General features: G+C 62.3%; 109 protein-coding genes, 1 tRNA gene and 1 pseudogene (1 of these 111 running past the window's edge). 78 read left to right on the forward strand and 33 right to left on the reverse strand.

Features of this window, described 5'->3' with window-relative positions:
- A protein-coding gene (gene dgcA / locus AC0L2C_RS08095) for an N-acetyl-D-Glu racemase DgcA (protein ID WP_473523136.1) crosses the window boundary here: on the reverse strand, positions 1–615 show its 5' portion. 369 nt of this gene lie to the left of the window's left edge; only the first 615 of its 984 coding nucleotides appear in the window; it begins with the start codon at positions 613–615; the stop codon falls past the left edge of the window.
- Positions 616–715: 100 nt separating this feature from the next.
- Here dgcA and AC0L2C_RS08100 point away from each other — a divergent pair, with 100 nt between their 5' ends.
- The 4 genes from AC0L2C_RS08100 (at position 716) to AC0L2C_RS08115 (ending at position 4841) form a co-directional block, all read left to right on the forward strand.
- Positions 716–1903, forward strand: a complete 1188-nt coding sequence (locus AC0L2C_RS08100) for an ABC transporter permease (RefSeq protein WP_023801127.1) — start codon at positions 716–718, stop codon at positions 1901–1903.
- 1 nt (position 1904) lies between these two features.
- A complete protein-coding gene (locus tag AC0L2C_RS08105) occupies positions 1905–2723 on the forward strand; it encodes an ABC transporter ATP-binding protein (RefSeq protein ID WP_473523137.1) in 819 nt (272 codons plus the stop codon).
- Between the two features lie 14 nt (positions 2724–2737).
- Positions 2738–4111, forward strand: coding sequence for an MlaD family protein (locus AC0L2C_RS08110; RefSeq protein ID WP_473523138.1), 1374 nt, complete (start codon positions 2738–2740; stop codon positions 4109–4111).
- 115 nt (positions 4112–4226) lie between these two features.
- A complete protein-coding gene (locus AC0L2C_RS08115; RefSeq protein WP_473523212.1) occupies positions 4227–4841 on the forward strand; it encodes an ABC-type transport auxiliary lipoprotein family protein in 615 nt (204 codons plus the stop codon).
- A 157-nt stretch (positions 4842–4998) separates the two neighbouring features.
- On the opposite strand, the gene AC0L2C_RS08120 is transcribed toward AC0L2C_RS08115, so the two are convergent.
- On the reverse strand, positions 4999–12174 hold the full coding sequence (locus tag AC0L2C_RS08120) for a kinesin (protein WP_473523139.1): 7176 nt from the start codon (positions 12172–12174) through the stop codon (positions 4999–5001).
- 289 nt (positions 12175–12463) lie between these two features.
- On the opposite strand from AC0L2C_RS08120, the gene AC0L2C_RS08125 reads away from it, so the two are divergent.
- The 3 genes from AC0L2C_RS08125 to AC0L2C_RS08135 all read left to right on the forward strand — a co-directional run bounded on the left by AC0L2C_RS08125 (position 12464) and on the right by AC0L2C_RS08135 (position 14489).
- On the forward strand, positions 12464–12832 hold the full coding sequence (locus AC0L2C_RS08125; protein WP_027151987.1) for an Hpt domain-containing protein: 369 nt from the start codon (positions 12464–12466) through the stop codon (positions 12830–12832).
- A gap of 100 nt (positions 12833–12932) precedes the next feature.
- A complete protein-coding gene (locus AC0L2C_RS08130) occupies positions 12933–13253 on the forward strand; it encodes a 2Fe-2S iron-sulfur cluster-binding protein (protein ID WP_006334837.1) in 321 nt (106 codons plus the stop codon).
- Positions 13254–13460: 207 nt separating this feature from the next.
- A complete protein-coding gene (locus AC0L2C_RS08135; RefSeq protein WP_473523140.1) occupies positions 13461–14489 on the forward strand; it encodes an NAD(P)/FAD-dependent oxidoreductase in 1029 nt (342 codons plus the stop codon).
- A gap of 42 nt (positions 14490–14531) precedes the next feature.
- On the opposite strand, the gene AC0L2C_RS08140 is transcribed toward AC0L2C_RS08135, so the two are convergent.
- Positions 14532–15149 carry a DUF922 domain-containing Zn-dependent protease gene (locus AC0L2C_RS08140; protein WP_031255671.1) on the reverse strand — a complete coding sequence of 206 codons (618 nt, stop codon included), beginning with the start codon at positions 15147–15149 and terminating at the stop codon, positions 14532–14534.
- An 84-nt stretch (positions 15150–15233) separates the two neighbouring features.
- Between AC0L2C_RS08140 and folP the strand changes: the two genes are divergently transcribed.
- The 3 genes from folP (at position 15234) to folK (ending at position 17026) form a co-directional block, all read left to right on the forward strand.
- Complete coding sequence (gene folP, locus AC0L2C_RS08145) at positions 15234–16076, forward strand: dihydropteroate synthase (protein WP_473523141.1); 843 nt, start codon at positions 15234–15236, stop codon at positions 16074–16076.
- 94 nt (positions 16077–16170) lie between these two features.
- Positions 16171–16530 carry a dihydroneopterin aldolase gene (gene folB, locus AC0L2C_RS08150; protein ID WP_023801135.1) on the forward strand — a complete coding sequence of 120 codons (360 nt, stop codon included), beginning with the start codon at positions 16171–16173 and terminating at the stop codon, positions 16528–16530.
- Entirely contained in the window at positions 16514–17026 is a 513-nt protein-coding gene (gene folK / locus AC0L2C_RS08155; protein WP_473523142.1) for a 2-amino-4-hydroxy-6-hydroxymethyldihydropteridine diphosphokinase, read from the forward strand. Before folB ends, folK begins: the two co-directional genes overlap by 17 nt.
- 53 nt (positions 17027–17079) lie before the next feature.
- On the opposite strand, the gene AC0L2C_RS08160 is transcribed toward folK, so the two are convergent.
- A complete protein-coding gene (locus AC0L2C_RS08160) occupies positions 17080–17628 on the reverse strand; it encodes a DUF924 family protein (RefSeq protein WP_031255672.1) in 549 nt (182 codons plus the stop codon).
- An 18-nt stretch (positions 17629–17646) separates the two neighbouring features.
- Entirely contained in the window at positions 17647–19482 is a 1836-nt protein-coding gene (locus AC0L2C_RS08165) for a monovalent cation:proton antiporter-2 (CPA2) family protein (RefSeq protein ID WP_091593667.1), read from the reverse strand.
- 334 nt (positions 19483–19816) lie between these two features.
- Here AC0L2C_RS08165 and AC0L2C_RS08170 point away from each other — a divergent pair, with 334 nt between their 5' ends.
- A complete protein-coding gene (locus AC0L2C_RS08170) occupies positions 19817–19999 on the forward strand; it encodes a hypothetical protein (protein ID WP_473523143.1) in 183 nt (60 codons plus the stop codon).
- 249 nt (positions 20000–20248) lie between these two features.
- On the opposite strand, the gene AC0L2C_RS08175 is transcribed toward AC0L2C_RS08170, so the two are convergent.
- The 4 genes from AC0L2C_RS08175 to AC0L2C_RS08190 form a co-directional block, all read right to left on the reverse strand.
- Positions 20249–20803, reverse strand: a complete 555-nt coding sequence (locus tag AC0L2C_RS08175) for a hypothetical protein (protein ID WP_473523144.1) — start codon at positions 20801–20803, stop codon at positions 20249–20251.
- Between the two features lie 190 nt (positions 20804–20993).
- Complete coding sequence (locus AC0L2C_RS08180) at positions 20994–22082, reverse strand: YcjF family protein (protein ID WP_128183096.1); 1089 nt, start codon at positions 22080–22082, stop codon at positions 20994–20996.
- The gene (locus tag AC0L2C_RS08185; RefSeq protein WP_473523145.1) at positions 22079–23575 is read right to left on the reverse strand and encodes a YcjX family GTP-binding protein; all 1497 of its coding nucleotides are present in this window, start codon (positions 23573–23575) and stop codon (positions 22079–22081) included. The genes AC0L2C_RS08180 and AC0L2C_RS08185 overlap by 4 nt, the downstream gene beginning before the upstream one ends.
- 227 nt (positions 23576–23802) lie before the next feature.
- The gene (locus AC0L2C_RS08190) at positions 23803–24306 is read right to left on the reverse strand and encodes a SixA phosphatase family protein (RefSeq protein WP_128172365.1); all 504 of its coding nucleotides are present in this window, start codon (positions 24304–24306) and stop codon (positions 23803–23805) included.
- Positions 24307–24570: 264 nt separating this feature from the next.
- Between AC0L2C_RS08190 and dksA the strand changes: the two genes are divergently transcribed.
- Complete coding sequence (gene dksA / locus AC0L2C_RS08195) at positions 24571–24987, forward strand: RNA polymerase-binding protein DksA (protein ID WP_006202025.1); 417 nt, start codon at positions 24571–24573, stop codon at positions 24985–24987.
- 98 nt (positions 24988–25085) lie between these two features.
- Here the strand turns inward: dksA and AC0L2C_RS08200 are convergent, their stop codons facing one another.
- Positions 25086–25832, reverse strand: a complete 747-nt coding sequence (locus tag AC0L2C_RS08200) for a hypothetical protein (protein WP_473523146.1) — start codon at positions 25830–25832, stop codon at positions 25086–25088.
- Positions 25833–26201: 369 nt separating this feature from the next.
- Between AC0L2C_RS08200 and cckA the strand changes: the two genes are divergently transcribed.
- Positions 26202–28772, forward strand: coding sequence for a cell cycle histidine kinase CckA (gene cckA / locus AC0L2C_RS08205; protein WP_287183352.1), 2571 nt, complete (start codon positions 26202–26204; stop codon positions 28770–28772).
- 85 nt (positions 28773–28857) lie between these two features.
- On the forward strand, positions 28858–29568 hold the full coding sequence (locus AC0L2C_RS08210) for a purine-nucleoside phosphorylase (RefSeq protein WP_473523147.1): 711 nt from the start codon (positions 28858–28860) through the stop codon (positions 29566–29568).
- Here AC0L2C_RS08210 and AC0L2C_RS08215 read toward each other — a convergent pair.
- Positions 29565–29870: a ribbon-helix-helix domain-containing protein gene (locus tag AC0L2C_RS08215; protein ID WP_027151971.1), complete on the reverse strand. Its 306-nt coding sequence runs from the start codon at positions 29868–29870 to the stop codon at positions 29565–29567. The genes AC0L2C_RS08210 and AC0L2C_RS08215 overlap by 4 nt on opposite strands.
- A 256-nt stretch (positions 29871–30126) precedes the next feature.
- Here AC0L2C_RS08215 and AC0L2C_RS08220 point away from each other — a divergent pair, with 256 nt between their 5' ends.
- The 3 genes from AC0L2C_RS08220 to AC0L2C_RS08230 all read left to right on the forward strand — a co-directional run bounded on the left by AC0L2C_RS08220 (position 30127) and on the right by AC0L2C_RS08230 (position 32766).
- Positions 30127–30522 (forward strand): VOC family protein, encoded by a 396-nt coding sequence (locus tag AC0L2C_RS08220; RefSeq protein ID WP_473523148.1) that lies wholly within the window; start codon positions 30127–30129, stop codon positions 30520–30522.
- Between the two features lie 79 nt (positions 30523–30601).
- Positions 30602–31150, forward strand: a complete 549-nt coding sequence (locus AC0L2C_RS08225; RefSeq protein ID WP_128244853.1) for a gluconate 2-dehydrogenase subunit 3 family protein — start codon at positions 30602–30604, stop codon at positions 31148–31150.
- A 44-nt stretch (positions 31151–31194) separates the two neighbouring features.
- Entirely contained in the window at positions 31195–32766 is a 1572-nt protein-coding gene (locus tag AC0L2C_RS08230) for a GMC family oxidoreductase (protein ID WP_236374224.1), read from the forward strand.
- Positions 32767–32832: 66 nt separating this feature from the next.
- Here AC0L2C_RS08230 and AC0L2C_RS08235 read toward each other — a convergent pair whose 3' ends face one another.
- Entirely contained in the window at positions 32833–33228 is a 396-nt protein-coding gene (locus AC0L2C_RS08235; protein WP_287222166.1) for a hypothetical protein, read from the reverse strand.
- Positions 33229–33520: 292 nt separating this feature from the next.
- On the opposite strand from AC0L2C_RS08235, the gene urtA reads away from it, so the two are divergent.
- The 6 genes from urtA (at position 33521) to AC0L2C_RS08265 (ending at position 39942) form a co-directional block, all read left to right on the forward strand.
- Positions 33521–34831, forward strand: a complete 1311-nt coding sequence (gene urtA, locus AC0L2C_RS08240) for an urea ABC transporter substrate-binding protein (protein WP_128183080.1) — start codon at positions 33521–33523, stop codon at positions 34829–34831.
- Between the two features lie 122 nt (positions 34832–34953).
- A complete protein-coding gene (gene urtB / locus AC0L2C_RS08245) occupies positions 34954–36570 on the forward strand; it encodes an urea ABC transporter permease subunit UrtB (protein ID WP_473523213.1) in 1617 nt (538 codons plus the stop codon).
- Positions 36567–37799, forward strand: coding sequence for an urea ABC transporter permease subunit UrtC (gene urtC / locus AC0L2C_RS08250; RefSeq protein WP_473523149.1), 1233 nt, complete (start codon positions 36567–36569; stop codon positions 37797–37799). The genes urtB and urtC overlap by 4 nt, the downstream gene beginning before the upstream one ends.
- 3 nt (positions 37800–37802) lie before the next feature.
- Positions 37803–38549, forward strand: a complete 747-nt coding sequence (urtD, locus tag AC0L2C_RS08255; RefSeq protein ID WP_287174296.1) for an urea ABC transporter ATP-binding protein UrtD — start codon at positions 37803–37805, stop codon at positions 38547–38549.
- A gap of 70 nt (positions 38550–38619) precedes the next feature.
- Positions 38620–39315 (forward strand): urea ABC transporter ATP-binding subunit UrtE, encoded by a 696-nt coding sequence (urtE, locus tag AC0L2C_RS08260; RefSeq protein WP_091593695.1) that lies wholly within the window; start codon positions 38620–38622, stop codon positions 39313–39315.
- 450 nt (positions 39316–39765) lie between these two features.
- Positions 39766–39942 carry a hypothetical protein gene (locus AC0L2C_RS08265; RefSeq protein WP_128183072.1) on the forward strand — a complete coding sequence of 59 codons (177 nt, stop codon included), beginning with the start codon at positions 39766–39768 and terminating at the stop codon, positions 39940–39942.
- 31 nt (positions 39943–39973) lie between these two features.
- On the opposite strand, the gene AC0L2C_RS08270 is transcribed toward AC0L2C_RS08265, so the two are convergent.
- The 6 genes from AC0L2C_RS08270 to AC0L2C_RS08295 form a co-directional block, all read right to left on the reverse strand.
- Positions 39974–40780, reverse strand: coding sequence for a DUF72 domain-containing protein (locus tag AC0L2C_RS08270; RefSeq protein WP_473523150.1), 807 nt, complete (start codon positions 40778–40780; stop codon positions 39974–39976).
- Between the two features lie 188 nt (positions 40781–40968).
- Positions 40969–43890 (reverse strand): excinuclease ABC subunit UvrA, encoded by a 2922-nt coding sequence (gene uvrA / locus AC0L2C_RS08275; RefSeq protein WP_473523151.1) that lies wholly within the window; start codon positions 43888–43890, stop codon positions 40969–40971.
- A 983-nt stretch (positions 43891–44873) separates the two neighbouring features.
- On the reverse strand, positions 44874–45479 hold the full coding sequence (locus tag AC0L2C_RS08280; RefSeq protein WP_027151958.1) for an ATP-dependent Clp protease proteolytic subunit: 606 nt from the start codon (positions 45477–45479) through the stop codon (positions 44874–44876).
- Positions 45480–45501: 22 nt separating this feature from the next.
- Positions 45502–45984 carry an SRPBCC family protein gene (locus AC0L2C_RS08285; RefSeq protein ID WP_287238104.1) on the reverse strand — a complete coding sequence of 161 codons (483 nt, stop codon included), beginning with the start codon at positions 45982–45984 and terminating at the stop codon, positions 45502–45504.
- On the reverse strand, positions 45981–46295 hold the full coding sequence (locus tag AC0L2C_RS08290; RefSeq protein WP_287238105.1) for an ArsR/SmtB family transcription factor: 315 nt from the start codon (positions 46293–46295) through the stop codon (positions 45981–45983). Before AC0L2C_RS08290 ends, AC0L2C_RS08285 begins: the two co-directional genes overlap by 4 nt.
- A gap of 77 nt (positions 46296–46372) precedes the next feature.
- The gene (locus tag AC0L2C_RS08295; protein WP_287238106.1) at positions 46373–46762 is read right to left on the reverse strand and encodes a cupin domain-containing protein; all 390 of its coding nucleotides are present in this window, start codon (positions 46760–46762) and stop codon (positions 46373–46375) included.
- 220 nt (positions 46763–46982) lie between these two features.
- Here AC0L2C_RS08295 and AC0L2C_RS08300 point away from each other — a divergent pair, with 220 nt between their 5' ends.
- Positions 46983–47495 carry a single-stranded DNA-binding protein gene (locus AC0L2C_RS08300; RefSeq protein WP_287238107.1) on the forward strand — a complete coding sequence of 171 codons (513 nt, stop codon included), beginning with the start codon at positions 46983–46985 and terminating at the stop codon, positions 47493–47495.
- Positions 47496–47627: 132 nt separating this feature from the next.
- Positions 47628–48053 (forward strand): OsmC family protein, encoded by a 426-nt coding sequence (locus AC0L2C_RS08305; protein ID WP_023801163.1) that lies wholly within the window; start codon positions 47628–47630, stop codon positions 48051–48053.
- Between the two features lie 87 nt (positions 48054–48140).
- On the opposite strand, the gene AC0L2C_RS08310 is transcribed toward AC0L2C_RS08305, so the two are convergent.
- Both AC0L2C_RS08310 and AC0L2C_RS08315 read right to left on the reverse strand, forming a co-directional pair.
- On the reverse strand, positions 48141–48770 hold the full coding sequence (locus AC0L2C_RS08310; protein ID WP_419693421.1) for a MarC family protein: 630 nt from the start codon (positions 48768–48770) through the stop codon (positions 48141–48143).
- 78 nt (positions 48771–48848) lie between these two features.
- A complete protein-coding gene (locus AC0L2C_RS08315) occupies positions 48849–49385 on the reverse strand; it encodes a hypothetical protein (RefSeq protein WP_473523152.1) in 537 nt (178 codons plus the stop codon).
- Between the two features lie 86 nt (positions 49386–49471).
- Between AC0L2C_RS08315 and AC0L2C_RS08320 the strand changes: the two genes are divergently transcribed.
- On the forward strand, positions 49472–50326 hold the full coding sequence (locus AC0L2C_RS08320) for a helix-turn-helix transcriptional regulator (RefSeq protein ID WP_473496680.1): 855 nt from the start codon (positions 49472–49474) through the stop codon (positions 50324–50326).
- Positions 50327–50518: 192 nt separating this feature from the next.
- A complete protein-coding gene (gene gyrA / locus AC0L2C_RS08325) occupies positions 50519–53329 on the forward strand; it encodes a DNA gyrase subunit A (protein WP_473523153.1) in 2811 nt (936 codons plus the stop codon).
- Between the two features lie 57 nt (positions 53330–53386).
- Here the strand turns inward: gyrA and AC0L2C_RS08330 are convergent, their stop codons facing one another.
- Positions 53387–53539 (reverse strand): hypothetical protein, encoded by a 153-nt coding sequence (locus AC0L2C_RS08330; RefSeq protein ID WP_128168117.1) that lies wholly within the window; start codon positions 53537–53539, stop codon positions 53387–53389.
- A 336-nt stretch (positions 53540–53875) separates the two neighbouring features.
- On the opposite strand from AC0L2C_RS08330, the gene coaD reads away from it, so the two are divergent.
- The 22 genes and pseudogenes from coaD to glpK all read left to right on the forward strand — a co-directional run bounded on the left by coaD (position 53876) and on the right by glpK (position 75289).
- Positions 53876–54376, forward strand: coding sequence for a pantetheine-phosphate adenylyltransferase (gene coaD / locus AC0L2C_RS08335; RefSeq protein WP_023801169.1), 501 nt, complete (start codon positions 53876–53878; stop codon positions 54374–54376).
- 74 nt (positions 54377–54450) lie between these two features.
- Positions 54451–55041 carry a peptidylprolyl isomerase gene (locus tag AC0L2C_RS08340; protein ID WP_473523154.1) on the forward strand — a complete coding sequence of 197 codons (591 nt, stop codon included), beginning with the start codon at positions 54451–54453 and terminating at the stop codon, positions 55039–55041.
- A 28-nt stretch (positions 55042–55069) separates the two neighbouring features.
- Positions 55070–55582, forward strand: coding sequence for a peptidylprolyl isomerase (locus AC0L2C_RS08345; RefSeq protein ID WP_023801171.1), 513 nt, complete (start codon positions 55070–55072; stop codon positions 55580–55582).
- On the forward strand, positions 55579–55977 hold the full coding sequence (locus tag AC0L2C_RS08350) for a hypothetical protein (RefSeq protein WP_287062686.1): 399 nt from the start codon (positions 55579–55581) through the stop codon (positions 55975–55977). The genes AC0L2C_RS08345 and AC0L2C_RS08350 overlap by 4 nt, the downstream gene beginning before the upstream one ends.
- A gap of 12 nt (positions 55978–55989) precedes the next feature.
- Positions 55990–57105, forward strand: coding sequence for a tRNA preQ1(34) S-adenosylmethionine ribosyltransferase-isomerase QueA (queA, locus tag AC0L2C_RS08355; RefSeq protein ID WP_128244870.1), 1116 nt, complete (start codon positions 55990–55992; stop codon positions 57103–57105).
- A complete protein-coding gene (tgt, locus tag AC0L2C_RS08360) occupies positions 57098–58228 on the forward strand; it encodes a tRNA guanosine(34) transglycosylase Tgt (RefSeq protein ID WP_473523214.1) in 1131 nt (376 codons plus the stop codon). Before queA ends, tgt begins: the two co-directional genes overlap by 8 nt.
- A gap of 231 nt (positions 58229–58459) precedes the next feature.
- Positions 58460–58696, forward strand: a complete 237-nt coding sequence (locus AC0L2C_RS08365) for an Lrp/AsnC ligand binding domain-containing protein (protein ID WP_095492825.1) — start codon at positions 58460–58462, stop codon at positions 58694–58696.
- A 416-nt stretch (positions 58697–59112) separates the two neighbouring features.
- Entirely contained in the window at positions 59113–60525 is a 1413-nt protein-coding gene (locus tag AC0L2C_RS08370) for a circularly permuted type 2 ATP-grasp protein (protein WP_287062683.1), read from the forward strand.
- A gap of 95 nt (positions 60526–60620) precedes the next feature.
- Positions 60621–60939, forward strand: a pseudogene (locus tag AC0L2C_RS08375) (four helix bundle protein).
- 63 nt (positions 60940–61002) lie between these two features.
- Complete coding sequence (locus AC0L2C_RS08380) at positions 61003–61944, forward strand: alpha-E domain-containing protein (RefSeq protein WP_128168122.1); 942 nt, start codon at positions 61003–61005, stop codon at positions 61942–61944.
- Positions 61945–62005: 61 nt separating this feature from the next.
- Positions 62006–62800: a transglutaminase family protein gene (locus AC0L2C_RS08385; RefSeq protein WP_287062681.1), complete on the forward strand. Its 795-nt coding sequence runs from the start codon at positions 62006–62008 to the stop codon at positions 62798–62800.
- Positions 62801–62832: 32 nt separating this feature from the next.
- Complete coding sequence (locus AC0L2C_RS08390; protein ID WP_287062680.1) at positions 62833–63564, forward strand: proteasome-type protease; 732 nt, start codon at positions 62833–62835, stop codon at positions 63562–63564.
- Positions 63565–63619: 55 nt separating this feature from the next.
- A complete protein-coding gene (locus tag AC0L2C_RS08395) occupies positions 63620–65029 on the forward strand; it encodes a pyridoxal phosphate-dependent decarboxylase family protein (RefSeq protein WP_473523155.1) in 1410 nt (469 codons plus the stop codon).
- A 126-nt stretch (positions 65030–65155) separates the two neighbouring features.
- Positions 65156–65923: a DeoR/GlpR family DNA-binding transcription regulator gene (locus AC0L2C_RS08400; protein WP_128172387.1), complete on the forward strand. Its 768-nt coding sequence runs from the start codon at positions 65156–65158 to the stop codon at positions 65921–65923.
- Positions 65924–66062: 139 nt separating this feature from the next.
- Positions 66063–67589 (forward strand): glycerol-3-phosphate dehydrogenase, encoded by a 1527-nt coding sequence (glpD, locus tag AC0L2C_RS08405; RefSeq protein ID WP_473523156.1) that lies wholly within the window; start codon positions 66063–66065, stop codon positions 67587–67589.
- Positions 67590–67617: 28 nt separating this feature from the next.
- Positions 67618–68700: an ABC transporter ATP-binding protein gene (locus AC0L2C_RS08410; protein WP_023801183.1), complete on the forward strand. Its 1083-nt coding sequence runs from the start codon at positions 67618–67620 to the stop codon at positions 68698–68700.
- Between the two features lie 12 nt (positions 68701–68712).
- Entirely contained in the window at positions 68713–69783 is a 1071-nt protein-coding gene (locus AC0L2C_RS08415; RefSeq protein ID WP_473523157.1) for an ABC transporter ATP-binding protein, read from the forward strand.
- Positions 69784–69788: 5 nt separating this feature from the next.
- Entirely contained in the window at positions 69789–70655 is an 867-nt protein-coding gene (locus AC0L2C_RS08420) for a carbohydrate ABC transporter permease (RefSeq protein WP_027151935.1), read from the forward strand.
- 112 nt (positions 70656–70767) lie between these two features.
- The gene (locus AC0L2C_RS08425) at positions 70768–71586 is read left to right on the forward strand and encodes a carbohydrate ABC transporter permease (protein ID WP_065007668.1); all 819 of its coding nucleotides are present in this window, start codon (positions 70768–70770) and stop codon (positions 71584–71586) included.
- Between the two features lie 27 nt (positions 71587–71613).
- Positions 71614–71895, forward strand: a complete 282-nt coding sequence (locus AC0L2C_RS08430; protein WP_027151937.1) for a DUF2160 domain-containing protein — start codon at positions 71614–71616, stop codon at positions 71893–71895.
- Positions 71896–71967: 72 nt separating this feature from the next.
- Positions 71968–73710, forward strand: a complete 1743-nt coding sequence (locus tag AC0L2C_RS08435; RefSeq protein ID WP_128244875.1) for an ABC transporter substrate-binding protein — start codon at positions 71968–71970, stop codon at positions 73708–73710.
- 85 nt (positions 73711–73795) lie between these two features.
- The gene (gene glpK, locus AC0L2C_RS08440; RefSeq protein WP_473523158.1) at positions 73796–75289 is read left to right on the forward strand and encodes a glycerol kinase GlpK; all 1494 of its coding nucleotides are present in this window, start codon (positions 73796–73798) and stop codon (positions 75287–75289) included.
- An 82-nt stretch (positions 75290–75371) separates the two neighbouring features.
- Here the strand turns inward: glpK and AC0L2C_RS08445 are convergent, their stop codons facing one another.
- A complete protein-coding gene (locus AC0L2C_RS08445) occupies positions 75372–75857 on the reverse strand; it encodes a BA14K family protein (protein ID WP_473523159.1) in 486 nt (161 codons plus the stop codon).
- 263 nt (positions 75858–76120) lie between these two features.
- Between AC0L2C_RS08445 and AC0L2C_RS08450 the strand changes: the two genes are divergently transcribed.
- Positions 76121–76196: transfer RNA gene (locus AC0L2C_RS08450), tRNA-Lys, on the forward strand.
- A 117-nt stretch (positions 76197–76313) separates the two neighbouring features.
- On the opposite strand, the gene dprA is transcribed toward AC0L2C_RS08450, so the two are convergent.
- The 4 genes from dprA to AC0L2C_RS08470 form a co-directional block, all read right to left on the reverse strand.
- Positions 76314–77438, reverse strand: a complete 1125-nt coding sequence (gene dprA / locus AC0L2C_RS08455) for a DNA-processing protein DprA (protein ID WP_473523160.1) — start codon at positions 77436–77438, stop codon at positions 76314–76316.
- Positions 77435–78022, reverse strand: a complete 588-nt coding sequence (gene plsY, locus AC0L2C_RS08460; protein ID WP_473523161.1) for a glycerol-3-phosphate 1-O-acyltransferase PlsY — start codon at positions 78020–78022, stop codon at positions 77435–77437. The genes dprA and plsY overlap by 4 nt, the downstream gene beginning before the upstream one ends.
- Positions 78023–78168: 146 nt before the next feature.
- Positions 78169–79455, reverse strand: a complete 1287-nt coding sequence (locus AC0L2C_RS08465; protein ID WP_287247758.1) for a dihydroorotase — start codon at positions 79453–79455, stop codon at positions 78169–78171.
- Positions 79452–80432 carry an aspartate carbamoyltransferase catalytic subunit gene (locus tag AC0L2C_RS08470; protein ID WP_473523162.1) on the reverse strand — a complete coding sequence of 327 codons (981 nt, stop codon included), beginning with the start codon at positions 80430–80432 and terminating at the stop codon, positions 79452–79454. The genes AC0L2C_RS08465 and AC0L2C_RS08470 overlap by 4 nt, the downstream gene beginning before the upstream one ends.
- 158 nt (positions 80433–80590) lie before the next feature.
- Between AC0L2C_RS08470 and AC0L2C_RS08475 the strand changes: the two genes are divergently transcribed.
- The 3 genes from AC0L2C_RS08475 to AC0L2C_RS08485 all read left to right on the forward strand — a co-directional run bounded on the left by AC0L2C_RS08475 (position 80591) and on the right by AC0L2C_RS08485 (position 83431).
- Positions 80591–82219 (forward strand): DNA alkylation response protein, encoded by a 1629-nt coding sequence (locus AC0L2C_RS08475; protein WP_128168135.1) that lies wholly within the window; start codon positions 80591–80593, stop codon positions 82217–82219.
- Between the two features lie 153 nt (positions 82220–82372).
- Positions 82373–82792, forward strand: a complete 420-nt coding sequence (locus AC0L2C_RS08480; protein WP_287062572.1) for a UPF0158 family protein — start codon at positions 82373–82375, stop codon at positions 82790–82792.
- A gap of 327 nt (positions 82793–83119) precedes the next feature.
- Positions 83120–83431: a DUF6105 family protein gene (locus AC0L2C_RS08485; RefSeq protein WP_473523163.1), complete on the forward strand. Its 312-nt coding sequence runs from the start codon at positions 83120–83122 to the stop codon at positions 83429–83431.
- Here AC0L2C_RS08485 and ruvX read toward each other — a convergent pair.
- A complete protein-coding gene (gene ruvX, locus AC0L2C_RS08490; RefSeq protein WP_287062569.1) occupies positions 83398–83883 on the reverse strand; it encodes a Holliday junction resolvase RuvX in 486 nt (161 codons plus the stop codon). The genes AC0L2C_RS08485 and ruvX overlap by 34 nt on opposite strands.
- Before the next feature lie 100 nt (positions 83884–83983).
- Between ruvX and AC0L2C_RS08495 the strand changes: the two genes are divergently transcribed.
- The 4 genes from AC0L2C_RS08495 to AC0L2C_RS08510 all read left to right on the forward strand — a co-directional run bounded on the left by AC0L2C_RS08495 (position 83984) and on the right by AC0L2C_RS08510 (position 87173).
- Positions 83984–84691: a metal-dependent hydrolase gene (locus AC0L2C_RS08495; protein ID WP_287062567.1), complete on the forward strand. Its 708-nt coding sequence runs from the start codon at positions 83984–83986 to the stop codon at positions 84689–84691.
- Between the two features lie 163 nt (positions 84692–84854).
- Positions 84855–85142 (forward strand): Asp-tRNA(Asn)/Glu-tRNA(Gln) amidotransferase subunit GatC, encoded by a 288-nt coding sequence (gatC, locus tag AC0L2C_RS08500; RefSeq protein WP_023801200.1) that lies wholly within the window; start codon positions 84855–84857, stop codon positions 85140–85142.
- 7 nt (positions 85143–85149) lie between these two features.
- Positions 85150–85608, forward strand: coding sequence for a GNAT family N-acetyltransferase (locus tag AC0L2C_RS08505; protein ID WP_287062565.1), 459 nt, complete (start codon positions 85150–85152; stop codon positions 85606–85608).
- The gene (locus AC0L2C_RS08510) at positions 85608–87173 is read left to right on the forward strand and encodes an amidase (RefSeq protein ID WP_287359729.1); all 1566 of its coding nucleotides are present in this window, start codon (positions 85608–85610) and stop codon (positions 87171–87173) included. The genes AC0L2C_RS08505 and AC0L2C_RS08510 overlap by 1 nt, the downstream gene beginning before the upstream one ends.
- Before the next feature lie 35 nt (positions 87174–87208).
- Here the strand turns inward: AC0L2C_RS08510 and AC0L2C_RS08515 are convergent, their stop codons facing one another.
- Complete coding sequence (locus AC0L2C_RS08515; RefSeq protein WP_287062562.1) at positions 87209–87964, reverse strand: DUF599 domain-containing protein; 756 nt, start codon at positions 87962–87964, stop codon at positions 87209–87211.
- A gap of 161 nt (positions 87965–88125) precedes the next feature.
- Here AC0L2C_RS08515 and AC0L2C_RS08520 point away from each other — a divergent pair, with 161 nt between their 5' ends.
- From AC0L2C_RS08520 to AC0L2C_RS08535, 4 genes are all read left to right on the forward strand, one after another.
- A complete protein-coding gene (locus AC0L2C_RS08520) occupies positions 88126–89529 on the forward strand; it encodes an L-serine ammonia-lyase (protein ID WP_287062561.1) in 1404 nt (467 codons plus the stop codon).
- A 140-nt stretch (positions 89530–89669) separates the two neighbouring features.
- Positions 89670–90107: a DUF1489 family protein gene (locus AC0L2C_RS08525; protein ID WP_287062559.1), complete on the forward strand. Its 438-nt coding sequence runs from the start codon at positions 89670–89672 to the stop codon at positions 90105–90107.
- Positions 90108–90204: 97 nt separating this feature from the next.
- Positions 90205–90936, forward strand: a complete 732-nt coding sequence (locus AC0L2C_RS08530) for a vWA domain-containing protein (RefSeq protein ID WP_287062556.1) — start codon at positions 90205–90207, stop codon at positions 90934–90936.
- Complete coding sequence (locus tag AC0L2C_RS08535; RefSeq protein WP_287062555.1) at positions 90933–91634, forward strand: DnaJ domain-containing protein; 702 nt, start codon at positions 90933–90935, stop codon at positions 91632–91634. The genes AC0L2C_RS08530 and AC0L2C_RS08535 overlap by 4 nt, the downstream gene beginning before the upstream one ends.
- 44 nt (positions 91635–91678) lie before the next feature.
- Here the strand turns inward: AC0L2C_RS08535 and AC0L2C_RS08540 are convergent, their stop codons facing one another.
- A complete protein-coding gene (locus AC0L2C_RS08540) occupies positions 91679–93109 on the reverse strand; it encodes a D-alanyl-D-alanine carboxypeptidase (RefSeq protein WP_128168144.1) in 1431 nt (476 codons plus the stop codon).
- Between the two features lie 329 nt (positions 93110–93438).
- Between AC0L2C_RS08540 and AC0L2C_RS08545 the strand changes: the two genes are divergently transcribed.
- The 6 genes from AC0L2C_RS08545 (at position 93439) to clpA (ending at position 101101) form a co-directional block, all read left to right on the forward strand.
- Positions 93439–93768, forward strand: coding sequence for a phasin family protein (locus AC0L2C_RS08545; protein ID WP_023801209.1), 330 nt, complete (start codon positions 93439–93441; stop codon positions 93766–93768).
- A 144-nt stretch (positions 93769–93912) separates the two neighbouring features.
- Positions 93913–94980, forward strand: coding sequence for an ABC transporter ATP-binding protein (locus tag AC0L2C_RS08550; RefSeq protein ID WP_287062531.1), 1068 nt, complete (start codon positions 93913–93915; stop codon positions 94978–94980).
- A gap of 115 nt (positions 94981–95095) precedes the next feature.
- A complete protein-coding gene (locus AC0L2C_RS08555) occupies positions 95096–96121 on the forward strand; it encodes a Fe(3+) ABC transporter substrate-binding protein (RefSeq protein WP_287359733.1) in 1026 nt (341 codons plus the stop codon).
- A gap of 43 nt (positions 96122–96164) precedes the next feature.
- Positions 96165–97841, forward strand: coding sequence for an ABC transporter permease (locus AC0L2C_RS08560; RefSeq protein ID WP_287062528.1), 1677 nt, complete (start codon positions 96165–96167; stop codon positions 97839–97841).
- 461 nt (positions 97842–98302) lie between these two features.
- Positions 98303–98629, forward strand: a complete 327-nt coding sequence (gene clpS / locus AC0L2C_RS08565) for an ATP-dependent Clp protease adapter ClpS (protein WP_023801212.1) — start codon at positions 98303–98305, stop codon at positions 98627–98629.
- 6 nt (positions 98630–98635) lie between these two features.
- Positions 98636–101101, forward strand: a complete 2466-nt coding sequence (clpA, locus tag AC0L2C_RS08570; RefSeq protein ID WP_473523164.1) for an ATP-dependent Clp protease ATP-binding subunit ClpA — start codon at positions 98636–98638, stop codon at positions 101099–101101.
- Between the two features lie 83 nt (positions 101102–101184).
- Here the strand turns inward: clpA and AC0L2C_RS08575 are convergent, their stop codons facing one another.
- The 4 genes from AC0L2C_RS08575 to AC0L2C_RS08590 form a co-directional block, all read right to left on the reverse strand.
- Positions 101185–101619, reverse strand: a complete 435-nt coding sequence (locus AC0L2C_RS08575) for an HIT family protein (protein WP_473523165.1) — start codon at positions 101617–101619, stop codon at positions 101185–101187.
- A 118-nt stretch (positions 101620–101737) separates the two neighbouring features.
- The gene (locus AC0L2C_RS08580; RefSeq protein ID WP_473523166.1) at positions 101738–102955 is read right to left on the reverse strand and encodes a GNAT family N-acetyltransferase; all 1218 of its coding nucleotides are present in this window, start codon (positions 102953–102955) and stop codon (positions 101738–101740) included.
- 56 nt (positions 102956–103011) lie between these two features.
- Positions 103012–103740: a glycerophosphodiester phosphodiesterase gene (locus AC0L2C_RS08585; RefSeq protein ID WP_473523167.1), complete on the reverse strand. Its 729-nt coding sequence runs from the start codon at positions 103738–103740 to the stop codon at positions 103012–103014.
- Between the two features lie 7 nt (positions 103741–103747).
- The gene (locus AC0L2C_RS08590) at positions 103748–104212 is read right to left on the reverse strand and encodes a RidA family protein (RefSeq protein WP_287069769.1); all 465 of its coding nucleotides are present in this window, start codon (positions 104210–104212) and stop codon (positions 103748–103750) included.
- Between the two features lie 139 nt (positions 104213–104351).
- Between AC0L2C_RS08590 and AC0L2C_RS08595 the strand changes: the two genes are divergently transcribed.
- The 11 genes from AC0L2C_RS08595 (at position 104352) to rseP (ending at position 114138) form a co-directional block, all read left to right on the forward strand.
- Positions 104352–105179, forward strand: a complete 828-nt coding sequence (locus AC0L2C_RS08595; RefSeq protein WP_023801218.1) for a cell envelope integrity EipB family protein — start codon at positions 104352–104354, stop codon at positions 105177–105179.
- A gap of 99 nt (positions 105180–105278) precedes the next feature.
- Positions 105279–106577 carry a hypothetical protein gene (locus tag AC0L2C_RS08600; protein ID WP_287238153.1) on the forward strand — a complete coding sequence of 433 codons (1299 nt, stop codon included), beginning with the start codon at positions 105279–105281 and terminating at the stop codon, positions 106575–106577.
- An 86-nt stretch (positions 106578–106663) separates the two neighbouring features.
- Positions 106664–106942, forward strand: coding sequence for a DUF4031 domain-containing protein (locus tag AC0L2C_RS08605; RefSeq protein WP_128244892.1), 279 nt, complete (start codon positions 106664–106666; stop codon positions 106940–106942).
- Entirely contained in the window at positions 106939–107550 is a 612-nt protein-coding gene (locus AC0L2C_RS08610; RefSeq protein WP_287174260.1) for a LysE family translocator, read from the forward strand. Before AC0L2C_RS08605 ends, AC0L2C_RS08610 begins: the two co-directional genes overlap by 4 nt.
- A 177-nt stretch (positions 107551–107727) precedes the next feature.
- Entirely contained in the window at positions 107728–108525 is a 798-nt protein-coding gene (gene rpsB, locus AC0L2C_RS08615; RefSeq protein ID WP_027151898.1) for a 30S ribosomal protein S2, read from the forward strand.
- A 117-nt stretch (positions 108526–108642) separates the two neighbouring features.
- The gene (gene tsf, locus AC0L2C_RS08620; RefSeq protein WP_023801220.1) at positions 108643–109566 is read left to right on the forward strand and encodes a translation elongation factor Ts; all 924 of its coding nucleotides are present in this window, start codon (positions 108643–108645) and stop codon (positions 109564–109566) included.
- Positions 109567–109888: 322 nt separating this feature from the next.
- Positions 109889–110611 carry a UMP kinase gene (pyrH, locus tag AC0L2C_RS08625; RefSeq protein WP_023801221.1) on the forward strand — a complete coding sequence of 241 codons (723 nt, stop codon included), beginning with the start codon at positions 109889–109891 and terminating at the stop codon, positions 110609–110611.
- 122 nt (positions 110612–110733) lie between these two features.
- Positions 110734–111288 carry a ribosome recycling factor gene (gene frr, locus AC0L2C_RS08630; RefSeq protein WP_077384157.1) on the forward strand — a complete coding sequence of 185 codons (555 nt, stop codon included), beginning with the start codon at positions 110734–110736 and terminating at the stop codon, positions 111286–111288.
- Positions 111289–111320: 32 nt separating this feature from the next.
- Positions 111321–112052: an isoprenyl transferase gene (locus AC0L2C_RS08635; RefSeq protein WP_287176414.1), complete on the forward strand. Its 732-nt coding sequence runs from the start codon at positions 111321–111323 to the stop codon at positions 112050–112052.
- On the forward strand, positions 112049–112879 hold the full coding sequence (locus AC0L2C_RS08640) for a phosphatidate cytidylyltransferase (RefSeq protein ID WP_128244896.1): 831 nt from the start codon (positions 112049–112051) through the stop codon (positions 112877–112879). Before AC0L2C_RS08635 ends, AC0L2C_RS08640 begins: the two co-directional genes overlap by 4 nt.
- 116 nt (positions 112880–112995) lie before the next feature.
- On the forward strand, positions 112996–114138 hold the full coding sequence (rseP, locus tag AC0L2C_RS08645; RefSeq protein WP_023801225.1) for an RIP metalloprotease RseP: 1143 nt from the start codon (positions 112996–112998) through the stop codon (positions 114136–114138).
- Positions 114139–114310 lie beyond the last annotated feature (172 nt).

Genomic DNA, 114310 nt, shown 5'->3' on the forward strand with positions numbered 1-114310 from the left:
CGGCAGCGGCTGTTCGATCAGCGCGATGCCGTGCTCGGCGGCAAAGGCCAGGTTTGCAACGATGTTGTCGTCGCTCCAGCCCTCATTGGCGTCCAGGATGATGCGACTCGCCGGTGCCGCCTCCCTGACCGCGCGGATGCGGGCCATGTCGTTGTCGCCGCCGATCTTGACCTTGAGAAGCGGGCGCAGGGCATTGGCGCGGGCCTGGGCTGCCATGGCTTCGGGCTCGCCGAGCGACAGCGTGTAAGCCGTTTCGAGCGCCCTCGGCGGCGCCGTGCAGATGCTGGAAGCCACCGGCTTGCCTGCGATCTTCGCCTCCAGGTCCCATAGCGCGCAGTCGACGGCGTTGCGCGCCGCGCCCGCCGGCATGGCGTCGAGCAGCGCGGCCCGGCTGATGCCGTCGTGAACCTGCTCCCGCATCGCCTCGATCGCATCGCGCACAGCCTCGATGGTTTCGCCATAGCGTTTGTAGGGGACGCATTCGCCGCGCCCGCTCTGGCCGTCCTCGCTGATCGTCACTGTGACGACCTCGGCTTCGGTTTTCGAACCGCGCGAGATGGTGAAGGTCCCGGCGATGGCAAAGCGCTCGGACTCGACCGAAATGACACGCGCCATATTTTTCTGCTCCGGCTGTGCGACAACAAGCTTGTCGGCAAATCGACAGGTGGGTTCTGTCAGGTTAAAAAGATCGGCCCGTCAGGCTAAACAGGACGCCATGTTGACGATCCGCAAACGCGACGCAAGCGGCACGACCGCCAAGGAGGCCGACCACCAGCCGCGCGTTGTGGTCGGCGAGGACGGCGGCGTCCTCGGCTGCGCTTTCTCCGGCACCTGGACGACACGCACCGTGGCGCTCGTCGATGCCGAGATGCGCAAGATCGAGCAACGCAGCGGCTTTCAGACGCTGGCGCTCGACCTCTCGCATATCGAGAAAATGGATACCGCCGGGGCGTGGGTGATCGACCGTCTGGTCAGCGCCTTCGAAAAGCAGGGTGTGAAAATCACGATGCAGGGGCAAAGCGAGGTTGCCTCGATCCTGCTCGGCGCCGTCGGTGACGCCGTTCGACGCGAACCTGATTCCGGCACCGTTGGGCCGCCGAACATCGTCATTCGCGCGCTCGAGGCGGTTGGCCGGCGCGTCTATGAGATGCGTGACGATTTCCTGGCCGCGATGAACATACTGGGCGCCACGATACGCGGCGCGCAGATGAAGCTTGGCCGCGGCCATGCGGTCAATCCGGCGGCGATCTTCAACCAGATGGACCGCATGGGCGTCGGCGCCATCCCGGTGGTTGTGCTGATGTCGGCCATCGTCGGGGCGATCGTCGCCCAGCAAGGCGCCTATCAGCTCAGCTATTTCGGCGCCGATATCTTCGTCGTCGACCTTGTCGGCGTGCTGATCCTGCGCGAGCTCGGCGTGCTGATGACTGCGATCATGATCGCCGGCCGTTCGGGCAGCGCCATCACGGCTGAAATCGGCTCGATGAAAATGCGCGAGGAGGTCGACGCGCTGAAGGTCATCGGGCTCAATCCGATCGGCGTTCTGGTGTTTCCGCGGCTGGTCGCGCTGGTGATCGCACTGCCTTGCCTGACGATCATTGCCAATTTCGCCGCACTCGGCGGCGGCATACTGGCGGCATGGCTCTACTCCGACATCGCACCGGCCGCCTTCATCGACCGGCTGCGCGTTGCCATCGATCTCAGCACCATCTTTGCCGGGCTGATCAAGGCGCCGTTCATGGCCATGATCATCGGCACGATCGCCTCGGTCGAAGGCATGAAGGTCGGCGGCAGCGCCGAATCGCTCGGGCAGCACGTGACTGCTTCAGTGGTGAAGTCGATCTTCGTGGTGATCATCCTCGACGGGCTTTTCGCCATGTTCTACGCAGCGATCGAGTTCTGACATGGCGCTGCTTGGCACAAAGCCGACCACGACTACGCAAAGGGCCGACGAGGACGAGATCGTGCTTTCTGCGCACGACGTCACCGTCTCCTTCGGCGACAAGGTCATTCTCGACAAATTGTCGCTCCATATCCGGCGTGGCGAAATTCTCGGCTTCGTCGGCGCCCCCGGCGCCCGCAAGTCGGTTCTGCTGCGCACCATTCTCGGCCTGGTGCACAAGCAGTCGGGAACGATCAAGCTGTTCGGCGTCGATGTCGAAAAGGCGAGCGAGAGGGAGCGCCTTCGCATCGACATGCGCCTTGGCGTCCTCTTTCAGCACGGCGCGCTGTTTTCGGCGCTCACGGTGCTCGAAAACGTGCAGGTGCCGATGCGCGAATATCTCGATCTGCCGAAAAAGCTGATGGACGAGCTGGCGATGCTCAAGGTCGAACTGGTCGGGTTGCCGCCGGATGCGGCGCAGAAATTCCCGTCCGAGCTTTCCGGCGGCATGATCAAGCGTGCGGCGCTGGCGCGCGCGCTGGCGCTCGACCCCGACATCGTGTTCCTGGACGAGCCGACATCCGGCCTCGATCCGATCAGCGCGGCTGAGTTCGACGAACTGGTCGTCAAGCTGCGCGATACCATGGATCTGACCGTATACATGGTCACGCACGATCTCGACACGCTGTTCACCGCTTGTGATCGGGTGGCCGTGCTCGGCAACAAGAAAGTGCTGGTCGAAGGCACGATCGACGACATGCTCAAGAGCGAGGAACCCTGGGTGAAATCCTATTTTCGCGGAAAACGTGCGCGGCAACTTGATCTTGCGGCCCGCGCGTAGCCATAAGTGGATAAATGGAAACCAGAGCCAACTACGTCATTGTCGGCATTTTCACGCTAGCCGCGATCCTGGCGGCATTCGCGTTCGTCTATTGGACGGCCGCGATCGGCGACAGGGGTGAGACGGCGATGCTGCGGGTGCGCATTCCGGGATCGGCTTCCGGCCTCGGCCGCGGCAGTTTCGTGCTGTTCAACGGCGTCAGGGTTGGGGATGTCAGGCGCGTCTATATCGACCCCGCCAATCCGAACGACGCCATAGCCGAAGCCGAAGTGGGCCGCACGACGCCGATCACCAAATCGACGCAGGCCGATATCGGGATCGTCAGCCTCGCCGGCCAAGCGAGTATCGAGCTCAGGGGCGCTGACCCCAAGGAGGTCAACCTTCTCGACCAGGCGGAGCAGGAGGGCCGCGTCGCCGAGATCGTCGCCAACCCGTCGGCGGTCACCAACCTGTTGCAGACGGCGCAGAACATCTTCACCCGCGCCGATACGGTTCTCTCCCAGCTCGAAGGCTTCACCAGCGACGTTCGCGGGCCGCTGACGCAGACCGTCAACAATGTGCAGACCTTCTCCGACGCGCTGGCCAAGAACTCCGACGGCATCGACAAATTCCTCGCCAACGTCAGTTCGCTGTCGGAGGAACTGAGGGGCGTCTCGGGCAAGCTTGACGGCACGCTGAAGGCGGCGGAAGGGCTGCTCAACGCCGTCGACAAGGATCAGATCAAGAGTATTGTCGCCAACGTCGATACGGTGACCGAGAACCTGAAGGAAACCAGCAAGCAGTTCGACACGGTCGTCAGGAATGTCGACACCGCAGTGGGGTCGATCAACGATTTCGCCCAAAGGACGCAAGGCACGCTGGCCAAGGTCGACGGCGTTCTCGACGGCATCGATCCGGCACAGGTCCGCACCGCGCTGGCCAACATCCAGAAGGCCAGCGAAAACGCCAACGAGGCTGCCGCCGACATCGCCAAGGTGACCAACAAATTCGCCAACCGGGCCGACGATATCGACCAGACGATCAAGGACGCGCAGCAGCTCGCGGAGCGCCTCAACGACGCTTCGGTGCGTGTCGACGGCATCCTCGTCAAGGTCGATACATTGCTCGGCTCAGGCCAGGCCGACGGCATGATAGCCGATGCAAGGAATACCCTGAAATCGTTCAAGCAGGTCGCCGACACGCTGAACGCCCGCCTCGGCACCATCACCGACAATCTGGCGCGATTCTCCGGCCAGGGCCTGCAGGACGTCGAAGCGCTGGTCCAAGACAGCCGTCGCTCGATCAACCGCATCGAAGAGGCGGTAACGGATCTCAGCCGCAATCCGCAGCGAATCCTGTCAGGCGGCGAAGGTGAGGTTCGGCAATTCGATGGCAGGGTGCGGCGTTGACTTCGGCTTTCGCCGGCCCCAAGAACGGCAGGCAAGTACGCTGCGGGTGCGATTTGCTCATTCGATTCGGGGACGACGGGGATCGCGTGTGAAGTCGGTCGTGCTTAAATTGGGCGTGCTTAGATTGGGCGGGGTCAAAGCGGGCGGGCCCACTGCGGGTGTGGCATTGCTTGCGCTTTCGCTGGCCGGCTGCGCGTTTTTGCCGGGCGGCGGGCCGGCGCCCCTGGACACATTCGAACTGTCGGCGCCGTCGCTCGATGCGCGCGGCCGCGGCCGCCAACAAATCCTCATCGCCCAGCCTTCCGCGCTCAAGGCGCTGGACAGCCAGAACATCGTCATCAAGCCGTCGGTGCGCTCGATCCAGTACCTCAAGGGAGCGCAATGGGCCGACCGGCTGCCGCTGATCGTGCAGGCGCGGCTGGCCGAGACATTCCAGCGCTCGGGCAGTTTCGCCGGCGTCGGCAAGCCGGGCGAGGGCCTGGCGATCGACTATCAGGTGATCGTCGAGGTCCGTTCCTTCGAAGTCCGCGTCGACGGCGGCCAACACGCCGAGGTCGAGCTGTTCGTGCGGATACTGAACGACCGCAATGGCGAGGTGCGCGCCTCCAAGAGCTTCAACTCGACCGCGCCCGTCTCCGGCAGCGGCAACCAGGCCTATGTCGACGCGCTCGACAGGGCGTTCGGCGATGCCGCCAAGGACATCGTCCGCTGGACCGATTCGGTGATCTGACCACAGCCGGAACGGCCGGGCACTCAATTGTCGCTGCCGGCGCCGGTAACGATGTGAATGTCGCTGCCGGCGCCGGTAACGATGTGAAATTCAAACCCGAAGCGATTGCTCTAAAAGGCGGGAATTTCCCGCCTTTTTCCGTTCGCTTATCGTCTGATCAATGCAGGCGGCCACTGGCGTGGGCTAGCATCGTATAGACCTTGCCGGTGTCCGACGTCAGGTAGGTCTGCGCCATCATGTTGTCGCGGTCGTTGCGCGAGACGTCCTTGAGCAGCTTTTCGAAGTCGTCGCAGTAACGGTCGACGGCGGCGCGGAATTCCGCCTCCATCTGATATTTGCGTCGGATCTCGTCGAACGTCTGCTGTCCCTTCAGCGTGTAGAGACGCCGGGTGAACACGTCACGCTCGCCGCTCCGGTAGCGGTTCCACAGTTCGATCGAGGCGTCGTGATCGATAGCGCGGGCGATGTCGACGGAAAGCGAGTTGAGCGACTCAACGACATGAAGCGGCGAACGCTGGGCAGGGGCTGCCGAGCGTGGCGCTTCCGAAGGTGCTGCTGGCTTGGCGGCCTCTTCGCGCGATGCCCCGCTCAAGAGATCGCGCACCCAGCCGCCCTGCGGCGCGCGGCCATTAGGGTCGCGCTGGCGCGGCGCCGTCTCCGGCGGGCGTTCCAGGTCGCCGCGCAGTGTGGTGTCACCCGACGGCGCCTGCGGGGAAAGGGGTTCCGGGGCCGGAGGGCGGCGCAGCGGCTCAGTGGCGCGCGGGGCAGGCGCCTGCTGTGCCGGGCGCAGGTTGCGCGGCTCCGAGGAGTCGGTGCTGCGGCCAGATTTCGCAACGATATCAGAGAGTTCCTTCAGGGCGCTGATCTGCTCGGAAACGGCACGGCGGATGGCCGTGGTCGATTCCTTTGCCTCTTCCGGCATCTCGATGACACCCTTCTTGAGCTCGGCGCGGGTAAGGTCGAGCTCGCTCTTGATCGAGCTGGCGGTGCGTCGCATCTCCTCGGTCGCGTCGGCAAAGCGCTTGGTTGCCGAATCGACGACGTCGGCAATGGAGGTACGGATCTTGTCCGCCGACTCCAGCGTCTTGCCTTCGGCGTTCTGCAACGTCTGGCCGACCAGATCCTCGAACGAGCGCATGACTTTTTCGAGATCCTCCGACTTCTTGACCAAGCCGACGGCGAGGTCCTCCAGCGACGACTGCCTTTCCAGCGTGTGTTCGAGGTTGCTCTGGGCCGAGCTCAACAGGTCCGAAGCACTCGACAGCAATCGGCTGTGCTCGTCGAACTTGGTGGCGATCGAGGCAACCTCGCGCAAGGTCGAGGACGACAGCTCGGTAAGCCGTGTCGTATTCGAATCGACCAGACGCGCCGAGCTGGCAAAAGTCTGCGCGGCTTTTTCCGTTGTCGCCGCAAAGCTTTGCGTGCTGCCAGTCAGGCGTTCGTCGACCTGGCCGAGATTGGCCGCCGCCTGTTCGATCAGCTGGCCGAGCTGTGCGCTCGAGGTGCTCATGCGGCCGATGAGGTCGGCGACGCTGTCGGCGAGCGTCGAGCGCGCCCCTTCAACGGCCGACAATGTTTCGGCCGTGCGGCTGGCGAGCGCGTCGACCAAAGCGGCGTTTTCGCTGCGCAGCTTTTCGGTGGCGCGTTCGGTCACCTCTTCCATGCTCTTTTGCAGTTCCGAACCGCCCAGGGCGAAGCGCTCGACCAGAGGCCGTGCCGTTTCGTCGAGGATTTTCGAGATCTCGGCCGAACGTGCCGCAAGCATGGTGTTGAGTTCGCGGGTGTTGGTGCCGATGGTCTTGGCGGCGTCGTTGGTGCTCTGGCCGATATGCTGGCCGACCGCCGTGAAGGTTTCGGCGATCGAGTTGGCGCGCGAAATCAGCTGCGCCTCGGCGGTCGAAACCTGCTCGTTGAGCTTCTGGCCTATCGTTTCGGTGGTGTTGACCAGACGGTTTTCGACGCCGGCAACCTGTTCCTCGACGCGAGCCGCCGCGGCCGCCGCGCTGGAGGCCAGGCGCTCGTCGGCGCCGGCGAGCGCCTGCTCGATGTCACGGGCGTGAACGGCCAGGTCCTGCCCGGTCTGCCTTGCACGTTCGGCAACCCGCTGCTCGGTGCTGGCGAAGGCCCCGACGATGTTGTCGGCATGTTCTCCGATCGTCGACGTGCTGTCGGCGATACGCGACACCAGGCGGTGATCCGCCTCATCGAAGATGCGGCCGATCTCGGACGCGCGGGCCGACAGCGCTTCCGAACCTTCGGCGATGCGCGAGATCAGCTGCTGGTCGGCAGCATCGAAAATGCGGCCAAGGTCCGATGCACGCGCTGCGAGCGCTTCGGCCGATTCGCCGATGCGCACGCTGAGCCGTTCGTCGGCACCTTCGAAATTGCGCAGGATGTCGCCGGCGCGTTCCGCCAGCGACTGTGCCGTTTCGACCGCGCGGGCAACCAGCTTCTGGTCCGCCGCATCGAATGTACCGGCGATCTCGCTGGCACGTGCAGCCAGCTGGTCGGCCGTTTCCTGGGCGCGCGCCAGCAACGAGTTCGAGGTGTCGTCGACGCGGGCCATGATTGCGCTCGATGCACCCTCCGCCCGGGCAACGAGCGCGCTCGACGTGTCTTCGGCACGTGCGGCGAGGCGGCGATCCGCTTCCTCGAAGGTGCGTGCGATATCCTCCGCCCTGGCAAGCAGGGCAGCAGAGGTCTGCTCCGCCCGTTCGGCGATCTTGGAATCGGCGTCACTGAAAGCCGCGCCTGCCTGCTCATGCAGTGCGCTGGTGACTTCCATGACCTTTTCGCGCAGCGCTCCGGCAACGAAGACGGCGCTCTTTTCGAGCACGTTGCGGACGTTGTCGACGCCGGTCGACAGCGCGCGCTCCATGGTCCCGGCGCGCTCCTCGATGATGCCGGTCTGGCGGCTGAACGCCTGCTCGATCTTTTCGACGTCGGCGGCAATGGCGTCCGAGATGTCGGTGCTCCTGGCGGCGATCTGGTCGATATGGCCGGACAGGGAACGGTCGACTTCCTTGCGCGTGTCGGCGAGCCTGGAGAGGTCGTCCTCCAGCGCACGGGTCAGCGCGTCGCGGCCTTCGGCCAGCTTGCCGACGTGCCCGGCGATGATGTCGTCTATGTCGCCGCGGCTCGCCGCAATTTTCTGCAGGTCTGCTTCCAGCGCACGTCTGAGGATGTCGCGGCCTTCGGCCAGCTTCTCGACCTGGCCGGAAACCAGCCCGTCGATGCTCGACCGGCTTTCCGCCAGCTTGGCGAGATCGTCTTCGAGCGCCTTGGACAGGATCGAGCGGTCCTGGATGAGCTTCTCGGCGTGGCTGTTCACAAGACCGTTGACGCTGCCGAGGTCGGCCTCCAGCGCCCGCGCAAACTCTGCGCGATTGTCGGTCAGCTGCTGAGACTGGTCGGCGACGACACCCTTGATGGTGTTGAGGTCTGCTTCCAGCGCACGTCTGAGGATGTCCCGGCCTTCGGCCAGCTTCTCGACCTGGCCGGAAACCAGCCCGTCGATGCTCGACCGGCTTTCCGCCAATTTGGCGAGATCGTCTTCGAGCGCCTTGGACAGGATTGAGCGGTCCTGGATGAGCTTCTCGGCGTGGCTGTTTACAAGACCATTGACACCGCCGAGATCGGCCTCCAGCGCCCGCGCGAACTCTGCGCGATTGTCGGTCAGCTGCTGAGACTGATCGGCGACGACACCCTTGATGGTATTGAGGTCTGCTTCCAACGCGCGTCTGAGCAGGTCGCGGCCTTCGGTCAGCTTCTCAACCTGGCCGGCAACCAGCCCGTCGATGCTCGACCGGCTTTCCGCCAGCTTGGCGAGATCGTCTTCGAGCGCCTGGGACAGGGTCGAGCGGTCTGCGGCGAGCCTGTTCATGTGATCGGAGATCAGCCCGTTCACATTCTGCAGGTCGGTCTCCAACGCCTGCGACAGTTGACCACGATCTTCCGCCAGCTTTTCGGACTGGCCTGATATGACCTCCTTGATCGTGTTGAGATCGGATTCGAGCGCTCGCTTGAGGATGTCGCGGCCTTCGGCCAGCTTCTCGACCTGGCCGGCAACCAGCCCGTCGATGCTCGACCGGCTTTCGGCCAGCTTGGCGAGATCGTCTTCGAGCGCCTTCGACAGGATCGAGCGGTCTTCCGCAAGCTTTTCGGACTGGTCCGATATAACGCTTTTGATCGTGTTGAGATCGGACTCGAGCGCGCGCTTGAGAATGTCGCGACCCTCGGCCAGTTTCTCGACCTGCCCGGTAACCAGCCCATCGATGCTCGACCGGCTTTCCGCCAATTTGGCGAGATCCTCTTCGAGCGCCTGGGACAGGGTCGAGCGATCTGCGGCGAGCCTGTTCATGTGATCGGAGATAAGGCCGTTCACGCCCTGCAGGTCGGTTTCCAACGCTCGCGCCAGTTGACCACGATCTTCCGCCAGCTTTTCGGACTGGTCTGATAGAACGCTTTTGATCGTGTTGAGATCGGATTCGAGCGCGCGCTTGAGGATGTCGCGACCTTCGGCCAGTTTCTCGACCTGCCCGGTGACCAGCCCATCGATGCTCGACCGGCTTTCCGCCAGCTTGGCGAGATCGTCTTCGAGCGCCTTCGACAGGATTGAACGGTCCTCGGAGAGCCTGTTCATGTGATCAGAGATAAGGCCATTGACGCTCTGCAGGTCGGTTTCCAACGCCTTCGAGAGCTGACCACGGTCTTCCGCCAGCTTTTCGGACTGGCCTGATATGACCTCCTTGATCGTGTTGAGATCGGATTCGAGCGCGCGCTTGAGGATGTTGCGGCCTTCGGCCAGCTTCTCGACCTGACCGGCGACAAGCCCGTCGATGCTCGACCGGCTTTCCGCCAATTTGGCAAGGTCTGCCTCGAGCGTTTGCGAAAGCAGGCTGCGATCGTCGGCGAGCCTGCCCGAATGGTCCTCGATCAGGCCTCGGATGCCCGACAGGTCGTCTTGGAGCGAACGCGAAAGCTCGCTGCGGTCTTCCGCCAGTTTGGCGGAATGGGTCTCGATGAGACCCTTGATGCCACCAATGTCGGTTTCCAGCGCCTTGGCGAGCAAGGCGCGACCTTCGGCGATCTTCTCGACCTGGCCAGCGACCAGGCCGTCGATGCTGGCGCGACTGTCGGCCAGCTTGCCGAGATCGGCATCGAGAGCGCGTGAAAGAATGCTGCGGCCTTCGGCGAGCTTTCCAACATGGCCGGCAACCATTTCGTCAATGATCGTGCGGGCTTGCACAAGTTTTCCAGAGTCTTCATTCAAGGCCTGCGAAAGCCTGTTGCGGCCCTCTTCGAGCCGTTCGAGATGGCTGCCGAGCGACGCATCGATGGCGGCGCGCGACTCGTTGACCTTGCGCAAATCCTCCTCCAGGGCGCGCGAGATCAGATTGCGGCCTTCGGAAAGCTTTTGCACCTGGTCGGTGACAGCCGCGTCGATGCCGGCGCGGCTTTCGGCGAATTTCTCCAGATCGGCCTGCATGGCCGCCGTCATGTGTTCGCGGCTTTCGGAAAGCTTGCGGCTGTGGTTCTCGACAGCCTCCTCGATGCCGACGCGGGCATCGGCAAGCCGCTGGATGTCGGCGTCGAAGGCGCGCGACACCACATGACGGGCCGCTTCCATGCGGCCGGCGAAATCGCCGGCGCGTGCTTCGAGCATCGACGAGGTCGACGAAACGATGTCGGCCATGTCGGCGCCGATCTGGGTCTTGCCCTGATCGATCATCGCCGAAAGCGTCTCCTTGCTCTCCTGGAAGGTATGGGCGATTTCGCGCGCACGCTCGACCAGGGTCTCGTTGATCTGGCGTGCGCGGGCCTCTAGCGCGGCGTTGAGCTTTTGGGTGCCGGTGTCCAGCGCTTCGGCGCGGGTCTGGAACTCACTGATCAGCACCTGGCCGCGTTCGGCCAGCGTCCGCTCGATGCCGTCAAGGCTGGCTTCAAATTCGGAGTTGAGCGTGCGTGCGGCGCCGCCGAGCAGCGACACCATGCCGGAGGTCCGATCGTCGAGCAGATCGGTCAGCGACCGGGTGAGGCCGTCGGTCGTCTCCGTCAGCTTGGCAATGCGTGTGTCGAGAAGGCTGGCGAAGGCTTCGCCGGAGGTCGACAGCCGGTCAGTGATGGATTCGAGCCGGCCTTCCACCGAATCGAAGATCGACAGCGAGCTTTGGTTGATCCTGTCGATCAGCGTGTCGCCAGAATTGGTGATGGTCATCGACAGGTTGGTCGAGGCGTTGAGGATGCTGTCGCGAATGATGTCGCTGGCAGCCCCGATTTCGTCCTTCAGCGTCTCATGCGCGCCGGTGATCGAGGCGCGCACGCGTTCGGCGTGGGTGACCACCGCTTCGCGCTCGCTGCCCAGCCCGTCGACAAGCGAGCGGATGCGGGATTCATTCTCCGAATAGGAGCGCTCGATCTGGTTGACCTCGCTGTGGACCAGGGTTTCGAGCTCGACGGCACGTGCAAGCGTGCGCTCGATGCCTTCACCCATGGCCGCAACCTCGCGGCGCACGGCTTGCCCGATCATCATGACGCGATCCTGGGCGATTTGCTCCGGCTCGGTCAGGCGGAAAGCCACTTCCGTCATCGACTGAGCGGCGATGCGCATCTCCTGTGCGCGGCGAATCATGGCTGCAAACGCCCAGAACAGGAGGACCGGCAGGATCGCAGCGATTGCCAGGCCAATCAGTTCGGGACGGGCGAAAAACTGGCCGGGCGTGCGGATTTGCCAAATGCCTGGGCCAAACAGCAGGTTTGCCAATGCACCGGCGCCCGCGACCCAGGCGAGCGAAACGAGCGCCACGACCCAGTAGATCGTGTTCGAGGCACGCCGATTGAGGGTGTGCAGCAGCGTCTTGTAATCTTTTTGACGAGGATCGTTGGCCGGAGTGAAGCCGGCCGACTGCGTGCCATTGCGCGTTTCAACAGGGCGCATTTCAACGGGGCGCGTTTCAACAGGGCGCAGCTCAGCAGGGCGCGGTTCAGCCGGCCTGGCGTTTGCCGCCTCTCTCTGGTCCTGGGCTTTCTGGTCCTGATTGGCGGCAAGCTCGGCATTCTGGCTCTGGTTGACGACAGGCTCGGCATTCTGATTCTGGTTGGCGACAGGCTCGGCATCCTGGCTCTGGTTGGCGACAGCCTCGGCATCCTGGTCACGGCCCTCGCGTGCCAACTCGTCGGCGGCCTGCGAGATCTGCGCTTCCAGATCCTCCATCGACGCGGCGATGTCGAGGTCGCCGCCGGCATCGCCGTTCAGATCGATTTCAAGTGCTTTTTCGAGTTCCCTGGCTACGTCGTTGTCGAGCGTTCTTGTCGTCGTTGTTTTCTTCGCCATGCCTTCGCTACCCTGTACAAGCTGCCGCGGGACTTGTTGATTTTGCTTTTCGTGTCCCACGCAAGAGGCTGAAAATGGACCTTTCGTATCGTAATGACACACCGGGGTAAAGAAAACATGCATTCGGTGCGATACGTAAAACTTTAAATATAAGGTTAACAGAACTGTGATTCCGGCGCCGCTATCGCAACATTTTTCCGGGCCAATCGTTAACCCGTCGTCCACAGGATGGGCCTATTTTTTGGCGGCTGCCTATTTTTGACGGCTGGAAGAACGGAGTTGCAGAGTCATGCGTGGCGAAAACGGCATTGCCTTCTCGATGCCCGGCGGCGATGTGTCGGGAACGGCCGGGTCGCGGCCCGTGGACTTGGCGCATCTGGCGCGCCAGACGATGGGCGACCGCAGCCTCGAACAGGAGGTGCTGGCGCTGTTCGTGCAGCAGGCATTGTCGGTTCGCGACAGGATAGTCGACGCCGATGTGAAACAAAGACTGCTCCTGGCGCACGGGCTGAAAGGCTCGGCGCGCGGCGTCGGCGCCTTCGCTGTTGCCGATTGCGCCGGCGCGATCGAACTTCAACCTGAAGATACCAATACCCTCAAGCGGCTTGGCTCCCTGATCGAAGAAGTCCGCGATTTCGTCGCCGCCATCAGCCGTTAAACCCATTTCCGAAAAAAACGGCATGGAGCGCCGCTTTCGCGCCGCAGTTGACTTGTCTGCGGGAGTGATTATCTCGGCTGGGACTCCCTTCAGGTGACAAATGACTAAGCTGACCTTCATCGCCCATGACGGCACACATTTTGACGTGGATGCCGAAAACGGCTCGACCGTCATGGAGAACGCGATCCGCAACGCCGTGCCGGGGATCGAGGCCGAATGCGGCGGCGCTTGCGCCTGCGCGACCTGCCATGTCTATGTCGATGAGGCATGGACGGCGGAGGTCGGCGAGCCGGAAGCGATGGAAGAGGACATGCTGGACTTCGCCTACGACGTCCAGCCGAACTCACGGCTCTCCTGTCAGATCAAGGTGCGCGACGCTCTCGACGGCCTGGTTGTGCGCGTGCCCGCCCGCCAGGGCTGAAGCGTGGAGGCTTAAGCGGGGGATATAGCCGATTTTTCCGGCGCCGGCTTGGCAGCGGGCCAATGGTCATGCAGTGTCGCGCCGTTCTCTACAGCGCCGCACGTTCCCTGGACCACGCAAAGCACGCTGTAGCACGGTGATTTGGCGCAGGATCCCCGGCGAGAATCGATTCCGATTTTCGGGGTCATGCGCATCGAAGGCGCATTCATGACCGATATCATCAGGACGGACGTATTGATTGTCGGGGCGGGGCCCGTCGGCCTGTTCGCCGTGTTCGAGCTCGGCCTCTTCGACATGACATGCCATCTGATCGACATACTCGATCGGCCCGGCGGGCAATGCGCCGAACTCTATCCGGAAAAGCCGATCTACGACATTCCCGGCTGGCCATCGATCTCGGCCCAGGGCCTGGTCGACAGACTGCTTGAGCAGATCGCGCCGTTCAAGCCCGACTTCACCTTCAACCGCATGGTCTCGAGCCTCGAAAAGCTCGAGGACGGCAGCTTTCGCGTCATCACCGACGAGAACGAGGTGTTTGAAGCCAAGATTGTGGTTATCGCCGCCGGCGGCGGCTCTTTCCAGCCGAAGCGGCCGCCAATTCCGGGCATCGAGCTTTATGAGGGCAAGAGCGTCTTCTACTCGGTGCGCCGGATGGAGGAATTCCGCGGCCACGACCTGGTTATCGTCGGCGGCGGCGATTCGGCGCTCGACTGGACGCTGAACCTGCAGCCGGTGGCCAAGAGCGTGACGCTGGTGCACCGGCGGCCGGAGTTCCGCGCGGCGCCAGACAGCGTCAACAAGATGTACGCCATGCAGGAGATGAAGGAACTGAATTTCCATGTCGGGCAGGTGACCGGGTTGACCGGCACGGACGGCCATCTCTCGGCGGCGACCATCAAGGGACCCGACGGTGACACCGAGGTGCCGTGCACTCGGTTGCTGCCGTTCTTCGGCCTGACCATGAAGCTCGGACCGATCGCCGAGTGGGGGCTCAATCTTCATGAGAACCTGATCCCGGTCGACACCGAGAAATTCCAGACGTCGGTACCGGGCATCTTCGCCGTCGGCGACATCAACTGGTATCCCGGCAAGCTGAAGCTGATCCTGTCGGGCTTCCATGAGGTCGCGCTGATGGCGCAGGCGGCCAAGCGCATCGTCAGCCCCGGCGAGCGCATCGTATTCCAGTATACGACGTCATCGACCAGCCTGCAGAAGAAGCTCGGCGTCGCCGGCTGAGTCTCTTACTCGACGAGAATCGCCCTTACCGTCTGGCCGAAGCTAACCCGGCAGCCGGCCGTTTTCGATGCGCTTCATGCGATAGCGCAGCAGCCGCAGGATGCGGCTTTCGAAATTGATGGTTTCGACGCGATCGAACTGCATCTGAGCGCGGTCGTGCTTGGCAAGAATAGCGGCGGAGATCTCCGCTGCCTTGGCCTTGGCCTCCTGGCACGTCTTGCGCGGGTGGGTCGCCTTCAGCGCATCCTCGAGTTCGCCGGCATGGTTCTTGGCGATCTCGACATGGCGGTCCTCATGACGCTTGATGTCGGCCGACAATGTATCCCAAAACAGCCTTACGCCGGCATCAGCCTTGCGCGGGCGGCGCCACTCGGGAAGGATCACCTTGACCTTGACGGTGACATCGGCGTCGGCAATCGCGCAGGAGTTCGATCTTTCCGCATAGCTGACGCGGGTGGTGAACGCCATCTGCGTGGCGCCTGGATGCCGCATCCCGGTGCTTTTCACCCGAGGTCCAAGTTTCGTAAGCTGGGATCCGATATCGTCGAGCGTTCTGCCGCCGATGCTGAAATAGCTATATGTCTTCACCAAATTCGCCGTGCCCGCCGGCAAGGCGGAACAAGCAAGCATCAGGGCGCAAAGCAGGGATCGTTTCATCATGTTGCCTCTTTGCCTACCTTGCGCTACGGCCGTTGCCGACGCAACGGAATTGATCTTTGGTGGATCAAACATGGTTTATCGACAATGACGACAGGGCGATGGCAGCTGGCGCATGGGCGCCATCTCGACCTTGGCGGCAAGGCGGTGATCGTCGGTATACTCAATGTCACGCCGGACAGTTTTTCTGACGGCGGACTGTTCGTCGCGCCCGAACAGGCGATTGCCCAGGCGCGCCGGATGGCGGAAGAGGGGGCCTCCGTCATTGACGTCGGTGGCGAATCGACACGCCCCGGCGCATCTCGGGTAGCCATCGAGGAAGAGCAGGCCCGCGTGCTGCCTGTCATCGAGGCGCTCGCCGGGCTCGGCGAGGCGCTGATTTCGGTCGACACCTATCGCGAGGACACCGCCCGGCTTGCCGTCGCCGCCGGCGCGCATATCCTCAACGACGTCTGGGGTCTGCAACGCGAACCGGGCATCGCGCGGGTCGCGGCCGAAACCGGCGCCGGGCTTGTCATCATGCACACCGGGCGTGACAGGCAAAAATTGCCCGACGTGATCGAGGATCAGTTTTTCTTCCTCGGGAAGTCCCTGGAAATCGCCCGGCGAAGCGGCGTTGCCGACGACCAGATCGTGCTCGATCCGGGCTTTGGCTTCGCCAAGGAAACCGCGGAGGAAAATCTCGACCTGATGGCACGGTTTTCCGAGCTCGATGTCTTGGGCTTTCCACTGATGGCCGGTACATCGCGAAAGCGCTTCATCGGCGCCGTCACCGGCCGCGACGCCTCGGCCAGAGACGCCGGAACAGCGGCGACGAGCGTCATACTGAGGCTCAAGGGCGCGCGGCTTTTTCGCGTCCACGATGTCGCAATCAATGTGGATGCGCTGGCGGTTGCGGATGCTATGCTGGCGCGTGAAACCGCCGAATAGCCCGCAAATCGAAATGCGTAGATCAAAGGCCTTAGAGCGTAGTCTGTGCGCCCAAGCGGACGCGCATCGCTCCAATCGAGCAGGACGCTGAGCGATGTATATCATCCGCATGAAAAATTGCGCCTTCTTCGCTCGGCACGGCGTGCTGGATGAGGAGGAGACGCTCGGCCAGCGTTTCTATGTCGACGCTGCGCTCACCGTCGAACCCGGCCGCGCGCTGGTCGATGATTCCATTGAGGATACCGTCCACTATGGCATTGCCTTCGGGGTGATCGAAAAGATCATCACCGGGGAGAGGCGTTTTCTGATAGAAGCGCTGGCGCTGGAGGTGGCCCGGGCGCTGACAGCCCGCTTTCCCCAGATAAAAAAGGCCGAGATCACTGTGCGCAAGCCGAACGCGCCGGTGCCCGGCGTGCTCGATCATGTCGAGGTGACCGTTGCCTGGCCCCAATAACACGGTCTACCTCAGCCTTGGCGGCAATCTCGGCGACCCGGCAAGGTCGATGGGCGCGGCGCTGCGCATGCTGGACGCCGACGGGAACACGCGCGTCGTTGTCGTCTCCTCGCTTTACCGCACGCCGCCCTGGGGCAAGCTCGACCAGCCGGATTTTCTCAATGCGGCCGCCGAAATTTCGACCGCGCTCGCGCCACATGCATTGCTCGATCTCTGTCTCGACGTCGAGCGCAGGCTGAAGCGGGTGCGCGAGGAGCGCTGGGGTCCACGGCTGATCGACATCGACATTCTGGTGTTCGGCGATCGGATTATCCACGAAACCGGGCTGGAAGTGCCGCATCCGCGCATGCTGGAGCGCGCCTTCGTTCTTGCGCCGCTGGCCGAGATCGCGCCTGACCTCACCGTCGACGGCAGAAGCGTGGCAGAGCGGCTTGCCGCTCTCGACAGCGCCGGCATCGAGCAATTGTCGTCCGGCCGGGATTGGTGGCTGACCTAAAGCATCGAACCAAAACCTCTAACCATTTTTGGCTCCGATGCACTGAGCTCAGCTCAGCCGGAAAACCCGCCGCCGTCGAGGAACACCTGTTCCTCCGGCGTCGTCTCGCGGCCAAGCATCCTGTTTCGATGCGGAAAACGGCCGAAGCGCTGAATGATCTCCAGGTGCTCGACGGCATACTTCAGATAGGATTGGGCTTTGGCGGTGGTGAGGTCCACCGATTTGAGCTGGTCGGCGAGATGCTCCGAATGCTCATAAGGCAAATAGAGGAAGACGCGAAGCTCTTCGTCGAGCGCCAGATCCTGGCCGGCGGCGATCGCCTTTTCGGCAAAATGCCTTGCCAGCGGGTCGGTGGCATACATATGGCCGGTGCCGCGAAAGCAGTTTCGCGGGAACTGGTCGAGCAGGATCATCAGCGCCAGTGAGCCTTCGGCATGCTCCGACCATCCGTCGCATTCACGCCGCGCGGCAGCGTAATGCAGCTCGAGAAACCAGTTGCGGAACTCCGCGTCGAAGGCGTCATTCTTCTCGAACCATGCATCTTTCCCGGCGTCACGCCAGAATTTGGTGACGGAGAGCGCGCGCTCGTCCAGTTCGATCATCTGTTTGCTCTCCAATGTTTAGTCGGCAGGCTCGGATTTGTGCAGAACGCCGGCGGTTTCTTCATTGAGCGCCTGACCGGAGCGACGCGGCTGGCTGAGCGGTGTCGGAATGGGTGTGCCGATATTGCCCTTGAGGAAGCGCGCTCCGGCGCGAACTCCTTCGGCGAGCTGCAACTCGAAACGGGCGGAATCGCGGTGGCGGACGTCCTCGATCACCTCGGCGACTTCCTCGGGGTCGACGCCCAGTGCCTCCAGCGTGGAGCCGCCGAAGACAAGCGCTGATTCGAAGGTTTCGCGAATCTGGAAATCGACGTCGGCACGTATCAATTGCAGTGCGGTTCCGCGGTCGAAAGCGCGTGCCAGCACGGTGAGCAGGGGAAACTCCGCCTTGATCAGCTTTGCGATGCGGACGGCGACATCGGGCTTGTCGACGCAGATCAACACGGCGCGCGCGCGGCCGGCGCCGGCGGCACGCAGAATGTCCAGCCGCGTGCCGTCGCCATAATAGACCTTGAAACCGAAATCGGCCGCCGCCTGGATCATCTCGACCTCATTGTCGATGATCGAGACGTCGATCCCGCGCAGCAGAAGCGGCTGGCTGGCGATTTGGCCGAAGCGGCCGAAGCCGATGATCAGCACGCTGCCGGTCAGGCCATCGGCGATGTCGACGCCTTCGAGCGACTGCTCGTCGCGTGGCGTCAGATACCGCAATGCCAGAATGGCCAGCGGCGTCAGCACCATGGAGATGATGACGATCGCCGTCAGCGTCGCGTTAGCCTGGCTGTCGATGATGCCGACCGCCGCCGCGGCGGAATAGAGAACGAAGGCGAATTCGCCGCCTTGCGCCATGAAGACGGCGCGCTCGAGCGCCTCCCGGTGGCCGGTCTTGAGGATGCGGGCGACGAGATAGATGCCGATCGCCTTTATCACCATGTAGGCGACGACGTAGATGGCGACAAGCCGCCAGCTCTGGGCAACCACGTGCAGGTCGAGCGACATGCCGACAGCGAGGAAGAACAGCCCGAGCAGCACACCGCGGAAGGGTTCGATGTCGGCCTCGAGCTGATGGCGGAAGGTGGATTCCGACAACAGCACGCCGGCCAGGAAAGCGCCCATCGCCATCGACAGGCCGCTGAGCTGCATGGCAAGCGCCGACCCCAGAACGACCAGAAGGGCGGCGGCGGTCATCACTTCGCGGGCGCGGGCATCCGCCAGGATGCGGAAGAACGGATTGAGCAGGTAACGCCCGGCCAGCACCAGCCCGACGATGGCGGCAAGACCGATGCCCACCTCCGTCAGCCGCTGCGTCAAGCTCATATCGGCGCCGCCCGGTGCCAGGAAAGCGATCAGCGCCAGCAGCGGCACGATCGCCAGGTCTTCGAGCAGCAGGATGGAGACGATGCGCTGGCCTTTGGGCGCGGCCATCTCACCGCGTTCCTCCAGAAGCTGCATGACGATCGCCGTCGAGGTCAGCACGAAACCGGCGCCGGCGACGAAGGATTGCGAGACCGGAAAACCTCCCGCCAGTCCGACCCCGGTCAGCAACAGCGCGCAGACGCCAACCTGCAATGCGCCAAGGCCAAAGATCTCTCGCCTGAGGCCCCACAGCCGTGATGGCTGCATCTCCAGCCCGATGATGAACAGGAACATGACCACGCCGAGCTCGGCGACGTGAAGAATGGCTTCCGATTCGGAAAAGATGCCGATGCCGAACGGGCCAATGACCACGCCGGCCGCCAGATAGCCGAGGATGGAGCCAAGCCCGATGCGCTTGAAGATCGGCACGGCGACAACACCTGCGGCGAGCAGCGCCACGACGTGGATCAGATCGCTGCCCGCTGCTTCTGCCGCCATGCCTGCCGTTCCGTTCTCTCTAAGGACCGCTGCACATGCTGCGGCATCGAGCGGCAAAGATAGGGGCTTCGGTTGAGATCGAACAGTCCGAATCCGGAAACTGGTGCAGCAGTGTTGCAGGCGCGCTCCACAACTTTATCCACCGGCTGCGTTGTGTGTTGCAGCAATCGGGCGCTAAGGACGCCGCGGCTTTGGCCGTGAAGGGCGGGTGACGATCAAGTCGGCCGCCTTTTTTGAGGGAGACGACTGACATGAAGACATTTTTGCTTGTTGCCGTTGGCATCGCGGCGCTGCCGGATCGGCCTGCTCGAAGGCGCCGGACTGCACCACCGAAATGCTGACCAAGAAGGCCCAGGACATGACCGCGGCCCTTCAGGAGGCGATTACCAAGGATCCGGCCAAGGCAGCCGATCTCACCGCCAAGGTCCAGGCGGTCACAACCAAATATCAGGGCGCGACGACGGCGGAGGAGGCCTGCAAGGCCTATGACGAGCTGACTGCCGCCAGCAAGGCCTGAGAATCGATTTGAGTTTTGCTAAAAGAAGCGGTGGCCGTGGCTGCCGCTTTTTTGGTGAATAGTGAATAGTTAATAGTGAATAGTGAATAGTCAGTAGTCAGTAGTCAGTAGTCAGTAGTCAGTAGTCAGTAGTCAGTAGTCAGTAGTCAGTAGTCAGTAGTCAGTAGTCAATATCTAATTCCATTCACCATTCACCATTCACTAAATTGCACAGCGCGTTGCATTTTCACTGGATGCGCAGACGATCGTTCAGTTCGGCGCGATGGAGCCGACTTCGAGCGTATCGACGCGCTTCAGCTTCATGCCGATGACCGGCACCAATTGCTGGTCGACGCGCACCGCAACCGTCACTGTCATCGAATTGTCGTTGGGGACAAGAGCCTGCATGACGCCGCGCAACTGGTTACGGTTGATGGTGAAGACGACCTTGCTGGCGCTGACCACATTGCCGCCGATGATGTCGAGACCGGAACCGGCGGCACCGCCCATGAAGCTGCCCTTGTAGCCCTCGCGGCCCTTGTGCTGGATCGTCGCCGACATCTGCTGGGTGAACATGCCGACCCGGCAACCGCCGTCGAGCGACATGCCGATCTTGCCGTCCGGCGTCGAACCGGTGAAATTGCAGGTGAATTTCGTGCCCTTGTATTTGCCGGCGACGATTTCCCCCGGGCCGACCCATTCGCCTTTCACCGATTGAAAGAAATTCTTGTCCCGTTCTGCCGCAAAGGTCTTTTCGGCCATGCCGGCGGTTGTTGAAACCACGACTGCCATGGGCAGGACGCTAGACAAGATCACGCTTTTCATCGACGACACCCGGCAACAAAGAGACTGGTTTGGAACCCGTCCGACCATGAACAAGATTGGTTAATGCTTCGTCACCGGTTGCGGATGACCCCGAAAATCGGACGCGATTTGCGCTGGGATCATGGGCAAAACAAACGTGTTGCAGCATCCCTTGGCGCGCCACCAGGACGTGCCGCGTCGGAGACGGTCGTCAGGTGTCGGAAGCGGATGTTTCCTTCTGCTTTTTGGTTGCAAATGATGTCAGCGCGGACAGGAAATCGCCCATGCCGGGCCGCCTCGCGGCGCTGAAGGGCAGGGGCCTTGCGGTCTCCATCGCAGCAATGCCGATGCGCGCCGTCATCATGCCGTTGACGACGCCTTCGCCAAGTTTTGCCGAGAGCCGGGCGGCAAGGCCATGGCCGACGATCTGCTGCACGAAACTGTCGCCGACGGCAATCGAGCCGGTCACCGCCAGATGGGCGAGAACGCTGCGTGCCAGCCGGAAGAACCCCAGCGTGCCCGGCCGGCCGCCATAAAGCTCCGACAGGCGGCGAATCAGCCGGCCGGCTTCGAACACGACATAGGCGACGTCGACCAGAGCGCGAGGGCTGACCGCCGTCACCAGCGACACACGCTTTGCCGCTTCGAGGATCATCACCTTGGCGCGTGCATCAAGGGGGCCGAGGATTTCGGTCTCGGCCAGGCGCACCAGATTGCCACCGTCGATGATCTCGTCGCGCAAGTCTGCCAGGGCGCGTCTGCCGGCCGCGGTTTCGGGTTTGGCCGCGACAAAGGCTGACAGTTCCTCGACCACGGCGCGAGCGGCTTTCGGATCGTCGCGGGCGATGGCGTCGAGCGCCCGCATCTGCAGCTTTTCGACCTCGGCGAGGCGGGTGATCGCCAGGAACTCGCGGACGAGGATGACCAGAAGCGCGAGCAGCGCGACCACGGCCATCCCGGCGGCCAGCCAGCCCAGCCATTCGGCACGGGCGAACAGATCGCGAATCAGCCGGTCGGTCCAAAGGCCGAGGGCCAGCGAAACCAGAACGCCCAATGCGCCGAAGAACAGGCTGACTGATATCGAGCGCTGCCGTGGCGCGGTCGCCGGCGGCGGTTCGGCGGCGATGATGTCCGGCTCGTCGAATACGTCGATTTCCGCCGGCGTGACGACGGCAAGGTCAGCGTTCACGGTGCGTGGTTTTCTGGCCGCAGCGGCGTCGGGCTGGCGCGAGGCCGCCTGTTGCTTTGGCGGGGCTTCCGGCTCGATGCGAAATGCCGCCGGCTTGCGGGGCGCGGTCATGCCAGATGATCTCCGATCAGGAACTGCAGGGCACGGTCGAGCCTGATATGCGGCAGCGACAGCGTGACGCCTTCGGCAGTGCGTTCGAGTTTTGGCGGGCGAAAGCGCACGAAGCGGATCGCCGGGTCCTCATTGGCCTGCCGATGACCCGGGTTCTGCCGACGGTCTGGTCCGGAGACATCGAACACTGCATCAATTTTCTCCGGCAAGTCACCGGGAAATATGGCTGTTTCTGTTCTGCCATCAAATGTGTCGCCGTTGATCTTTTCACCTTTCAACGGTGTACCGATGATGACCGGCAGCGTTTCACGGCCTTGCTTGACCGTGCCTTCCCGGGTCGCCCGCACCGCCGCCAGGGCGACCACGTCGACTTCGGCGCCGGTGAAATTTGCGCGCGCCACGGCACGGTCGGCGAGCCGCCGCACGATCGCCTGCAGCCGGTCATGGCTTTCGTGATGCAGATGGTCCGCCTTTGTCGCCGCCACCAATATGCGGTCGATGCGCCTTGAAAAAAAGTCCGTCAGGAAATTGCCGCGACCGGGGCGGAAGCAGGCGAGGATTTCGGTCACCGCACGTTCGAGATCGGCCATCGCGCCGGGCCCGGCATTCAAGGCCTGCAACGCGTCTATCACAACGATCTGACGGTCGAGGCGCGTGATGTGCTCCCGGAAGAACGGCTTTACGACATGCGTCCTGTAGGCCTCGTAGCGCCGCTCCATCATCGCCTGAAGCGACCCGGGCCGCGCCCGCCGCTCGCTCAGCCCCGGCAACGGCGCGAAGGTCAGCGCCGGTGAGCCCTCAAGGTCGCCGGGCATCAGGAAACGGCCGGGTGGCAGGGTCGAAAGCGCCCGCTCGTCGAGCTTGCATGCCTTGAGATATGCGGCGAAGCTCTCGGCGAGGCGTCGCGCCGTCATCTCATCGGCGTCGGCATTTGCGTCGATTGCGGCGGAGAGCGCGCGCCATTCCTGCGAAAGGTCGGCGCGCACCGGCAGCACGGCCATGTCAAAGGCTTCGCGTGAGAAATCGGCGTAGGATTTGCCGAGCAGCGGCAGGTCAAGCAGCCATTCCCCAGGATAGTCGACGATATCGATCGACAATCTGCCTGATGAGAACATGCGGCTCCAGCCGGAGGCCGATTCATATTCGATGGTAAGCCTCAGCTCGGAAATGGCACGTGTCGAATCCGGCCACAGGCGGTCGTTGACCAAGGCCGCGATGTGGTCCTCGTACTGGAATCGCGGCACGGCGTCATCGGGTTGCTCTTCGAGGAAGGCACGGGCAATACGCCCCGATTTCTGCGCCTCGAACAGCGGCAACCGCCCGCCGTGGATCAGATTGTGGACAAAGGCTGAGATGAACACCGTCTTGCCGGCGCGGGAGAGGCCGGTAACACCCAGCCGCAGCGATGGCGAAAAAAGCCCGGTAGCGCGCCCCGACAGCGTATCCAGGGCAATCTTCGCCTCGTCGGTGAAAGTGGTCAGCGATGATGCCAAAATGCGGTCTCTCGGGGCTTCGGTCCGCCCCGATATAGGCGCTGGCGGCTAGTGTGGCGAATCCGAAATTCGCAGTACCTTGGAGCATCGCAGTGAGCGAATTTCGGATTCTAAGTCACACTGGCAAACCATCGTTTCTAGCGTGGTTTTGGATTTGAAGTTCCTGAACGCTAACGCCATTGAAGTGGCAGGAACGTCAAATCCACCACGCTACGTTCGAAATGGCGTCAGATATCGGCCGGCGACAGGAAGGCTTCGAGATAGCCTGTGCCTTGCGCGGCGTTGGCAAGACTGCCTGGAAAACGGACGACCGCGAGGCCGGAGGTCGGGAAGCCGTGGTTCAGCATTCCCCTGGCAGCCTCCTCGCCATCGCCCGAAAGCGCGATGGTGAGATCTTCCGTCATCGGATTGTGGCCGACGACGAGCAGCGAGCCTGGCTCGCCATTGCCGCGGATGAGCTTGAGATAGCCGGCGGCATCCTCGCTGTAGAGCGTCTCCAGGAACAGGACCCGGCCCGTATCGGTGTGACCGGCCAGGCCCTCAAGCGTTTGGCGCGCTCGCTTTGCATTCGAGCAAAGGGTCAGGTCCGGAATGTAGTTGCAGGCCCGCATGACCGCACCCATCGTTTCGGCGTCGGCGACGCCGGATGCGTCGAGCGGACGATCGAAATCGCGCATGCCCGGCAGGGCCCATCCGGCCTTCGCATGCCTCAGCAGATAAAGCTTGCTCACCGGTCCCTCGCTTGTGCCAAACACCGAAACTCGTCAAAAGGCGCTGCGGGATTAGTCATGAGAAACGCCTTGCGCACAATGGCCGGCGCCCTACAAACCTAACGAATCATACGCGAATTCGGTCGCGCCCTTCATGCGAATGATGCGGCCCATGGCATTTTGGCCGAGATTAACAATTGCGTGAATCTGTCGTCGATTGCGCTTGTGCAGCATTCGGTCCGTGAATATATAGGCGCCAAATTTGGGGCTGTCTGGGTGAGTCGAATGAACGACATCGTTACCGCCGATTACGTACCCTCCGAAGACGAGCCGTTCATGAACGAGCGGCAGAAATCCTACTTTCGCCTGAAGCTCGTCACCTGGAAGAACGACATACTGCGCGAAGCGCGCGAAACTCTCGAAATCCTGCAGCAGGAAAACGCCAACCACCCCGATCTCGCCGATCGCGCCTCTTCGGAAACCGACCGCGCCATCGAACTTCGCGCCCGAGATCGCCAGCGGAAACTCATTTCAAAGATCGATTCTGCGCTTCAGCGCATCGATGAAGGCACTTACGGCTATTGTGAGGAAACCGGCGAGCCGATCGCGCTGAAGCGGCTCGATGCGCGTCCGATCGCGACCCTGTCGATCGAGGCGCAGGAGCGCCACGAACGCCGCGAGAAGGTCTACCGCGACGACTGAAGCACGGGCGAAGCGTCCAGACGGGCGAAGCGTCTAAAAGCAGCCAGCGAATTTGTCATGGCCGGTCTCCGGCCATTTTTTTATTGGCTGTTGGCCGGTTATCTCTTCTGGCTGGACAACTCGCCGAGAAGCTTCGTCATCTCGTCATCGAGAGACGACGGCTCTTTCGCCGCCGGCTTGCTCTCCGGCTTGGCGGGGTGCGGGTCATCAAACGGGACCTCGAGCTCCCTCATCAGCGTATCGTCGATGGAATCCTCTTTTGCCGGGGAATTCGGCTTTGCCGGGGAATCCTGTCTTGCCGGCGATGGCGCGTACCGAACGGCATTGGTGTAGGCGGGCAGCGGCGTGATGGTCGTCGATTGAGGGCTTTGCGCTGCTGGCCTCGGCGCCGGGGCGGGCTGATGCGGCCGGCCCGGCGTTGGGGCGTTGCTTGCCGGCTGCGGAGACGGTGTTTGCCTCACTGGCGCGGGAGCCGGTTGCGGCGCGCGCGGCGTTGGTGCCGGCTGATGGCCGCCGCCATCTCCGGTCAGTGCAGGACGGCGCAGCGCCGACAGCCTGATGTCGCGTTCGACGACGACGTCGGTTGGGCCGCCGATCAGCAGCAGGTGCTCGATATCGTCGCGGCGCACCAGCACCAACCGGCGGTGACTGTCGACTGCGGTGGCGTCCATCACCGCCAGCCGCGTCTTGCGGTTCCTGCCGCCGGCAACGAATGTTCCAAAAGTCAGATTGCGGACCAGCTTGATGATGAGGAGAACGATGACCACAAGGACAAGCGCGACAACGGTCCACAGGATCGCCGCGGCATAACCGGGACCCGCCACGCTATCCAGCCACTGCAGCATTGGTGCACCCAAAATCAGCTTTCGAAGAAGACGCGACACTAGACTGTTGCGGCACGCGACTGCAAGTTACGTTTCGCGCTTCGTGAACAGCTTGAAACACCCATTTTGTGGATTTCAAGCTTCTGCGAATTGAGGGCGTCTGCGTTCCCACTTCAATCCACGACGCTGGATTTTCAGCAAGTTGCTGGCGTGATGAATCCAAAATTCGCTCGCGTCGGACCAGGAATGATGCGAATTTCGGATTCGCCGCACCAGGCGCCGAACGGGTGTCATTTTTAGCGGACAGTGGCCGCCAAGGCCTTTTCCGGACCCTGAGAATGTGATTCAACCGGGCAGGGGCAAGTACCGGAATTCACGAGCAGGGGGCACATGGCCAAGGAAGCGCGCGGCGATTTCTATCCGGTACCGATCGTCGACCAGAACACGCGACCGGGCGCGGTCACCCGGCTCATCGTCTTCATCGTTGTGCTGACAGGAGCGGCGATCGTTTTCGGCCTTTTCCGAGAACGTCTTGGCGATCCATTCCTGCTTGGAATGCTTGGCGTGCTGGCGATGATCGGTGTCGGCTTCCTGTTCGCCACCGCCATCGGCTTCGTGCAGATCACACCGCGCTCGACGAGTGACGAGCTGTCGAAAGCCTTCGTCGATTCAATGTCGCAAGGCCTCCTGGTCACCGACACCAAGGGTCGTGTCGTCTACGCCAATCGGGCCTATGCCGAGATGACGGGCGCGGCTTCTGCGGCGGATCTAAAGACCGTCGAAGGGTTGCTGTCCGATGTTCCCGAGGCCTCGGTGACCATATACCGGCTCGCCTCCGGCCTGCGCGACGGCCAGCCCGGCGACGGTGAGTTTAGGCTTGCCCAATCCATTCGACCCGGCGCTGAGCCGGGCGCGCGCTGGTACCGTGTCCGCGCCCGCGCCTTCAGCGTTCCGGGCCAGCGGCTGCCCTTGCTCGCCTGGCAACTCGCCGACATCTCGAAAGAACGGGCCGAGCAGGAGCGCTTCTTCCTTGATCTGCAGGAGGCCATCGACCATCTCGACCATGCGCCTGCCGGCTTCTTTTCGGCCGACCAGGAAGGCCGCGTCACCTACATCAACGCCACGCTTGCGGAGTGGCTGGGCATCGACCTGACGAGCTTCACGCCTGGTGCCGTCACGCTTGCGGAGATCGTCGCCGGCGACGGCATGGCGCTGGTCCGCTCGGTCAAGGCCGATCCCGGCACCACCCGCAATGCGGTCATCGATCTCGATCTGACGACAGTGAAGGGCGAGGCGCTGCCCGTGCGTTTCATGCATCGGGTTTCGGCCAGCCGCGAGGGCGCCAACGGTCCGACGCGCACCATCGTGCTCAACCGGACGCAAGGCGAGGACGCTTCCGCCGATCTGCGCGCCTCGGAGATCCGCTTCACCCGCTTCTTCAATTCGACGCCGATGGCAATAGCGGCTGTCGACAACCGCGGGCGCATCCTGCGCACCAACGCGCCTTTCCTGTCACTGTTTTCCTCCGTCGTCGACGGGGACGCGGTCGATCGGCGCGTGCGGCTGGACACTGTGATCCATGAGCGTGACCGACCCGCCTTTGCCGCGGCGTTCGAAAAAGCGCGACAACGGCAGGCCGATATCGAACCGATCGATACGCTGCTGCCCGGCAATGAAGAACGGCACATGCGCTTCTACGTCAACGCGGTTGCCGACGGCACCGGCGAGGGCGCCGAAGAATCGGCCATCGTCTACGCCGTCGAGACCACCGAGCAGAAGGCGCTCGAGGGCCAGATGGCGCAAAGCCAGAAGATGCAGGCGGTCGGCCAGCTTGCCGGCGGCATCGCACACGACTTCAACAATGTGCTGACCGCCATCATCATGGCGTCGGACCTGTTGTTGACCAACCACCGCCCGTCGGACCCGTCGTTCCCTGACATCATGAACATCAAGCAGAACGCCAACCGGGCGGCCTCGCTGGTGCGGCAGCTTCTGGCCTTCTCGCGCAAGCAGACGCTGCGGCCGGAGGTGCTCAACCTGACCGACGTGCTTGCCGATCTGCGGATGCTGCTGGCCCGTCTGGTTGGCAACGACATCAAGCTGAAGGTCGATCATGGCCGCGATCTGTGGCCGGTGAAGGTCGACATCGGGCAGTTCGAGCAGGTGGTGGTCAATCTGGCGGTCAATGCGCGCGACGCGATGCCGAACGGCGGCGAGCTCATCGTGCGCACCCGCAACGTGACCACACAGGAGAGCAAGAGCCTTCCCTACCGCGAACTTGCGCCTGCCGATTATGTGGTGGTCGAAGTTGAAGACACAGGCAGCGGCATCGCCCCCGAAGTGCTCAAGAAGATTTTCGAACCCTTCTTCACCACCAAGGAGGTCGGCAAGGGCACCGGCCTCGGCCTGTCGATGGTCTATGGCATCATCAAGCAGACAGGCGGCTTCATCTTCTGCGATTCCGAGGTCGGCAAGGGATCGGTGTTCCGCATCTTCCTGCCGCGCTACATTGCAGAGGCGCGAACGGCAGGCGAGCCCGGCGAGGCGCCGGCTGCACCGGCAAAGGTCGCCGACGCAGCCAAGGACCTGTCAGGTTCGGCCACGGTGCTGCTCGTCGAGGACGAGGATGCCGTGCGCATGGGCGGCATGCGGGCGCTGACGTCGCGCGGTTACACCGTCCACGAAGCGTCCTCGGGCGTCGAGGCGCTGGAAATCTTCGAGGCGCTCGGCGGCAAGGTCGACATTGTCGTTTCCGATGTGGTGATGCCGGAAATGGATGGGCCGACGCTGCTTGGCGAATTGCGCAAGCGGCAGCCGGACATCAAATTCGTCTTCGTTTCCGGCTACGCGGAGGACGCGTTCGCCAAGAACCTGCCGGCAGACGCGCATTTCGGTTTCCTGCCGAAGCCGTTTTCGCTCAAGCAACTGGCCACAATCGTCAAGGACGTGCTGGAATCTTAGGGTTCACTAATTCGCACTTGCGAAATGGCGTGAGGCTGCCATGATTATGGGGCCAAACAGACGGCGGGTTTTGGGGGAGCATGCCGTGACGCCGCACAACGAGGCAGGCAAGGGTGATTATGCGGCAACAGTGCTGTTGCCGGGCGATCCACAGCGTGCCGAATGGATGGCGGAAACCTTTCTCGAGGCGCCGCGCTGCGTCAACCGTCGAAGGCACGCCCTCGGTTTTACCGGCCTGTTTCACGGCGAGCCCGTCAGCATCCAGTCCACCGGCATCGGCGTCTCGTCATTCCTGATCTACGCGCACGAATTGCTGGACTTCCATGGCGTGAGGACACTGATCCGCACCGGCACCTGTGGTGCCCTGACTGCCGCGGTCAAATTGCGCAGTTTGGTGATCTCGCAAGCGGTGCGGGGTGAAAGTGGCGAGAGCGGCCAGGTTTTTGGGCTTTATGGTGCTGATGCCGGACCCGATCCGGAGCTGGTTTCCCAAGCCCTGGCCCGGGCTGCCGAAATCGGCATCGAACATCAGGCCGGGCTGACCATCTGCAGCGACATATTCTATCATCCCAAGGGGCGCGACCGCTTCGCCGAAGCGCAGGCACAGGGGGCGCTGGCCGTGGATATGGAGACCAGCGCGCTCTATTGCATCGCCGCGCATTTCGGCGCCAGGGCCTTGTCGATCCTGACTGTCGTCGACAATGTGGTGACCGGCGAGCAGACCGATTATTCCGAGCGCCAGGCGCTTTTCACCGATATGACCCGTCTGGCGCTCGATGTCGCGATCGAAAGTTAAGCTGCTTGCCGCTTCGGCGCCGTGTGTTCTTCGATGCCGGGCCGATGGCCGCGCAGATAGAGAGCACAGGTCGTGCGCAGCATCGAGGCGAAGTTCGGAATCTGGCCATTGATCTCGATGGCCTCGTCATAAAGCTTCGAGATGAATTTCGGCGTCGTCAGGCCCTGGCTGTCGGCGATCTCGTCGAGCAATGCCCAGAACGTCGCCTCGAGCTGGATGCTGGTCGAATGCCCGTCGATACGAATCGACCGGTTGATCTGCCGGTAGCCGTCCGGATCCTGCCCGGCAAAAACCCTGCACATCGGTACCTCCCGTTCTTATTGATCTGGCCGTTCTTATTGATTTTGGGCGCCATCAGCAGTGATTCGCGCCTTTGGCAGTGCCTGTCGTGGCCAATTATCTTCGGCTGGAAAGCGGAAAACAGCAATCGGACTTTCGTCCTTAGGCGGTTTTCCCCGTCGTTAGATTAGCGCGTGGTAATTGGCTGCCACCACGTTTGCCGCAACCCGCGCATAATCACGCCGACGCGCACATCGCGCTTACCGCACGGAGTGTCATTTGGCGAAGGCGATCCACACCATGATCCGGGTTCTCGACGAGGCCCGGTCCGTCGACTTCTACCGGAAAGCGTTTGGACTGGACGTCGCCGAACGGCTCGATTTCGAAACCTTTACGCTCGTTTATCTGAGCAATGCCGAGGCGGAGCTCGAGGTCGAGCTCACCGTCAACAAGGGCCGCCAGGAGCCTTATACGCTCGGCGACGGCTACGGCCACCTCGCGGTTTCGGTCGCCGATCTGGACAGCGAGCATGACCGGCTCGGCGCGCTTGGCCTGAACCCGAAGAAGATCGTCGAGTTCAACCGCGACGGAGCGGTGCTCGCACGCTTCTTCTTCATCGAGGATCCCGATGGCTACAAGATCGAGGTCCTGCAGCGTCAGGGCCGGTTCAAATAGGAGATACGACGGCCGCGCCGGCCAGCGCGGCGCCAGCCAAGGCACCTTCGGGTGCAGACAGCAAGCAAGGGAGGAACAATTGGTCACAATTTATGAGAGCAAGCCGGTCCATGAAACGAAGCCAGTTCTATCGCGCCGCGAGCTACTGAAGCGCGGCGGAGTCGGCGCGCTGCTGGTCATTTCAGGCAGTGCCGTCATCAGCCCGGAACATGCCTGGGGTCTCGAAACATCCGCGCTCAAGCCCGAAACCATGGCGACCCTGATCCAGATGGCGCGCGACATCTACCCGCACGACCAAGTGCCTGACAAATATTACGCAATCGCCGTCAAGGCACATGATGAGCAGGCCGGCAAGGACCCTGCCCACAAGGACCTTGTCGAAAAGGGCATCGCCGATCTCGATCTGAAATCGGGCAAGGACGGCTACACCGGTCTCGGCTGGGAGGAGCAGCGCGTTGCGGTGCTCAGGGATATCGAGGACACGCCGTTCTTCCAGGCCGTCCGCGGCGGGCTTGTCGTCAGCCTCTACAACCAGAAGGAGGTCTGGCCGATCTTCGGCTACGAGGGCGAGTCCTACTCCAAGGGCGGCTACATGGCGCGCGGGTTCGACGACATCGAGTGGCTCTGAGCCCCGTCGTCGCAACCGCACACAGACATCAATGGGAGGAAACCTTGGCAGCACCATTTGATCTCAACAACGACGGCGTGGTCGTCATCATCGGCTCGGGCGCCGGAGGCGGCACGCTCGGCAACGAACTTGCGCAGAAGGGCATCGATGTCGTCATGCTGGAGGCGGGCGCCCGTCACGAATACGAGGATTTCATCAATGACGAGTGGGGTTCATTCGCCCAACTCGCCTGGACCGACAAGCGCACGACCTCGGGCGACTGGCGGGTGGCGAAGGATTTCCCCAACCTGCCGGCATGGATCGTCAAGGCGGTCGGCGGCTCGACCACGCACTGGGCGGGTGCCTCGCTGCGCTTTCAGGAGCACGAATTCAAAACGCTTTCGACCTACGGAAAACTGGAAGGCGCGAACCTGCTCGACTGGCCGATCACGCTTGCCGAGCTCGAGCCCTACTACGCAAAGGCCGAAGACAAGCTCGGCGTGACGCTCACCAACAACATCCCGGGCCTTCCCGGCAACAACAACTTCAAGGTGATGAAGGCCGGCGCCGACAAGCTCGGCTACAAGGAGTGCCACACCGGCCGGATGGCAATCAATTCCGAGCCGCGCGACGACCGCAATGCCTGCCAGCAGACCGGCTTCTGCTTCCAGGGCTGCAAATGGGGCGCCAAATGGTCGACGCTCTACAGCGAAATTCCCAAGGGCGAGGCGACCGGCCATCTCGAGGTCAGGCCGAATGCCATGGCCATCAAGATCAACCACGATGCATCAGGCAAGGTAACCGGCGTCGTCTATGCCGACAAGGACGGCAGACTGAGGGAACAGAAGGCCCGCATCGTCGCCGTCGCCGGAAATTCGATCGAGAGCCCGCGGCTGCTGCTCAATTCGGCATCGAGCCAGTTTCCCGACGGCCTTGCCAATTCGTCGGGGCAGGTCGGCAAGAACTACATGCGCCACACCACGGGCTCGGTCTACGGCATCTTCGACAAGCCGGTGCATATGTATCGCGGCACCACCATGGCCGGTATCATCCGCGACGAAGCCCGCAACGATCCCTCGCGCGGCTTCGTCGGCGGCTATGAGCTCGAGACGCTGTCGCTCGGCCTGCCGTTCATGGCCGCCTTCCTCAATCCCGGCGGCTGGGGGCGTTCCTTCACCACGGCGCTCGACCACTACGACCACATGGCCGGCATGTGGATCGTCGGCGAGGACATGCCGCGCCAGGAAAACCGCATCACGCTGCATGCCGATATCAAGGACGCGCACGGCATGCCGGTGGCGGACGTCCATTTCGACGACCATGCCAACGACACGGCGATGCGCAACCACGCCTACAAACAGGGCTCGGCGCTCTACGAGGCGGTCGGGGCGACGCGGACCTTCCCGACGCCACCCTATCCGTCGACTCACAATCTCGGCACCAATCGGATGAGCGAGAAGGCGGCCGACGGCGTCGTCAACAAGCATGGCCAGGCGCACGATATCAAGAACCTGTTCGTGTCGGACGGTAGCCAGTTCACCACGGGCGGGGCTGAAAATCCGACATTGACGATCGTGTCGCTGGCGATCCGTCAGGCTGAGTACATTGCCGGACAAATGTCGGCCAAAAGCATTTAGCCATAGCCTCCCGACTGCTGCTGGCGCGGAACCTCACAAGGTTTCGCGCCTCTTCTTGTCGGCCGTTCAACGCTTCGTGCAGGTCGAGGCGGTGAAGGCGCCGTCAGGCTGCTTCATGATGATGTCGAAGGACGGGCTGGTTTGGCCGTCCAGGGTGGCTTGCGTGAGCGAGATCGAGTTGCCGCCGGTCGTGTAGCCGCCCAACGGGCCCAACCAGGTGATCTCGCCATTTGCATTCATCTGATAGTTGTAGCCCTGTCGGCCGGTTCCGAAGCTCACCGGGCCGCTATAGACATTGCCCTTGACGGTGATGTCGCCAAGGCTGAGGAACATGCCAAGCAGATAGACTTCGCAGTGATAGGTGCCGTCCGGCAATTTGCCATCGGTGAAGTCGGCGCGGGCGCTGCCGGTTGCCGCAACCAGAAGCATGGTGCTGAAAATGCGAGAAATCCTGGAGGTCATGCGGTCGCTCTTTTGAAGACCAATCTTGCCCCATTTTCCTGCAGCGCCGCAACGGTTCGTCGTCTTTTGCTCAAAATTCATGCATTAATTCGCGAGTGATCAAAAATTGGGCGATGGCGGGGGGCTTTTTCTCAAGCAGAGCACTGGCAGCGGCGCTTATCTTTCGCGGCTAATATATTAACCGGCTGATAGGGCTGAGAAATCCAGGCCCCCTTGATTTTGCCCCTGCGGTTGGCACAGCCGTTGCCTGGTCTGTTCGCGATGCGATCAACCAGTCAGGGAGTTTTGAAATATGCGGGGCAGTTTCTCGACAATAACAAAAATGTTTTCGGCAGGCGCGGTCACGGCCGGCCTGCTGATGAGCGTCCCGGCCAGGGCGGCTGACGACACGATCAAGGTGGGTATCCTCCACTCGCTGTCGGGGACCATGGCGATTTCGGAGACGACGCTGAAGGACGCCATGCTGATGCTCATCGAAGAGCAGAATGCAAAGGGCGGCCTGCTCGGCAAGAAACTCGAAGCGGTCGTCGTCGATCCGGCTTCGAACTGGCCGCTGTTCGCCGAAAAGGCGCGCGAGCTGATCTCCAAGGACAAGGTCGCGGCGGTGTTCGGGTGCTGGACCTCGGTGTCGCGCAAGTCGGTGCTGCCGGTGTTCAGCGAACTCGACAACATCCTGTTCTACCCCGTCCAGTATGAGGGCGAGGAGAGCGAGCGCAACGTGTTCTACACCGGCGCGGCGCCGAACCAGCAGGCAATTCCGGCTGTCGACTATCTGATGAGCGAGGACGGCGGTTCGGTGAAGCGCTGGGTGCTTGAAGGCACCGACTACGTCTATCCGCGCACCACCAACAAGATCCTCGAAGCCTATCTGAAAGCCAAGGGCGTCGCTGCCGAAGACATCATGGTCAACTACACGCCGTTCGGCTTCTCGGATTGGCAGACCGAGGTCGCGGCGATCAAGAAGTTCGGCTCCGCCGGCAAGAAGACCGCCGTCGTCTCGACGGTCAACGGCGACGCCAACGTGCCGTTCTACAAGGAGCTTGGCAACCAGGGCATCAAGGCCGAGGATATCCCGGTCATGGCCTTCTCGGTCGGCGAGGAAGAGCTTGCCGGTCTCGATACCGCGCCGCTCGTCGGTCATCTCGCCGCCTGGAACTATTTTCAGAGCATCGATACGCCCGAGAACGCCAAGTTCATCGCCGACTGGCACAAGTTCATCAAGAGCGACAAGCGCACCACCAACGACCCGATGGAAGCCCATTATGTTGGCTTCAACATGTGGGTGAAGGCGGTCGAGAAGGCCGGCACCACCGATCCTGACAAGGTCATCGACGCCGTGATCGGCGTCTCGGTGCCGAACCTGACCGGTGGTTATTCGACCATGATGCCGAACCATCACATCACCAAGCCGGTGCTGATCGGCGAAATCCAGGCCGATGGCCAGTTCGAGACCGTCTCGCAGACGTCTGGCCTGGTGATGGGCGACGAGTGGTCCGACTATCTGGCCGATTCGAAGGACCTGATCTCCGATTGGCGCGCGCCTCTGTCCTGCGGCAATTTTAATGTCGCCACCGGCAAGTGCGGCGGCAAGGGAACCAACTGATCCTCCCGGGTCTGACGGTCGTGGATTTCTCCACGACCGGGACCGCGACGCGTCCGGGCGAGCTCGACCTCTCCTCCAGTCCGCCCGGACGCGAAGTTTCACTCAAGAATCGCAAGAAATCGATGATCCTCACCCGCGTGATCGGCCTGACGCTGCTGCTCCTCCTGGGGATGCTGTCGCCGTCGAACGCTGCCGAAGCGGATCTGCGCGCCATCATTGCCAAATTTGCCACTGCCTCGAATTTCTCGGCCACCGAAGCTGTCGTGCGCGAGCTGGCGGCCACCGGTGATACTGCCGTCGAACGTCCGCTTGGCGCGCTTGCCGAGGGCGATCTTTACGTCCGCAAGGCCGATTCGCTGGTTTTCATCGGCAAGGCAGCTGGCGGCAGCGTTGAGCTGCTCGACCCGCTGAGCGGTGAAAAATCCGGCGACGCGGCCAAAAGCGAGATCACCAAGATCAAGGTCAACAACACGCTGCGCCGCGCCATCCGCGATGCGCTGGGCACGCTGACGCTCGGCGCAAATGATCCGGCCGCGCGCATTGCCGCCGCCGACACCATGTTTAGGACGCCCGACGCGACAAACATCGAGCCGCTCGATGCCGCAATCGCCAGCGAGAGCGTGGCAAGCGTCAAAGCGCTGCTCGAACAGGCCCGCGCCGCATCGGTTCTGGTGTCCGACAGGCCGGAGACCGACAAACTGGCGGCGGTCGCCCTGATTGGCGGGCGCGGCGATCGCAACGCCCTGTCCCTGCTCACCGCCGTCGAGGCCAATTCGGAAGGCGCGGTCAAGGACGCGGCGACGGCGGCGATCGCCAACATCAATTCGACGCTGGCGCTGTGGGATGCGGGCCAGAACATCTGGTACGGCATTTCGCTCGGATCGGTGCTGTTGCTGGCGGCGATCGGCCTCGCCATCACCTTTGGCGTCATGGGCGTCATCAACATGGCGCATGGCGAAATGGTGATGCTCGGCGCCTACACGACCTTTGTCGTGCAGGAGGTGATCCGAACCTCCTTTCCCGGCCTGTTCGACTGGTCGCTGGTTATCGCGCTGCCGCTCGCCTTCTCGGTCGCGGCGCTCGTCGGCCTCGTCATCGAGCGGGGCGTGATCCGTTTTCTCTACGGCCGGCCGCTGGAGACGCTGTTGGCGACATGGGGTGTCTCGCTGATCCTGCAGCAGGCCGTGCGCACCATCTTCGGGCCGACCAACCAGGAGGTCGGCAATCCGTCGTGGATGTCGGGTTCGTTCTATATCGGCCAGCTTGCGGTGACCTGGAACCGGCTCTGGATACTGGCATTCGCGCTCGGCGTGTTCGCGGTGCTGCTTTATGTGATGAAGCGCACCTCCTGGGGCCTGCAGATGCGCGCCGTCACCGCCAATCGCCGCATGGCCGCTTCGATGGGCATCAGGACGCCGTGGGTCGACGCGCTGACCTTTGCCTTGGGATCCGGCATTGCCGGCATCGCCGGTGTCGCGCTCAGCCAGATCGACAATGTCTCGCCCAATCTCGGCCGCGGCTATATCATCGACAGCTTCATGGTCGTCGTCTTCGGCGGCGTCGGCAATCTCTGGGGCACACTGGTCGGTGCCTTCTCGCTCGGCATCGTCAACAAGTTCCTCGAACCCTATGCCGGGGCGGTCCTCGGCAAGATCGTCGTGCTGGTCCTCATCATCCTGTTCATCCAGAAACGCCCGCGCGGCCTGTTCGCGCTGAAGGGCAGGTCGGTGGAAGCATGATCACGGGACGCTTCTTCGCCGCCGGTGCCGACCGCCGCATCGCCATCACAATCTTCATCCTTTTGGCGGTCGCCATCATCGTGCCGCTGCTCAATCTTGCGGTCTCGCCGACGAGTGCGTTCTACGTGCCGTCCTATGTCGTCGCGCTCACCGGCAAGTATCTCTGCTATGCGCTGCTCGCCCTGGCGCTCGATCTCGTCTGGGGCTATTGCGGCATCCTTTCGCTCGGCCACGGCGCCTTCTTCGCGCTCGGCGGCTATGCGATGGGCATGTATCTGATGCGCCAGATCGGCTCGCGCGGCGTCTACGGCAATCCGCTGCTGCCGGACTTCATGGTGTTCCTGAATTATGGGGAATTGCCGTGGTTCTGGTACGGTTTCGACCAATTCTGGTTTGCCGCGATCATGGTTCTTGCGGTGCCTGGCCTGCTCGCCTTCGTCTTCGGCTGGTTCGCCTTCCGCAGCCGCGTCACCGGCGTCTATCTGTCGATCATCACCCAGGCGATGACCTATGCGCTGCTGCTTGCGTTTTTCCGCAACGACATGGGTTTCGGCGGCAACAACGGCTTGACCGATTTCAAGGATATTCTCGGCTATAACGTGCAGGCCGATGCGACACGCTCGGCATTGTTCGCGGTCAGCGCCATCACGCTGGCGCTCGCCGTCTTCGTCACCTGGGCGATCGTCGGTTCCAAATACGGCAAGCTGCTGATGGCGGTGCGCGACGCCGAGAGCCGCACGCGCTTTCTCGGCTGGCGCGCGGAAAACGTCAAACTGTTCGCCTTCACCGTGTCGGCTGTCATGGCCGGCATTGCCGGCGCGCTCTACGTGCCGCAGGTCGGCATCATCAATCCGGGCGAGTTCGAGCCGTCCAATTCGATCGAGGTCGTGGTATGGACGGCCGTCGGCGGGCGCGGCACCATCGTCGGGCCGATCATCGGCGCGCTCGTGGTCAATGCCGGCAAATCCTGGTTCACCGGCGTGCTGCCGGCGTTCTGGCTGTTTGCGCTGGGCGGACTGTTCGTCGCCGTCACGCTGTTCCTGCCAAAGGGCATTGTCGGCATGTGGGATTCCTGGCGCGGCAATGCCAGGGCGCTGCGCGCAGCCTCGATTGCCGAGGAGGCCGGCACCGACCCTGACGTCCCGCCACCGCCGAAGATCGTTCGCTCGGCTGCGAGAACGCCTGGCGACTGGTCCGCACCCGGCCCCGAACCGCAGCCGGCGGAGTGAGCAATGTCGAAGAGCAACACCATCCTCTATCTCGACGGCGTCTCGGTTTCCTTCGACGGCTTTCGCGCCATCAACAATTTGTCGCTGGTGCTCGACAAGGGCGAGATGCGGGCGATCATCGGTCCCAACGGCGCCGGCAAGACCACGATGATGGACATCGTCACCGGCAAGACGCGCCCCGACGCGGGCGAGGTTTACTTCGATGGGCAGGTCGACCTGACGAAACATGACGAGGCCGAGATCGCCATGATGGGCATCGGCAGGAAATTCCAGAAGCCGACGGTCTTCGAAAGCCACACGATCGAGGACAACCTGATGCTGGCGCTGAAGGGCCCACGCTCGATCTTCCCGGCACTGTTCCATCGCCGCTCGGCTGCGGAGGCGCGGCGGATCGACGACATCCTCGGCATCATCCGGCTCGGTGACAAGCGCGACGAGCTCGCCGCCAATCTCAGCCACGGCCAGAAGCAATGGCTCGAGATCGGCATGCTTTTGGCGCAGGATCCGAAACTGCTTTTGGTCGACGAACCGGTCGCCGGCATGACCGACGCCGAGACCGAGGAGACCGCGCGGCTGCTCAGGGATATTGCCCGCGACCACTCGGTCATCGTCGTCGAGCACGACATGCATTTCGTGCGCGAGCTCGGCGCCAAGGTCACCTGCCTGCACGAAGGCTCGGTGCTTTCCGAAGGCTCGCTCGATTTCGTTTCGGCCGACGAACGTGTCGTCGAAGTCTATCTGGGGAGATGATCATGGTCTGGCGCGTTCCGTTCCATCATTTCGATCTTTCGTTCTTCAGGCGCTGGAGAAGGCGCTGACCATGCTCGAAGTCTCCAACGCCACGCTGCACTACGGCGCCGCCCAGGCGCTGCGTGGCGTCTCGCTGAAGGCCGGCGCCGGCAAGATCACCTGCGTGCTCGGCCGCAACGGCGTCGGCAAAACCAGTTTGATGAGATCGATCGTCGGCCACCACCGGCTGACGAGCGGAAGCGTTGCCTTCGAGGGGAAGGCGCTCGACCGGAGCGCGGCGTATGATCGCGCCCGGTCGGGCATCGCATTCGTGCCGCAGGGCAGGGAGATCTTCCCGCTGCTCACCGTGCGGGAAAACCTCGAATCGGGCTTTGCGCCATTGAAGCGCGCCGACCGCAACATCCCCGGCCACGTCTTCGAATTGTTCCCGGTGCTGAAGCAGATGCTCGGCCGCAGGGGCGGCGACCTTTCCGGCGGCCAGCAGCAGCAGCTTGCCATTGGCAGGGCACTGGTGATGCGGCCGAAACTGCTGGTGCTCGACGAGCCGACCGAGGGCATCCAGCCGTCGATCATCAAGGATATCGGCCGCGCCATCCGCTATCTGCGCGACCAGGCCGATATCGCCGTGCTGCTGGTCGAACAGTATCTCGATTTCTGCCGGGAATTGGCCGACGAGGTCAACATCATGGACCGCGGCCTGATCGTCCACACCGGCCCGGCCGAGGATCTCGACCGGGCGGATGTGAGGAAATTTCTTACGGTGTAAGGTTCATCCCATCGTCATCCTGGGGCGAAGCAAGGAGCAAGGCGACGCGGCGCACACCCCAGGATCCATGCCGTGCAGTCAGCCAAAGAGTGCAGCGGTCAAGAACAGAAGCCGTTTTCCAGCGTACAGTATCCTGGATTCTGCCCCGTCGCGACGCTCTGAAGTTACGGCATGGATCCTTGGGTCTTCGCTCCGCTTCGCGTCGCTGCGCCCAAGGATGACGAAGTCGCGATATCTGCTCAGTTTTTCTTCAACGACACCGGGTGCAACTCTGGCGCGCTGAAGATTGCGTGCTAGGCTTTACTTGGCCTTGTTGAGTCGGCCGCTTTCCGTATCAGTCACGTCGACAGATCAGGCGCAGGCTCAGCCGGCACGTTTCGTGCAAGCAGCCTCCTCCTGCGATCTGATCGTTGTTCAAACGCATTTGGGGCACTTGGGCCAGGGCAGCCGATGGAACGTTACGTCGAGGACTACCAGAAACGACGCCTTACCGAGCGCGTCGACATCATGACCGCCATCGATATTTTGAAATCGCAAGGATACGACCACGACCAACTGATCGCGGAGCTCACCAAGGTGTTCTTCGTCGATCTCGATGCCTACAACGAAGTCGTGGTGGCGGCATGACCGAAGGGGTGGATGCGCTGTGCCGCCAACGTCAGCCTGTGACGCGCTTCATCAGCGCCATGGCGCCGAACGGCGCGCGGGCCTTGCCTTCGGTAATGAAGTAGACGAACACATCACGCGGTTTGACCGGTGCTTCGGTTGAGGGATCGGCGCACGGCAGGTCGGCCGGCGCCTTGCCCTGCGCCCAGTTCTTCGCCCGGGCCGCCCATTCGTCGAGCGCAGTTGGCGTGTAGCAATCGGGATTGTCGTCGCTGCCGGTCTGCAGCCGGGCATAAATGAAATCGCCGGTGACGTCGGCGATCGCTGGATATTTGGTGTGGTCGGCGTAGACGATCGCGACCTTGTATTGGCGCGCCAGGGCGGCGAATTCCGGCACGACGAAGCTGTCGTTGCGCACCTCGACCGCATGGCGCAGCGCAACGCCGTCCTGCTTTTCAGGCAACAGCTTGAGGAAAGCCTCGAAATCGTCCGGGTCGAATTTTTTGGTTGGCGCGAACTGCCACAGGATCGGCCCGAGCTTGTCGCCGAGCGCGGCGACGCCCGATCCCAGGAAACGCGTCATCGACTCGCCGGCCTCACCGAGGACGCGGCGGTTGGTGACGAAACGGTTGCCTTTCAGCGAATAGACAAAACCGTCCGGCGCCTCGTTTGCCCATTTGACGAAGGTCGGCTCCTTGAAGCTCGAATAAAAGGTGCCGTTGACCTCGATGCTCGGCACCTGCCGGGTCGCGTAGTGCAGTTGCTTCGCCTTGGACAACTTGTCGGGGTAGAAAGACTTGTCCCAGGGCTCGAAGGTCCAGCCGCCCATGCCGGCGCGGATTGTTCCAGATTGAGTCACAGTCGTCCTCCCGGGTTGAAATGGATCAGGCCGTAGCGAGCGTTTCGACAGCTTTAGCCATGTCGAAATGCGGATTGGGCGTAGGGTGCATAGGCGGCTTGCGTCAGCCGGACGACAGCATCAAGATCACCGGCAAGCGCTCTTCTGATCCTTATTTGAGGATTTTCCAAACGCCAGCCAGTCTTCGCTCACTCCGCCGCTTCGCGCTTGCCTCCGGGGCGCCGCTCCAAAAGTCCCCTGAGGAACAGGCCGGTGTAGCTGCGTTTTTCGCGGACGATATCCTCCGGCGTGCCTGAGGCCACCAACTCGCCGCCGCCGTCGCCGCCCTCGGGACCGAGGTCGAGCACCCAGTCCGCGGTTTTTATCACCTCGAGATTGTGCTCGATGACGACCACCGTGTTGCCCTGATCGACCAGCTCGTGCAGCACTTCCAAGAGCTTGGCGACATCGTGGAAATGCAGGCCGGTGGTCGGCTCGTCGAGGATGTAGAGCGTCTTGCCGGTCGCCTTGCGCGACAGTTCCTTGGCCAGCTTGATGCGCTGCGCCTCGCCGCCCGACAAAGTCGTCGCCTGCTGGCCGACATGGATGTAGCCGAGGCCGACCTGCTTCAGCGTCTCCAGCTTGTCGCGCACGCCGGGCACGGCGGCGAAGAAATCGACGCCTTCCTCGACCGTCATGTCGAGCACGTCGGCAATCGACTTGTCCTTGAACAGAACGTCGAGCGTCTCTCTGTTGTAGCGCTTGCCGTGACATACGTCGCAGGTGACATAGACGTCGGGCAAAAAGTGCATCTCGATCTTGATGACGCCGTCGCCCTGGCAGGCTTCGCAGCGACCGCCCTTGACGTTGAACGAGAAGCGGCCTGGCTGATAGCCGCGCGCCTTGGACTCCGGCAGGCCGGCGAACCAGTCGCGGATCGGCGTGAAGGCGCCGGTATAGGTGGCGGGATTGGAGCGCGGCGTCCGTCCGATCGGCGACTGGTCGATATCAATGACCTTGTCGAGGAATTCGAGGCCCTCGATGCGGTCGTGCTCGGCCGGGTGCTCGCGCGAGCCCATGATGCGGCGCGACGCCGCCTTGAACAAGGTCTCGATCAGGAAGGTCGACTTGCCGCCGCCGGAGACGCCGGTGACGGCGGTGAAGGTGCCGAGCGGGATTTCGGCGGTAACGTTCTTCAGATTGTTGCCGCGCGCGCCGACGATCTTCAGGCGCCGGTTCTTCTTGGCCTCGCGCCGCACCGCCGGCGTTGCCACTTCGAGCTCGCCGGACAGATATTTGCCGGTGATTGAGGCGGGGCTGGCCATGATCTGCTGCGGCGTTCCCTGCGCGATGATGTGGCCGCCGTGGATGCCGGCGGCCGGGCCGATATCGACGACATAGTCGGCATGCAGGATGGCGTCCTCGTCATGCTCGACGACGATCACCGTGTTGCCGATGTCGCGCAAATGCTTCAGCGTGTCAAGCAGGCGCGCATTGTCGCGCTGGTGCAGGCCGATCGACGGCTCGTCCAGCACATAGAGCACGCCGGTGAGGCCGGAGCCGATCTGCGAGGCCAGCCGAATGCGCTGGCTCTCGCCGCCCGACAGCGTGCCGGAATTGCGCGACAGCGTCAGGTAGTCGAGCCCGACATCGTTGAGGAAGCGCAGCCGCTCGCGGATTTCCTTGAGCACGCGCACCGCGATCTCGTTCTGCTTGTCGCTGAGTGCGGCGGGCAGCTCGGTGAACCATTGGTCGGCCTTGCGGATCGACAGCTCGGTGACCTCGCCGATGTGCTTGCCGGCAATCTTCACCGCCAGCGCTTCCGGCTTCAGCCGGTAGCCGCGGCAGGCCGGGCAAGGCGTGGCCGACATGAAGCGCTCGATCTCCTCGCGCATCCAGGCAGATTCGGTTTCCTTCCACCGCCGTTCGAGATTGGGGATCACGCCTTCGAAGGTCTTTGTCGTCTGGTAAGAGCGCAGCCCGTCATCATACTGGAAAGTGACCTCGCGCTCGCCGGTGCCGTGCAGGATGGCTTGCTTTGCCTCATCGGTCAGATCGCGGAACTTGTCGCCGAGCTTGAAGCCATAAGCCTTACCCAGCGCCTCGAGCGTCTGCACGTAATAGGGCGAGGTCGATTTCGCCCATGGGCTGACGGCGCCGGCGCGCAGCGACAGATTGTCGTCGGGCACGATCAGGCTGGCGTCGATGGCGCGCTGGCTGCCGAGGCCGTCGCAGGTCGGGCAGGCGCCGAACGGGTTGTTGAAGGAAAACAGCCTGGGCTCGATCTCGGGAATGGTGAAGCCGGACACCGGGCAGGCGAATTTTTCGGAGAACAGGATGCGCTCATGCGTCTCATTCTTCGATTTGTTGACCGAATCCTCGCCGGTCTGGCTGGCGTCGAGCGGCCGGTCGGCGAATTCGGCCACCGCCAGCCCGTCGGCGAGCTTCAGCGCGGTCTCGATGGAATCGGCAAGCCGCGTCGCCAGATCGCCGCGCACGACGATGCGGTCGACGACGACGTCGAGGTCATGCTTGTACTTCTTGTCCAGCGCCGGCACGTCGGCGATTTCGTAAAAAACACCGTCGACCTTGACGCGCTGAAAACCCTTTTTCTGCAGCTCCAGCAGTTCCTTGCGGTATTCGCCTTTGCGGCCTCGCACCATCGGCGCCAGGATGAACAGACGCGTGCCTTCCTCGACCGCCAGCACGCGGTCGACCATCTGCGACACCGTCTGGCTCTCGATCGGCAGGCCGGTGGCCGGCGAATAGGGGATGCCGACGCGCGCGAACAGCAGCCGCATATAGTCGTAGATCTCGGTGACGGTGCCAACCGTCGAGCGCGGGTTCTTCGACGTGGTCTTCTGCTCGATGGAGATGGCCGGCGACAAGCCGTCGATCTGGTCGACATCAGGCTTCTGCATCATTTCGAGGAACTGCCGCGCATAGGCCGACAGGCTCTCGACGTAGCGGCGCTGGCCCTCGGCATAGATGGTGTCGAAGGCAAGCGACGACTTGCCTGACCCCGACAGCCCGGTCATGACGATCAGGCTGTCACGCGGCAGGTCGAGATCGACATTCTTCAGATTGTGTTCGCGCGCCCCGCGAATGGAAAGATATTTATGGTCGGCCATCGCCGGTCGCCGCCTCAGATCTGGAATCTCGTGGGATGGCGGGTTGTCCCGGCCAACCCCTATGTAGGTAATTTCGCCACCGTTTCGAGAGAACTCTCGACCCAAGCCTTTAACCGTCTTTCGCGCGGGCGAGCAAGCGGAAAGAACAAAGGCCGAACACGCTCCTGACAAATGCGCCCACGTATCCACAGCCGACGTCGCGCTGCTCAAAACGGATGCAAATTTCGGATTCGCCACACAAGCGATCACGTTTTTGGTAAATCGGCTATCCAGCTGTTGACGTCGTAACCTCAAGGAGTCAGACTCCAGACGTCACCGAAGCCGACTATCTTTCGATGGCCTCGCCGCCCTAAGGCGGCCTGCACGAGTTGCAGGCTTTTGCGATAAGCGCTTCGGACGACACCGGTCGCAATGGACAGAAAAGGAGAGCAGAGGAATGACTCCACCGGACAGTCCCTTGAGGCTCCACGTGTCGATGGAGCCGCGGCAGGCATAAGTGCCAGGGCCAGGCGTTTGCGCCGCCCGACAAACCGTGACCTGCCGATCCCATTAAAATCAGAGACTACTAGTCGGATCGTCGGCCGAACGCCGCGAAGCATCCGAAATCAAAAGCCGGCAGTGTACTTCCGGCGAGTTGGATTTCAGATCCAAAAAAGCCCCGACCGTTTGCGGAAGCAGCGGCGGGGCTGTTCGTTTCAGAGCCGCAGGCGCACGAGTGCCTTGAGATTGTGGCAGCGATGGAGGCCGATGGAGGTGTCCTATCACCGGGGGGCCTTGATCGAGCCCGCGCCGACATCGAAAATTATGCTGCCGCGCCGGAGGTCATCGCCGCGACGGCGATACCGATAATCAGCCGGTTCAAGCAAATGCGTGAGATCTCAGACATCGGCGGACTGTATCGCCGCACTCTGGCCGAAGCCAGACCGGTGGCGATCAAACTAGCCGAACGGCTGACCGACGTTGCTTATGAGCCGGCTACCCTTTCACGCCGCTCTCTTACGCGTGTCAAAAACATGGTCGACAAGGCCCCATGTCTTTGCCTCCGCGGCGGTCATGAAATGATCGCGGTCGAGCGTGCGTTCGACTTCTTCGAACGTGCGACCACAGTGGTGCGCGTAAAGCTCGGTCATGCGCCGCTTGGTCCTGAGGATGCCTTCGGCGTGGCGCTGGATGTCGGAGGCCTGGCCCTGGAAACCGCCTGACGGCTGGTGCAGCAGGATGCTGGCGTTGGGCAGCGCGATGCGTCGCCCCGGTGTGCCGGCCATCAGCAGGAACGAGGCCATCGAGGCGGCAAAGCCCATGCAGACGGTGGATACCGGACTGCTTATATACTGCATCGTGTCGTAGATGGCGAAACCGCTGGTCACCACGCCGCCCGGCGAATTGATGTAGAGGGAAATCTCCTTATCGGGATTGTCGGATTCCAGCGACAGGAGCTGGGCACAGACCAGCGCCGACACATTGTCGTCGATCGGACCGTTGATGAAGACGATGCGCTCGCGCAGCAGCCGCGAAAAAATGTCGAAGGCGCGTTCGCCGCGGCTCGACTGCTCGATCACCATCGGCACCAGATTGGCAAAACCGCTCATCGCTTTTTCTCCGTTGTGCTGCTCAGGCCGCGCGCAGGACGAGGCGAGGCGTGTTTGCGGCTATGGTCTGTCTGGGGCTGTGTGCGTTGAGCGAAACCCGGCAACCGGCGCCGGCAATCGCAGGCGTGGCTACTCGCGCAAATCCGTTGTGGACGATGCGCAGATGGGTGCCGCCCGACACAGTGCGGTCGAGCGTGAAGGTGACGATACTGTCCAGCGGGCTGGTGAGCGGATCCGCTGTATCGCCAGGCGCCGGCCGCTCCCGCCAGGAATAACGCAGCAGGCGTTCGGGCTCGGCGTCGAGGATTTCGCACTCGATCGGTGCATCCGCCTTGGCAAAGGCAAAGCGGCCGCCGATCTCCGGCTTGATGTCGTTCGGCATCATCCAGGCCGCGAGCAGGTCCGGCACAGTCAGCGCCCGCCACACTTTTTCCGGCGGATCTGGAAGCTCGCACTCGAACTCGATTGAATCTGCCGCCATGTCGGAATGCTGTTTTGCCGTCATTGGTCCATATCCTTCAAAACCGCCTTGAGCCGTTCGATACGCTCGGGCCAGAACGCACGGTAACGCTCGATCCAGCCGAGCAGAGGGTCAAGCCCTTGCGGATTGGCGCGATAATAGGCGTTGCGGCCGGCTCGCCGCTCGGCCACCAGGCCGGCGCCGCGCAGCACTGCAAGATGCTGCGACACGGCCGGTTGCGACACGCTCATGCCGCTGCGCAGTTCCGACACCGTCATCTCGCCGGCGGCGAGCCGTTCGTAGACGGCGCGGCGCGTCGGGTCGGCAAGCGCTCGAAAAATCTCGGCTTCGATCATGGCGGAAGCATAAGTCTACGCTTATTGATTTGGCAAGCGATGTTTTAGGCTGGCGGTGTTTTAGGCAGGGCGCTGTTTTACAGGCTCGTTAGAAGCCAGCGTCTCACCATCTCGGGGGACCCGTCGAACGTCGCCTCGAAAATTGGTGACGCGAGCACGGCATGGATATGAAGCGTTTCGGAGCCGGCGTTTCGAAAGCCATGTTTCCTGTGCGCGGGAACAACAAGGGACTGCCCGGGAATCAAGACGATACGCTCCTCATCGATCCACATTTCGGCCTTGCCAGCGATCACGGTAAGCACTTCCTCGACCGGGTGCCAATGTGTCGGGGCGCCAACCGCGGGCTCGACCCATTGTTCAAATATGCAAAGTTGAGTTGTGCCGTTGCGGGCCGAGACGTGCATGCGGGTTTGTACTCCCGCTCGCCACTGTTCTTGCGGCTGGTCCTCATGTGCAACTGTCTTCATTGTGTTCGACCTTCGATCCCGGCGGCCAGATATCGTGGAATTTCCAGACCCAAGATAGTACTTGTTGCTGACATTCCTTGACAATAAGGGTCAAATGAGACTAGAACGAAAGGAGAACAAAAACCTTGTGGGAAAAGCCAGCCACGGCAGGCGGGGAATGTCCGCAGTCTATAAGGTGAGAGCGAGAAAAAATTGTTTCGGATGAGCGCGGAGAAGTATCATGGCGGGTAGCGTCAACAAGGTCATTCTGGTGGGCAATCTCGGGGCGGACCCGGAAATCCGCCGTTTGAATTCGGGTGAGCCGGTCGTCAACATCCGCGTCGCCACGTCGGAAAGCTGGCGCGACAAGACTTCCGGCGAGCGCAAGGAAAAGACCGAGTGGCACAATGTCGTGATCTTCAACGATCAGCTCGCCAAGGTCGCCGAGCAATATCTGAAGAAGGGTGCGAAGGTTTATGTCGAGGGCCAGTTGCAGACGCGCAAATGGCAGGACCAGACCGGCAATGATCGCTACACGACCGAAATCGTGCTGCAAAAATTCCGTGGCGAGCTGCAGATGCTCGACGCACGCGGGCAGGGCGAGGGCGGTCAGGTCGGCAGCTATGCCGGTGGCGGTAGCAGCCGCGGTTCCGATTTCGGCCAGTCCGGCCCGGGCGAGAGTCTCAATCGCGGCGGCGGCAACAAGGGTGGCGGCGGTTCGTCGCGCGAACTCGACGACGAAATTCCGTTCTGATCGCTTGGAGCGAGCGGCTCTGCGCGAGCTGACAGCCAGCTATTTGAGGCCACGCATTGGCGTCCCGAAAATCTATCTTGGATTTTCGGGACGTTGTGCGTTTGAGCGGTGTGCGGTGAAAGGACGTATCAGGTGAAAGCACGGGTCAAATGGGTCGAGGAGCGCACTTTCGTCGGCGAGTCCGGCAGCGGTCACAAGGTGGTGCTGGGAACCGCGTTCGGACCCGATGGCAAGACGCCGGGGCCGAGCCCTATGGAACTGGTGCTGCTCGGCACTGGCGGCTGCTCGGCCTATGATGTCGTCCACATCCTTGAAAAGGGCCGCGAGGCGGTCGAGGACTGCGTGGTCGAACTCGATGCCGACCGGGCGGAGAAGGAGCCGCGGGTGTTCACCCGCATCCATATGCATTTCATCGTCAAGGGCCGCGCGCTTTCGCATGACAAGGTCAGGCGGGCAATCGATCTTTCGATCGAAAAATACTGCTCGGCCTCGGCAATGATGGCCAAGACCGCCGAGATCACCCACGACTTCGAAGTTATTGATACGACGGCGAAGTAGGATAGCGCCCGCCAGTGGCGGTTCGTTGCGCGAGATGGACAACGAAAATGACGGCCTCGGCAATCAAGCGCGAGGCCGCTTTCATTTTCATGCTGCCATCAACGCCTTGACGCCGTCGGCGACAAACTGCACGGCAAGCGCCGCCAGGATGACGCCGAGTAGCCGGGTCAGGATCGAGCGGCCGGTCTGGCCGAGGATACGGTCGATGCGCTCGGCCAGCACGAACACCAGGTAGGTGAGGACAAGGCAGATCGCGATGATGCCGACAAGGGCTGCCTGCGCGCCCAAACCTGGTAACGAGCCGGACAGCAGGACTGTCGCTGAAATCGCTCCCGGACCGGCGATCAGCGGGATCGCCAGCGGAAAGGCGGCGATGTTGTGGATCATGTCCTTGGTGATGGCGACGTCGCCGATCTTCTCCTTGCGGTCCTGACGGCGCTCAAACACCATTTCGAAGGCGATGAAGAACAGCAGGAACCCGCCGGCGACGCGGAACGCCGGCAGCGTGATGCCGAACACCGACAGGATCGATGCGCCGGCGATTGCAAACACCGCCATCACCAAGAAAGCGATGATCGAGGCACGCACGGAAACCTGGTTGCGCTCCTCGCGGTTCATGCCGCGCGTCACGGCGAGGAAGAGCGGCGCCAGGCCAGGCGGGTCGATGGTCACCAGAATGGTGACGAAGGCGTTGAACAGGCTGTCGAAGCTCGGCATCTCTGACCCTCCCCGCCGGGCCGTGCCCGAGATCCCAGCATTGGTAGAGCAAAGCGGCGTCAGGGGGAACCGTGCAGGTCAGGCGCTGGCGACGCGCCGCGCCAGGAACTCGACTTCGAGCCGCCAGGTCGCGCCATCGTCCTGCGAGCGTTCGCCCAGCCAGCGGAACGAATTTTCGGTGATCCGAGAAAAGCTCCAGCGCACCGAGGCGCCGGTGCCGTCGGCGCCTTGCTGGACGATGGTGTCGCCCTCGGCGCGGCCGAGCTGGCGGCTGTAATACTGGGTGCGCGGATCGCTCCAGAAAATATGCCAGGCGTCGGCGCCGGGGTCATAGACGCGCAGTGTCGTGCCATAAAAGCTCCATTTGCCGAGCGAGTTCGGTGCGCCACTGTTCCGCGCGGGCAAGATCCATACGTCCTGGATCGCGCGGCCCTCGAGCACCCAGCCGAAATGCACCTCGCCGCGTCCGGTCAGCACCTGGCAGTCTTCGAGATGGCGCGTGGCATCGAACGTCCAGGCGCCGACGAAGCGGCCGTAAAGGTTCAGTTTTTCGGCAAGGCCTGCGGCTGGCCCGTCACTGTGCAGGGCTTCGGCAAAGGAGGATGAATTGAACATGGTTTTCTGCCCACATTGTCAGGAGACCGGGAAGAATAGGCCCTGGCAGTCTTCTTGCGCTTGGGAAAAATTGCTATCTTTCGGCCATGACGACGAGCGTGCATACACTGGCGTCCGGAAAAGGCTGGCGGGTGTCGGATGTGGTCTGCACTGCCGGCGTCGCTGATCGCCCGTTCGAGGAAGAGCATCGCACCTTTTGTGTCGCGGTGGTGACCAACGGCACCTTCCGCTACCGCGCACGCCAAGGCACGGCGATGCTGACGCCGGGCGCGATTCTGCTCGGCAACCCCCGCACTTGCTACGAGTGTGGGCACGAGCATGGCGCCGGCGACCGCTGCATCTCCTATCATTTCAGCCCGGCCTATATGGAACAGATCGTCGCCGATGTGCCGGGCGCGAAGAAGCTGGCCTTCAAGACGCCGCTTCTGCCGCCCTTGCCGGGGCTGGCACGGCTGCTGGCCGAGGCGGAAGCCGCGCGCGAGATGGCCGACATCGAGGCGTTCGAGGAACTCGGACTGCGGATTGCCGGCGCAGCCGTCGCCTCCGGTCTCACGCCCGCTGCCCGTTCACCGAGCCGCCGCGATCAGAAACGCGTCGCGGAGGCGGTGCGGCGCATCGAAAAGGATGCCGAAAGCCCGGTCTCGCTCGCCGAGCTTGCAAGCGAAACGGCGACCAGTCCTTACCATTTCCTGCGCAGCTTCCGGCATGTCGCGGGCATGACGCCCTACCAATTCGTGCTGAAAACCCGGCTGCACAGGGCGGCGGTGCGGCTGCGCATGTCGGACGAGGCGATCTCGACGATCGCCTTCGAAGCCGGGTTCAACGATTTGTCGACCTTCAACCACCGTTTCCGCCGCGTGATGGGGGAGGCGCCCGGCGCCTACCGGCTCCGGCGGCGAGGCGATAAATTGCCGAACGCATCCGTGGTTCCGGCTTTGTGAAGCAAAAAATTGGCCTGCCAATGAGCTTTGCCCCGGCGGCCACGAAAGCGCCTCGGCCATATCGTCGCAATCAGTGATATCCTTTTGAAATCACCACAAAAACCGACACTGGAAAACTGCCGCGGACGTTGGAGTTTCGGCCCGGCTTCCTATATAAGCACCGAGTGATTCCCGATTTGATTGTGACCTGATTTGACCGACCAGAAGACACCGCGCGGCGCCGACGGCGGGCCCACCGGCATCGAGCCGATATCCATCATCGAGGAGATGCAGCGCTCCTATCTCGATTACGCGATGAGCGTGATCGTCAGCCGTGCGCTGCCCGACGTGCGCGACGGGCTGAAGCCGGTGCATCGCCGCATCCTCTACGCTGCCCATGAGAGCGGCTACCACTGGAACCGCAAATATGTGAAGTCGGCGCGCCCGGTCGCCGACGTGATGGGTAAATACCATCCGCATGGCGACGCCTCGATCTACGACGCCTTGGTGCGGATGGCGCAGGACTGGTCGCTGCGCGTGCCGCTGATCGACGGGCAGGGCAATTTCGGCTCGATCGACGGCGATCCGCCGGCGGCGATGCGTTACACCGAATCGAGGCTGACCAAGGTCGCGCATGAGTTGCTGGAAGACATCGACAAGGACACCGTCGATTTCCAGGACACTTATGATGCGTCCGGCAGCGAGCCGAAAGTCCTGCCGGCGCGCTTTCCGAACCTGTTGGTCAACGGCTCCGGCGGTATCGCCGTCGGCATGGCCACCAACATCCCGCCGCACAACCTGGGCGAGGTCTGCAACGGCGCCATTGCCCTCATCGACAATCCGGCGATCGATCTGCCGGCGCTGATGGAGATCATTCCAGGGCCGGATTTCCCGACCGGCGGCATCGTGCTCGGCCGTTCCGGCATCTACAGCGCCTATTCGACCGGCCGCGGCTCTATCGTCATGCGCGGCCGCGTCAACGTCGAGGCGCGCGGCAACGACCGTGAATCGATCGTCATCACCGAGGTTCCCTACCAGGTGAACAAGTCGTCGATGATCGAGAAGATGGCCGAGCTGGTGCGCGACAAGCGTATCGAAGGCATTTCCGACATCCGCGACGAGAGTGATCGCCAGGGCTACCGTGTCGTCATCGAACTGAAGCGCGACGCGGTCGCCGACGTCATCCTCAACCAACTCTACCGTTTCACGCCGCTGCAGACGTCGTTCGGCGCCAACATGGTGGCGCTGAACGGCGGCAAGCCGGAATTGCTGACGCTGACCGACATGCTGAAGGCGTTCGTCGCCTTCCGCGAGGACGTGATCAGCCGGCGCACGAAATTCCTGCTGCGCAAGGTGCGCGACCGTGCCCATGTGCTGGTCGGCCTTGCCATTGCCGTCGCCAACATCGACGAGGTGATAAAGCTGATCCGCAGCGCGCCGGATCCGCAGACGGCGCGCGAGCAGTTGATGGAGCGGCGCTGGCCCTCGGGCGACGTCGAATCGCTGATCCTGTTGATCGACGATCCGCGCCACCGCATCAACGAGGACGGCACCTACAATCTGTCCGAGGAACAGGCGCGCGCCATCCTCGAACTGCGCCTGCAGCGGCTGACAGCGCTCGGCCGCGACGAGATCGCCGACGAGTTGAACACGATCGGCGACGAGATCAAGGATTACCTGGACATCCTGTCGTCGCGCGCCCGCATTCAGCAGATCGTCAAGGACGAGCTTGCCGCCGTGCGCGACGAGTTCGGCACGCCGCGCCGCACCGAGCTGTCCGATGGCGGGGCGGATATGGAAGACGAGGACCTGATCCAGCGCGAGGACATGGTCGTGACGGTCAGCCATTCCGGCTACATCAAGCGTGTGCCGTTGTCGCTCTACCGGGCCCAGCGCCGCGGCGGCAAAGGCCGCTCCGGCATGTCGACCAAGGAAGAGGATTTCGTCACCCGGCTGTTTGTCGCCAACACGCACACGCCGGTGCTGTTTTTCTCCTCGCGCGGCATCGTCTACAAGGAAAAGGTGTGGCGCCTGCCGATCGGCAACCCGCAGTCGCGCGGCAAGGCGCTGATCAACATGCTGCCGCTGGAGCAGGGCGAACGCATCACCACGATCATGCCGCTGCCCGAGGACGAGACCAGCTGGGGCGAACTCGACGTGATGTTCGCCACGACGCGCGGCACGGTGCGCCGCAACAAGCTGTCGGATTTCGTCCAGGTTAACCGCAACGGCAAGATCGCCATGAAGCTGGAAGAGGAGGGCGACGAGATACTCGGCGTCGAGACCTGCACCGACAATGACGACGTGCTGCTGACCGCAAGCTCCGGCCAGTGCATACGCTTCTCGGTCAGCGACGTGCGCGTTTTCCAGAGCCGCAACTCGGTCGGCGTGCGCGGCATCGCCATGGCTGCCAGCGACCGGGTGATCTCGATGGCGGTGATCGAACATGTCGATGCGTCGCCGGCCGAACGCGCGGCTTATCTCAAGCGGGTGGCGGCCGAACGGCGGCTCGCCGCCGGCATTGCGGCGGGCGAGGAAGAAGACTTCCAGCTCACCAATGAGGAGGTCGGCGAGGAGACGGAGCTTTCCGACGAGCGCTACGAATTCCTCAAGGCACACGAGCAGTTCGTGCTGACGGTGACGGAATATGGCTACGGCAAGCGCTCGTCTTCCTATGATTTCCGCCAGATAGGGCGCGGCGGCAAGGGCATCCGCGCCACCGATGTGTCGAAAGTGGCTGAGATCGGCCGTCTGGTCGCGACTTTCCCGGTCGGCAATGACGACCAGATCATGCTCGTCTCGGATGGAGGCACCGTCATCCGCGTGCCGGTCAACGGAATTCGCTTCGCCAGCCGCGCCACCAAGGGCGTGACCATCTTCAACACTGCTGACGGCGAGAAGGTCGTTTCGGTGGAGCGGATAACGGAACCGCAGTCGGACGAGGAAGCCGAAGAGAGTGTCGAAGGCGACGCAACTCTGGATACCGGTACTGAAGGCGCTGGCCCGGACAATAACGCCGAGTAGGTCTTGATGGGCGATGCCGGCCCGATGGACCGGCGCCGTTAACAGGCGGCGACCGGTCTAGAAGTGGCGTGAAGGCTTGCGGATACCGAAGCCTCCGAACCGCTTGGCATTGGACTTGGCGCGGACGCGCTCTGCTTCCTGATGCAGCCCGAATACGGTGGCGATGAGCATGGCGACGGTCATTGCGGTGGCGAGCATGTAGATCAGCATGTGCGTGTTCTCCTGCACCTAGCAACGATCAAATGGGGTTTTGGTTTCATCTTCTGAAGCTGCAATCTAATGAACGCTGCGTGAAGCCTTCGTGATCGGCCCATTCATTGGTCGTTCATCTCGGCCAAAAGGTTCACTCAAAGCGCATCGCGATTACCGTGGCTCAGGCGATGCGCTTTGAAGTCCTGTTTTGGGTGCATGCCGTTGTTCCAAACGGCTGTGCACCTCGGGTCGGGCCCTGACTCAGGCCCAAGGGCAGGCTTTTGCGGCGACATGGATTGGCGGCTCGCCGATCGGATTTGCCTTTGCGAGAGAGGCTCGCTAGAAGCACCTGCCATGACCGAACGCATCGCCCTTTATGCCGGCTCCTTCGACCCGCCGACCAACGGCCATCTCGACGTGCTGAAGGCGTCGCTGGCCGTGGCGGACACCGTCTATGCGGCGATCGGCATTCATCCCGGCAAGAAGCCGCTGTTTTCTTTCGAGGAGCGGGTCGGTCTCATCGAAGCTGCGACGAAGGCCGAATTCGGCCGCGACGGCGCGCGCATCAAAATCGTGGCTTTCGACGGGCTGGTCATCGACGCTGCCAGGAAGCAGGGCGCCTCGATCATGATCCGCGGTCTGCGCGACGGCACCGATCTCGACTACGAGATGCAGATGGCCGGTATGAACGAGACCATGGCGCCTGAACTGCAGACGGTTTTTCTGCCCGCCAGCCCTTCGGTGCGAACCATTACCGCCACACTTGTCCGTCAGATAGCCTCGATGGGCGGCGACGTCCGCGCCTTCGTGCCGGCGGCTGTGGCTGGCGCACTCACCGCCAAGTTTGCGAAATAATGCATGTCGCCCAACGTGGAACCCGGTTTTGGGGCAACGACATGCGTGAAACAAAGGTTTTCGGAGAAAGATCCATGCAGCTCAAAGGGCTCGCCATCTGCTTTGTCGTTCTTTTCGGTCTTGTGACCGCATCCGTTTCGGCGTTCGCCGCCGATCCGGAAAACACCATGGTCATCACGCTGAAGGACGGCGACGTGACCGTCGCGCTCAGGCCCGATCTCGCGCCGAAGCATGTCGAGCAGATCAAGAAGCTGGTGCGCCAAGGCGCTTATGACAACGTCGCTTTCCACCGTGTCATCGACGGCTTCATGGCGCAGACCGGCGACGTGAAGTTCGGCAACATGAAGAACGGCTTCAGCGCCGATGCTGTCGGCACCGGCGGTTCCGATCTTCCCGACCTGCCGGCCGAATTCTCTCAGACCGAGCGCTATCAGCGCGGCGTGGTCGGGATGGCCCGCTCGCAGGACCCGGATTCCGCCAATTCGCAGTTCTTCATCATGTTCGCGCCGGCGCCGCCGCTCGATGGCCAGTACACCATCGTCGGCAATGTCGAGAACGGCATGGAGTTGGTGGACAAGATCAAGAAAGGCGACGCGGCGCAGAACGGGGTCGTCACCGATCCCGATCGCATGATCAAGGTGCGCATCGCCGCCGACGGCAAGTAAACCCATTTGTTTCAAAGGATATTCTGACATGGCCGAGATCAAGGACCGCGAGAACGCGCTCATCATGGAAACGACCAAGGGCAAGGTCGTCATCGAACTGTTTCCCGATCTGGCACCCGGCCATGTCGGCCGTATCAAGGAACTGGCGCGCGAAGGCGCTTATGACGGCGTGGTGTTCCACCGCGTCATCGACGGCTTCATGGCGCAGACCGGCGACGTGAAATTCGGCAATTCCAGCAAGCCCTCTTTCGCACCGTCGCGCGCCGGCACGGGCGGCTCCGACAAGCCCGACCTGAAGGCGGAGTTCTCCAACGCCAATCACGGCCGCGGCACCTGCTCGATGGCGCGCTCGCAGAACCCGAACTCGGCCAACTCGCAGTTCTTCATCTGCTTCGACGATGCCGCCTTCCTCAACCGCCAATACACGGTCTGGGGCCAGGTCATCGAAGGCATGGACAATGTCGACAAGATCAAGCGCGGCGAGCCGGTGCCGGATCCTGACAAGATCGTGTCGCTGAAGGTGGCGGCCGACGTAAAATGACCTACCGAGCTGTCGCGACGATCACTCTGATGCTTGTCGCGGCGGCTACTCCGGCGCTGGCGACAGAATCGATTGTTTGCAGCGCTGAGGGCAACGCGGCATCGATCGACGTCCTGATGGGGCACACTGCCGTCATCGCGGTTGCGCGCGTATGGCTTGATGCCGGCGGCAGGAACTGGACCACCGACGGTCAGCCGGGTTCGACGAAAGTCATCGTCGGACAGGCATTCGAGGACGACCAGCAGATGGCGATCGATCTCACCGATGAGGGCATCAGCTCGATCGTAGCCAAATTGCGACTGGTCAAGGCCAGCGAACAGTCCAATTTCGCAATGGGCGGCACGCTGAGCATCGACGGTGTTGGCGCCTGGGCGGTGACCTGCCCGGAATTTTGAGGCGGGGTTTTCTTGCGCGTCGATCTATTCGACTTTGATCTGCCGGAGGAGCGCATCGCGCTTCGACCGGCGGAACCGCGCGACAGCGCCAAAATGCTGGTTGTCAGACCGGGTGAGGGACTTGAGGACCGGACGGTGCGCGAGCTGCCGTCCCTGCTCGAGACCGGTGACGTGCTGGTCTTCAACGATACCAAGGTCATCCCGGCGCAGCTGAAAGGCATAAGGCGGCGCGGCGAAGCAGCGGCGCAGGTCGAAGCCACGCTGCACATGCGGGTGGCTCCCGACCGCTGGCTGGCTTTCATGCGGCCGGGCAAGCGCATCGCCGTCGGCGACCGCATCCATTTTGGCCATGACGCCAATTCCTGCTTTCTCGGCCAGCTTGATGCCACGGTGATCGCGAAGGGCGAGGCCGGCGAGGCTTTGCTCGGTTTTGACCTCTCAGGTCCGTTTCTCGATGAGGCGCTGCACGCCGTCGGCCACATTCCGCTGCCGCCTTACATCGCTTCGAAGCGCGACGACGACGAACGCGACCGCAAGGACTACCAGACCATCTATGCCAGGGAGGAGGGGGCTGTGGCGGCACCCACTGCCGGCCTGCATTTCACGCCCGAGCTTTTCGCCGCTCTCGATGCCAAGGGCGTCGAGCGGCGCTTCGTCACCATGCATGTCGGCGCCGGCACGTTCCTGCCGGTGAAAGTCGACGACACCGCCGACCACAAGATGCATGCCGAGATCGGTTCTGTCAGCCCGGAAACCGCCGCGGCGCTCAACGCGGCGAAGGCGCGCGGTGGGCGCATCATCGCCGTCGGTACGACGTCGCTGCGCCTGCTGGAGAGCGCCACGCGGGAGGACGGCACATTGGCCGGATGGTCGGGTCCGACCGACATCTTCATCACGCCCGGCTATCGTTTCAAGGCCGCCGACATGCTGATGACCAATTTCCATCTACCGCGCTCAACGCTGTTCATGCTGGTTTCGGCGTTTTGCGGTCTGAAAACAATGCGTGCGGCCTATGCGCATGCCATCGAGACCCGCTACAGGTTCTACTCCTACGGAGATGCAAGCCTTCTGTTCAAAGAGGAGAACGATGGACGCGCGCCCGGTATACGACAAGAATTCAATGACTAAGGCGTTCACCTTCGAGGTGCTGGCGACCGACGGCAAAGCGCGGCGCGGCTCCATCACCATGCCGCGCGGAGAAATCCGCACGCCGGCCTTTATGCCGGTCGGCACCGGCGGCACGGTCAAGACCATGTATATGGATCAGGTGCGCGGCGTCGGCTCGGATATCATCCTGGGCAACACCTATCATCTGATGCTGCGGCCCGGCGCCGAACGTGTGGCGCGGCTTGGCGGCCTGCATGAATTCGCCCGCTGGCCGCACCCAATCCTGACCGACAGCGGCGGCTTCCAGGTGATGTCGCTGTCGAAGCTGAGGAAACTGAACGAAAAGGGCGTTACCTTCCGCTCGCATATCGACGGCGCCGCCCATGAGATGTCGCCCGAGCGCTCGATCGAGATCCAAGGGCTGCTCGATTCCGACATCCAGATGCAGCTCGACGAATGCACCGCGCTGCCGGCCATGGAGAAGGAGATCGAGCGGGCCATGGAGCTGTCGCTGCGCTGGGCCGAGCGTTGCAGGACGGCGTTCGGCGACCAGTCCGGGAAGGCAATGTTTGGCATCGTCCAGGGCGGCGACATACCGGCCCTGCGGCTGCGCTCGGCGCAGGCGCTGAAAGCGATGGACCTCAAGGGCTATGCGATCGGCGGGCTGGCGGTCGGCGAGCCGCAAGCGGTGATGCTCGAAATGCTCGACATCACCTGCCCGGAACTGCCCGCCGACAGGCCGCGTTATCTGATGGGTGTCGGCACGCCCGCCGACATATTGAAATCGGTGGCGCGCGGCATCGACATGTTCGATTGCGTGATGCCGACGCGCGCCGGCCGCCATGGCCTCGCCTACACTCGGCGCGGCAAGGTCAATCTGCGCAACGCCCGCCATGCCGACGATCCGCGTCCGCTGGACGAGCAAAGCGACTGCCCGGCCGCCAGAGATTATTCACGCGCCTATCTGCATCATCTGGTCCGCTCGCAAGAGGCGCTGGGGGCGATGCTTCTGACCTGGAACAATCTTTCCTACTACCAGAGGCTGATGCAGGACATTCGTGCCGCCATCGACGCCGGCGCCTTCGAGGCGCGGGCGGCGGAAATTTGCGAGGGCTGGGCTAGGGGCGATATCCCGGCGATGTGATCGAGCGCTCAGGTGCTCAGCGAAGTGCCACGCGCAGGTTGCAGCCAGTGATGCGGGAACTGCCGTCGGGTAATCCTTGCCGTCCGGCCCGACGATCAGCGGGCGCGAACATTTCGGCGATTGGCTGCACTTAAATCGGGTTCTGCCTGAGCGCCGTCCTGATGCTTGAAAGCCGGGCGGCAGTCTGCCACAAGGGCCGATTATGCGTGCAAGCTTGAGCAGGACCGGGCAATGAAGGCATTTTTCGTGCAGATAAAGTGCGATCTGGGTAAGTCCTATGACGTTGCCGGCGCGTTGGCCGATGCCGAGATCGCCTCGGAAATCTACTCGACAGCAGGCGACTACGATCTGCTCGCCAAATTCTATGTCGACGACGAGGAAGACATCGGCCATTTCGTCAACGAGAAGGTGCAGATTCTTCCAGGTATCAAGGACACGTTCACGGTCGTCACCTTCCGTGCGTTCTGAGAGACCGTTTGGAAACTCTACTCTGGCCGCCATCTGATGGCGTTTTCTGCGCTTCCGGTGCTCACGGACCAGCGCATGACCCTGGAAACCGATTTCGGTTTCCGGAAAGGGATCATGCGCAAATGCAAAGTGTTAGAGCGCTGCGCGTCCAATTGGACGCGCAGCGCTCTAATGTCCGCTGCGCGCCGGTTCTCGAAACCACCACCATATGACTCGCCAGAGCGAATTTCGAAACAGTCTCTGAGCGGCGCCGGCCGCCTGCCCGGGCACGAGGCAAAGCCTGACCCAGCCATATCGGCGATGCCCTAATTTTAGGCAGGTCGCGACATACTGATCGCCAGCATCCTCCAAATCACCGATTGCGCTTGATTTTCTCGCGTGACGCCAGTGAAATGGCCTCACAGGGGAGTATGCGATTGGCAGCGTTCGACGAAATGCTTCCGGATATCTCCGGATTGAGGAAACCGTATTCGGCTTACGACCGCTGGCTGAAGGACCAGGATCCGGCCAGGCTTAGCGAGAAGATGCAGGACGCCGAACGCGTCTTTCGCAAGACCGGCATCACCTTTGCCGTCTATGGCGAGCAGGAAGCCTCCGAACGCCTTATTCCCTTCGATATCGTCCCGCGCATCATTTCCGGCAATGAATGGCGACGGCTGACGCAGGGCATCGAGCAGCGCGTCCAGGCGCTGAACGCGTTTCTCGACGATATCTACCACCGCCAGGAGATCTTGCGCGCCGGGCGCGTCCCCAAGGAATTGATCGCCAAGAACGAGGCGTTCCTGCCGGAGATGATCGGGGTACGGCCGCCGGCCGGCGTCTACACCCATATCATCGGCGTCGATATCGTTCGCATCAGCGAGAACGAGTTCTATGTGCTGGAGGACAATGCGCGCACGCCGTCCGGCGTCTCCTACATGCTGGAGAACCGCGAGACGATGATGCAGCTCTTCCCAGAGCTGTTCCAGCAGATCAAGGTGCGGCCGGTGGAAAACTATCCGCAGCTCTTGCGCCAGTCGCTGGCAGCGGTGCGACCGCTGAGCACCAAGGGTGCGCCGACCATTGCCGTGCTGACGCCGGGCAGCTTCAACTCCGCCTATTTCGAACATGCCTTCCTTGCCGACCAGATGGGCGTGCAGCTTGTCGAGGGGCAGGATCTGCGCGTCGTCGATGGCCACGTCGCGATGCGTACGACCGAAGGCTACAAGCAGATCGACGTGCTTTATCGAAGGGTGGACGATTCTTTCCTCGATCCGCTGACCTTCCGTCCGGACTCAGCACTTGGCGTGCCGGGCATCATGGATGTCTACCGCGCCGGCAACATCACCATCGCCAACGCGCCGGGAACCGGCATCGCCGACGACAAGGCGATCTATTCCTACATGCCCGAGATCGTTGAATTCTACACCGGCCGTAAAGCAATCCTCGGCAACATCCCGACCTGGCGCTGCTCGGAGCCGGACAGCCTGAAATACGTGCTCGAACATATCGACGAGCTGGTGGTCAAGGAGGTGCATGGCTCCGGCGGCTACGGCATGCTGGTCGGACCGGCGGCGACCAAGAAGGAATGCGAGGATTTTTCCAGGAAACTTGCGGCAAGACCGTCGAACTACATCGCCCAGCCGACGCTGGCGCTGTCGACCTGTCCGATCCTGACCGACAAGGGACTGGCGCCGCGCCATGTCGATCTCAGGCCCTACGTGCTGGTATCCGACCGCATCCAGATCGTGCCGGGCGGGCTGACGCGTGTGGCGCTGAAGGAAGGCTCGCTGGTGGTCAATTCGTCCCAGGGCGGCGGGACGAAGGATACATGGGTGCTGGATGATTAGAGTGGGAAGTAGCGAGTAGGGAATAGCGAGTAGCGAATAGGGGGTGTGCGACGGCGATCAATTCTTACAGGGACCTGATTGTTTGGAAGGCAGCCATCGAATTGGCGGTAGATTGCTATTCTGTGACGACAGGGTTCCCGAGCAAGGAAGCATACGGAATGACCTCTCAGATAAGGCGCTCGGCGGCGTCACGCAGCAAACATCGCGGAGGGTCACGGACGAGAAAATACGGGAGCCTTCATTCAATTTCTGCGCATTGCTCAAGGTTCTCTTAAAGAATTGGAAACGCACCTGATCTTGTCCGGGAGAGTGGGCTTGGTGGTTGAGAAAGAGGGTGGTCGGTTGCTTAACCAAACCGAGGAGATCGGAAAAATGTTGCGTTCGATGATCAGGAGTCTGCAACAGAAGTCATGAAGTCTTTTTTCCCCTATTCGCTATTCGCTATTCGCTATTCGCTCGAGATCGAGGCAGATTGAGATGCTTCTCGGCCGCACCGCCAACGGGCTCTACTGGATGAACCGCTACATCGAGCGGGCGGAAAACATGGCGCGGCTGGTCGATGCCGGGCTGCGCATGGCGCTGACCCGCACCCAGAACGCCTCCGAAGAGTGGAATTCGGTGCTGCTCAGTGCCGGTTCGGACGCTGCCTTCACGCAGAAATATTCCGACTATACCGCCGCCAACGTTGCCGATTTCCTGCTGCGCGACACATCCAACCCGTCGAGCACGATGACGTCGATCGAAACGGCCCGTAACAATGCCCGCATGGTGCGCACCGCATTGACGCGCGAAACCTGGGAAAGCATCAACGAAGCCTGGATGTCGCTGAAGCGCATGCTGGCCAAGCCGATCGACGAACGCGACCTGCCCAGCGTGCTCGACGCGATCAAGCGCGAAACGGCACTGATCCGCGGCTCGTTCTACGGTACCATGCTGCGCAACGAGATCTTCGATTTCTCGCAGCTCGGCACCTATGTCGAACGTGCCGACAACACGGCGCGCATCCTGGACGTGAAATACTACGTGCTGTTGCCGTCGATCTCGTGGGTCGGCTCCACTCTCGACAACTACCAGTGGGAATCGATCCTGCGTTCGGTGTCGGCGCATCGCTCCTATCGCTGGGTCTACGAGGCCGACTACAAGCCGAGCAACATCGCCGACTATCTGATCCTCAACGTTCGCATGCCGCGCTCGCTGACCTTCTGCTACCGTTTCCTGACGGAGCATCTCAGATTCCTGGGCGACGATTATGGTGAGCGCCATGCCTGTCATGTGACAGCCGGCAAGACCCAGGCCATGCTGGCCGCCGGCTCGATCAAGGACATATTCGACGCCGGCCTGCATGAATTCCTGGCCAATTTCATCCGCGACAACATCAGGCTCGGCGACGAGATCGCGCAGGACTACAGGTTTAATTGAGCATGATCCCGGAAAGTGGAAGCCGGTTTCCGGGAAAGATCATGCTCAGGGGACGAGAGCAATGCGGCTGAAGATCACTCACCGGACCGAGTACCGCTACGATGCGCCGGTGCACTATCTGTTACAGCGGCTGCGGCTGCTTCCAGTGAGCGGACCGACACAGACCGTCTTGTCCTGGGCGCTGAAGATCGAAGGGGCACGCGAAGAGGTGCGCTTCACCGACCATTTCGGCAACGACACGCGGCTTTTGAGCGTCGAAGGTGAGCGCGATTTCATCACCGTCGAGGCATCGGGCGAGGTGGTGACACGCGACACATCAGGCGTCAGCGGGCCACATCAGGGCTTCGCGCCGCTGTGGTTGTTTGGCCAGGAAACGCCGTTGACCACGATAGGCGGCGGTATTCGCGAACTCGCGGCCTCGGTCGGCGAGGGGGCCGATATCGAAAGGTTGCACCGGCTGATGGCGGTGATCGGCGAGCGCGTCGCCTATACGCCGGGCACCACCAACGCGGCGACCCCGGCCGAGGACGCGCTGGCGCTCAAGACCGGCGTCTGCCAGGACCACAGCCACATCTTTGCCGCCGCCGCGCGGGCCATGGGGTTTCCGGCCCGCTACGTCAGCGGCTATTTGATGATGGATGCGGCGGTCGAGCAGGCGGCGAGCCATGCCTGGGCCGAAGCGCATGTTGCGGGCCTTGGCTGGGTCGCGTTCGACGTCGCCAACGGCATTTCGCCTGACGAACGCTATGTGAAGGTGGCAACCGGCCGTGATTACCGCGATGCCACGCCCGTTTCAGGAATTCGACTGGGACAAGCGGAAGAACAGCTTGCGGTGACCGTCACCGTGGAGCAGTAATCCCCGGCAAGATTTGCTGCCAAAGGGATTCGATGACCTATTGCGTCGGCTTGAAGATCGATCGCGGGCTCGTGTTCATGTCGGACACGCGCACCAATGCCGGCATGGATTCGATCTCTACCTTCAAGAAGATGCATGTCTGGGAGCAGCCGGGCGAGCGCGTCATCGTGCTGATGTCGGCCGGCAATCTGGCGACGACGCAAGCTGTCGTCAGCCTGCTCGACGAGCGCACCAAGGCGGTGGCCGATCGCCACGCCACGCTGCTTGAAACGCCGTCCATGTACCAGACGGTGCGGCTGGTCGGCGACACCGTCAAGGAAGTCATCGCCAGTTCGTCGCCGGCGGGCGAAAAGGCCGATTCCTACTTCAATGCTTCCTTCATCCTCGGCGGCCAGATCAGGGGCAGCGCGCCGCGGCTGTTCATGATCTATCCGGAAGGCAATTTCATCGAATCGACCGAAGACACGCCGTTCTTCCAGATCGGCGAGACCAAATACGGCAAGCCGATCATCATCCGCGCCTATGAGAAGGCGATGAGTTTCGCCGAGACGGTGAAACTGCTGCTGGTGTCGTTCGACTCGACGCTGAAATCGAACCTGTCGGTCGGTCTGCCGCTCGACCTGCTGTTCTACGAAAAGGACGCCTTCAAGGTCAGCCTGAAGAAGCGGATCGCCCAGGACGACCAATATTATCGGACGATCTCGGACGGCTGGTCGAATGCACTGAAGGCTGCTTTTGCGAGCCTGCCTGACTTTCCCGAGTGAAAGCCTCCGTTTTTCGTGCTCTTTGATCGCTGGGCCCGATGCGACGGAGAGCAGGATGAATAGCAACGAATTCCGGGAATGGTCGCTGCGCGCGGCCGAATGGGGTGCCGACTACAGGAGCACACTTCGCGAAAGACCGGTGCGGCCGCTCGTCGAACCGGGCGAAATCTCCAGAAGCATCGACGTCTCGCCGCCGGAACATGGCGAAACGATACAGGCAATCTTCGCCGACTTCGAGCGCAAAATCCTGCCCGGCATGACGCATTGGCAGCATCCGCGCTTCTTCGCCTATTTCCCGGCCAATGCCGCACCGGTCTCGGTGGTGGCCGAATATCTGGTCTCGGTTATGGCCGCGCAATGCATGCTCTGGCAAACTTCGCCGGCAGCGACCGAACTCGAGACGCGCGTCGTCGACTGGATGCGTCAGGCGCTTGGCCTGCCGGAAGGGTTTTCCGGCGTCATGCAGGATTCGGCATCGTCGGCGACGCTCGCCGCCGTGCTGACCATGCGCGAGCGCGCGCTCGACTGGCAGGGCAACAAGAAGGGCCTGCAGGGCCAGCCGATATTGCGCGTCTATTCCTCCGATCAGGTCCACACCTCCATCGACCGGGCGATCTGGGTGTCGGGCGTCGGCGAGGACAATCTCGTGCGCATTCCGGTTGCCGGCCGCTTCCGCGCCACGGATGTCGCAGCTCTCGAAGCGGCTGTCGTCGCCGACCGGCGGGCGGGCATGCTGCCGGCCGGCATCATCGCCTGCGTCGGCGGCACCAGCACCGGCGGCACCGATGATATCGCCGGCGTCGCCGCGGTGGCGAAACGGCACGGCCTCTATCTGCATGTCGATGCCGCCTGGGCCGGATCGGCGATGATCTGTCCGGAATACCGGCATTTCTGGGCGGGCGTGGAGCAGGCGGACTCCATCGTCTTCAACCCGCACAAATGGCTGGGCGCGCAGTTCGACTGCTCGATGCAGTTCATCCGCCGGCCGGAAGACCTGGTGCGGACGCTGGCCATCAAGCCGGATTACCTGGAGACGCATGGGCGCGACGGCATCATCAACTATTCCGAATGGTCGGTGCCGCTCGGGCGGCGCTTTCGCGCACTGAAACTCTGGTTCCTGCTGCGCGCCCACGGGCTGGAAAATCTGCGGACCATGATCCGCAACCATGTCGCCTGGAGCGAAGGGCTGGCCGAGCGGCTGGCCAGGGAACCGGATTTCGAGATCGCCTCGGAGCCGATGCTGTCGCTGTTCTCGTTCCGGCATTTGGCGGCCGGCATCGATTCGGACGAACACAACCTGCGGCTGGTCAACGCGATCAACGACGATGGCCGCATCTACCTGACGCAGACACGGGTGGACGGGCGGGTCGCGATCCGCTTTCAGGTCGGTCAGTTCGAGACGACGGCGGCGGATGTCGACACCGCATTCGGGGTCATCACCGAAATCTCCCGCCGGCTGGCCTGAATTGGTCGGCGAAGTTGCGTCGAGGTTTGTCTTTGGACGCATGCATTTTTCGTTAGCCGCCCCCATGCCTTTTCACCGCTTTCGTTTTTCGCTATAGACAAGGAAAACGAAAACGGGAGGTCACCGATGTATCTGTCGCCACGTCATTCCGAGATCATCCAGATGGCCAAGGACAATGGCCGCGTGCTGGTCGAGGATCTGGCAACGCATTTCAACGTGACGCCGCAGACCATCCGCAAGGACCTCAACGATCTGTGCGACCAGCGCCTGCTTTCCCGTATCCATGGCGGGGCGCTGTTCCCGTCCGGCATCGAGAACATGGAATATGAGGCGAGGCGCAAGATCGCCGCCGACGAGAAGGAGGCGATCGGTCGCGCCGCAGCCAGGCTGATACCGGACAACGCCTCGCTGTTCATCAATATCGGCACCACGACGGAGTCGGTCAGCAAGGCGCTTCTCGATCATGCCGGCCTGATGGTCATCACCAATAATATCAATGTTGCCAACAGGATGCGTATATATCCTTCCATCGAAGTTGTTATTGCCGGCGGCGTCGTGCGCGGTTCCGACGGCGGTGTGGTCGGCGAAGCGGCGGTCGATTTCATCAGGCAGTTCAAAGTCGACTACGCGGTGATCGGCGCCTCGGCGATCGACCATGACGGTGCGTTGCTCGATTTCGATTTTCGCGAGGTGAAGGTGGCGCAGGCGATCATCGCCAATGCCCGGCATGTCATCCTCGTTTCCGACCAGACCAAGTTCGAGCGGACGGCGCCGGTTCGCATCGGCCACCTGTCGCAGGTCAACACTTTCATCACCGATCGCTGCGATATCCCGTCGGTGCGCAAGATCTGCCAGGAAGCAGAGGTTCAACTGATCGAAACCTCGCTCTCCTAGATGGTGCCGTTGATGGTGCCGTTGCGGCAACTCCTGCTCTTTATATTTCGTTTGACATTCGTTCCTATTTCGAAATAATCCCGACACGGTTTCGTAAAAACCTAAGAATGCTGCAATGCGAAATCCGGGAGGACTATTTGTGAGCGCATCCCCGATCCATGACATCTTCGTCATCGGTGGCGGTATCAACGGCTGCGGCATCGCCCGCGATGCGGTTGGGCGCGGCTTCTCGGTGTTTCTTGCCGAGATGAACGATCTGGCCAGCGGCACGTCCTCGGGCTCGACCAAACTGATCCATGGCGGCTTGCGCTATCTGGAGTTCTATGAGTTCCGCCTGGTGCGCGAGGCGCTGAGGGAGCGCGAGATCCTCTGGAAGAACGCGCCGCACATCATCTGGCCGATGCGCTTCGTGCTGCCCTATGCCAAGGGCCTGCGCCCGGCCTGGCTGATCAGGCTCGGCCTTTTCCTCTACGACCACATTGGCGGGCGCAAATTGCTGCCGGCGACCAGGACTCTGGACATGGCAAACGACCCAGCCGGCAAGCCGCTGAAGCCGTTGTTTCGCAGGGCCTTCGAATATTCCGACGGCTGGGTCAACGATGCGCGGCTGGTGGCGTTGAACGCCCGCGACGCCGCCGATCGCGGCGCAACGATACGAACCCGCACGAAAGTCGTCGACGCACGCCGTGAAGGCGAGTTCTGGACGGTCAGGCTGCAAAACACGCAGACCGGCGACACCGAGGAGGTCAAGGCGCGGCTTTTGGTCAACGCCGCCGGCCCATGGGTCGACCACGTGCTGTCGGCTACGGTCGGGTTGAACGACGTGCACAATGTCCGGCTGGTACAGGGCAGCCATATCGTCATCAGCAAGAAATTCGACGATCCGCGCGCCTATTTCTTTCAGAACAAGGATGGCCGCATCATCTTTGCCATCCCCTACGAGGAAGAGTTCACGCTGATCGGCACCACCGACCAGGATTTTTCCGGCGACCCGCGCGACGTGAAGATCAGCGATGCCGAGATCGATTACCTCTGTGCTGCGGCGAGCGAATATTTCGCGCAACCGGTCAAGCGTTCGGACATCGTCTGGACCTATTCCGCCGTGCGCCCGCTTTATGACGACGGCGCCTCGAAGGCGCAGGAAGCGACCCGCGATTATGTGCTGAAGACCGACGGCGGCGAAGGCACGGCGCCGATCGTCAACACCTTCGGCGGCAAGATCACCACCTATCGCCGGCTGTCGGAATCGATGCTCGAGAAAATCGAGGGTTTTCTCGGCAAGCGCGGCAAGCCGTGGACGGCAAACGCGCCGCTGCCGGGCGGCGATTTCCCGGCGCGCGGCTTCGACGCCGAAGTGGCGAAACTGAAAACGGCCTATCCGTTCCTCGATGCGCGTCTGGCGCGCCGCCTGACCCGGCTTTACGGGACTCGCGCAAGGATGCTGCTGGGCCTCGCCAGGTCGAATGCCGACCTTGGCCGCAACTTTGGCGCCGATCTCTACGAGGCCGAGGTACGCTACCTCGTTCAAAATGAATGGGCGATGACGGCCGAAGATGTATTGTGGCGCAGGACCAAGCGCGGCCTGCAACTGAGCCGCGAGCAGGCGGCAGCGCTCGACGAATTCATGCGCGGGATAAGCCGGCGCCATGTCGCGGCTGCCGAATAGTCATGCAGAAAGCCTGGGAGGAGGCATCATGCTGGAACTGAGAAACGTGTCGAAGACGGTCGGCGCGGCGGAGCACATACGCGACGTGTCGCTGACGCTTCAGCATGGCTCGCTCAACGTCCTGCTCGGGCCGACGCTTTCCGGCAAGACCAGCCTGATGCGGCTGATGGCCGGCCTTGACGTGCCGACATCCGGCTCGGTCTGGTTCGATGGCAAGGATGTCACTGGCATTCCGGTGCAGAAGCGCAACGTCGCCATGGTCTACCAGCAGTTCATCAACTATCCGGCGATGACCGTTTACGAGAATATCGCCTCGCCGCTGAGGGTGGCCGGTGCCGAGCGGGCAAAGATCGACAAGGAGGTGCGCAATGCCGCAGCCCTTCTCAAGCTGACGCCCTTTCTCGACCGCACGCCGCTCAGCCTCTCCGGCGGCCAGCAGCAGCGCACCGCGCTGGCGCGCGCCATCGTCAAGAACGCCAGCCTCGTGCTGCTCGACGAGCCGCTCGCCAACCTCGACTACAAGCTGCGCGAGGAGTTGCGCGCGGAATTGCCGAAGATTTTTGCGGCAACCGGCACCATCTTCGTCTACGCCACGACCGAGCCGCACGAAGCCTTGCTGCTCGGCGGCAACACGGCGACGCTTTCCGAAGGCCGCATCACCCAGTTCGGCCCGACGATCGACGTCTTCCGCAGGCCGAACGACCTCGTCACGGCCAGGACGTTCGCCGATCCGCCGCTCAACACGATCGTGCTGAAGAAGAGCGGTTCGAGCTTCCTTCTTGAAGGTGGGGTGAGCCTCCCGGTGCCGGCTGAACTCGTCGGTATTGCCGATACGAGTTACACGATCGGCTTCCAGCCCCACCATCTCTCCCTTGCCCGGCCGAGCCCGTCGGCGGTGGCGGTGAGAGCCAAGGTCTCGGTCACCGAGATCACCGGTTCTGAAAGTTTCGTGCATCTCGATTTCGCCGATGTCCGCTGGGTCATGCTTGAGCACGGCATCCTGGTGTTCGAGCCGGACCAGACCATCGAGGTGTTCATCGATCCGCGGCACATCATGGTGTTCGACGCGAACGGCCGCTCGGCCGCGCCGCCACAGATGCTGGCGGCTTGAGGAGGAGGGCACATGGCGCGCATCGACTGCAATCACATCCGCCACGCCTACGGGCCGCATCCGAAGTCGGACAAGGACTATGCGCTGAAGGAGGTGCATCACGCCTTCGAGGACGGCGGCGCCTATGCGCTGCTGGGGCCGTCGGGCTGCGGCAAGACCACGCTGCTCAACATCATTTCCGGCCTGTTGTATCCGTCGCACGGCGAGCTTCTGTTCGACGGCAAGGACGTCACCAATCTGTCGACGCAGGAGCGCAACATAGCTCAGGTGTTCCAGTTTCCGGTCATCTACGACACCATGACCGTCTACGACAATCTGGCCTTCCCGCTGCGCAACCGCGGCGTTGCGGAACCCGACGTCGACCGCAAGGTGCGTGAAACCCTTGACATGACCGGTCTGGCCGACATGGCCAAGCGAAAGGCGAGGGGGCTGACCGCCGACCAGAAGCAGAAGATCTCGCTCGGACGCGGGCTGGTGCGCTCCGATGTCAACGCGATCCTGTTCGACGAGCCGCTGACCGTCATCGACCCGCATATGAAATGGGTGCTGCGTTCGCAGTTGAAGCAGTTGCACAGGCGCTTCGGCTTCACCATGGTCTATGTCACGCACGACCAGACCGAGGCGCTCACCTTCGCCGAAAACGTCGTCGTCATGTATGAGGGCGAGATCGTTCAGATCGGCTCGCCAGCCGAACTGTTCGAGCGCCCCAAGCATACATTCGTCGGCTATTTCATCGGCTCGCCGGGCATGAACGTCATGCCGGTCGCGGTCGAAGGCAGGAGCGCGCGGCTCGGCAGCCAGACGATCGAATTGCCGGGCGCGCCCAAGGCCGGGATCACCGGTGCGATCGAACTCGGCATCCGCCCCGAATATGTCAGGCTTGGCGCCAGCGGCATGCCGGTTTCAATCCGCAAGGTCGAGGATATCGGCCGCCACAAGGTGGTGCGCGCCAGTTTCGAAGGCCGCGACATCGCGGCGATCATCGGCGAGGACGAGGACATTCCCGCCGATCCGAAGATCGCTTTCGACCCGGCCGGCATCAACATCTATGCCGATTCCTGGCGCGTCGAGACGGGAGGCTGAACTCCATGGATAAGACCTGGAACAACAAGGCGTGGTTCATGGTGCTGCCGGTGCTGGTGCTGGTGGCGTTCAACGCAATCATCCCGCTGATGACGGTGGTCAACTATTCAGTTCAGGAGACGTTCGGAAACAACCTGTTCTTCTTTGAAGGCGTTAAGTGGTTCCAGGAAGTGCTTAATTCGCCGCGCTTCCACGCATCGCTCCTGCGCCAGTTCGCCTTCACTGGGTTAATCCTGCTGATCGAGGTGCCGCTAGGCGTGGCGGTGGCGCTTGCCATGCCGCGTTCCGGCCCATGGGTCGCGGTCTGCCTGGTGTTGATGTCGCTGCCGTTGCTGATCCCATGGAACGTCGTCGGCGCCATGTGGAACATCTTTGCGCTGCCGGACATCGGGCTGCTCGGCTATGTTATCAACGCGATGGGCATCAGCTACAATTTTACCAGCCAGCCGCTGGCGGCGTGGTTCACCGTCGTCCTGATGGACGTATGGCATTGGACCTCGCTGGTGGTGCTGCTTGCCTATGCAGGCCTCGTCTCGATACCCGACGCCTACTATCAGGCTGCAAAGATTGACGGTGCATCACGTTGGTCGGTGTTCCGCTTTATCCAGCTGCCCAAGATGAAGCGAGTGCTGACCATTGCCATGCTGCTGCGGTTCATGGATTCCTTCATGGTCTACACTGAACCGTTCGTTCTAACAGGCGGGGGACCGGGCAATGCCACGACCTTCCTGTCGATCGATCTTGTCAAGGCAGCGCTCGGCGAATTCAACCTCGGAATCGCGGCGGCCATGAGCATCATCTACTTCCTGATGACGCTGCTGGTGTCGTGGCTCTTCTACACCCTGATGACCCAATCCGAAGCGGAGGGCTGAGATGAGATCAGTGAAGGAAGGCCTTGGGGATAAAAGGGGCGACGTTTTGATGCGAGAGCAGACAACGCCGCCACCGGCGTCGAATGCGGCGGGTCTCCATTCGAAGAGCGTAATGAGCGGACGCGGCCGGGAGGCGCGCTTCCTTTGGCTCGTGCCGACGGTCTACATCATCTTCCTGATGCTGCCGATCTACTGGCTGCTCAACATGTCGTTCAAGACGACGAACGAAATCCTCGGCGGCTTTTCATTGTGGCCCCGCAGTTTCACGGTGGCGAGCTATGTCGAGATCCTCACCAACCCCGTTTGGTACAATGGCTACATCAGCTCTATCAGCTATGTATTTATCAACACTGCGATTTCGGTCAGCGTGGCGCTGCCCGCCGCCTATGCCTTCTCGCGCTACCGCTTCCTTGGGGACAAGCACCTGTTCTTCTGGCTGCTGACCAACCGCATGGCGCCGCCGGCGGTTTTCGCGCTGCCGTTTTACCAGCTCTACTCGGCCATCAATCTCTTCGACACGCCCTGGGCCGTTGCGCTGGCGCACTGCCTGTTCAACATACCGCTCGCAGTGTGGATTCTCGAAGGCTTCATGTCCGGCGTGCCGAAGGAGATCGACGAGACGGCCTTCATAGACGGCTATTCCTGGCCGCGGTTCTTCGTGAAGATATTCATGCCGCTGATCGCTTCCGGCATCGGTGTCACGGCGTTCTTCTGCTTCATGTTCTCTTGGGTCGAGCTGTTGCTCGCCAAGACGCTGACGTCTGTCGCCGCGAAGCCGATCGCCGCCGTGATGACCCGGACGGCGAGCACATCGGGCTACGAACTTGGATTGCTGGCGGCCGCCGGCGTGCTCACCATCGTCCCGGGCGCGATCGTCATCTGGTTCGTCCGGAACTATATCGCCAAGGGGTTTGCGCTCGGCCGCGTCTAGCGGCGGCGCAGGGAAGGAGTAAAGACGATGGATCTGTCATGGATGGCCTGGACTTGGCAGACCGCCACCTTCTTCGGCGTGATCCTGCTTCTTCTGGTCGGGATGACCGTGTGGGAGTGGGCCAGTCCTGGCGGAGCGCCGCGCCATGGCATTCTCGGCCTCGACACTACGCGTGGCGACCGACTGTTCATTTCGCTGCTAGGCAGCGCCTATATCCATCTCGCTTGGCTGGGTCTTGTCGGACCCAACCTGTGGTGGGCACTCGCCCTCTCGATCGTCTACGCCATCGGCGTTTTTCGGTTCGTCTAGGGGGAGAAACTGTTGGAGCGGCCGCACAACGACCGCTCCGATTGCACTTGAAACCGAAATGGGAGGAACCTCATGCGACGTCACCTACTAACATCGACAACGGCACTAATCCTGCTGCTCGGGGCCAGTCAGGCCTACGCAGGCATGGACGAAGCCAAGACATTCCTTGACACGGAAATCGATGGTCTTTCGACCCTTGATCGCTCGGCTCAGGAAGCCGAAATGCAATGGTTTGTCGATGCCGCGAAACCCTTCGCCGGCATGGAAGTCAACGTGCTGTCGGAAGGTATCCCGACACACACCTATGAATCGACCGTGCTCACCAAGGCGTTCGAGGCGATCACCGGCATCAAGGTCAACCACCAGATCCTCGGCGAGGGCGAAGTCGTCCAGGCCGTCCAGACCCAGATGCAGACCAACCGCAACCTTTATGATGCTTATGTCAACGACAGCGATCTGATCGGCACCCATTCGCGGCTGCAGCTTGCCGTGAATCTCACCGATTTCATGGCCGGCGAAGGCAAGGACGTCACCCTTCCGACGCTCGATCTCGAAGACTTCATTGGCATCAAGTTCACGACCGGCCCGGACGGCAAGCTCTACCAGCTCCCGGACCAGCAGTTCGCCAACCTCTACTGGTTCCGCAAGGATTGGTTCGACAAGCCGGAACTCAAGGAAAAGTTCAAGGCCAAGTATGGCTACGATCTCGGCGTCCCGGTGAACTGGTCCGCCTACGAGGATATCGCCGAATTCTTCTCCAAGGATGTGAAGGAAATCGACGGCGTGCAGGTCTTCGGACACATGGACTACGGCAAGCGCGCACCCGATCTCGGTTGGCGCATGACTGACGCGTGGCTGTCCATGGCCGGCACCGGCAGCCCTGGCGAGCCGAATGGCATCCCGATCGACGAATGGGGCATCCGCATGGAGGCGGGCACCTGCAATCCGGTCGGCGCGAGCGTTTCGCGCGGTGGCGAGGCGAATGGTCCGGCGTCGGTCTATGCCATCGCAAAGTGGGACGAGTGGCTGCGTAACTTTGCACCTCCCGGAGCAGCGAGCTACGATTTCTACCAGTCGCTGCCCGCGCTGAGCCAAGGCAACGTGGCCCAGCAGATCTTCTGGTACACGGCTTTCCTCGCCGACATGGTGAAGCCCAAGTCGGAAGGCAACAACACGGTCGATGATCAGGGCAATTTGTTGTGGCGCATGGCCCCGTCGCCGCACGGCCCGTACTGGAAGGAAGGGCAGAAGATCGGCTATCAGGACGTGGGCTCTTGGACGATCCTGAAATCGACTCCGGCCGATCGTGCTAAGGCCGCCTGGCTTTATGCGCAGTTCGTCGTGTCGAAGACCGTGTCTTTGAAGAAGTCCCATGTCGGGCTCACTCTGATCCGCGATTCCGACATTCGGCATCAGTCGTTTACCGACCGTGCGCCCAAACTCGGCGGCTGGGTGGAGTTCTACCGCTCTCCAGACCGGGTCGCCTGGTCGCCGACCGGCATCAACGTGCCCGACTACCCGAAGCTCGCCCAGATCTGGTGGCAGCAGATCGGCGACGTGAACTCCGGGGCGTTCACGCCGCAGCAGGCGATGGACCGCCTCGCTGAGGAAATGGACATCACGATGGCCCGCATGCAGGCCGCCGACGAGTCCGCTAAGGTCTATGGCGGCTGTGGTCCGCGACTCAACGAGCCGAAAGATCCGACCGAATGGTTGGGCAAGCCGAACGGTCCTAAGGCCAAACTCGAGAACGAGAAGCCGAAAGGCGAGACCATCGTCTATGAGGAACTGATCAAGCGCTGGACCACCCAGTAGGCTTGCCGAACCGCGAAAGCGGAAAGAGGCTACAGGGAGGCGGCGCGAGCCGTCTCCCTTCTTTGCGAATGATGGGGGAGACAGCATGACCGGATACATCCTAGCAATCGACCAGGGGACGACATCGAGCCGGGCGATCCTGTTCGACGGTGACATGATGGTCGTGGGCAGCGGCCAGAAGGAATTTACCCAGCATTATCCGGCCTCCGGCTGGGTAGAGCATGATCCGGAGGAAATCTGGTCGAGCGTCTTGGCGACGGCGAAGGCTGCGCTGAAGAGCGCCGGCCGCGATGCATCGGATGTCGCTGCTATCGGCATCACCAACCAGCGCGAGACCGTCGTCATCTGGGACAGGGCGACCGGCAGGCCGATCCACAACGCGATCGTCTGGCAGGACCGCCGCACCGCGCCGCTGTGCCAGAAATTGAAGAAGCAGGGGTTGGAGAAGAAGTTCACCAGGAAGACCGGCCTGCTGCTCGATCCCTATTTCTCCGGCACCAAGATCGCCTGGATGCTGGACAAGGTGAAGGGCGCCAGAAAACGCGCCGAGAACGGCGAATTGCTGGCCGGCACCATCGACAGCTTTCTGATCTGGCGGCTGACCGGCGGCAAGGTTCACGCCACCGATGCCACCAACGCCTCGCGCACGCTGGTCTACAACATCGAAAAGAATGGATGGGACGACGAGCTGCTGGCCATTCTTGGTATACCGGCAAGAATGCTGCCGCAGGTGAAGGATTGCGCCGACGACTATGGAATCACAGAGAAAAGCCTGTTCGGCGCAGAGATAAAGATCCTCGGTGTGGCTGGCGACCAGCACGCGGCGACCATCGGCCAGGCCTGTTTCGAGCCGGGCATGATGAAATCGACCTATGGCACCGGCTGCTTCGCGCTGCTCAACACCGGCAGCGATCTGGTGCGCTCGAAGAACCGTCTGTTGACGACCATTGCCTACAGGCTGAACGGCAAGACCACCTATGCGCTGGAAGGGTCGATCTTCATCGCAGGTGCTGCCGTGCAATGGCTGCGCGACGGCATCAAGGTGATCGGCAAGGCCGAGCAGAGCGGCGTGCTGGCGGCGAGCGCCGACCCGACCCAACAAGTCTACCTGGTGCCGGCTTTCGTCGGGCTTGGCGCGCCCCACTGGGACGCCGAGGCGCGCGGCGCCATCTTCGGGCTGACCCGCAATTCGGGCCCGGCGGAATTTGCCCGTGCCGCACTCGAGTCCGTCGCGTTCCAGACGCGCGACCTGCTCGACGCGATGCGCAGGGACTGGAAGAGCGCGTCAGCGAAGACCGTTCTCAGGGTCGATGGCGGCATGGTGGCGTCGGACTGGACGATGCAGCGGCTTGCCGACATCCTCGACGCACCGGTCGACCGCCCGACCATCCTGGAGACGACGGCGCTCGGCGCGGCATGGCTGGCCGGCTCGAAGGCCGGCGTCTGGCCGAAGACAAGGGAATTCGCCAGGAGCTGGGCGCTGGAGCGACGGTTTCGACCGGACATGGATGCATCGGTCCGTTCCGCAAAGCTGGCGGGTTGGCGCCATGCTGTGCGACGGACACTGAGCACGCTGTAGATTCGCGCTCCGAAAAGAAAAGCCTGCGCCGTTGCCGGCGCAGGCTTTTCAACAAGCTTTATTCAACTCTGCCCCTGGCTTATCAATAGGGCGAGATGCACTGCCGGCGGGGGCCGTAGTAAGGCTTAAACGTGTTGTCGTAGGCCCGGTAAGATCTGTAGCGGCTGTAGCACCACTCCACGTGGGCATCGCCGCGATAGATGCGGCGGCTCTGATTGTTGATGATCGCGCCGGTGATCAGCGCGCCGGTAGCGAAGGCCGCCAGCGGGAACCAGTAGCCGTTGTAGCGACGATAGCCAGGACGATAATAGCGATAGCCGCGATAGCCGCGATAGTACCTGAAATCGTCGTTACCGGCGAAACGACGAAAATCGCGGCGGGAAAAATCGCGACGCGAGAAATCCCGGTTCCTCCACCTCCACCGTTCATCCTGAACTGTCTGGACATCCGACGAGACGTTCTGACCCAGCGGCACGTAGATGGGCTGGGCGTTGACGGGCACGATCTGCGCTACAGCGAATGATGCTGACAGCACGGTCGCCAGCAAGCCCGACATGATCCTGTTCATGGCCTTCTCCTTGATAGCGTCGTCCCTTGTAGCGATAAAAACGGGCAGGTTGCGCAATTGTTCCGCGAAGAATAGCAAGCTACTGATTCGTAATGCGTCTCGGCTTTTGTGCGAGACAGCCACTCCGGTCTTGTCGAGACGGTTTGCGAGGCGTCAGCAGACCGCGAAAAGTCCGGCTCGCGAGGCCTCTTTTTCCGGTTGACCGTTCGAGACACTCTCCCTATGTTCCGCGCAATTTCGAGGGCGGCATCCTGAGCCCGCGGGAGCGCGTAGCTCAGCCGGTAGAGCAACTGACTTTTAATCAGTAGGTCCAGGGTTCGAATCCCTGCGCGCTCACCATTTTTTCCCTGAAAATCAATAGGTTAGCGTTCCTGTTCCCGGTCTAAAGCGAGATGCTTCATGACGCCTTGGGTTTTCCAGCGGCGTCGAGCCAGGTTCTCTCAAGAATCGTCTCGATCACACCAGCGAGACATTGCCGCCGGCGTGGCGCTCCAGCCGGCCGGCTAAGTCGAGTTCCAGCAGCACCATGAAAACCTGGGCGGGATGCAGGCCGGTGTGGCGGATGATTTCGTCGATCGCCACCGGCGTTGGGCCGAGCGCTTCGATGACGCGGGCGCGGTCGTCTTCGCCGGGTGGCGGTGTTGCCGAAAAGTCGGGCGGCTCTTCGAGCAGCGGCGTTCTTGGCGCCAGTTTGCCGACCAGCGGCGCGATCGCACCGGTAATGTCCGCTGCTTCGGTGACCAGGGTGGCGCCGTCCTTGAGCAAGGCGTTGGCGCCGGCGGCGCGCGGATCGAGCGGCGAGCCGGGGACGGCGAAGACCAGCCGGCCCATCTCGCCGGCAAGCCTGGCGCTGATCAGCGAGCCGGAGCGCAGCGCCGCCTCGACCACGACCAGCCCCAATGCCGCACCGGCGACAAGGCGGTTGCGGCGTGGAAAATCCTGGGCGCGCGGCTGCCAGCCGAACGGCATCTCTGAAATGATGGCACCGCCGCGCTCGGCAATCTCGTTGCACAATGCGGCATTGTCGGGCGGGTAGGGCAGGTCGAGGCCGCCGGCCAGCACACCGATCGTGCCTGACGCAAGGCTGCCCTGATGGGCTGCCGTGTCGATGCCGCGCGCCAGGCCGGAGACGATGCCGAAGCCGTCGCGGCCGAGTTCGGCGGCGAGCGTCCGCGCCATCTTGATGCCGGCCAGCGAGGCGTTTCGGGCGCCGACTATGGCGACCGCCGGCAGCCGGAACACCGCGCCTTCGCCCTTGACCGCGAGCAGCGGCGGCGGATGGTCCATGCTTTTCATCAGCGGCGGATAGTCGGCCTCGCCAATGCCGACGAAGCGGGCGCCGGCGCGCCGTGCGGTCTCCAGTTCCGCCTCGGCCTCGGCCACCGTCGGGATGCGGACGGCCTTTCTGGCGCCGCCCGAAACCATCAGCTCGGGCAGCATCTCGAGCGCCGTCTCGGCCGAGCCGAAGCGGTTGATCAGGTCGCGAAAGGTGGCCGCACCGACATTCGGCGTGCGGATCAAACGAAGCCAGCTCAACCGCTGCCGGTCGCTGAGCCGCGTCCCGGCGGCGCGCTGGCTCACTCCCTGGCTCCGATCTTGTTCTCGGTGCCGGCCAGCAGCCGGGTAATGTTGGCCCGGTGTTTTATGATGACGATCAGGCTCATCAGCGCGAACAGCCCGGCAATCTCGGGCGTGCTGAGGACATAGAGCGCGATCGGCACGACGATTGCTGCCGTCAGCGCCGCCAGCGAGGAATAGCGGAACAGGAAAGCCGTGGCCAGCCAGACGACGGCAAAGATCAGCGCCACCTGCCAGCCAAGAGCGATCAGCACGCCGAGATAGGTGGCGACCCCCTTGCCGCCCTTGAAACCGAGCCAGACCGGGAAGAGATGGCCGAAGAAGGCGCCTAAGCCGGCCCAGAGCCCGAGCTCCGGGGCAAAGTAACCGGCGATCAGCACCGCCGCCGTGCCTTTCAGCGCGTCGAGCAGCAGCGTGGCGGCAGCCAGGCCCTTGTTGCCGGTGCGCAGCACATTGGTGGCGCCGATATTGCCGGAGCCGATGTTGCGGACGTCGCCAAGGCCGGCGGCACGGGTGATCAGGAGGCCGAACGGGATCGAGCCGAGCAGATAGCCGAACACCAGCGCCAAGACGATGCCGTAAGCCATTGTTCCCCCGGATATGCCCTAAAGCGCGTCGCGTTTGACCGGCCTGATGCGACGCGCTTTAGGTTGCTGTTTTATGCATGTCGTTATCGCAAAACCGCTGCGCACCCTCGGGTCAGGCCCGAGGGCATGCTTTTGCGCGACATGCATTAGGCCGAAAACACTGTGCGGCCCGCCACCATCGTTTGCAAGACCTTGCCCTGCAGCCGCGCGCCTTCGAAACAGGTGTTTTTCGAGCGCGAACGGATGCCGCTTTCGCTGACGATCCATGGCTCGTCGAGATCGACCAGCGCAAGGTCGGCGACCGCACCCGGCTTCAGCGTGCCGCCGGGCAGGCCGAACAGTCTTGCCGGCGCAGTGGACAACGTCTCAACCAACCTGAGCAGCGTCATATCGCCATTGTGGTAGAGCCGCAGCGCCGCGCCGAGCAGCGTTTCCAGTCCGATGGCACCGGCCGCGGCGTCGGCGAAAGGCAGCCGCTTGGTGTCGACGTCCTGCGGGTCGTGCGAGGATACGATGATGTCGATCGTGCCGTCCTTGACCGCCTCGATCATCGCCAGCCGGTCCTCCTCGGCGCGCAGCGGCGGCGTCAGCCGGAAGAAGGTGCGGTATTCGCCGACATCGTTCTCGTTGAGCGACAGATTGTGGATCGAGACGCCTGCTGTGACTTTGGCGCCGTCGGCCTTGGCCCTCGTTACCGCGTTTGCCGCCATCGCAGTCGAAATCTTGGCCGCGTGATAGGCGCCGCCAGTCAGCCGCGCCAGCGCAAGATCGCGCTCCAGCGGAATGGACTCGGCTTCGCGCGGAATGCCGGCAAGGCCGAGCCAGCTGGCATAGAGGCCTTCGTTCATGACGCCTGACGAAGCGAGGTCGGCGTCCTGGGTTTCATGCGCGATCACGCCGCCGAAATCGCGCGCATAGGTCAGCGCACGGCGCATCACCAGTGCGCTTGAAATGGTGTGCCGGCCGTCAGTGAAGGCGATCGCGCCGGCCTCGCGCAGCAGGCCGAATTCGGTCATCTCGCGGCCTTCGAGCCTCTTGGTGATCGCCGCCGCCGGAAAGATATTGACGACGGCAGTGTCCTTGGCGGTGCGCAGCACGAATTCGACCAGCGCGACATTGTCGATCACCGGGTCGGTGTCGGGCATCATGACGATGGAAGTCACGCCGCCGGCCGCCGCCGCCACGCTGGCCGAAGCGATGGTCTCGCGGTGCTCGCCGCCCGGTTCGCCGATGAAGACGCGCGCATCGATCAGGCCGGGAATAATTGCCTTGCCGGCGCAGTCGATGACGTTAGCATCTTGCGCAGCGCCCTGGTTCAAGGCCGCCTTGCCGGCAGCGACGATCTTGCGGCCCTCGACAATGACGGTGCCGACCTCGTCAATGCCGCGCGACGGATCGACGATGCGGGCCCGGCTGAAGACGGTTGTGCTCATGCGCCGCGGCCCTCAAGAATGCGGCCCTCATAATTGCGGCGGGGATCGAGCAGCGCTTCCATCACCGCCATGCGCACGGCAACACCCATCTCCACCTGTTCCTGGATGACGCTCTGCGGACCGTCGGCGATTTCCGAAGCGATCTCGACGCCGCGGTTCATCGGGCCGGGATGCATGACCAGAGCGCCGTCCTTGGCCGCCTTCAGCTTCTCGGCGTCGAGGCCGAAATAGTGGAAATACTCACGCACCGAAGGCACGAAGGCGCCTTCCATGCGCTCGCGCTGCAGCCGCAGCATCATCACCACATCCGCGTCCTTGAGCCCTTCGACCATCGAACGGGTGACGATCACGCCCATTTTCTCGATGCCGGCGGGCAAAAGCGTCGATGGCGCCACGACGCGCACCTGCGCGCCGAGCGCATTGAGCAGCATGATGTTGGAACGCGCCACTCGCGAATGCAGGATGTCGCCGCAGATCGCCACGATCAGCTTCGACAGCGGGCCCCTGGCGCGGCGGATGGTCAGCGCGTCGAGCAGCGCCTGCGTCGGGTGCTCATGGGCGCCGTCGCCGGCATTGATCACCGAGCAGCCGACCTTTTGCGCCAGCAGCGCGGCGGCACCCGCCGACTGGTGGCGGATGATCAGGATGTCGGGATGCATGGCGTTCAGCGTCATCGCCGTGTCGATCAGCGTCTCGCCCTTCTTCACCGAAGAACTGGCCACCGACATGTTCATGACATCGGCGCCGAGCCGTTTTCCGGCCAGTTCGAACGACGATTGCGTCCGTGTCGAAGCTTCGTAGAACAGGTTGATCTGGGTGCGGCCACGCAGCGTCGAGGCCTTCTTCTCCGACTGCCGCGAGATCGCGACCGACCGGTCCGCCCTGTCCAGCAAAAGCTCGATGTCGGCGGGGGAAAGATCGCGGATGCCCAGAAGATGGCGGTGAGGGTAGAGTGGCAGGGACGAAGCGTCGGTCATCTCAAGGCGCTGCTATAGGGTGGAGGACCTTTGGCTGCAAGCACCAGCTTTGGATTGCGGCCTTTCTCCCCGGTATTTTCGTCGCGCTCGTTGCGCGGCTTGGGCTATATCTAGCTGATGGCTTCGGATTCGTGGCCTTGTGATGATAAGGACAGTGTGTGACCGACGACGTGACGAACCAGCCGCCGCCGCTGGCAGGCGGCAACGCCTGGCGAGGCGATCCGTTGCTGATCCAGCTTGCCGAGCGTTTTTCCGATCCGGTGCGCAAGGATATCGATGGGCTTGGCCGTTTCGTGCTGACGCAGGAGGCGCAGGAACTGGCTCGCCTTGCCAATGTCGAGACGCCCAAGCTCAGGACGCATGACCGCCAGGGCCGGCGCATCGATCTGGTCGAGTTCCATCCAGCCTATCATGCGCTGATGCGCCGGTCGGTGGCGAACGGGCTGCATTCGTCGGTCTGGGAAAATGGCGATGCCGAGATCGGCCGCCGCCATCAGGTGCGCGCCGCCCGTTTCTACCTGACCGCCCAACTCGAAACCGGGCATCTCTGTCCCATCACCATGACCAGCGCATCGCTGGCAGCGCTGATGGCAAGCCCAAAACTGTTTCGCGAATGGGCGCCGCGGGTGACGACACGCAAATACGACCAGAGCCAGAAGCCGCCGGTCGAAAAAGCCGGGCTGACGCTCGGCATGGGCATGACCGAGAAGCAGGGTGGCACCGACGTCCGCGCCAACGTCACCAGGGCCGAGCGCGCAGGCAGCAGCTTCTATCGGCTGACCGGCCACAAATGGTTCATGTCGGCGCCGATGTCGGATGCATTCCTGGTGCTTGGACAGGCGCCGGAAGGACTTTCGTGCTTTCTCGTTCCGCGCATTCTCGGCGATGGCTCGGGCAACGGCTTCCGCTTCCAGCGGCTGAAGGACAAGCTTGGCAACCGCTCCAACGCCTCGTCCGAAGTCGAGTTCGTCAATGCCATCGGCGAGATCGTCGGCGAGCCCGGGGCAGGCGTCAAGACGATAATGGATATGGTGACGCTAACCCGGCTCGACTGCGCGATCGCCTCGTCGGCGATCATGCGAGCCGGGCTGGCCGAAGCCGTCCACCACACCCGTCACCGCCAGGTGTTTGGAACCAATCTGATCGAGCAGCCGCTGATGCAGCGCGTGCTGGCCGACATGGCGCTCGACGTCGCCGCCGCCACCGCGCTGTCATTCCGACTAGCGCGCTCGTTCGACGAGGCGGCCGGCGACCGCGGCGAGGCGGCTTTTGCGCGCGCCATGACGCCGGTCGTCAAATACTGGGTCTGCAAGATCGCACCGCCGCTGCTCTATGAGGCGATGGAGTGCCTCGGCGGCAATGGCTATGTCGAGGAGGCGCCGCTCGCCCGCTACTATCGCGAAGCTCCGGTCAACGCGATCTGGGAGGGATCCGGCAATGTCATGGCGCTCGACGTGCTGCGCGTGCTGGGGCGTGCACCCGGACTGTTCGAGGAGGTGCTGGCCGGCATCGATCGCGATCTCGGCGCCGGCGGACGCGGCACCGTCGGTGTGCTCAAGGCAGCAATGCAGGTCGCGGCCACCGATGAGGGCTCGGCCCGTCTGCTCACCGAGCAACTGGCGCTGTCGGCGGCGGCGGCGGAGCTTCGCAGGCTGGGGGCAGGGCGGATCGCCGACGCCTTCGTCGAGACGCGCCTCGCCGGCCAGTGGCGCAACACCTATGGCATGCTCGATTCACGCCATGACGCGCGCATGATCATCGACACGCTGTACCCACCGGTCACCTGAAGCGACTTCGGCAAGGTTTCTCGTCGTCTGTCGCGCCGCTAGATGATTGCGAGCGCGGCGCAAATAATCTGAGACTGTGGGAACTCCCACGTTCGCGCCCGACTAGATAGGGTTGTATACGGCGACGACAGGCTCATGCGCAGCGAGATGGGAATGACAGTCAATTTCAGTGAGCTTCTGGAGGCGTTCGAATTCGTGAATTCCGGCGGAGCCGGCGAAAATGAGGCCTATCTGTGCATGGAGACAGGCAAGATCTACTGCCATTCGGAATGGGTGGACGATGTCGAAGAACTGCCTGACGACGTCGAGGACAGCGGGAGATACATCGCCATCCCGGACAAGCGCGAACTCGATCTCGGCAAACCGCTGGTGCTGTCCTTCGCGCGCCACCGCCTGCCCGACGATTACGACAAGGTTCGGGAGATCTTCAGCCGGGCGGGTGCCTATGCCCGATTCAAGGATCTTTTGGAGCACAGGGGCGCCGTTGATCGATGGTACGACTTCGAGCAAAAAGCCACGGAAGAAGCGTTGAAGACCTGGTGCGTGGATAACGACATCAAGGTCAGCAGCTGAAGTTGAGGTATCAAGCGTCTGGTCCGTCCTTACCACTCCCCGACCATTCCGAGAATCCTCCGCGAACACGAGCGTATCAGGCCAGATAATGTTCACCGCCGCTGTGGATGACCGTTAACCTTAACAAATGGTTTCCATTGCAGCGGCGGGCCGCAAAGCCCACTGTCCTGTCTACGGAAGCAGGAACGCTATGCGGCAGATATTGAGCTCATTGATGGCGAAGGCGGCGGCGCACAACGCGGCGCTCTCGCGCATTTCCGGCCTCCTGGACACGAACTTGGGGGCGGACACGAACTTGAGGCCGGACACGAACTTGAGGGACCGCTGATGCGCACCTTGTTCGCGCTATGGGCGACGCCGCTCGCCCTGTTCTGGGGCTGGTTCTTCCTGTCGCTCAACGACATCAATTTCGGCTACGTCATGCTGAGCCGCCAATTGCATGACCTCGTCTTCCAGCTCTATGGTGAGATGCTTGGCATCGATCCAGCGCTTATTCCCGGCATGGTGGCAAAGGCCTGCATCCTCGACAGCCTGCTGCTCATGGCGTTTTGGGCGTTTCGCCGACGCCGGGTGATCGGTGGCTGGATCAGGATAATTCGCGACCGCTATTTCGACCAGGCCTCGACGCCGAGCACCTGAAGCCGGTCGAGCGCGCCCTGCAGAATAAAGGCGGCCGCGGCCGAATCGATCTTGCCGGCGCGTTTGCGGCGCGAAAAATCCATCTCGATCAGCGTCCGCTCGGCCGCCACCGTCGACAGCCGCTCGTCCCACAAGACGAAGGGCAGGTCGGTCACACCAGCCATGTTGCGGGCGAAGGCGCGGGATTTCTGGGCGCGCGGGCCTTCCGACCCGTCCATGTTGACCGGCAGGCCGAGCACCACGGCCCCGACATTCTCTTTCTGCAGCAAGGCGAGCAGCACTGCGGCATCCAGCGAGAATTTCCTGCGCATGATGACGGGACGCGGGTGGGCGAAGGCAAAGCCCCGGTCGGAAACCGCCACGCCAATCGTCTTGTCGCCAAGGTCGAGCCCGGCCAGCGTCTTGCCGCCACCGAGCCGCGCCGGCAACTCCTCGATGGTGATGATGCTCAACGGCTTTCCTCGAACCATACGCTGCAAAGGACGCTGTGGGACTTTAATTTCACTGCCGGCGTTCTATCCTTTGGCGAAGCAAAAATCGAGGAAGGCATTCATGAAACTGACCTGGTACGGACATTCCGCATTTCGCGTCGAAACCGCCGACGCGAAAATCCTCATCGATCCCTACCTGGTCGGCAATCCGTCATGGACGGGCGGCTGGGAAGAGCCGGCGGAAGGGGTCACGCATGTTCTGTTGACCCACGGCCACAGCGACCACATCAGCGGTGCGCTCGAAGTGCTCGGGAAAAGCAGCGCCATGCTGGTCGCCAATTTCGAGGTCTGCATGTACCTGGTCGGCAAGGGCGTCAGCGACAAGAAGATCAATCCCGGCAATATTGGCGGCACGATCGATTGCGGCGGCTTCACCACCACCTTCGTCCAGGCGCTGCATTCCTCGTCGTTCCCGGGCGACAAGGGCCAGAACACCTATCTCGGCAACCCCGGCGGCCTCGTCCTGCATTTCCAGGAAGACAAGACGCTCTACCACATGGGCGACACCGACATCTTTTCCGACATGGCGCTGATCAACGAACTGCACGAGCCGAAGATCGGCATCGTGCCGATCGGCGATCGCTTCACCATGGGCGGCGCGGTGGCAGCCCTTGCCTGCCGGCGCTTCTTTCAGTTCGAGACGGTCATTCCCAGTCACTTCGGCACATTTCCGATCATCGACCAGACCGCCGACAAGTTTGTCGCGGGGCTGGAGGGTTCCGGCGTGAAGGTGGCGTTGCCGGAGATCGGCGGGACAATCACCTTGTAGAGTAGACTATGCACCTTGTAGAGCATGCCAAAGGCGCTGCTGTTCGCTGCGACGGCGTTGCGCTGCCATCGACCTTCCGGGCCGGTTCTCGGCACGATGCATGTTGCGTGGCACGCGCCGCGCCGCTATAGCGCGGGCTGGTTTTCCCGAGGCACAAGCAAATATGTCCGTTGATCTGCAGACAGTGAAGCGCGTCGCGCGACTCGCCCGCATTGCGGTGAGCGAGGCGGATGCCGAGCGCATGACCGGCGAGTTGAACGCCATTCTCGGCTTTGTCGAGCAGTTGAACGAGGTCGAGGTCGCCGGCGTCGAGCCGATGACGTCGGTCATTCCGATGGAGATGAAGAAGCGCCCGGACGTTGTCACCGACGGCAGCAAGGCGGCCGACATCGTCGCCAACGCACCGGCGACCGAAGAGAATTTCTTCCTCGTTCCGAAGGTCGTGGAGTAGCGGGCCGATGGCAATCGAGATCGCCATCGAAATGCCGCTGCAGGACGACGTGCGCGGGCTGGTCAAGGAGCTCAACGACACGCTGCTGGAACTGACGCCGCCGGAGCACTGCTCCCACATGACCGTCGAGCAGATGGCCGACAACGACACGACTGTCTTCATCGCTCGCGACAACGGCCTCGCCATCGGCTGCGGCGCGCTGAAACGCCACGACGGCGCCGTCGGCGAGGTCAAGCGCATGTACACGCGGCCTTCGCATCGCGGGCAGAAGATCGGCGCCGGGATCGTCGAGCGAATCGAGGCGCTGGCGCGCAATGAAGGACTGAAGCGTCTGGTGCTGGAAACCGGCGACCGCCATCCGGCTGCGTGGACCGTCTATGAACGCGCCGGATTTTCGCGCTGCGGCCCGGTGCTGGACTATCCCGATTCCGGGTGGTCGGTGTTTTACGAAAAGAGCCTTGCCTGATGAGCGACCTGACCCACCTGACGATTTCGCAGGCCCGCGCCAAACTGCGCGCCAGGGAAATCACCGCAACCGAGATCACCGAAGCCTATCTCCAGGCGATCGAGCGGGCCAATCCGGCGCTCAATGCCTATGTCGTCGTAACCGATGACAAGGCGCGCGACATGGCCAAGGCCTCGGACGCGAAGCTTGCGAAGGGCGAGGGCGGGTCGCTCGAAGGCATTCCGCTCGGCATCAAGGACCTGTTCGGCACCGAAGGCATCCACACCCAGGCCTGCAGCCATGTGCTGGACGGCTTCAAGCCGCACTACGAATCGACCGTCACCGCCAATCTGTGGGCCGACGGCGCCGTCATGCTCGGCAAGCTCAACATGGACGAGTTCGCCATGGGCTCGTCCAATGAGAGCTCCTACTACGGCCCAGTCGTCAATCCATGGCGGCGTTCGCGCGTCGACACGATGGTGATGCCGACCACGCATCAGGGCGATGGCGGCTTTGTCTCGGCCGGCGGCACCAGAACCGCGCGCACGCTGGATAACGCCCAGTTGGTGCCGGGCGGCTCGTCGGGTGGCTCGGCCTCCGCCGTTTCGGCGTTCCTGTGTGCCGGTGCCACCGCCACCGACACCGGCGGCTCGATCCGCCAGCCCGCCGCCTTCACCGGCACGGTCGGCATCAAGCCGACCTACGGCCGCTGCTCGCGCTGGGGCATCGTCGCCTTCGCTTCGTCGCTCGACCAGGCCGGTCCGATCGCCCGCGACGTGCGTGACGCCGCGATTCTCTTGAAATCCATGGCCTCGGTCGATCCGAAGGACACCACCTCGGTCGACCGCCCGGTGCCGGATTATGAGGCGGCGATCGGCAAGCCGATCAAGGGCATGAAGGTCGGCATCCCGAGGGAATACCGCGTCGACGGCATGCCCGACGAGATCGAGGCGCTGTGGCAGAAGGGCATTGCCTGGCTGAAAGATGCCGGCGCCGAGATCGTCGACATTTCGCTTCCGCATACCAAATATGCGCTGCCGGCCTATTACATCGTCGCGCCCGCCGAAGCCTCGTCGAACCTAGCCCGCTATGACGGCGTCCGCTACGGGTTGCGCGTGCCGGGCAAGGACATCGTCGACATGTACGAGAAGACCCGCGCCGCCGGCTTCGGCCGGGAGGTCAAGCGCCGCATCATGATCGGCACCTATGTGCTCTCCGCCGGCTACTACGACGCCTACTATCTGCAGGCGCAGAAGGTGCGCAACCTCATCAAGCGGGATTTCGAAAACGCATTCACTGCCGGCGTCGACGTCATCCTGACGCCGGCGACGCCGTCGGCGGCCTTCGGCATCGCCGACGAGGACATGGCCGCCGACCCGGTCAAGATGTACCTCAACGACATCTTCACGGTGACCGTCAACATGGCCGGACTGCCGGGCATCGCCGTGCCCGCAGGGCTCGACGCCAAGGGCCTGCCGCTCGGCCTGCAGCTCATCGGCCGGCCGTTCGACGAGGAAACCTTGTTCCAGACCGCCCATGTCATCGAACACGCGGCGGGTACGTTCCAGCCGGAAAAGTGGTGGTAGTGTCGTCTCCCATCTGAAGCGGTGAGGGACGCCGCCTACCGGCTGTCGGGCCGCGTCGATCGGCTTTTTCCCGGACCGGGTGTCGGCTCGGGCGGCTGACCGATCACGGCTTGCCGCGCCGCCGAGAAGAACTGGCGACGCACCAGAACCGCGAGCAACAGCAGCGTCGACAGCACGAACACTTTTGGGTCGACGAACCAGCCGAGATAGCCGATCGAGAAGAACACGCCGCGCATGCCGGAATTGAAATGTTTTCCGGCCAGCATGTTCATCCGCGCCGCGCGCCATACCGCCGTCTCGCTGACCGGGTTGCGTGAAGCCTCGCCGTGCGGGATCGGCACCGCACCGATCAGAATCGAGCAATAGTTGAACAGCCGGTAGGCCCAGCCGAACTTGAAAAAGGAATAGGCAAGGATCAGCACCAATCCGAACACCTTCATCTGAAAGGCGGAGCGGGACGATGTCGCGCCGAGCGGCAGGTCGCTCAGCACCGAAACAACCTGATCGGAGGCGCCGAGCAGGGCAAAACAGCCGCCGATCGCAATCAGCGAACTGGAGGCGAAGAAGGCGGTTCCCTGTTGAAGGCCGGCCATGATGGCGGTGTCGACAATGCGGACCTCACGTTCGGCCATGTTCCGCATCCAGGCTTGACGCTGGACGTTCATCGCCGTCGTCAGCGACATGCGCCTGACCAGCTTTCCGTCGGAGGCGAGCGTATGCATCACCCACACGAAAACGAAGAAACCCAGCGCAACGAGGTCTGCCGTCGACAAATGGAAGGAATCGCCCATGCAACCCTCTTACCACAAGCGGTGGCGGCGCTTCGATGGCGGAACGCAACGATGTCGCTGCCGGAGCAAACAAGGTCGGCAGGTGCAGCGCCGCAATCTTCGAAAGAGCGGAAACATCACAGGAATTCCTATATGTAAATTCCAATAGGAGAGAGCGGCGCGTGTTCCTTTCGGTTTTCGACCTGTTCAAGATCGGCATTGGACCATCGAGTTCGCACACGATGGGACCGATGACGGCTGCGCGGCGTTTTCTCGACGAGGTCGCGGGAGATGACTGGCCACGCCCGGCCGGCGCCAAGGTCGACCGCATCGCCGCCAGCCTGCACGGCTCGCTTGCCTATACCGGCATCGGCCATGGTTCAGATCGCGCCGTCGTGCTCGGGCTTGCCGGCCAGACGCCGCAGACGGTAGACCCCGATCAGGCGGACGGCATCGTCGACCGCATCGTCGCCGAGAAGCGGATTTCGCCGCCTGGCCATCCGTCCTATCGCTTCGACCCGGCCACGGATCTGGTGCTGGATCGCAAGACGCCGCTTTCCGGCCACGCCAACGGCATGGCTTTCTCTGCCTATGATGCCGACGACCGCCTGCTGCTCAAGCGCATCTACTATTCGATCGGCGGCGGCTTCGTGGTTTCCGAAGAAGAGCTGCAGCGGATGAAGGCGAAGGGCTCGGTGACGAGCGAAGGCAAGAAGGTTCCATACCCCTTCAAGAACGCTGTCGAGATGCTGTCGATGGCCGCGAAAAGCGGTCTTTCCATCGCCGACATGAAGCGCGTCAACGAAGAGACGCAGATGTCGCGTGAAGAGCTCGACGCCGGCCTCGACGGCATCTGGAGCGCCATGAAGAGCTGCATCGAGCGCGGCCTGTCGCAGGACGGCATCATGCCGGGCGGCCTGAAGGTGCGCCGACGCGCGCGACAGTTGCATGACAAGCTGCAGGAGCAGTGGCGGCAGAACCGGCCCAATCCGCTGCTCGCCAACGACTGGCTGTCGATCTATGCCATGGCGGTGAACGAGGAGAACGCCGCCGGCGGGCGCGTCGTCACCGCGCCGACCAATGGTGCTGCAGGCACGCTGCCGGCGGTGCTGCGCTACTGGCTGCATTTCCATCCCGAGGCCGACCAGCCAAGCATCCGCGATTTCCTGCTGACGGCGGCAGCGATCGGCGGCATCATCAAGACCAACGCTTCGATCTCGGGCGCCGAAGTCGGCTGCCAGGGCGAGGTCGGTTCGGCCTCGGCGATGGCGGCAGCGGGGCTGTGCGCCGTGATGGGCGGCACGCCCGAGCAGGTCGAAAACGCCGCCGAGATCGCGCTTGAGCATCATCTCGGCATGACCTGCGATCCGGTCGGCGGGCTGGTGCAGGTGCCTTGCATCGAGCGCAACGCGCTCGGCGCCGTCAAGGCGGTGACTGCCGCGTCGCTGGCCATCAAGGGCGACGGCGTTCATTTCGTGCCGCTCGATGCCGCGATCGAGACCATGCGCCAGACCGGCCTCGACATGAACGAGAAATACAAGGAAACCAGCCTCGGCGGACTGGCCGTCAATATCGTGGAATGCTGAGCCAAACCTTGCACTTGGGCCAAGCCTTGCACTGTGGATTGGCACCGTGGAGGACAGCGGCGCTGTGGAGAAAGTCGGCACTGTGGAGAAAGTCGATTGGGCCAGTTGACGCCTTCGCGCGCCGGACTAAACCTTGATCCATGTCCCTCAATCTCATAAAGCTCTGCGTTGGCTGCGACAGCGTCGAAGATCTCGAAGAGTGGATCGCCTTCCGCCTCGACGAACGGCGGCGCGCCGGTGAACCGGTCGAGCACTACCACACCACCCGCATGACGCCGACGCGCGGCGCCGAGGTCACCGATGGCGGTTCCCTCTACTGGGTGATCAAGGGCACTGTGCAATGCCGCCAGTTGATCACCGAAATCCGTCCTTTCACCGATGACGAGGGTATCGGCCGCTGTCACCTGATCCTCGATCCCGCCGTCGTGCGCACCGAATGGCAGCCGCGCCGCGCCTTTCAGGGCTGGCGCTATTTGAAACCGTCGGACGCACCGGCCGATCTCTCCAGGGGCAAAGCGGGATTGGTCGAAATGCCGCCGAAACTCAGGCGCGAGCTTGCCGATCTCGGCTTGCTCTAGGAAGATCCCCAAAATTCAAAGCTGCGGTGGTCGCCGGCCCTCGAGGTCGCCTCTGCTGGGCTTGCAAGCTGTGCGACAACGCCACATCTTGAATGTCATGAGCGACAAGAAGCAGCCCGTGCCCGCAAAGGCCAATCCTGCGCCGGTCGAATCCCAATCGAGCAGCGGCGAGATCGATGCGTTTATCCGTCAGGCAAGGACGCTGGCTGCGTCCGCGACCGGTACTGGCAGGCTGATCCTTTCCCTCGACGCGACGATGAGCCGCCAGCCGACCTGGGATCTCGCCTGCGCGCTGCAGGGCGAGATGTTCGACGCCGTCGGCAAGGCCGGGGCGCTCAAGGTTCAACTGGTCTATTTTCGCGGTTTTGGCGAGTGCCGCTCATCCGCATTCGTCACCGATACGAACGCGCTGAAGCAGCTGATGACGCGGATCGAATGCCGCAGCGGCCACACCCAGATCGGCAAAGTGCTCGCCCATGCGCTGAAACAGACGGCGGCGGCCAAGGTCAACGCGCTGGTCTATATCGGCGATGCAATGGAGGAACATATCGACGATCTGGCGGAAAAGGCCGGCAGCCTCGGCCTGCACGGCGTTCCTGTCTTCGTCTTTCAGGAGGGCCATGATGCCGGCGCGGAAAAGGCGTTCAAGGAAATTGCGCGGCTGTCCAAAGGGGCCTGGTTCCGATTTGACCGGCGGGCCGCAGCAACCTTGGCCAGTCTGCTATCGGCGGTCGCGGTGTTTGCGACCGGCGGGCTGAAGGCTCTGGAGGCCAGGGGCAGGCCGGAAGACCGGCTGATGATCGAGCATCTGCGGAGCGGCAGGAAATGATGGGCGCGACTATCGCATTCGTGGCGTTGCTTTTGGCGCTGCTAGGCGTGGCCATGGTGTTTCTGCGCGCCGACCCCGCGAAACTCGCAAGCTGGATGAGGACGCTTGGGCCCGTCCTGCTGGCGCTGATCGGCGTCGCCGCGCTTCTGGTTGGACGCGCAGGCATCGGCGGCTTGATCCTGTCGACGGCGCTCGCCTGGTATGGCTCGATGCGGATGAAGCGGCCGACGGCGAAACTGGAGCCGGGCAAGTATTCGACGGTGCGCACCGCGGCCCTCGAAATGGAGCTTGATCACGATACCGGCAATCTGGAGGGGCTCGTGCTCGCCGGCCGCCACGAAGGCAAGATGCTAGGCACGATGAGCCTTGCGGAATTGCAGCAGCTTTATCGCGAACTCCCCGGCGACCCGGAGAGCCGCCAGCTGCTAGAGACGTATCTTGACGGCAGATTTCCCATCTGGCGCAAAGACGCGGAGGCGAATGGTGGCGACGGGCTGGGTGTTTCGCCAGGTTCGGGCGCCATGACTAAGGAGGAGGCCTACAAGATCCTTGGTCTTGAAGCGGGGGCCGCCGCGGCGGATGTCCGCAAGGCGCACCGCCGCCTGATGCAGCGCCTGCACCCCGATCTCGGCGGCACTTCGTTTCTGGCGGCGCGGATCAACGAAGCCAAGGACGTCTTGCTCTCCAATCACAATTAGTCTCCTTCGACGCAGAATTCTTCCGGGAGATGTTTCGACGCCGCCTACTGGTGGACGGCGTAGCACTCGATTTTCTTTTTCTTCAGGGCGTTGCAGGCTTTCGAGGCGGCAGTCTTCGAGCCAAAGCCGAACCGGGCGCGGTAGTAGGTGACGCCGCCCTTCTCGAAGGCGACGGTGAAGCCCACAGCATCGGCCAGGACCGAAGGCGCCTGTTTGCTCGTCTCGTCCAGGAGAGCCTGGGCTTCGGACTGTTTTGGCGAAGAGGCGACCTGGACTGCCCAGCCGGACGGCACCGATGCCGTGTTGACGGGATCGACCGTTGCCGGTTCGCCATAGGCTGCTGCGACCCGTGCGGTCGCCACATCGTCCGCCGTGGCCGCGGCCACTGTTTCGACCTTCCTGGTCTGGGAGACGGGCCTGGTCTCAACGACGGGGGTGGCTTCTTCAACGACGGGCTCGGTTTCCTCCACCAGGGAGGCAATGGCATCGCCGTCCGGGGCCTCGTTGTACGCCGCATCGTCGTCCGGCCTGCTGTCCGGCGTCGGCGCGTCGCGCTTGGGCAGGAATACTTTCGCCAGCGCGGTGATCGGGTTGCCACCACTGGCCTTGGCGATCAGCATGCCGCTGCCGCGCGACGACGCCTTCGGCAGGTAGGTTTTGATCAATGCGGCCATCTGGTTGTCGCGGCTGCCGCCGGATTTCCCGCCTATGACCACCGCGACGATGCGGCGATCGCCGTCGTCGACCGAGGAAACGAGATTGTAGCCGGAGGCGCGGGTGTAGCCAGTCTTGATGCCATCGACGCCCTTGATGCGTCCAAGCAGGCGGTTGTGGCCGTTGATGCGCCTGCGGCCGTAGAGAAAGGAACGCTGCGAGAAATAGCTGTAATACTGGGGAAAATGCTCCCGCAGCGCGATGCCGAGCACCGCCATGTCGCGCGCGGTGGTGAACTGACCGGGATTTGGCAAGCCGTGGGCGTTGCGGAAAACAGTCCCCTTCATGCCCAGGGCCCGCGCCTTGGCCGTCATCATGTGGGCGAAATTGGCTTCATTGCCGCCGAGAAGTTCGCCGATTGCGGTTGCCGAGTCGTTTGCCGACTTGGTCACCATCGACAGGATCGCGGTCTCGACCGTGATCGCGCCGCCCCGTTTGACGCCGAGTTTGGTCGGCGGTTCGGCAGCGGCATTGGCCGAGAAGACGACCCGGGAGTTCTTGCCGATCTTGCCGTTCGCCATGGCCTCGAAGGCCAGGTAAAGCGTCATCATCTTGGTGAGCGAGGCAGGATAGCGTCGGCCATCGGCATTCGAAGAGTAAAGCACCTTGCCGGTCTTGGCGTCGATGACGATGGCCGCCGACCTCGCCGCCATGGACGAAGCAGCTCCGGCAACGACGAATGTCATCGCCAAAGCGAGGATCATGATCGTTTTCAAGGAGGACGCGGATTTGGAGAGAATGCCCGACAACGCCTGACGCACCGATGGTTCCTTTGAATTTTTGTTGCGGTGGAGGCGGCAAAGGGGTCCTGCCTCACTTCAAGCCAAGCTATCGCGGCCAGCGTTACCAATCCGTTTATGGTAACCGCGGCGTTCACCATTTTCTTCGAGCTTGAGCTTTTCTTTATTCGAATCTTAGCCATTTCCCGACGGTTGCGCCGATCTGCTGGCCGGATGGCACTTGGTGAAACCCAGAGTCGGTGAAACCTTGACTTTTGTGCAGTGCACAATATATTACTTGCATTGCACAACGCGGCCCCGAGAAAAGGCCGCGTCTACCGCTCAAGGACAACTGGCAAGGGATTGCGTGAATGACCCAGACCTATGAAGATTTCAGCAAATACGGCAAGGAGTTTGCGGATAGCGGCTTGAAGAGCTTCGCATCCCTTTCCAAGGGCGCGCAGGCCATCGCCACCGAGGCGGGCGAGTACACTAAGAAAAGCTTCGAGGCCGGCAGCGCAGCAGCCGAGAAACTTTTGTCGGCCAAGTCGCTGGAGAAGGCGATCGAGATCCAGTCCGATTTTGCCAGGCAGTCGTACGAAGCCTTCGTCACCGAAGCCACCAAGATCGGTGACCTCTATGCCGAACTCGCCAAGGAAGCCTACAAGCCGTTCGAATCGATCGTCGCAAAGGCGAAATAATCTCGCTACAAGATGTGAACACGGCCCTTGGGCCAGCAAGACGGACCCGGTCGCGAACGTGCGGCCGGGTTTTTTCATGGCAATTAAGTTTCCAGCCGATCGACGCTGATCTAAACAGCTATGAGCCAGCGTGTCGGAGGGCGAATGATGCATGGGTCGATAAATGATGCCGGCGCTCCGCTAACGCTGGAACACATCAGCCGATGCTTCGGCGACACCCAGGCGCTGGATGACGTTTCGCTGTCGATTGCGCCTGGAGAGATCGTCTGCCTGGTCGGCCAGTCCGGTTGCGGCAAATCCTCGCTTTTGCGGATCATTGCAGGCGTCGATACTGCGGACAGCGGAAGAATTCTGCTCAATGGCACTGAGATCGCGGGCGCGAACAGCTTTGTCGAGCCCGAAGACCGCAACATCGGATTCATGTTCCAGGATTATGCCCTGTTCCCGCACCTGACCGTCGAGGAGAACGTGGCCTTCGGCCTCAAGCGGCTGTCGCGGCGCGAGGCGAGCGCCCGTGCGGCCGAGGTGATCGCCCGAATCGGCATCCAGGCGCTTTCCGGCCGTTACCCACACACGCTTTCAGGTGGCGAGCAGCAGCGAGTCGCACTGGCGCGGGCGCTTGCCCCAAAACCCGTCATCCTGCTGATGGACGAGCCTTTCTCGAACCTTGATCGTGGCCTGCGGGAGCGGGTGCGCGAGGAGACCATTTCAACGTTGAGAGCCTTGGGGACGACGGCGATCCTCGTCACGCACGACCCGGAGGAGGCCCTTTCCGTCGGTGACCGGGTTGTGCTGATGCAGGAGGGGCGGGTTGTGCAGGTCGGGACGGGCTACGATATCTATGATCATCCCAACTCACTCTACGCCGCCGAATTCTTGTGCCCGTGCAACAGGGTAGAGGGCATCTACCGCGATGGCCGGGTCGAAACGGTGCTGGGCACCTTTCCAGCCCGGCTCGATCTTCCGGAAGGCGGCAAGGCGTTTGCCTGCATCCGCCCGCAGGCTGTCTGCCTTTCAGGTTCCGACGAAGGTCTGCCGGCGCTTGTCGTCAACCGCTCTTTTCTGGGTGAGATCGAACAATTGCTGGTCAGGATCGAGGGCGTTGCTGACCTCTTGCGCTTGCGCACCACCAGCCGGATCGATGTAAAGCCGGGTGAGCCGATCCATCTGACCATAGATCCAGGCGGCGTGCTGATATTCGCTGCGGCATAAGTCGCAAGCGCTTTGGTCGCAAAGTAACTTGACTAAAACAGTCACATATGATCGAGCAATTCCCGGGCTGTCAACCAATGCCGGCCGCACCAATCAATTAATGGAGGACCGCTTCATGAAGAGCCTTTCCACATTGCGACTCGCCCTGGTGGGCGGCGTCTTCGCCCTCGCTGGCGGGGCCAGCGCCATGGCGGCCGAACTGAACATCTACACCACGCGTGAGCCTGGGCTGATCCAGCCGCTGCTTGACGCCTTCACCGCCTCGAGCGGCGTCAAGGTCAATACAGTCTTCATGAAAGATGGTCTGGCGGAGCGTGTGGCCTCGGAAGGGGAAAGCTCACCTGCCGATATTCTCATGACGGTCGATGTCGGCAACCTAGCTGACCTGGCCGAAAAAGGCCTGACGCAGCCGGTCGAGTCCGATGTTCTGAAAGCCGCGGTCCCGGAGAACCTGCGTGACCCGGCCAACAACTGGTTTGCTCTGTCGATGCGGGCCCGCGTACTCTACGCGGCCAAGGATCTCGATCTTGCCGCGTTCAACTACGAGGACCTGTCCGATCCAAAATGGAAGGGCAAGGTCTGCATCCGGTCCGGCCAGCATCCCTACAACACCGCTCTTTTTGCCGATTACATCGCACATAACGGCGCCGAGGCGACGGAAGCATGGCTTGCCGCCGTCAAGGGGAATCTCGCCCGCAAGGCGGGCGGCGGCGACCGCGATGTGGCCAAGGACATCCTCGGCGGCATTTGCCAGATAGGCATCGCCAATTCCTATTACGTCGGACTGATGCGCTCCGGCAAGGGCGGTGAGGAGCAGGTCGCCTGGGGCGACGCGATCAAGGTCGTCCTGCCAACGTTCAAGGATGGCGGCACGCAGGTCAACGTCAGCGGCGCGGCCGTCGCAAAGCATGCGCCGAACAAGGGTGAGGCGGTCAAGCTGCTGGAATACCTGGTCTCCGACGACGCCCAGAAACTCTATGCGAAGGCAAATTTCGAATACCCGGTCAAGGCCCGCGCTCCGATCGACCCGATCATCGCCTCGTTTGGCGAGTTGAAGGTCGATCCCGTGCCGATGACGGAAATCGTCAAGCATCGCAAGCAGGCAAGCGAACTGGCCGAGAAGGTCGGCTTCGACAACTGATGGCGATCCGGGCGTGGGCAGTGCTGCGCCCGGTGATCTCCCGATGTCGGATGTCGACCTGCGAAAAGCCTCCACTCTGAAGGTCGCCCGGTACAGGTCCGGGCGACTGTGGTTCATGGCGACCGCGCTTATCGCTTTGCTGGTGGCGATCCCGGTTCTCGCCCTTATCTGGCAGGCGCTGCGGGGATCGAGCGGACTCTGGCCGCATCTACTCGCCTATGTGCTGCCACAGGCCTTCCAGCAGACCACGGCGCTGCTCGTCGGCGTCGGTGTCCTCGTCACGCTTCTTGGCACCTCGACGGCCTGGCTTGTCACCGCTTATGACTTTTCCGGCCGCAGGTTTTTAGAATGGGCGCTGCTCCTCCCCCTCGCAGTGCCGACCTACATAATCGCCTACGTCTATCTCGATCTTCTCCATCCGATCGGCTTGGTCCAGGGTGCGGTCAGAGCGGCCCTTGGCTACACCAGCCCACACGAATTCCGCCTTCCCGACATCCGGTCGATGGCCGGCTGCATCGTGCTGCTCGGCTTCGTGCTCTACCCCTATGTGTACCTGACGACGCGGGCGATGTTTCTCACCCAGGCGGCCAATCTGGTCGAGGTGTCGCGCACGCTTGGAAGTGGCAAAGGCGGCGTCTTCTGGCGCGTTGCACTGCCGCTGGCGCGTCCGGCGATCGCTGTCGGCGTCAGCCTCGCGCTGATGGAGGCGCTGAACGACATCGGTGCCTCTGAGTTCCTGGGCGTGAAGACACTGACGGTCTCGGTCTACACGACATGGGTGACGCGGTCCGACCTGCCGGGCGCGGCGCAGATTGCGCTCGCCATGCTGTCATTGGTGCTCGCGCTCGTCACCATCGAGCGTTGGGCGCGCCGTCGTCAGCGTTATTGGTCGAGCGCACAAAAGGCGCGGAGTTTCACACCGCATCGTCTCGGCACCGTTTCCGGCCTGATGGTTTTTGCGCTCGGCCTTTTGCCGGTGTTCATCGGGTTCATTGCCCCGGCGAGCTATCTTGCCGTCGAGGCGTGGAAGCGCGTCCGTTTCGCAGGACTGTCGCCCCGGCTCTTGTCGGAAACGCTCAACACCGTCACCTTGTCGGCCATGGCTACGCTCGCAATCCTGCTCTTCGGCGTGGTCATCGCCTATACGGCGCGCTCGCTTCCCGGCCGTGTCACGGCGGCTTTGCAGCGGATTTCCACGGTCGGCTATGCGATGCCCGGCACCGTGGTGGCCATCGGAATATTGTTGCCCGTCGCGGCCCTCGATCAGATGATCGACCGAACCGCGCTCGCATGGCTGGGCGCGCCAACCGGCCTGCTGCTGATCGGGTCGGGAGCAGCGCTCGGCTACGCCTATGTCGCACGCTTCCTGGCGATTGCGGTCGGATCGGTCGAGGCGGGCTTCAGCCGCATTCCGCGCTCGTTCGATCACGCCGCGCGCAGCCTCGGCCGGAATGTGACCGGCACATTCCGGCATATTCATCTGCCGCTTTCGAAACCGTCGCTCGTCGCTGCGGGCTTGCTCGTGTTTGTCGATTGCATGAAGGAGTTGCCGGCGACGCTTCTGTTGAGGCCGCTTAATTTCGAGACCCTGGCGACGCATCTCTACGGCGAGGCGGCGCGGGGGACCTACGAGGAAGCGTCGATCGCGGCACTTGCCATAGTTCTCGTCGGCATCTTGCCTGTCGCTGTTCTCGCTCATGTTGGACGATGGAAATCCTGAGTGTGCCCGGCCTAAACAGTCTCGCTGGCACCTAAAGCGCGTCTGAAGGGATCATGCGACTCCAGGTTCGTTATTCAGATGCATGTTGTTTCGTTAGCTGACGCATCTACGATAAATCGTAAGTGCTCCACGCCTATCGGATCGTGCCGCCAAAGCGACGGGTCGGAAAACCGCTCAACCTATCGACCGAAGCAGTGGGCAGCATGACAGAGTTCAGGCTTCGTTTTCCCTTGCCGTTGACTAGCGTACTTTCGATGCGATGCCCTCAATTTGAAATCAGGGGCTCTGCTGCCTTCACGATTTCGAAAAATCGGTCAAGTTTGGCCACCTAGCCATATTGTCAGCTAAACAGAAGGGCTTAAAATCGTTCATCGAAGACCTACATGTCGAACTCATATGGGGATTCGAAAAGGCAGGGTTACGTGACGACAGGTTTGACTGCCACAACAGATGTGGTGCGGATGCAAAACGGCAGCGACGGCAACGAGACCGGTCGCGGCACGGCCGTCATCACGCGCACCAAAACCAAGACCAAGAAGCCTAGCCTTTATCGGGTCCTCATTCTCAACGACGACTACACACCCATGGAATTCGTGGTTCACGTGCTGGAGCGCTTTTTCCAGAAGGACCGTGAAGCCGCCACACGCATCATGCTTCATGTTCACAATCATGGAGTGGGCGAGTGCGGGGTCTATACATTCGAGGTGGCCGAGACCAAAGTGTCTCAGGTCATGGATTTCGCCCGACAGAATCAGCATCCGCTGCAATGCGTGATGGAGAAGAAGTGAGGTAACATGCCGGCTTTCTCCCAAGGCCTGGAAAAGGCGCTTCACCAGGCGCTGACGCTCGCCAATGAGCGGCACCACGAATACGCAACCCTTGAGCATTTGCTGCTCGCGCTCATCGACGACACCGAGGCGGCCGCGGTCATGCGCGCCTGCAACGTCGATCTCGACGAGTTGAAGCACACGGTTCTCACCTACATCGATACCGAGCTTGACAATCTCGTTACCGGCTATGACGAGGATTCCAAGCCGACGGCCGGTTTCCAGCGCGTCATCCAGCGCGCGGTGATCCATGTGCAGTCGTCCGGCCGCGAGGAAGTCTCCGGCGCCAACGTGCTCGTTGCCATCTTCGCCGAGCGCGAGAGCCATGCCGCCTATTTCCTGCAAGAACAGCAGATGACCCGCTACGACGCGGTCAACTACATCTCGCATGGCATCGCCAAGCGGCCCGGCGCGTCCGAGACGCGGTCGCCGCGTGGCGCCGATGACGAGCAGGGCCAGAGCGGCGCCGAGCCGCAAGAGGACAGCGGCAAGAAAAAGCAGCAGCAGGACGCGCTGACCGCCTATTGCGTCAATCTGAACAACAAGGCCAAGGCCGGCAAGATCGATCCGCTGATCGGCCGCGAGTCCGAGATCAACCGCACCATCCAGGTGCTGTGCCGCCGCTCCAAGAACAATCCGCTCTATGTCGGCGACCCCGGCGTCGGCAAGACGGCGATCGCCGAGGGCCTCGCCAAGCGCATCGTCGAGGGCGACGTGCCGGAAGTGCTGCACAACGCCACCATCTTCGCGCTCGACATGGGGACATTGCTGGCCGGCACCCGCTATCGCGGTGATTTCGAGGAGCGGCTGAAGCAGGTCGTCAAGGAGCTCGAGGATTATCCGGGCGCGGTTCTGTTCATCGACGAGATCCACACCGTGATCGGGGCAGGGGCGACGTCTGGCGGCGCCATGGATGCGTCGAACCTGTTGAAGCCGGCGCTGTCGTCCGGAACGATCCGCTGCATCGGCTCGACCACCTACAAGGAGTTCCGCCAGTTCTTCGAGAAGGACCGCGCCTTGGTGCGGCGCTTCCAGAAGATCGACGTCAACGAACCGACCATCGAGGACGCCATCGAGATCATGAAGGGTCTCAAGCCGTATTTCGAGGAGTTCCACAAGGTTCGCTACACGGCTGAAGCGATCAAGGCTTCGGTCGAACTGTCGGCGCGCTACATCAACGACCGCAAGCTGCCGGACAAAGCGATCGACGTGATCGACGAGACCGGCGCCTCGCAAATGCTGGTGCCGGAGGCCAAGCGCAAGAAGACCATCGGCATCAAGGAGATCGAAGCGACGATCGCCACCATCGCCCGCATTCCGCCGAAGACGGTTTCCGCCGACGACGAGAAGGTGCTGGCCGGTCTCGACATCGAGCTGAAGCGCGTCGTCTACGGTCAGGACACCGCGATCACGGCTTTGACCTCGGCGATCAAGCTGGCGCGGGCCGGCCTGCGCGAACCGGAGAAGCCGATCGGCTCCTACCTGTTCTCGGGGCCGACCGGCGTCGGCAAGACCGAAGTGGCAAAGCAGCTCGCGGCCTCGCTCGGTGTCGAGCTGATCCGCTTTGACATGTCCGAATATATGGAACGCCACACCGTCTCACGGCTGATCGGTGCGCCTCCCGGCTATGTCGGCTTCGACCAGGGCGGCCTGTTGACCGACGGCGTCGACCAGCATCCGCATTGCGTGCTGTTGCTGGACGAGGTCGAGAAGGCGCATCCGGATCTGTTCAACATCCTGTTGCAGGTCATGGACCATGGCAAGCTGACCGACCACAACGGCAAGCAGATCGACTTCCGCAATGTCATCCTGATCATGACCACCAATGCGGGCGCCTCGGATGCGCAGCGCGCGGCGATCGGTTTCGGCTCGACCAAGCGCGAAGGCGACGATGTCGAGGCGATCAACCGGCTGTTCACGCCGGAGTTCCGCAACCGTCTCGATGCGATCATCCCGTTCGGCTCGCTGCCGGTGCCGGTCATCCACCAGGTGGTGCAGAAGTTCGTCATGCAGCTCGAGGCCCAGCTCTCCGAGCGTGGCGTCACCTTCGACCTGTCGCAGGAGGCGATCGCCTGGCTGGCCGAGAAGGGCTATGACGAGCGCATGGGAGCACGGCCGCTCGGCCGCGTCATCCAGGAGCACATCAAGAAGCCGCTGGCCGACGAGGTGCTGTTCGGCAAGCTCAAGAAGGGCGGCACGGTGCGTGTCACCGTCGACAAGAAAGAGACCGGCGAAACCGGGCTGAAGCTCGAGTCACTCGCCGACGAGGCGCCGGTCAGGCCGAAAAAGGAAGAACCGGACGACACGCCGAAGCCCAGGAAAGCTGCCGGCAAGAAGCCGGCTGCGAAAAAGGCGGTCGCGCAGAAGGCGGAGCCCAAGGGCAAGGATGGCAGCAAGCGCAGCCTGGTGCCGCAACTGCCCCGCAAGGGATGATGGCCTGAAAGCTAAAAAAGCCCCGGAAACGGGGCTTTTTTGCTTCGAGGGGCTGGTGGAGGCCGGACGTGCGACGCCCGGCATCAGTTTGTCAGCGCCGTCCGTATCTTGCCAGCATTCTCAGCCAACACTTCCGGCTTCTCCATCTGCCCACTATGCGGCTTCAAAGGGATGCCCTCGAAGCGTGGAATGACGTGGACATGGAGGTGGTAGACGGTCTGGCCCGAAGCGGGCTCGTTGAACTGCAGGATGGTGACGCCATCGGCGCCGAAGGCCTTCTTCACCGCCACCGCCACCTTTTGCACGACGGCAAAGAGTGGGCCGAATGTTGCCGGATCCGCGTCAAGCAGGTTGCGCGACGGCGCCGTCGGCACAACCAGCGTATGACCCGGACCTTGCGGCATCACATCCATGAAGGCGACAACCGCGTCATCTTTATAGACGCGATGCGACGGGATTTCACCGCGCAGGATTTTCGCGAAGATATTGTTGCTGTCGTAGGTGGTTTGTTCGGCCATGGCGTGCGCTCCGGATTGTGCCTTGCTCCTACCGCATCGACCCGACAATCGGAATCGATCTTCGGAGAGTACGATGCTTTCGAGCGTACTTTGTGCGTCCAATTGGACGCACGTCGCTCTAATCGTCCGCCAGATCCTTGCGGAAGGGGGTGTGCTCTTCGAGATAGCCGGCCATCCGCTCCACTTCGCGGCGCTCGCGCCTGAGATAGTCGGCGACCGCGTTACGCAAGCCGGGATGCGCAATGTAATGCGCCGAATGCGTGGTCACCGGCCTGTAGCCGCGCGCCAGCTTGTGCTCGCCTTGTGCGCCGGCTTCGACCACCTTCAGCTTACGGTCGATGGCGAAGTCGATCGCCTGGTGATAGCAGACCTCGAAATGCAGGAAGGGGTGGTCCTCGATGCAGCCCCAGTTGCGCCCGTAGAGCGCATCGGAACCGATGAAATTGATGGCACCGGCAATGTAGCGTCCATTGCGCTTGGCCATCACCAGCAGGATGTCGTCGGCCATGCGCTCGCCGATCATCGAGAAAAACGCGCGGGTGAGATAGGGCCGCCCCCATTTCCTGCTCCCGGTATCCATGTAGAAGGCAAAGAAGTCGTCCCAGACCCTTTCGGTCAGGTCCTTGCCGGTCAGCCAGTCGATCGAGATGCCGTGAGCGAGCGCCTCGCGCCGCTCCTTCCTCATCGCCTTGCGCTTGCGCGATGCCAGCGTGGCGAGAAAATCGTCGTAGGTCGAATAACCCTCATTGAAGAAGTGGAACTGCTGGTCGGTGCGGTGCAAAAAACCCGCCGCTTCCAGCGCTTCGACATCCCTCAGCTGCGCGAAAGTCACATGCGCGGAGGAAACGCCGAGTTTTTCCGTCACCGCCTTCAGGCCGGCTGCCAGGCCGGCCTTCACGGCGCGACTGTCCTCGCCCTTGTTGACCAGCAGGCGAGGGCCGGTGACCGGCGTGAACGGCACGGCGCATTGCAGTTTTGGATAGTAACGCCCGCCAGCGCGCTCGAACGCGTTCGACCAGCCGTGATCGAATACATATTCGCCCTGGCTGTGCGATTTCAGGTAGCAGGGAATGGCGCCGAGCAGCTTTCCCTGCGCTGTCTCGAGCCTGAGATGATGGCTCTGCCAGCCGGTGCGCCGCACGGCGCAGCCGGACTCCTCAAGCGCGCTCAGAAAAGTGAATGAAACAAGTGGGTTGTATCCGTTTTCTGTATCTCCACGTGAGGTCCCGCCGAGGCCATCCCATTCGGCGCAGGTGAAGGCTCCGATGCCGGAGGCAACCCGGATCGCATACGCTCCATTCGCCGTTTGCCCGTCGCCTTCATCGCCTTGATCCATGAGGCCTATTTAAGCTCCGTGCCGGTCCATGCAAGCTCAGTTCAGGCAAGCTCGGTTCAGGCGACCTGCACAAGATCCGGCTCAAATCCTTCGAACGTCATCTGGTCGGCATATCTGAAGGTCAGGTCGACCGCCGGTTGGTCGAGCACGGTCCAGGTGATGACCGGCATTTTGAGCCTTTCGCGCACGAAACTGACAAACTGGTTCGGCAGGTCGCCGGCGGCGTAGGAGGCGAAGGCGATGTCGTGCGCCAGCATGGCGAAATGCGCCTCGATCAGCTTGACTTCGTTGCCATAAGCGGTCAGCCCGCCCGGAATGCCGGGCGCGTGTTTTGGGAAGTCGCGGATCAGCCAGTGGTCGAACGACATGATCGCCGCCTCGCCCTTGTAGTTTTTGAGCATCTTGCCGACGCTTTCCACCAAGCCTTCGTCACGGCCGGGAACCCCTTTCAACTCGACGACCACCGGCACGCGACCATCGACCAGGTCGAGGGCCTGCTGCAGCGTCGGCAGACGATCTGATGTGCCGCCGATCTTGAGGGCCGTCATTTCTGCTGCCGTGCGCTGCCAGACGAACCCGTCCTGGCCGGTCAGCCGCTTCAGATCGCCATCGTGGATGATCACCGGGATGCGGTCTGACGACAGATGCACATCGCATTCGATCGCATAGCCGCGTTCAGCCGCAGCGGCAAAGGCGGAAAGCGTGTTCTCCCAGCGCGTCTTGTTCATGTCGTGGAGGCCGCGATGGGCAATGGGTCGGGCGGTCAGCCAGGAAAGGTCGGTCATGCCGGGCTCATTCGACTTCGAAGATGGCTTCGATTTCCACTGCGGCATTAAGCGGCAGGGAGGCGGCACCGACGGCGGCGCGAGCATGCTTGCCGGGATCGCCGAGCACTGCAACCAGTAGATCCGAGGCGCCGTTGGCAACCAGGTGCTGCTCGAAAAAATCCGGCGCCGAGGCGACGAAGACGGTGATCTTCACCACGCGCCGGATTTTCTCGAGATCGCCAAGTGCTGCCTTGGCCTGCGCCAATATGTTGATCGCGCAGTATTTTGCCGCTTCCTGGCCGGTTGCGATGTCGACATCACGGCCGAGCAGGCCGCTCGCCTGCAGCTTACCCTCGCTGAGCGGCAGCTGTCCGGCGATGAACAGCAGATTGCCTGACCTGCAATAGGGCACGTAGTTGGCGGCGGGCGCGGCAGCGACCGGAAGCGTCACGCCGAGATCGCTTAGCCGCTTTTCGATTGTTTCACTCATGGTATTTCCCTATTGCTTGATGACGCTGCGCAGGCCGGGCCGAAATTGCAATTTTTGCCTCGCTTCCGCCACGACTTTTTTTAAGCTGGACCCCTCTTTCCCTGCGGCCTGCCATCAGGCGCGATGATCGGAGCCCCTCATGCGCGCAACACGCCTCGCATTCCACGCTGTCCTGCTGCCAGCGGTGTTCTCGATGGCGCCGGCTTTTGCCGTACCGGCGCTGCAGGCGCATCGCGCGGTTTACGATCTGACCCTGGACAAGGCCTCCGACCGCTCCGGCATCACCGGCATTTCCGGCCGCATGGTCTATGAGTTCAACGGCTCGCCTTGCGAAGGCTATACGGTGAAGTTCCGTTTCGTCACCCAGATCGTCACCAACGAGAATACAAGGCTGACCGACCAGCAGACGACCACTTTCGAGGACGCCGAAGGCAAGACCTTCTCGTTCGTGACAAAATCCTTTGTCGACCAGACTCTCGACAAGGAGGTCAAGGGCACCGCGACGAAGGAGACAAACGGCCTCAAGGTCGACATCGACAAGCCGGAGAAGAGCAGCGTCGAACTGCCGGCCACACAGTTTCCGACGCAGCATCTGGCCGAACTGATCGACAAGGCCGAAAAGGGCGAAAATTTCTACGAAACCAACCTGTTCGACGGTTCGGAAGATGCCAACAAGGTAATGACCACCACCGTCGTCGTCGGCAAGAAAGCCGATGCCGACAAGACCGATCCGGAAGTGCCGGCACTAGCAAAACTCGCCACCGACAAATACTGGCCAGTCGACATCGCCTATTTCGACAGCACCGACAAGTCAGGCGAGGAGGTCCCGGAATACCGGATCAGCTTCAAGCTGCATGAGAACGGCATCACGCGCGATCTGCTCATGGACTACAACGACTTCTCGATGACCGGCAAGCTGGTCAATCTTTCGCTGTTCGATCAGACGAAACCCTGTCCGCCGAAATAGAGCCTTGGGTTAGCCACGCCCGCAAGGCGGCGGCGAATGACTTGAACACGCCGCAATTGCATTTCAACCTCTACGCCGAGGGATCGATCGGGGGGTGGGTTGAGCAAAATCGATGTGTTCGTGGCGCCGACGCCCAATCCGGCGCTGATCAGGATCATGACTGTCGTCAACCGGGTCGTCATGCTGCGTGGCATTCCCGGGTTTCGCGACCTGTTGCCGTTCAACCGCGTAGCCGGATTGCGCGGTGTCGCCAATGTCCGCCATATCGACTTTCGCGACCACGACCGGCAGCGGCTGAAGGCCTGTTGCGGCGCAGGCAAGGCAACGTTCATCACGCCCAACCATCCGGAATTCTTCACCGACTGGATGATCGACAAGGAGATCGTCTCGAGGGTCAGTCCGCTCGCGGCATCCTGGGCCACGCATGGCGTCGTCAACGGCCTCGGCCGGATCATGCAGAAATTCTGGCTGGCCAACAATCTGATCGCCCAGATACCCGGCAACAGCGGCGCTGCCAAGGAACACTCGATCGCCTGGGCGCTGAAAGGGCATGGCGTTCTCTTGCATCCCGAAGGCGGCGTCGGCTGGCATGGCAATGTCGTCGCTCCGCTTCTTCCGGGCGCGGTCGAGATGGGGTTCGAAGCGCTCAAGCGCGGTCGCGTCACGGATCAGGATTTCAAAGTCTGGATCGCGCCGGTTGTCTGGAAGCTCGCCTTCACCAAAAATGTCGAGCCGGCGCTGGCGCAGGAATGCGCCTATGTCGAGAAGAGCCTGAAGATTGAGCGTCGTGCCGCCGATACGCTGCCGGAGCGCGTCCACCATATCTATGCGACGCTGCTGTCGCGCGATGAGATTGCCTGCGGCATGGCGCCCGACGAACGGGCTTCGTATGCTACGCGGCACAAGCAATTGCTGCTCGAATTGAGCCGGCGCCTGGGGGAGGGTATTTCGGTCGATCCCGGCGCCAGCGAGATCGCCGAGCTTTTGCGCCGGGCGCGCCGCTGGCTGCGGGAAGGCACCGGCGACGCCGAGCGACAAAAACAGATCCGCTCGCTGGCGGACACGATCCAGCGTCTCCAACGCGTCGGGCCGTGGGCCTCAGCCAATCCGCGCATTGCGCAAGAGGAGATCGCAGAACATCTGAAGCGTATCCGCAACGATTATTGCAAGGGCACGCTGCGCGACACGGTCAATTGCTTCGTACCGCAACCGGCCGGGCCGCGCTGCGCGCATATCCGGGTGCCGGAGCCGTTGGGATTGCACGCCTTTCCGGGCTCTATCGACGATGCCCTCGCCGAACTGCACCGGCGCATGCAGGAAACCATCACCACGACCGTGGCCGAACTCGAAGCCGCCGGCAGCTTCATTTTCTATCCGAATCCCTTCTATCATCGCTAGCATTGGCATGGCTAACGTCGGATCTCGGCTGCGGGTGGGCTGCGGCTCCGCTGGTCGGCGCAAGATGAAGGAGTGCGGCAAGCCTCATGGCGGTCTATGTCGACGCGGCGATCTGGAAATGGGTCGGCCACCGCTGGTGTCACCTGCTGGCCGACGACACCGACGAGCTGCATCGTTTTGCAGCACAGCTCGGCGTCAAGCGCTCGTCCTATCAGGGGCCGCCGAAGACATCGGCGCCGCATTATGACATAACCGGCTTCGAGCGCGACCGTGCGGTGCGGCTAGGCGCCGTTCAATGCAGCCGCGAGGAGATCGTTGCTGTTTTCCGGCGGGTCCGCGTGCCGAAGGGGAAGATGCGACCATGACGTTGACGGCATTTCTGGCTTACTGCGCTGCGATCACATTCGCCGCCGCCACGCCTGGCCCGGCGGTATTCACGGTCATTGCCAACGGCGTTTCGCGCGGGTTCGTTCGCGCGTTCCTGGCTGGCCTCGGTATCGCCGCCGGCGACGCGGTGCTGGTGACTTTGGCGCTGCTCGGTCTGGTGGCACTGGCACAGACCTTCGAATGGGTTTTTCTCATCCTGAAATATGCGGGTGCAGCCTATCTGATGTTTCTTGGCGTCAGGATGTGGAGATCGGCTTCCGCGCGATCGAATGGACTGGAGGTTACGCAGGCAAGACTGTCTCGATCGTTTTACCTCGGCATCTCCATCGCATTGGGCAATCCTAAGGCGATCCTGTTCCACGCCTCCATCATGCCGTTGATCCTCGATCTCAATGCAATGAACTTCGCTGAGGGGCTGCTCGTGGTTACGGTCGTGATCGGCGTCAACATTATCACTATGGGCGTCTATGCGGTGCTTGCCGGGCAGGCTTCGGGCTGGTTCAAGACGCCAAGGCGGATGCGCTTGATGAACAGGTTTGCCGGCGGCGCCATGATCGGCACCGGTGCGCTGATCGCCGCACGCTGAGCTGCAAGACACCGCAGCGCTTGCGTTTGCCGCGCATCCCCTCTATATGCGCGCTCATTCCACACACGGACTTTGGTGTCTGCCCGGGAGAAATCCGGCTGAAACCTCCGGTGGCGTTCGAGGACAAAGTCCAGAAATGCCTGTGTCCGTGGAGGCTAACCGGAAAAGGACATAACAATGGCTCTGCCTGATTTCAGCATGCGCCAGCTTTTGGAAGCTGGCATTCACTTCGGCCACCAGACCCACCGCTGGAACCCGAAGATGGCGCCCTATATCTATGGCGCCCGCAACAACATCCACATCATCGACCTCTCGCAGACGGTGCCGCTGCTGCACCAGGCGCTGAAGCAGGTTTCCGACACCGTCGCCAAGGGTGGCCGCGTGCTGTTCGTCGGCACCAAGCGCCAGGCGTCCGACATCGTCGCCGACGCCGCACAGCGCTCGGCCCAGTACTATGTCAACTCCCGCTGGCTCGGCGGCATGATGACCAACTGGAAGACGATCTCGAACTCCATCCAGCGCCTGCGCAAGCTTGACGAGATGCTGGCTGGCGAGGCCCAGGGGCTCACCAAGAAGGAGCGCCTCAACCTCGACCGCGAGCGCGAGAAGCTCGACAAGGCGCTGGGCGGCATCAAGGACATGGGCTCGACGCCAGACCTGATGTTCGTGATCGACACCAACAAGGAAGCGATCGCCATCCTCGAGGCCAAGCGTCTCGGCATCCCGGTCGTCGCCATCATCGATTCCAACTGCGACCCGGACAAGATCGATTTCCCGATTCCGGGCAATGACGACGCGGCCCGCGCCATCCAGCTCTATTGTGATCTGATCGCCAAGGCTGCAATCGACGGCATTGCTCGCCAGCAGGGCGCGCTTGGCGTCGACGTCGGCGCTTTGGCCGAGGCTCCGATCGAGCCGGCACTCGAGCCGACGCCGGCCGCCGAGACACCGGCCGCCCAGACACCGGAAGCGTAACAGCGAAGGCCGGTTTCGGCCTTCATCTTTCTCATATTTTGGCGCGCTGAGCGCTGGCGCCAGGCGCATCATCGAGGACCGGTGGTGCGTCGGTGCATTTTAAACGAAGAGGCGACAATGAGCATTTCGGCTGCACAGGTCAAAGAACTCCGCGACTTGACCGGCGCGGGCATGATGGACTGCAAGATGGCGTTGAACGAGACCAACGGCAACATGGAAGAGGCCGTCGACTGGCTGCGCAAGAAGGGCATCTCCAAGGCCGACAAGAAGGCCGGCCGTACCGCGGCCGAAGGGCTCATCGGCGTCGATTCCGGCGTGCGTGAGGCGGCGGTCGTCGAGGTCAATTCCGAGACCGATTTCGTTGCCCGCAACGCTGCCTTCCAGGAGATCGTCGCCAATGTCGCCAAGGTGGCGCTCGCCTATGGCGGCAAGACCGAGGCCGTTGCAGCCGCCCCGTATCCGGGTTCCGACAAGTCGGTTGCCGACACCATCAAGGACGCTGTCGGCACCATTGGCGAGAATCTTGGCTTCCGCCGTTCGGCGAAGCTCACCGTCGAGCAGGGCGCCGTCGCAACCTACGTCCACAATGCGGTTGCCGACGGCCTTGGTAAGCTCGGCGTGCTGGTCGCCATCGAGACGTCAGGCAACGCGCAGGCCGCCAATGCCTTTGCGCGTCAGGTCGCCATGCATGTCGCCGCCACCAACCCGATGGCGCTGACCGCGGAAGAACTCGACCCGGCGGCGGTCGAGCGCGAGAAGGCGATCTTCGCCGACCAGGCGCGCCAGTCCGGCAAGCCGGAAGCGATTATCGAGAAGATGGTCGAGGGCCGCCTGCGCAAGTTCTACGAAGAGGTCGTGCTGCTCAAGCAGGCTTTCGTGCTCAATCCCGACATCACCGTCGAGAAGGCGCTGCAGGATGCCGAGAAGGAAATCGGCGCACCGGCCAAGATCACTGCCTATCTGCGCTTCGCGCTCGGCGAGGGCATCGAGAAGGACGAGACCGATTTTGCGGCGGAAGTCGCGGCGGCGGTCAAGAAGTAAAACGCACTCTATCTTTCTGAAAAGACTTTACGGCCGGGTGTTCGCGAGGATGCCCGGCCGATTTCTTGCGCGGTATCGATGAAGGCCAGGCGTCGGCGACAGGCCGGCTGGCTATCTGCTCATGCCCGGATCTGCTCATGCAAGGATCTGCACGCACAAGTTGCATTTGCCGGTGTAAGCCAATGGCTGGAAGAGCGTTTGCCGGTTCCGGCGCCGCGTGACATCGCAGCGCCCTTCGTGTATCGGAACGCCAAATGTTTCGGGGGCAGCGCCTGCGCGGGAAGCCGCCCCGGCGCGTCACACGCATAATGATGAGGACCAGATGACGGTGAAGCCCCTCTACCGACGTGTCTTGCTGAAAGCGTCGGGCGAAGCGCTGATGGGTGAGCAGCATTTCGGCATCGACGTGTCGGTGGTCGATCGCATCGCCGCCGACATCGCCGAGGCCCGCACCCTTGGCATCGAGGTTGGGGTTGTCATTGGCGGCGGCAACATCTTTCGCGGCGTCGCCGTTGCCTCCAAGGGCGGCGATCGCGTCACCGGCGACCACATGGGCATGCTCGCCACCGTCATCAACTCGCTGGCGCTGCGCACCTCGTTGAACAAGATCGGGGTCGACGCGGTGGTGCTGTCTGCAATCGCCATGCCTGAGCTTTGCGAGAGCTTTTCGCAGCGCCAGGCGACCGCCTACATGAACCAGGGCAAGGTCGTCATCTTTGCCGGCGGCACCGGCAATCCGTTCTTCACCACCGATTCGGCCGCGGCGCTGCGCGCGGCGGAAATCGGCGCCGACGCGCTGTTCAAGGGCACCCAGGTCGATGGCGTCTATTCCGCCGATCCCAAGAAGGACCCGCATGCGACCCGCTTCGAGCGCATCAGCCATGGCGAAGTCATAAAACGCGGTCTTTCGATCATGGATACGGCCGCGATTGCACTTGCGCGCGAAAACAACATCCCGATAATCGTCTATTCGATCCACGAGAAGGGTGGTTTCGGTGATATTCTGAGGGGCGGCGGACGTTGCACGGTCGTCACGGACGACTGATCGGGAGCCCGATGCCGAACCGAAGGTTTTCCGTAGGCGAAAAACGGGAACCGGTTTTCGGATCGAGGCTTGAATACGGGTTACCCTGAAGTGAATCCGGCTAACGGGTCGAGGAGACGATGATGAGTGGCGAATACGATGATCTCAAACGGCGCATGGACGGGGCGATCGCTGCGTTCAAGCACGATCTGGCTTCGCTGCGGACCGGCCGCGCGTCGAGCAACCTGCTCGATGCGATCCAGGTGCAGGCCTACGGCACCACCATGCCGATCAACCAGGTGGCAAACGTGTCGGTGCCGGAGCCGCGCATGATTTCGGTTTCGGTCTGGGACAAGTCGATGGTCGGTGCGGTCGATCGCGCCATCCGTGAATCCAATCTCGGCTTCAATCCGATCGTCGACGGCACCAATCTCAGGATTCCGCTGCCCGAGCTCAACGAACAGCGCCGCAAGGAGTTGGTCAAGATCTCGCATGGTTATGCCGAGAATGCGCGCATCGCCGTGCGCCACGTGCGCCGGGACGGCATGGAATTCCTCAAAAAGGCGGAAAAGGACGGCGATATCAGCGAGGACGATCATCGCAAGCGGTCCGACCAGGTCCAGAAGCTCACCGACGAGATGATCGGCACCATCGACCATCTGCTTTCCGATAAGGAAGCTGAAATCATGCAGGTTTAGGGTCTGGCCACTGCTGGCTCGAAAGCGAGAACATGACAAGCCCCGCGCATGTCGCAATCATCATGGACGGAAACGGACGCTGGGCCAAGGCGCGTGGCTTGCCACGGCTTGCTGGGCATCGTGCCGGCGTCGAGGCGCTGCGCAACACGGTGCGCGCCGCTCCTGGCCTTGGCATCTCGTTCCTCACCGTCTACGCCTTCTCGTCGGAAAACTGGTCGCGGCCGAAGTCCGAAGTCAGCGACCTGATGGGCCTGTTGAAAATCTTCATCCGCCGCGACCTCGCCGAACTGCACCAAAATGGCGTGCGGGTCAGGATCATCGGCGACAGGGCAGGGCTACAACCTGACATCAGGAGCCTGCTTGAAGAGGCCGAAACGCTGACCGTCCGCAACGAAGCGCTGACCCTGGTCATCGCTTTCAACTATGGCGGACGCGACGAGATCGTGCGCACCGCGCGCAAGCTTGCCTCGGCGGTGGCGCGCGGCGAGCTCGACAGCGAGGCTATTACGGCCGAATCCTTTGCCGGCTCTCTCGACACCCAGGGTATTCCGGATCCGGAACTGGTCATCCGCACCAGCGGTGAGCTCAGGCTGTCGAATTTCCTTCTGTGGCAAGCGGCTTACAGCGAACTTGTCTTCCTGCCTTGCTACTGGCCCGATTTCAGCCGCGAGCATTTGGCTGACGCATTGCGCGACTTTGCCGGTCGCGAGCGCCGTTTCGGCGGGCTTAGCGCTGAAGGCGTCGCCGTGACAGCCAAGGGATGAGCAACCTCCAGCTTCGCGTTATTTCTGCCGTCGTGCTTGCGATCGTCACGCTCGGCCTGACCTGGCTAGGCGGACTGCCCTTCCGAATGCTTTGCGCCGCCATGACGATCCTGATCTTCTACGAATGGACGCGAATGTGCCGCCCGGTCGCCGCCACGGGTCTTGGTCTTCTGCCGGAAGCACTGCTTCTGGTTTTCGTCGGCGCCTTGGTCGCCGGCCTGCCGGCGTCTTGGCTGCTGCTTCTTGTGGCGGTGATGGTCGTTGTCACCGTGGTCGTGGCTTCGATGCACCAGACTTCGATGCATCAAACTGGACAGTGGGACGCGTCCGGCCTTGCCTATGCCGCCATTTCCGGACTGTCACTTGCTCTTTTGCGCGACGGCGACCATTCGGGCCTCGTCGCCATTCTCTTTCTGTTCGCGGTGGTTTGGGCGACCGACATAGCAGCTTATTTCGTCGGCCGCGCTGTCGGCGGGCCGAAGCTGGCGCCGTCGATCTCACCCGGCAAGACGCAGAGCGGTGCGCTCGGCGGCGCCGTCGGCGGCGTGGTTGCCGGGCTGCTTCTGGCCGCTGCGGCCGGAGCCGGCAATCTCGCAGTGCTCGGCGTCGTCGCGCTGGTGCTTTCGCTCGTCTCCCAGGCCGGCGACCTTTTCGAATCATGGGTGAAGCGGCGCCACAACCGCAAGGATTCGGGCACGCTGATACCGGGCCATGGCGGCGTCATGGACCGGGTCGACGGGCTTGTCGCGGCGGCTTTCGCCCTGTACGTCATCGGCTGGATTTCGGCGACCGCCGACCATCCGGCACAGGGGCTGTTTCCAGCTTGATCGGCATCGATTCCGGGCCTGGTTTCTTGACCTGCGCAGGATGCGCCATGGATTCGCCTGGATTGATGCCACAGTCGCGGTACCACCGTGCTGCGGACGAATTTTGAGGACATGAATTGAACGAGATTCTTCACGCGGTTTTCAGCACGGAGGGCTTTGTCCTCGGCACGCTGGTGCCTTTCCTGTTCGTGCTGACCGTCGTCGTGTTCGTTCACGAGATGGGCCATTATCTCGTCGGCCGCTGGTGCGGCATCGGCGTGAAAGTCTTTTCGATCGGCTTCGGCCCGGAGCTCTTCGGCTTTAATGACAGCCATGGCACGCGCTGGAAACTCTGCGCCATACCACTCGGCGGCTACGTCAAATTCGTCGGCGACATGAACGCCACCTCGAGCCAGCCCAGTTCGGAGGAGATCGAAACGCTGACGGCTGCCGAGCGCAAGGTCGCTTTTCACACGCAGCCGGTCTGGAAGCGCGCGGCAACTGTTGTGGCTGGCCCGCTGTTCAATTTTCTGCTGACGATCGCCGTCTTTGCGGTGCTGTTTTCCGCCTATGGCCGGCCCGTGCTGGAGCCAATGGTGGCTGAAGTCACCGCGGGCAGCCCAGCGGCCAGGGCCGGCATCCTGCCCGGCGACCGATTCGTCAGCGTCGACGGCAGCAAGGTCCAGACCTTCGCCGACGTCCAGCGCCGGGTCTCGGGCCGCGGTGGCGATCCCATCACCTTCGTCATGCTGCGCGACGGCAAGGAGATCACCGTTACGGCGACGCCGGAATTGATGGAGCAGCAAGACGGGCTGGGCAACAAGGTCAAGGTGGCGGTGATCGGCGTCGTCAACAACCAGGAATTCGGCCAGCCCAGGCTGATCACCTATAACCCGGTCGGAGCGGTAGGGGCGGCGGTCGAGGAGACGGGATACATCATTCAGCGCACCGGTCAGTTCCTGCAGCGTTTCGTTGTCGGTCGCGAAGACAAATGCCAGCTGGGCGGCCCAATCAAGATCGCAAAGATGTCGGGGCAGGCGGCAAAACTCGGCTTCGACTGGCTTGTGCAACTTGTCGCCCTGCTGTCGGTCGGGATCGGTATTCTGAACCTTTTGCCGATTCCTCCGCTCGACGGCGGCCATCTCCTGTTCTATGGCGTGGAGGCCATCATTCGGCGACCGGTGTCGGAACGGATGATGGAGTTGGGCTACAGGGCTGGCCTGCTTCTCGTCTTGGGCTTCATGGGGTTCGTTTTCTGGAACGACCTGTTTGGATGCTGAAATCATGAAGAAATTTGGCTTCAGCACAGCCAATGTTGAGACGCCGTTTACCATGCGTGGGGATATGCGTGACGCGAAAGCCACGCGATTGGGTTAAGTAAATACAAATTAACCAGGAGCCTTGCGTGTAGGGAAAATCCGGTTAATACGGTAGGGGAAATTACCGCACGTC

This window comes from Mesorhizobium sp. WSM4845, assembly GCF_055811455.1.

Coding starts and splice junctions, on each gene's coding strand:
- AC0L2C_RS08350 (WP_287062686.1), top strand. CDS start 55,579: ATGACCTACCGAGCTGTCGCGACGATCACTCTGATGCTTGTCGCGGCG.
- AC0L2C_RS08590 (WP_287069769.1), bottom strand. CDS start 104,212: ATGAGTGAAACAATCGAAAAGCGGCTAAGCGATCTCGGCGTGACGCTT.
- AC0L2C_RS08340 (WP_473523154.1), top strand. CDS start 54,451: ATGCAGCTCAAAGGGCTCGCCATCTGCTTTGTCGTTCTTTTCGGTCTT.
- AC0L2C_RS08415 (WP_473523157.1), top strand. CDS start 68,713: ATGGCGCGCATCGACTGCAATCACATCCGCCACGCCTACGGGCCGCAT.
- AC0L2C_RS08130 (WP_006334837.1), top strand. CDS start 12,933: ATGACTAAGCTGACCTTCATCGCCCATGACGGCACACATTTTGACGTG.
- AC0L2C_RS08535 (WP_287062555.1), top strand. CDS start 90,933: ATGATGGGCGCGACTATCGCATTCGTGGCGTTGCTTTTGGCGCTGCTA.
- AC0L2C_RS08160 (WP_031255672.1), bottom strand. CDS start 17,628: ATGATCGAACTGGACGAGCGCGCGCTCTCCGTCACCAAATTCTGGCGT.
- AC0L2C_RS08580 (WP_473523166.1), bottom strand. CDS start 102,955: ATGGATCAAGGCGATGAAGGCGACGGGCAAACGGCGAATGGAGCGTAT.
- gatC (WP_023801200.1), top strand. CDS start 84,855: ATGTCCGTTGATCTGCAGACAGTGAAGCGCGTCGCGCGACTCGCCCGC.
- urtD (WP_287174296.1), top strand. CDS start 37,803: ATGTCGAAGAGCAACACCATCCTCTATCTCGACGGCGTCTCGGTTTCC.
- AC0L2C_RS08525 (WP_287062559.1), top strand. CDS start 89,670: ATGTCCCTCAATCTCATAAAGCTCTGCGTTGGCTGCGACAGCGTCGAA.
- rpsB (WP_027151898.1), top strand. CDS start 107,728: ATGGCTCTGCCTGATTTCAGCATGCGCCAGCTTTTGGAAGCTGGCATT.
- AC0L2C_RS08165 (WP_091593667.1), bottom strand. CDS start 19,482: ATGGCGGCAGAAGCAGCGGGCAGCGATCTGATCCACGTCGTGGCGCTG.
- AC0L2C_RS08290 (WP_287238105.1), bottom strand. CDS start 46,295: ATGATCGAAGCCGAGATTTTTCGAGCGCTTGCCGACCCGACGCGCCGC.
- tgt (WP_473523214.1), top strand. CDS start 57,098: ATGACTAAGGCGTTCACCTTCGAGGTGCTGGCGACCGACGGCAAAGCG.
- clpS (WP_023801212.1), top strand. CDS start 98,303: ATGCAAAACGGCAGCGACGGCAACGAGACCGGTCGCGGCACGGCCGTC.
- AC0L2C_RS08125 (WP_027151987.1), top strand. CDS start 12,464: ATGCGTGGCGAAAACGGCATTGCCTTCTCGATGCCCGGCGGCGATGTG.
- AC0L2C_RS08395 (WP_473523155.1), top strand. CDS start 63,620: ATGAATAGCAACGAATTCCGGGAATGGTCGCTGCGCGCGGCCGAATGG.
- dksA (WP_006202025.1), top strand. CDS start 24,571: ATGAACGACATCGTTACCGCCGATTACGTACCCTCCGAAGACGAGCCG.
- AC0L2C_RS08515 (WP_287062562.1), bottom strand. CDS start 87,964: ATGGGCGATTCCTTCCATTTGTCGACGGCAGACCTCGTTGCGCTGGGT.
- AC0L2C_RS08265 (WP_128183072.1), top strand. CDS start 39,766: ATGGAACGTTACGTCGAGGACTACCAGAAACGACGCCTTACCGAGCGC.
- AC0L2C_RS08215 (WP_027151971.1), bottom strand. CDS start 29,870: ATGTGCAGGGTTTTTGCCGGGCAGGATCCGGACGGCTACCGGCAGATC.
- folP (WP_473523141.1), top strand. CDS start 15,234: ATGACGACAGGGCGATGGCAGCTGGCGCATGGGCGCCATCTCGACCTT.
- tsf (WP_023801220.1), top strand. CDS start 108,643: ATGAGCATTTCGGCTGCACAGGTCAAAGAACTCCGCGACTTGACCGGC.
- AC0L2C_RS08495 (WP_287062567.1), top strand. CDS start 83,984: ATGAAACTGACCTGGTACGGACATTCCGCATTTCGCGTCGAAACCGCC.
- AC0L2C_RS08585 (WP_473523167.1), bottom strand. CDS start 103,740: ATGACCGACCTTTCCTGGCTGACCGCCCGACCCATTGCCCATCGCGGC.
- frr (WP_077384157.1), top strand. CDS start 110,734: ATGAGTGGCGAATACGATGATCTCAAACGGCGCATGGACGGGGCGATC.
- AC0L2C_RS08530 (WP_287062556.1), top strand. CDS start 90,205: ATGAGCGACAAGAAGCAGCCCGTGCCCGCAAAGGCCAATCCTGCGCCG.
- AC0L2C_RS08175 (WP_473523144.1), bottom strand. CDS start 20,803: ATGAAAAGCGTGATCTTGTCTAGCGTCCTGCCCATGGCAGTCGTGGTT.
- AC0L2C_RS08420 (WP_027151935.1), top strand. CDS start 69,789: ATGGATAAGACCTGGAACAACAAGGCGTGGTTCATGGTGCTGCCGGTG.
- AC0L2C_RS08555 (WP_287359733.1), top strand. CDS start 95,096: ATGAAGAGCCTTTCCACATTGCGACTCGCCCTGGTGGGCGGCGTCTTC.
- AC0L2C_RS08280 (WP_027151958.1), bottom strand. CDS start 45,479: ATGAGCGGTTTTGCCAATCTGGTGCCGATGGTGATCGAGCAGTCGAGC.
- AC0L2C_RS08610 (WP_287174260.1), top strand. CDS start 106,939: ATGACGTTGACGGCATTTCTGGCTTACTGCGCTGCGATCACATTCGCC.
- AC0L2C_RS08465 (WP_287247758.1), bottom strand. CDS start 79,455: ATGAGCACAACCGTCTTCAGCCGGGCCCGCATCGTCGATCCGTCGCGC.
- AC0L2C_RS08345 (WP_023801171.1), top strand. CDS start 55,070: ATGGCCGAGATCAAGGACCGCGAGAACGCGCTCATCATGGAAACGACC.
- AC0L2C_RS08385 (WP_287062681.1), top strand. CDS start 62,006: ATGCGGCTGAAGATCACTCACCGGACCGAGTACCGCTACGATGCGCCG.
- urtC (WP_473523149.1), top strand. CDS start 36,567: ATGATCACGGGACGCTTCTTCGCCGCCGGTGCCGACCGCCGCATCGCC.
- urtE (WP_091593695.1), top strand. CDS start 38,620: ATGCTCGAAGTCTCCAACGCCACGCTGCACTACGGCGCCGCCCAGGCG.
- AC0L2C_RS08485 (WP_473523163.1), top strand. CDS start 83,120: ATGCGCACCTTGTTCGCGCTATGGGCGACGCCGCTCGCCCTGTTCTGG.
- AC0L2C_RS08315 (WP_473523152.1), bottom strand. CDS start 49,385: ATGTTCAATTCATCCTCCTTTGCCGAAGCCCTGCACAGTGACGGGCCA.
- AC0L2C_RS08575 (WP_473523165.1), bottom strand. CDS start 101,619: ATGGCCGAACAAACCACCTACGACAGCAACAATATCTTCGCGAAAATC.
- folB (WP_023801135.1), top strand. CDS start 16,171: ATGTATATCATCCGCATGAAAAATTGCGCCTTCTTCGCTCGGCACGGC.
- coaD (WP_023801169.1), top strand. CDS start 53,876: ATGACCGAACGCATCGCCCTTTATGCCGGCTCCTTCGACCCGCCGACC.
- AC0L2C_RS08505 (WP_287062565.1), top strand. CDS start 85,150: ATGGCAATCGAGATCGCCATCGAAATGCCGCTGCAGGACGACGTGCGC.
- AC0L2C_RS08545 (WP_023801209.1), top strand. CDS start 93,439: ATGACCCAGACCTATGAAGATTTCAGCAAATACGGCAAGGAGTTTGCG.
- pyrH (WP_023801221.1), top strand. CDS start 109,889: ATGACGGTGAAGCCCCTCTACCGACGTGTCTTGCTGAAAGCGTCGGGC.
- AC0L2C_RS08510 (WP_287359729.1), top strand. CDS start 85,608: ATGAGCGACCTGACCCACCTGACGATTTCGCAGGCCCGCGCCAAACTG.
- AC0L2C_RS08480 (WP_287062572.1), top strand. CDS start 82,373: ATGACAGTCAATTTCAGTGAGCTTCTGGAGGCGTTCGAATTCGTGAAT.
- urtB (WP_473523213.1), top strand. CDS start 34,954: ATGATCCTCACCCGCGTGATCGGCCTGACGCTGCTGCTCCTCCTGGGG.
- AC0L2C_RS08550 (WP_287062531.1), top strand. CDS start 93,913: ATGATGCATGGGTCGATAAATGATGCCGGCGCTCCGCTAACGCTGGAA.
- glpK (WP_473523158.1), top strand. CDS start 73,796: ATGACCGGATACATCCTAGCAATCGACCAGGGGACGACATCGAGCCGG.
- AC0L2C_RS08400 (WP_128172387.1), top strand. CDS start 65,156: ATGTATCTGTCGCCACGTCATTCCGAGATCATCCAGATGGCCAAGGAC.
- AC0L2C_RS08320 (WP_473496680.1), top strand. CDS start 49,472: ATGACGACGAGCGTGCATACACTGGCGTCCGGAAAAGGCTGGCGGGTG.
- AC0L2C_RS08285 (WP_287238104.1), bottom strand. CDS start 45,984: ATGACGGCAAAACAGCATTCCGACATGGCGGCAGATTCAATCGAGTTC.
- AC0L2C_RS08135 (WP_473523140.1), top strand. CDS start 13,461: ATGACCGATATCATCAGGACGGACGTATTGATTGTCGGGGCGGGGCCC.
- AC0L2C_RS08425 (WP_065007668.1), top strand. CDS start 70,768: ATGAGCGGACGCGGCCGGGAGGCGCGCTTCCTTTGGCTCGTGCCGACG.
- AC0L2C_RS08295 (WP_287238106.1), bottom strand. CDS start 46,762: ATGAAGACAGTTGCACATGAGGACCAGCCGCAAGAACAGTGGCGAGCG.
- AC0L2C_RS08140 (WP_031255671.1), bottom strand. CDS start 15,149: ATGATGAAACGATCCCTGCTTTGCGCCCTGATGCTTGCTTGTTCCGCC.
- AC0L2C_RS08300 (WP_287238107.1), top strand. CDS start 46,983: ATGGCGGGTAGCGTCAACAAGGTCATTCTGGTGGGCAATCTCGGGGCG.
- AC0L2C_RS08410 (WP_023801183.1), top strand. CDS start 67,618: ATGCTGGAACTGAGAAACGTGTCGAAGACGGTCGGCGCGGCGGAGCAC.
- AC0L2C_RS08435 (WP_128244875.1), top strand. CDS start 71,968: ATGCGACGTCACCTACTAACATCGACAACGGCACTAATCCTGCTGCTC.
- urtA (WP_128183080.1), top strand. CDS start 33,521: ATGCGGGGCAGTTTCTCGACAATAACAAAAATGTTTTCGGCAGGCGCG.
- clpA (WP_473523164.1), top strand. CDS start 98,636: ATGCCGGCTTTCTCCCAAGGCCTGGAAAAGGCGCTTCACCAGGCGCTG.
- AC0L2C_RS08365 (WP_095492825.1), top strand. CDS start 58,460: ATGAAGGCATTTTTCGTGCAGATAAAGTGCGATCTGGGTAAGTCCTAT.
- cckA (WP_287183352.1), top strand. CDS start 26,202: ATGGCCAAGGAAGCGCGCGGCGATTTCTATCCGGTACCGATCGTCGAC.
- AC0L2C_RS08180 (WP_128183096.1), bottom strand. CDS start 22,082: ATGACCGCGCCCCGCAAGCCGGCGGCATTTCGCATCGAGCCGGAAGCC.
- AC0L2C_RS08105 (WP_473523137.1), top strand. CDS start 1,905: ATGGCGCTGCTTGGCACAAAGCCGACCACGACTACGCAAAGGGCCGAC.
- AC0L2C_RS08595 (WP_023801218.1), top strand. CDS start 104,352: ATGCGCGCAACACGCCTCGCATTCCACGCTGTCCTGCTGCCAGCGGTG.
- AC0L2C_RS08110 (WP_473523138.1), top strand. CDS start 2,738: ATGGAAACCAGAGCCAACTACGTCATTGTCGGCATTTTCACGCTAGCC.
- plsY (WP_473523161.1), bottom strand. CDS start 78,022: ATGGCTTACGGCATCGTCTTGGCGCTGGTGTTCGGCTATCTGCTCGGC.
- AC0L2C_RS08640 (WP_128244896.1), top strand. CDS start 112,049: ATGAGCAACCTCCAGCTTCGCGTTATTTCTGCCGTCGTGCTTGCGATC.
- AC0L2C_RS08380 (WP_128168122.1), top strand. CDS start 61,003: ATGCTTCTCGGCCGCACCGCCAACGGGCTCTACTGGATGAACCGCTAC.
- AC0L2C_RS08635 (WP_287176414.1), top strand. CDS start 111,321: ATGACAAGCCCCGCGCATGTCGCAATCATCATGGACGGAAACGGACGC.
- AC0L2C_RS08445 (WP_473523159.1), bottom strand. CDS start 75,857: ATGAACAGGATCATGTCGGGCTTGCTGGCGACCGTGCTGTCAGCATCA.
- AC0L2C_RS08310 (WP_419693421.1), bottom strand. CDS start 48,770: ATGCCGAGCTTCGACAGCCTGTTCAACGCCTTCGTCACCATTCTGGTG.
- AC0L2C_RS08170 (WP_473523143.1), top strand. CDS start 19,817: ATGCTGACCAAGAAGGCCCAGGACATGACCGCGGCCCTTCAGGAGGCG.
- AC0L2C_RS08330 (WP_128168117.1), bottom strand. CDS start 53,539: ATGCTGATCTACATGCTCGCCACCGCAATGACCGTCGCCATGCTCATC.
- AC0L2C_RS08430 (WP_027151937.1), top strand. CDS start 71,614: ATGGATCTGTCATGGATGGCCTGGACTTGGCAGACCGCCACCTTCTTC.
- AC0L2C_RS08560 (WP_287062528.1), top strand. CDS start 96,165: ATGTCGGATGTCGACCTGCGAAAAGCCTCCACTCTGAAGGTCGCCCGG.
- AC0L2C_RS08605 (WP_128244892.1), top strand. CDS start 106,664: ATGGCGGTCTATGTCGACGCGGCGATCTGGAAATGGGTCGGCCACCGC.
- AC0L2C_RS08235 (WP_287222166.1), bottom strand. CDS start 33,228: ATGACCTCCAGGATTTCTCGCATTTTCAGCACCATGCTTCTGGTTGCG.
- AC0L2C_RS08200 (WP_473523146.1), bottom strand. CDS start 25,832: ATGCTGCAGTGGCTGGATAGCGTGGCGGGTCCCGGTTATGCCGCGGCG.
- AC0L2C_RS08100 (WP_023801127.1), top strand. CDS start 716: ATGTTGACGATCCGCAAACGCGACGCAAGCGGCACGACCGCCAAGGAG.
- AC0L2C_RS08470 (WP_473523162.1), bottom strand. CDS start 80,432: ATGACCGACGCTTCGTCCCTGCCACTCTACCCTCACCGCCATCTTCTG.
- AC0L2C_RS08390 (WP_287062680.1), top strand. CDS start 62,833: ATGACCTATTGCGTCGGCTTGAAGATCGATCGCGGGCTCGTGTTCATG.
- uvrA (WP_473523151.1), bottom strand. CDS start 43,890: ATGGCCGACCATAAATATCTTTCCATTCGCGGGGCGCGCGAACACAAT.
- AC0L2C_RS08120 (WP_473523139.1), bottom strand. CDS start 12,174: ATGGCGAAGAAAACAACGACGACAAGAACGCTCGACAACGACGTAGCC.